The 111,431-nt window shown below is 69.8% G+C and carries 110 protein-coding genes, 2 tRNA genes, 1 other RNA gene and 1 riboswitch (1 of these 114 cut by a window edge); of the genes, 70 read left to right on the forward strand and 43 right to left on the reverse strand.

The window, feature by feature from the left end; all coding sequences use genetic code 11:
* Positions 1-121: the beginning of an NADP-dependent phosphogluconate dehydrogenase gene (gene gndA / locus ACFSZT_RS06405; RefSeq protein ID WP_377389494.1), read on the reverse strand. It extends 1,319 nt beyond the left edge of the window; the window shows 121 of its 1,440 coding nt (coding positions 1-121); its start codon is at positions 119-121; the stop codon falls past the left edge of the window.
* A 66-nt stretch (positions 122-187) separates the two neighbouring features.
* Between gndA and ACFSZT_RS06410 the strand changes: the two genes are divergently transcribed.
* Positions 188-1,063, forward strand: coding sequence for a helix-turn-helix domain-containing protein (locus ACFSZT_RS06410; protein ID WP_377389492.1), 876 nt, complete (start codon positions 188-190; stop codon positions 1,061-1,063).
* On the opposite strand, the gene ACFSZT_RS06415 is transcribed toward ACFSZT_RS06410, so the two are convergent.
* Entirely contained in the window at positions 1,045-1,230 is a 186-nt protein-coding gene (locus ACFSZT_RS06415) for a hypothetical protein (RefSeq protein WP_377389490.1), read from the reverse strand. The genes ACFSZT_RS06410 and ACFSZT_RS06415 overlap by 19 nt on opposite strands.
* A gap of 232 nt (positions 1,231-1,462) precedes the next feature.
* On the opposite strand from ACFSZT_RS06415, the gene ACFSZT_RS06420 reads away from it, so the two are divergent.
* From ACFSZT_RS06420 to ACFSZT_RS06430, 3 genes are all read left to right on the forward strand, one after another.
* A complete protein-coding gene (locus tag ACFSZT_RS06420; protein WP_377389488.1) occupies positions 1,463-1,717 on the forward strand; it encodes a DUF397 domain-containing protein in 255 nt (84 codons plus the stop codon).
* Positions 1,718-1,809: 92 nt separating this feature from the next.
* An RNA gene (gene ffs, locus ACFSZT_RS06425) (signal recognition particle sRNA small type) lies at positions 1,810-1,906 on the forward strand.
* 51 nt (positions 1,907-1,957) lie between these two features.
* Complete coding sequence (locus tag ACFSZT_RS06430; RefSeq protein WP_377389486.1) at positions 1,958-4,045, forward strand: DNA polymerase III subunit gamma and tau; 2,088 nt, start codon at positions 1,958-1,960, stop codon at positions 4,043-4,045.
* 21 nt (positions 4,046-4,066) lie between these two features.
* Here ACFSZT_RS06430 and ACFSZT_RS06435 read toward each other — a convergent pair whose 3' ends face one another.
* The gene (locus ACFSZT_RS06435; protein ID WP_377389484.1) at positions 4,067-4,822 is read right to left on the reverse strand and encodes an N-acetylmuramoyl-L-alanine amidase; all 756 of its coding nucleotides are present in this window, start codon (positions 4,820-4,822) and stop codon (positions 4,067-4,069) included.
* Between the two features lie 92 nt (positions 4,823-4,914).
* Between ACFSZT_RS06435 and ACFSZT_RS06440 the strand changes: the two genes are divergently transcribed.
* The 8 genes from ACFSZT_RS06440 to ACFSZT_RS06475 all read left to right on the forward strand — a co-directional run bounded on the left by ACFSZT_RS06440 (position 4,915) and on the right by ACFSZT_RS06475 (position 12,391).
* Positions 4,915-5,274, forward strand: a complete 360-nt coding sequence (locus ACFSZT_RS06440; protein ID WP_377389482.1) for a YbaB/EbfC family nucleoid-associated protein — start codon at positions 4,915-4,917, stop codon at positions 5,272-5,274.
* A 1-nt stretch (position 5,275) separates the two neighbouring features.
* Entirely contained in the window at positions 5,276-5,872 is a 597-nt protein-coding gene (gene recR, locus ACFSZT_RS06445; protein ID WP_377389480.1) for a recombination mediator RecR, read from the forward strand.
* A 9-nt stretch (positions 5,873-5,881) separates the two neighbouring features.
* Positions 5,882-6,487, forward strand: a complete 606-nt coding sequence (locus ACFSZT_RS06450; RefSeq protein ID WP_377389478.1) for a uridine kinase family protein — start codon at positions 5,882-5,884, stop codon at positions 6,485-6,487.
* A gap of 167 nt (positions 6,488-6,654) precedes the next feature.
* Positions 6,655-8,340 carry an ABC transporter substrate-binding protein gene (locus ACFSZT_RS06455; protein WP_377389476.1) on the forward strand — a complete coding sequence of 562 codons (1,686 nt, stop codon included), beginning with the start codon at positions 6,655-6,657 and terminating at the stop codon, positions 8,338-8,340.
* An 80-nt stretch (positions 8,341-8,420) separates the two neighbouring features.
* Positions 8,421-9,425 carry an ABC transporter permease gene (locus ACFSZT_RS06460; RefSeq protein ID WP_377389474.1) on the forward strand — a complete coding sequence of 335 codons (1,005 nt, stop codon included), beginning with the start codon at positions 8,421-8,423 and terminating at the stop codon, positions 9,423-9,425.
* Positions 9,422-10,342, forward strand: a complete 921-nt coding sequence (locus ACFSZT_RS06465; RefSeq protein ID WP_377389472.1) for an ABC transporter permease — start codon at positions 9,422-9,424, stop codon at positions 10,340-10,342. The genes ACFSZT_RS06460 and ACFSZT_RS06465 overlap by 4 nt, the downstream gene beginning before the upstream one ends.
* Positions 10,343-10,346: 4 nt before the next feature.
* Positions 10,347-11,336 (forward strand): ABC transporter ATP-binding protein, encoded by a 990-nt coding sequence (locus ACFSZT_RS06470; RefSeq protein WP_377389470.1) that lies wholly within the window; start codon positions 10,347-10,349, stop codon positions 11,334-11,336.
* Entirely contained in the window at positions 11,333-12,391 is a 1,059-nt protein-coding gene (locus ACFSZT_RS06475; protein ID WP_377389468.1) for an ABC transporter ATP-binding protein, read from the forward strand. Before ACFSZT_RS06470 ends, ACFSZT_RS06475 begins: the two co-directional genes overlap by 4 nt.
* 104 nt (positions 12,392-12,495) lie before the next feature.
* On the opposite strand, the gene ACFSZT_RS06480 is transcribed toward ACFSZT_RS06475, so the two are convergent.
* The gene (locus ACFSZT_RS06480; RefSeq protein ID WP_377389466.1) at positions 12,496-13,413 is read right to left on the reverse strand and encodes an EamA family transporter; all 918 of its coding nucleotides are present in this window, start codon (positions 13,411-13,413) and stop codon (positions 12,496-12,498) included.
* 81 nt (positions 13,414-13,494) lie between these two features.
* Between ACFSZT_RS06480 and ACFSZT_RS06485 the strand changes: the two genes are divergently transcribed.
* The 3 genes from ACFSZT_RS06485 (at position 13,495) to ACFSZT_RS06495 (ending at position 16,274) form a co-directional block, all read left to right on the forward strand.
* Positions 13,495-14,403, forward strand: coding sequence for a LysR family transcriptional regulator (locus ACFSZT_RS06485; RefSeq protein WP_377389464.1), 909 nt, complete (start codon positions 13,495-13,497; stop codon positions 14,401-14,403).
* 30 nt (positions 14,404-14,433) lie between these two features.
* Positions 14,434-15,363 carry an SDR family oxidoreductase gene (locus ACFSZT_RS06490; protein ID WP_377389462.1) on the forward strand — a complete coding sequence of 310 codons (930 nt, stop codon included), beginning with the start codon at positions 14,434-14,436 and terminating at the stop codon, positions 15,361-15,363.
* Between the two features lie 137 nt (positions 15,364-15,500).
* A complete protein-coding gene (locus tag ACFSZT_RS06495) occupies positions 15,501-16,274 on the forward strand; it encodes a DUF899 family protein (protein ID WP_377389460.1) in 774 nt (257 codons plus the stop codon).
* 232 nt (positions 16,275-16,506) lie between these two features.
* Here ACFSZT_RS06495 and ACFSZT_RS06500 read toward each other — a convergent pair whose 3' ends face one another.
* The 3 genes from ACFSZT_RS06500 to leuA form a co-directional block, all read right to left on the reverse strand.
* Positions 16,507-17,481 carry a helix-turn-helix transcriptional regulator gene (locus ACFSZT_RS06500; protein WP_377389458.1) on the reverse strand — a complete coding sequence of 325 codons (975 nt, stop codon included), beginning with the start codon at positions 17,479-17,481 and terminating at the stop codon, positions 16,507-16,509.
* Positions 17,429-18,034, reverse strand: a complete 606-nt coding sequence (locus tag ACFSZT_RS06505; protein ID WP_377389456.1) for a DedA family protein — start codon at positions 18,032-18,034, stop codon at positions 17,429-17,431. Before ACFSZT_RS06505 ends, ACFSZT_RS06500 begins: the two co-directional genes overlap by 53 nt.
* A gap of 232 nt (positions 18,035-18,266) precedes the next feature.
* Positions 18,267-20,051, reverse strand: coding sequence for a 2-isopropylmalate synthase (gene leuA / locus ACFSZT_RS06510; RefSeq protein ID WP_377389454.1), 1,785 nt, complete (start codon positions 20,049-20,051; stop codon positions 18,267-18,269).
* A gap of 257 nt (positions 20,052-20,308) precedes the next feature.
* Here leuA and ACFSZT_RS06515 point away from each other — a divergent pair, with 257 nt between their 5' ends.
* Positions 20,309-20,761, forward strand: coding sequence for a hypothetical protein (locus ACFSZT_RS06515; protein ID WP_377389452.1), 453 nt, complete (start codon positions 20,309-20,311; stop codon positions 20,759-20,761).
* A gap of 138 nt (positions 20,762-20,899) precedes the next feature.
* On the forward strand, positions 20,900-21,595 hold the full coding sequence (locus ACFSZT_RS06520) for a hypothetical protein (RefSeq protein WP_377389450.1): 696 nt from the start codon (positions 20,900-20,902) through the stop codon (positions 21,593-21,595).
* On the opposite strand, the gene ACFSZT_RS06525 is transcribed toward ACFSZT_RS06520, so the two are convergent.
* A complete protein-coding gene (locus tag ACFSZT_RS06525) occupies positions 21,592-22,182 on the reverse strand; it encodes a nitroreductase family protein (protein ID WP_377389448.1) in 591 nt (196 codons plus the stop codon). The genes ACFSZT_RS06520 and ACFSZT_RS06525 overlap by 4 nt on opposite strands.
* Before the next feature lie 170 nt (positions 22,183-22,352).
* Between ACFSZT_RS06525 and ACFSZT_RS06530 the strand changes: the two genes are divergently transcribed.
* The 4 genes from ACFSZT_RS06530 to ACFSZT_RS06545 all read left to right on the forward strand — a co-directional run bounded on the left by ACFSZT_RS06530 (position 22,353) and on the right by ACFSZT_RS06545 (position 25,598).
* Positions 22,353-23,615 carry an aspartate kinase gene (locus ACFSZT_RS06530; RefSeq protein ID WP_377389446.1) on the forward strand — a complete coding sequence of 421 codons (1,263 nt, stop codon included), beginning with the start codon at positions 22,353-22,355 and terminating at the stop codon, positions 23,613-23,615.
* A 1-nt stretch (position 23,616) separates the two neighbouring features.
* Complete coding sequence (locus ACFSZT_RS06535; RefSeq protein ID WP_377389444.1) at positions 23,617-24,684, forward strand: aspartate-semialdehyde dehydrogenase; 1,068 nt, start codon at positions 23,617-23,619, stop codon at positions 24,682-24,684.
* Between the two features lie 33 nt (positions 24,685-24,717).
* Positions 24,718-25,023 carry a hypothetical protein gene (locus ACFSZT_RS06540; protein ID WP_377389442.1) on the forward strand — a complete coding sequence of 102 codons (306 nt, stop codon included), beginning with the start codon at positions 24,718-24,720 and terminating at the stop codon, positions 25,021-25,023.
* 203 nt (positions 25,024-25,226) lie between these two features.
* On the forward strand, positions 25,227-25,598 hold the full coding sequence (locus tag ACFSZT_RS06545) for a hypothetical protein (protein ID WP_377389440.1): 372 nt from the start codon (positions 25,227-25,229) through the stop codon (positions 25,596-25,598).
* On the opposite strand, the gene ACFSZT_RS06550 is transcribed toward ACFSZT_RS06545, so the two are convergent.
* The gene (locus tag ACFSZT_RS06550) at positions 25,595-26,791 is read right to left on the reverse strand and encodes an MFS transporter (RefSeq protein ID WP_377389438.1); all 1,197 of its coding nucleotides are present in this window, start codon (positions 26,789-26,791) and stop codon (positions 25,595-25,597) included. The two genes, ACFSZT_RS06545 and ACFSZT_RS06550, sit on opposite strands and share 4 nt — an antisense overlap.
* Before the next feature lie 413 nt (positions 26,792-27,204).
* On the opposite strand from ACFSZT_RS06550, the gene ACFSZT_RS06555 reads away from it, so the two are divergent.
* On the forward strand, positions 27,205-27,714 hold the full coding sequence (locus ACFSZT_RS06555) for a hypothetical protein (protein WP_377389436.1): 510 nt from the start codon (positions 27,205-27,207) through the stop codon (positions 27,712-27,714).
* Between the two features lie 56 nt (positions 27,715-27,770).
* Here ACFSZT_RS06555 and ACFSZT_RS06560 read toward each other — a convergent pair whose 3' ends face one another.
* Positions 27,771-28,829 (reverse strand): alpha/beta hydrolase, encoded by a 1,059-nt coding sequence (locus ACFSZT_RS06560; protein ID WP_377389434.1) that lies wholly within the window; start codon positions 28,827-28,829, stop codon positions 27,771-27,773.
* A 128-nt stretch (positions 28,830-28,957) separates the two neighbouring features.
* Between ACFSZT_RS06560 and ACFSZT_RS06565 the strand changes: the two genes are divergently transcribed.
* Positions 28,958-29,533 (forward strand): NADPH-dependent FMN reductase, encoded by a 576-nt coding sequence (locus tag ACFSZT_RS06565; RefSeq protein WP_377389431.1) that lies wholly within the window; start codon positions 28,958-28,960, stop codon positions 29,531-29,533.
* Positions 29,534-29,605: 72 nt separating this feature from the next.
* Positions 29,606-30,082, forward strand: a complete 477-nt coding sequence (locus tag ACFSZT_RS06570; RefSeq protein ID WP_377389428.1) for a Dps family protein — start codon at positions 29,606-29,608, stop codon at positions 30,080-30,082.
* Between the two features lie 54 nt (positions 30,083-30,136).
* Here the strand turns inward: ACFSZT_RS06570 and ACFSZT_RS06575 are convergent, their stop codons facing one another.
* Positions 30,137-31,966, reverse strand: a complete 1,830-nt coding sequence (locus ACFSZT_RS06575) for a prolyl oligopeptidase family serine peptidase (RefSeq protein ID WP_377389425.1) — start codon at positions 31,964-31,966, stop codon at positions 30,137-30,139.
* Between the two features lie 35 nt (positions 31,967-32,001).
* Between ACFSZT_RS06575 and ACFSZT_RS06580 the strand changes: the two genes are divergently transcribed.
* Entirely contained in the window at positions 32,002-32,721 is a 720-nt protein-coding gene (locus ACFSZT_RS06580; RefSeq protein WP_377389422.1) for a class I SAM-dependent methyltransferase, read from the forward strand.
* 8 nt (positions 32,722-32,729) lie between these two features.
* Here the strand turns inward: ACFSZT_RS06580 and ACFSZT_RS06585 are convergent, their stop codons facing one another.
* Entirely contained in the window at positions 32,730-33,338 is a 609-nt protein-coding gene (locus tag ACFSZT_RS06585) for a TetR/AcrR family transcriptional regulator (protein ID WP_377389420.1), read from the reverse strand.
* A gap of 120 nt (positions 33,339-33,458) precedes the next feature.
* Between ACFSZT_RS06585 and ACFSZT_RS06590 the strand changes: the two genes are divergently transcribed.
* Entirely contained in the window at positions 33,459-33,671 is a 213-nt protein-coding gene (locus ACFSZT_RS06590; protein ID WP_377389417.1) for a hypothetical protein, read from the forward strand.
* 208 nt (positions 33,672-33,879) lie between these two features.
* Here ACFSZT_RS06590 and ACFSZT_RS06595 read toward each other — a convergent pair.
* The 3 genes from ACFSZT_RS06595 to ACFSZT_RS06605 all read right to left on the reverse strand — a co-directional run bounded on the left by ACFSZT_RS06595 (position 33,880) and on the right by ACFSZT_RS06605 (position 37,303).
* A tRNA-Pro gene (locus ACFSZT_RS06595) sits at positions 33,880-33,953 on the reverse strand.
* A 29-nt stretch (positions 33,954-33,982) separates the two neighbouring features.
* Positions 33,983-34,924, reverse strand: coding sequence for a metallophosphoesterase (locus tag ACFSZT_RS06600; RefSeq protein ID WP_377389415.1), 942 nt, complete (start codon positions 34,922-34,924; stop codon positions 33,983-33,985).
* A 246-nt stretch (positions 34,925-35,170) separates the two neighbouring features.
* Positions 35,171-37,303: a transglycosylase domain-containing protein gene (locus ACFSZT_RS06605; RefSeq protein WP_377389412.1), complete on the reverse strand. Its 2,133-nt coding sequence runs from the start codon at positions 37,301-37,303 to the stop codon at positions 35,171-35,173.
* A 264-nt stretch (positions 37,304-37,567) separates the two neighbouring features.
* On the opposite strand from ACFSZT_RS06605, the gene ACFSZT_RS06610 reads away from it, so the two are divergent.
* Positions 37,568-37,864, forward strand: a complete 297-nt coding sequence (locus ACFSZT_RS06610; protein WP_377389409.1) for a WhiB family transcriptional regulator — start codon at positions 37,568-37,570, stop codon at positions 37,862-37,864.
* 4 nt (positions 37,865-37,868) lie between these two features.
* Here ACFSZT_RS06610 and ACFSZT_RS06615 read toward each other — a convergent pair whose 3' ends face one another.
* From ACFSZT_RS06615 to ACFSZT_RS06625, 3 genes are read right to left on the reverse strand one after another with little or no spacing between them, the layout of a single operon-like run.
* A complete protein-coding gene (locus ACFSZT_RS06615; RefSeq protein WP_377389406.1) occupies positions 37,869-38,999 on the reverse strand; it encodes an ArsA family ATPase in 1,131 nt (376 codons plus the stop codon).
* Positions 39,000-39,016: 17 nt separating this feature from the next.
* A complete protein-coding gene (locus tag ACFSZT_RS06620) occupies positions 39,017-40,018 on the reverse strand; it encodes an ArsA-related P-loop ATPase (protein WP_377389404.1) in 1,002 nt (333 codons plus the stop codon).
* Between the two features lie 20 nt (positions 40,019-40,038).
* A complete protein-coding gene (locus tag ACFSZT_RS06625; protein WP_377389401.1) occupies positions 40,039-40,287 on the reverse strand; it encodes a hypothetical protein in 249 nt (82 codons plus the stop codon).
* Between the two features lie 32 nt (positions 40,288-40,319).
* Between ACFSZT_RS06625 and ACFSZT_RS06630 the strand changes: the two genes are divergently transcribed.
* The 6 genes from ACFSZT_RS06630 to ACFSZT_RS06655 are packed head-to-tail and all read left to right on the forward strand — an operon-like array spanning position 40,320 to position 44,405.
* Positions 40,320-40,481 carry a hypothetical protein gene (locus tag ACFSZT_RS06630; protein ID WP_377389399.1) on the forward strand — a complete coding sequence of 54 codons (162 nt, stop codon included), beginning with the start codon at positions 40,320-40,322 and terminating at the stop codon, positions 40,479-40,481.
* Between the two features lies 1 nt (position 40,482).
* Complete coding sequence (locus tag ACFSZT_RS06635; protein WP_377389396.1) at positions 40,483-40,938, forward strand: RidA family protein; 456 nt, start codon at positions 40,483-40,485, stop codon at positions 40,936-40,938.
* Positions 40,938-41,570, forward strand: coding sequence for a hypothetical protein (locus ACFSZT_RS06640; RefSeq protein WP_377389394.1), 633 nt, complete (start codon positions 40,938-40,940; stop codon positions 41,568-41,570). Before ACFSZT_RS06635 ends, ACFSZT_RS06640 begins: the two co-directional genes overlap by 1 nt.
* 36 nt (positions 41,571-41,606) lie before the next feature.
* Positions 41,607-42,809 carry a hypothetical protein gene (locus ACFSZT_RS06645; protein WP_377389391.1) on the forward strand — a complete coding sequence of 401 codons (1,203 nt, stop codon included), beginning with the start codon at positions 41,607-41,609 and terminating at the stop codon, positions 42,807-42,809.
* A gap of 4 nt (positions 42,810-42,813) precedes the next feature.
* Entirely contained in the window at positions 42,814-43,626 is an 813-nt protein-coding gene (locus tag ACFSZT_RS06650; protein ID WP_377389388.1) for an NUDIX hydrolase, read from the forward strand.
* The gene (locus ACFSZT_RS06655) at positions 43,623-44,405 is read left to right on the forward strand and encodes an MBL fold metallo-hydrolase (RefSeq protein WP_377389385.1); all 783 of its coding nucleotides are present in this window, start codon (positions 43,623-43,625) and stop codon (positions 44,403-44,405) included. Before ACFSZT_RS06650 ends, ACFSZT_RS06655 begins: the two co-directional genes overlap by 4 nt.
* Positions 44,406-44,472: 67 nt before the next feature.
* On the opposite strand, the gene ACFSZT_RS06660 is transcribed toward ACFSZT_RS06655, so the two are convergent.
* From ACFSZT_RS06660 to ACFSZT_RS06675, 4 genes are all read right to left on the reverse strand, one after another.
* Entirely contained in the window at positions 44,473-45,354 is an 882-nt protein-coding gene (locus ACFSZT_RS06660) for a PRC and DUF2382 domain-containing protein (RefSeq protein WP_377389382.1), read from the reverse strand.
* Between the two features lie 130 nt (positions 45,355-45,484).
* Entirely contained in the window at positions 45,485-46,738 is a 1,254-nt protein-coding gene (locus ACFSZT_RS06665; protein ID WP_377389380.1) for an MFS transporter, read from the reverse strand.
* A 392-nt stretch (positions 46,739-47,130) separates the two neighbouring features.
* The gene (locus ACFSZT_RS06670; RefSeq protein WP_005441764.1) at positions 47,131-47,805 is read right to left on the reverse strand and encodes a Crp/Fnr family transcriptional regulator; all 675 of its coding nucleotides are present in this window, start codon (positions 47,803-47,805) and stop codon (positions 47,131-47,133) included.
* A gap of 221 nt (positions 47,806-48,026) precedes the next feature.
* The gene (locus ACFSZT_RS06675) at positions 48,027-48,278 is read right to left on the reverse strand and encodes a hypothetical protein (RefSeq protein WP_377389377.1); all 252 of its coding nucleotides are present in this window, start codon (positions 48,276-48,278) and stop codon (positions 48,027-48,029) included.
* An 88-nt stretch (positions 48,279-48,366) separates the two neighbouring features.
* Between ACFSZT_RS06675 and nth the strand changes: the two genes are divergently transcribed.
* From nth to ACFSZT_RS06695, 4 genes are read left to right on the forward strand one after another with little or no spacing between them, the layout of a single operon-like run.
* Positions 48,367-49,137 (forward strand): endonuclease III, encoded by a 771-nt coding sequence (gene nth, locus ACFSZT_RS06680; protein WP_377389374.1) that lies wholly within the window; start codon positions 48,367-48,369, stop codon positions 49,135-49,137.
* Positions 49,134-49,727 carry a TlpA family protein disulfide reductase gene (locus tag ACFSZT_RS06685; protein ID WP_377389372.1) on the forward strand — a complete coding sequence of 198 codons (594 nt, stop codon included), beginning with the start codon at positions 49,134-49,136 and terminating at the stop codon, positions 49,725-49,727. Before nth ends, ACFSZT_RS06685 begins: the two co-directional genes overlap by 4 nt.
* Positions 49,724-50,416 (forward strand): NUDIX hydrolase, encoded by a 693-nt coding sequence (locus ACFSZT_RS06690; protein ID WP_377389370.1) that lies wholly within the window; start codon positions 49,724-49,726, stop codon positions 50,414-50,416. The genes ACFSZT_RS06685 and ACFSZT_RS06690 overlap by 4 nt, the downstream gene beginning before the upstream one ends.
* Before the next feature lie 23 nt (positions 50,417-50,439).
* Positions 50,440-51,624, forward strand: coding sequence for a MarP family serine protease (locus ACFSZT_RS06695; protein WP_377389367.1), 1,185 nt, complete (start codon positions 50,440-50,442; stop codon positions 51,622-51,624).
* On the opposite strand, the gene ACFSZT_RS06700 is transcribed toward ACFSZT_RS06695, so the two are convergent.
* Positions 51,619-52,560, reverse strand: coding sequence for an alpha/beta fold hydrolase (locus tag ACFSZT_RS06700; RefSeq protein ID WP_377389365.1), 942 nt, complete (start codon positions 52,558-52,560; stop codon positions 51,619-51,621). The two genes, ACFSZT_RS06695 and ACFSZT_RS06700, sit on opposite strands and share 6 nt — an antisense overlap.
* A 20-nt stretch (positions 52,561-52,580) precedes the next feature.
* A complete protein-coding gene (locus ACFSZT_RS06705; RefSeq protein ID WP_377389362.1) occupies positions 52,581-53,108 on the reverse strand; it encodes a phage holin family protein in 528 nt (175 codons plus the stop codon).
* Positions 53,109-53,302: 194 nt separating this feature from the next.
* Between ACFSZT_RS06705 and ACFSZT_RS06710 the strand changes: the two genes are divergently transcribed.
* The gene (locus ACFSZT_RS06710) at positions 53,303-54,766 is read left to right on the forward strand and encodes a peptide MFS transporter (protein ID WP_377389360.1); all 1,464 of its coding nucleotides are present in this window, start codon (positions 53,303-53,305) and stop codon (positions 54,764-54,766) included.
* On the opposite strand, the gene ACFSZT_RS06715 is transcribed toward ACFSZT_RS06710, so the two are convergent.
* On the reverse strand, positions 54,763-55,494 hold the full coding sequence (locus ACFSZT_RS06715; protein ID WP_377389357.1) for a VIT1/CCC1 transporter family protein: 732 nt from the start codon (positions 55,492-55,494) through the stop codon (positions 54,763-54,765). The two genes, ACFSZT_RS06710 and ACFSZT_RS06715, sit on opposite strands and share 4 nt — an antisense overlap.
* Before the next feature lie 41 nt (positions 55,495-55,535).
* On the opposite strand from ACFSZT_RS06715, the gene ACFSZT_RS06720 reads away from it, so the two are divergent.
* Positions 55,536-56,009, forward strand: a complete 474-nt coding sequence (locus tag ACFSZT_RS06720; protein WP_377389354.1) for an OsmC family protein — start codon at positions 55,536-55,538, stop codon at positions 56,007-56,009.
* Between the two features lie 12 nt (positions 56,010-56,021).
* Here ACFSZT_RS06720 and ACFSZT_RS06725 read toward each other — a convergent pair whose 3' ends face one another.
* Positions 56,022-56,456 carry a DUF6319 family protein gene (locus ACFSZT_RS06725; protein ID WP_377478191.1) on the reverse strand — a complete coding sequence of 145 codons (435 nt, stop codon included), beginning with the start codon at positions 56,454-56,456 and terminating at the stop codon, positions 56,022-56,024.
* 475 nt (positions 56,457-56,931) lie between these two features.
* On the opposite strand from ACFSZT_RS06725, the gene ACFSZT_RS06730 reads away from it, so the two are divergent.
* Entirely contained in the window at positions 56,932-57,747 is an 816-nt protein-coding gene (locus ACFSZT_RS06730; RefSeq protein WP_377389349.1) for a L,D-transpeptidase, read from the forward strand.
* Between the two features lie 59 nt (positions 57,748-57,806).
* Entirely contained in the window at positions 57,807-58,577 is a 771-nt protein-coding gene (locus tag ACFSZT_RS06735; RefSeq protein ID WP_377389347.1) for a choice-of-anchor P family protein, read from the forward strand.
* A 99-nt stretch (positions 58,578-58,676) separates the two neighbouring features.
* Here the strand turns inward: ACFSZT_RS06735 and acs are convergent, their stop codons facing one another.
* Complete coding sequence (gene acs, locus ACFSZT_RS06740) at positions 58,677-60,668, reverse strand: acetate--CoA ligase (RefSeq protein WP_377389345.1); 1,992 nt, start codon at positions 60,666-60,668, stop codon at positions 58,677-58,679.
* Between the two features lie 179 nt (positions 60,669-60,847).
* On the opposite strand from acs, the gene ACFSZT_RS06745 reads away from it, so the two are divergent.
* Both ACFSZT_RS06745 and ACFSZT_RS06750 read left to right on the forward strand, forming a co-directional pair.
* Complete coding sequence (locus tag ACFSZT_RS06745) at positions 60,848-61,345, forward strand: phosphoribosyltransferase (protein ID WP_377389342.1); 498 nt, start codon at positions 60,848-60,850, stop codon at positions 61,343-61,345.
* Complete coding sequence (locus ACFSZT_RS06750) at positions 61,342-62,079, forward strand: oxidoreductase (protein ID WP_377389338.1); 738 nt, start codon at positions 61,342-61,344, stop codon at positions 62,077-62,079. The genes ACFSZT_RS06745 and ACFSZT_RS06750 overlap by 4 nt, the downstream gene beginning before the upstream one ends.
* Positions 62,080-62,121: 42 nt before the next feature.
* Here the strand turns inward: ACFSZT_RS06750 and murQ are convergent, their stop codons facing one another.
* The 6 genes from murQ to ACFSZT_RS06780 form a co-directional block, all read right to left on the reverse strand.
* On the reverse strand, positions 62,122-63,051 hold the full coding sequence (murQ, locus tag ACFSZT_RS06755; RefSeq protein WP_377389691.1) for an N-acetylmuramic acid 6-phosphate etherase: 930 nt from the start codon (positions 63,049-63,051) through the stop codon (positions 62,122-62,124).
* A 68-nt stretch (positions 63,052-63,119) separates the two neighbouring features.
* Complete coding sequence (locus ACFSZT_RS06760; protein WP_377389689.1) at positions 63,120-64,115, reverse strand: MurR/RpiR family transcriptional regulator; 996 nt, start codon at positions 64,113-64,115, stop codon at positions 63,120-63,122.
* Positions 64,116-64,264: 149 nt separating this feature from the next.
* Positions 64,265-65,950, reverse strand: a complete 1,686-nt coding sequence (locus tag ACFSZT_RS06765) for a serine hydrolase (protein ID WP_377389335.1) — start codon at positions 65,948-65,950, stop codon at positions 64,265-64,267.
* A 51-nt stretch (positions 65,951-66,001) separates the two neighbouring features.
* The gene (locus ACFSZT_RS06770; RefSeq protein ID WP_377389332.1) at positions 66,002-67,279 is read right to left on the reverse strand and encodes an exo-beta-N-acetylmuramidase NamZ family protein; all 1,278 of its coding nucleotides are present in this window, start codon (positions 67,277-67,279) and stop codon (positions 66,002-66,004) included.
* A gap of 5 nt (positions 67,280-67,284) precedes the next feature.
* On the reverse strand, positions 67,285-69,126 hold the full coding sequence (locus ACFSZT_RS06775) for a glycoside hydrolase family 3 protein (RefSeq protein WP_377389330.1): 1,842 nt from the start codon (positions 69,124-69,126) through the stop codon (positions 67,285-67,287).
* Positions 69,127-69,653: 527 nt separating this feature from the next.
* A complete protein-coding gene (locus ACFSZT_RS06780; RefSeq protein WP_377389327.1) occupies positions 69,654-70,481 on the reverse strand; it encodes an HAD family hydrolase in 828 nt (275 codons plus the stop codon).
* Positions 70,482-70,842: 361 nt separating this feature from the next.
* Between ACFSZT_RS06780 and ssd the strand changes: the two genes are divergently transcribed.
* The 8 genes from ssd (at position 70,843) to ACFSZT_RS06820 (ending at position 76,739) form a co-directional block, all read left to right on the forward strand.
* A complete protein-coding gene (gene ssd / locus ACFSZT_RS06785) occupies positions 70,843-71,904 on the forward strand; it encodes a septum site-determining protein Ssd (protein ID WP_377389324.1) in 1,062 nt (353 codons plus the stop codon).
* A gap of 71 nt (positions 71,905-71,975) precedes the next feature.
* A complete protein-coding gene (locus ACFSZT_RS06790) occupies positions 71,976-73,172 on the forward strand; it encodes a TadA family conjugal transfer-associated ATPase (RefSeq protein ID WP_377389322.1) in 1,197 nt (398 codons plus the stop codon).
* Positions 73,166-73,990 (forward strand): type II secretion system F family protein, encoded by an 825-nt coding sequence (locus ACFSZT_RS06795; protein ID WP_377389319.1) that lies wholly within the window; start codon positions 73,166-73,168, stop codon positions 73,988-73,990. Before ACFSZT_RS06790 ends, ACFSZT_RS06795 begins: the two co-directional genes overlap by 7 nt.
* Positions 73,987-74,694 (forward strand): type II secretion system F family protein, encoded by a 708-nt coding sequence (locus tag ACFSZT_RS06800; RefSeq protein ID WP_377389317.1) that lies wholly within the window; start codon positions 73,987-73,989, stop codon positions 74,692-74,694. The genes ACFSZT_RS06795 and ACFSZT_RS06800 overlap by 4 nt, the downstream gene beginning before the upstream one ends.
* 61 nt (positions 74,695-74,755) lie before the next feature.
* A complete protein-coding gene (locus ACFSZT_RS06805; RefSeq protein ID WP_377389687.1) occupies positions 74,756-74,926 on the forward strand; it encodes a DUF4244 domain-containing protein in 171 nt (56 codons plus the stop codon).
* Complete coding sequence (locus ACFSZT_RS06810) at positions 74,926-75,315, forward strand: TadE family type IV pilus minor pilin (protein ID WP_377389313.1); 390 nt, start codon at positions 74,926-74,928, stop codon at positions 75,313-75,315. Before ACFSZT_RS06805 ends, ACFSZT_RS06810 begins: the two co-directional genes overlap by 1 nt.
* A complete protein-coding gene (locus tag ACFSZT_RS06815; RefSeq protein ID WP_377389310.1) occupies positions 75,287-75,772 on the forward strand; it encodes an Rv3654c family TadE-like protein in 486 nt (161 codons plus the stop codon). Before ACFSZT_RS06810 ends, ACFSZT_RS06815 begins: the two co-directional genes overlap by 29 nt.
* 337 nt (positions 75,773-76,109) lie before the next feature.
* Positions 76,110-76,739 carry a bifunctional DNA primase/polymerase gene (locus tag ACFSZT_RS06820; RefSeq protein WP_377389308.1) on the forward strand — a complete coding sequence of 210 codons (630 nt, stop codon included), beginning with the start codon at positions 76,110-76,112 and terminating at the stop codon, positions 76,737-76,739.
* Here ACFSZT_RS06820 and ACFSZT_RS06825 read toward each other — a convergent pair.
* Positions 76,703-79,120, reverse strand: coding sequence for a DEAD/DEAH box helicase (locus ACFSZT_RS06825; protein WP_377389305.1), 2,418 nt, complete (start codon positions 79,118-79,120; stop codon positions 76,703-76,705). The genes ACFSZT_RS06820 and ACFSZT_RS06825 overlap by 37 nt on opposite strands.
* A 305-nt stretch (positions 79,121-79,425) precedes the next feature.
* Between ACFSZT_RS06825 and ACFSZT_RS06830 the strand changes: the two genes are divergently transcribed.
* Both ACFSZT_RS06830 and ACFSZT_RS06835 read left to right on the forward strand, forming a co-directional pair.
* The gene (locus ACFSZT_RS06830; RefSeq protein ID WP_377389302.1) at positions 79,426-81,708 is read left to right on the forward strand and encodes a sodium-translocating pyrophosphatase; all 2,283 of its coding nucleotides are present in this window, start codon (positions 79,426-79,428) and stop codon (positions 81,706-81,708) included.
* Between the two features lie 288 nt (positions 81,709-81,996).
* Positions 81,997-82,497: a hypothetical protein gene (locus tag ACFSZT_RS06835; protein ID WP_377389299.1), complete on the forward strand. Its 501-nt coding sequence runs from the start codon at positions 81,997-81,999 to the stop codon at positions 82,495-82,497.
* Between the two features lie 52 nt (positions 82,498-82,549).
* Here the strand turns inward: ACFSZT_RS06835 and ACFSZT_RS06840 are convergent, their stop codons facing one another.
* Positions 82,550-83,176 carry a MerR family transcriptional regulator gene (locus tag ACFSZT_RS06840; RefSeq protein WP_377389297.1) on the reverse strand — a complete coding sequence of 209 codons (627 nt, stop codon included), beginning with the start codon at positions 83,174-83,176 and terminating at the stop codon, positions 82,550-82,552.
* Positions 83,177-83,483: 307 nt separating this feature from the next.
* Here ACFSZT_RS06840 and topA point away from each other — a divergent pair, with 307 nt between their 5' ends.
* From topA to ACFSZT_RS06860, 4 genes are all read left to right on the forward strand, one after another.
* Positions 83,484-86,234, forward strand: coding sequence for a type I DNA topoisomerase (gene topA / locus ACFSZT_RS06845; RefSeq protein WP_377389294.1), 2,751 nt, complete (start codon positions 83,484-83,486; stop codon positions 86,232-86,234).
* 118 nt (positions 86,235-86,352) lie between these two features.
* Positions 86,353-86,826, forward strand: a complete 474-nt coding sequence (locus ACFSZT_RS06850) for a hypothetical protein (RefSeq protein ID WP_377389292.1) — start codon at positions 86,353-86,355, stop codon at positions 86,824-86,826.
* Positions 86,827-86,948: 122 nt separating this feature from the next.
* The gene (locus tag ACFSZT_RS06855; RefSeq protein WP_377389685.1) at positions 86,949-89,030 is read left to right on the forward strand and encodes a bifunctional MFS transporter/dTMP kinase; all 2,082 of its coding nucleotides are present in this window, start codon (positions 86,949-86,951) and stop codon (positions 89,028-89,030) included.
* Positions 89,030-90,223 (forward strand): DNA polymerase III subunit delta', encoded by a 1,194-nt coding sequence (locus tag ACFSZT_RS06860; RefSeq protein WP_377389289.1) that lies wholly within the window; start codon positions 89,030-89,032, stop codon positions 90,221-90,223. Before ACFSZT_RS06855 ends, ACFSZT_RS06860 begins: the two co-directional genes overlap by 1 nt.
* Before the next feature lie 70 nt (positions 90,224-90,293).
* On the opposite strand, the gene ACFSZT_RS06865 is transcribed toward ACFSZT_RS06860, so the two are convergent.
* On the reverse strand, positions 90,294-91,955 hold the full coding sequence (locus tag ACFSZT_RS06865; protein WP_377389287.1) for a hypothetical protein: 1,662 nt from the start codon (positions 91,953-91,955) through the stop codon (positions 90,294-90,296).
* Between the two features lie 130 nt (positions 91,956-92,085).
* On the opposite strand from ACFSZT_RS06865, the gene ACFSZT_RS06870 reads away from it, so the two are divergent.
* The 4 genes from ACFSZT_RS06870 to ACFSZT_RS06885 all read left to right on the forward strand — a co-directional run bounded on the left by ACFSZT_RS06870 (position 92,086) and on the right by ACFSZT_RS06885 (position 96,083).
* Positions 92,086-92,159: transfer RNA gene (locus ACFSZT_RS06870), tRNA-Thr, on the forward strand.
* Positions 92,160-92,242: 83 nt separating this feature from the next.
* Positions 92,243-93,811: a tyrosine-type recombinase/integrase gene (locus ACFSZT_RS06875; protein ID WP_377389284.1), complete on the forward strand. Its 1,569-nt coding sequence runs from the start codon at positions 92,243-92,245 to the stop codon at positions 93,809-93,811.
* A gap of 296 nt (positions 93,812-94,107) precedes the next feature.
* Positions 94,108-94,425, forward strand: coding sequence for a type VII secretion target (locus ACFSZT_RS06880; RefSeq protein ID WP_377389281.1), 318 nt, complete (start codon positions 94,108-94,110; stop codon positions 94,423-94,425).
* A gap of 53 nt (positions 94,426-94,478) precedes the next feature.
* Positions 94,479-96,083 carry an alpha/beta hydrolase gene (locus ACFSZT_RS06885; protein ID WP_377389279.1) on the forward strand — a complete coding sequence of 535 codons (1,605 nt, stop codon included), beginning with the start codon at positions 94,479-94,481 and terminating at the stop codon, positions 96,081-96,083.
* A 520-nt stretch (positions 96,084-96,603) separates the two neighbouring features.
* Here ACFSZT_RS06885 and ACFSZT_RS06890 read toward each other — a convergent pair.
* Positions 96,604-97,412, reverse strand: a protein-coding gene (locus tag ACFSZT_RS06890) for an IS5 family transposase (RefSeq protein WP_377478151.1) whose coding sequence is annotated in 2 segments (ribosomal slippage) — positions 96,604-97,070 and positions 97,070-97,412 — 810 coding nt in all. Because the reading frame shifts where the segments join, the coding sequence is not laid out codon by codon here.
* 479 nt (positions 97,413-97,891) lie between these two features.
* Between ACFSZT_RS06890 and ACFSZT_RS06895 the strand changes: the two genes are divergently transcribed.
* Positions 97,892-98,443: an NUDIX hydrolase gene (locus ACFSZT_RS06895; RefSeq protein ID WP_377392538.1), complete on the forward strand. Its 552-nt coding sequence runs from the start codon at positions 97,892-97,894 to the stop codon at positions 98,441-98,443.
* Here the strand turns inward: ACFSZT_RS06895 and ACFSZT_RS06900 are convergent.
* A complete protein-coding gene (locus tag ACFSZT_RS06900; RefSeq protein ID WP_377392536.1) occupies positions 98,429-99,562 on the reverse strand; it encodes a tetratricopeptide repeat protein in 1,134 nt (377 codons plus the stop codon). The genes ACFSZT_RS06895 and ACFSZT_RS06900 overlap by 15 nt on opposite strands.
* A 161-nt stretch (positions 99,563-99,723) precedes the next feature.
* Positions 99,724-100,086, reverse strand: a complete 363-nt coding sequence (locus tag ACFSZT_RS06905) for an XRE family transcriptional regulator (protein ID WP_377392534.1) — start codon at positions 100,084-100,086, stop codon at positions 99,724-99,726.
* Positions 100,087-100,253: 167 nt separating this feature from the next.
* On the opposite strand from ACFSZT_RS06905, the gene ACFSZT_RS06910 reads away from it, so the two are divergent.
* Genes ACFSZT_RS06910 through ACFSZT_RS06930 form a run of 5 tightly spaced genes read left to right on the forward strand, consistent with a single transcriptional unit; the run spans position 100,254 to position 104,308 of the window.
* Positions 100,254-100,514 carry a helix-turn-helix domain-containing protein gene (locus tag ACFSZT_RS06910; protein WP_377392532.1) on the forward strand — a complete coding sequence of 87 codons (261 nt, stop codon included), beginning with the start codon at positions 100,254-100,256 and terminating at the stop codon, positions 100,512-100,514.
* Positions 100,511-100,891 carry a WhiB family transcriptional regulator gene (locus ACFSZT_RS06915; RefSeq protein ID WP_377392530.1) on the forward strand — a complete coding sequence of 127 codons (381 nt, stop codon included), beginning with the start codon at positions 100,511-100,513 and terminating at the stop codon, positions 100,889-100,891. The genes ACFSZT_RS06910 and ACFSZT_RS06915 overlap by 4 nt, the downstream gene beginning before the upstream one ends.
* Positions 100,888-101,217, forward strand: coding sequence for a hypothetical protein (locus ACFSZT_RS06920; protein WP_377392528.1), 330 nt, complete (start codon positions 100,888-100,890; stop codon positions 101,215-101,217). The genes ACFSZT_RS06915 and ACFSZT_RS06920 overlap by 4 nt, the downstream gene beginning before the upstream one ends.
* A complete protein-coding gene (locus tag ACFSZT_RS06925) occupies positions 101,214-102,104 on the forward strand; it encodes a hypothetical protein (protein ID WP_377392526.1) in 891 nt (296 codons plus the stop codon). Before ACFSZT_RS06920 ends, ACFSZT_RS06925 begins: the two co-directional genes overlap by 4 nt.
* The gene (locus tag ACFSZT_RS06930; RefSeq protein ID WP_377392524.1) at positions 102,101-104,308 is read left to right on the forward strand and encodes a cell division protein FtsK; all 2,208 of its coding nucleotides are present in this window, start codon (positions 102,101-102,103) and stop codon (positions 104,306-104,308) included. The genes ACFSZT_RS06925 and ACFSZT_RS06930 overlap by 4 nt, the downstream gene beginning before the upstream one ends.
* A 152-nt stretch (positions 104,309-104,460) precedes the next feature.
* Here the strand turns inward: ACFSZT_RS06930 and ACFSZT_RS06935 are convergent, their stop codons facing one another.
* Positions 104,461-104,721 (reverse strand): hypothetical protein, encoded by a 261-nt coding sequence (locus tag ACFSZT_RS06935; RefSeq protein WP_377478193.1) that lies wholly within the window; start codon positions 104,719-104,721, stop codon positions 104,461-104,463.
* Positions 104,718-105,332 (reverse strand): hypothetical protein, encoded by a 615-nt coding sequence (locus ACFSZT_RS06940; RefSeq protein ID WP_377392522.1) that lies wholly within the window; start codon positions 105,330-105,332, stop codon positions 104,718-104,720. The genes ACFSZT_RS06935 and ACFSZT_RS06940 overlap by 4 nt, the downstream gene beginning before the upstream one ends.
* A 585-nt stretch (positions 105,333-105,917) precedes the next feature.
* Here ACFSZT_RS06940 and ACFSZT_RS06945 point away from each other — a divergent pair.
* The gene (locus ACFSZT_RS06945; protein WP_377392519.1) at positions 105,918-107,099 is read left to right on the forward strand and encodes a hypothetical protein; all 1,182 of its coding nucleotides are present in this window, start codon (positions 105,918-105,920) and stop codon (positions 107,097-107,099) included.
* Positions 107,100-107,220: 121 nt separating this feature from the next.
* Here the strand turns inward: ACFSZT_RS06945 and ACFSZT_RS06950 are convergent, their stop codons facing one another.
* Positions 107,221-108,255, reverse strand: coding sequence for a hypothetical protein (locus tag ACFSZT_RS06950; RefSeq protein WP_377392516.1), 1,035 nt, complete (start codon positions 108,253-108,255; stop codon positions 107,221-107,223).
* A gap of 344 nt (positions 108,256-108,599) precedes the next feature.
* Here ACFSZT_RS06950 and ACFSZT_RS06955 point away from each other — a divergent pair, with 344 nt between their 5' ends.
* Both ACFSZT_RS06955 and ACFSZT_RS06960 read left to right on the forward strand, forming a co-directional pair.
* Positions 108,600-109,118, forward strand: coding sequence for a gamma carbonic anhydrase family protein (locus tag ACFSZT_RS06955; protein WP_377392513.1), 519 nt, complete (start codon positions 108,600-108,602; stop codon positions 109,116-109,118).
* 34 nt (positions 109,119-109,152) lie between these two features.
* Positions 109,153-109,236: riboswitch (ZMP/ZTP riboswitch) on the forward strand.
* Between the two features lie 26 nt (positions 109,237-109,262).
* Positions 109,263-110,531, forward strand: coding sequence for a serine hydroxymethyltransferase (locus tag ACFSZT_RS06960; RefSeq protein ID WP_377392510.1), 1,269 nt, complete (start codon positions 109,263-109,265; stop codon positions 110,529-110,531).
* Positions 110,532-110,603: 72 nt separating this feature from the next.
* Here ACFSZT_RS06960 and ACFSZT_RS06965 read toward each other — a convergent pair whose 3' ends face one another.
* On the reverse strand, positions 110,604-111,119 hold the full coding sequence (locus tag ACFSZT_RS06965) for an inorganic diphosphatase (RefSeq protein WP_377392507.1): 516 nt from the start codon (positions 111,117-111,119) through the stop codon (positions 110,604-110,606).
* Positions 111,120-111,431 lie beyond the last annotated feature (312 nt).

The raw sequence follows: 111,431 nt of genomic DNA on the forward strand, positions 1-111,431 counted from the left end.
GGGTCCGTGTCTCCGAGCGGTTGTGCAGGGCGACCGTGTGCCCGTGGCGGGCCAGGTTGCGGGCGAGGTTGCGGCCCATCACGGCCAGGCCGGTGACTCCGATGTTCGCCTTCTCCGTCATGACCCCACACCCTACGCCGGACGGCGCTTTGGAGGCGGGGTCGGAAAACGGTAACGTCAGGGCGCCATGGCCAGCACCGTGACCTCCCGCCGCAAGCAGCTCGGCAACGAGTTGCGGCACGCGCGTATCTCGGCGGGGCTCACCCAGCAGCAGGTGGCGCAGATCCTCGGCTGCACGCAGGGCAAGGTCAACAAGATCGAGTCGGGCGCGGTCGGGGTCAAGCTCGGCGACGTGCGCGCGATGCTCGACGCGTACGGCGTCGCGCGCGAAGAGGCCGACACTCTGCTGAACCTGGCGCGCGCGGCGGCGAGCCAGCGCGGGCACTGGTCCGGCTACCGATCCCTTGTGCCGCACTGGTTCCGTACGTTCACCGATCTCGAGCCCGCGGCGGCGGAGATCATGACATGGCACGGCGAGCGCATCCCCGGGCCGCTGCAGTCCGAGCACTACATGCTCAAGCAGTTCACCGAGTTCGGCGCCACCGACATCACCTCACTCGTGCGCAACCGGCTCGACCGCAAGGCCGTGTTCGACCAGGACCAGCCACCGTACTACCGGTTCATCCTCAGCGAGTCGGCCCTGCGGAGAGCACCGGGTGGGCGTTCCCCCGCGGTGATGCTCGACCAGCTCGAGCACCTGCTGGAGCTCGACCGCAGCAAGGCGCGCGTGTACATCCACGTGCTGCCGTTCGCGGCGAAGCTGGCGGCGGTGCCCAACGACTTCACGATCATGCGTTTCCCCGACAGCACCAGGGATTTCGTCTACATCGAGCACGCCGCCGGCGGGATCTACCTCGACGACGTCAAGGACTTCCAGATCTTCGTCGACTCCTGGGACCGCCTGCGCGGGGCCGCGCTGGAACGCCCCGAGACGCGGGAGTTCATCAAGAACCTGGCCGAGCAGTACCGGGCCGAGCTGAACGATCAGACGCGGCAGAGGTAACGCTGGGCGAGCTGCCGCTCGTCGATCACGGCGAGCTGCCGCGGCCACAGCCGGACGAGGCCGACCACGAGCCGGCGTGTCCTGCGCTGGGGCACGGGCGGATTCTCCGGTGCGTCGCGGTCCGCGTTCTCGGCGCCCATCGGTGCTACGCCCAGTCGTACGGCCATGACGTCGCTTCACCCCCACCGTGCTGTTGCCGATCTCTCAGTGGAGTCGGCCCTCGATCGCCCCTGTCCTGTGGTCGGGAATAATCCTAGATTGGGATTAATCGTGGTGTCGACTCGCGGGACGGAAGTTCGCACGGATGGCGGCATCCTCCGGCCGAGTCGGCGCGAGGGCGTGGTGATGTCGGGTGATCGCCCGGCAGGGCCGCGTCCCGACCGGGCACGGAGGTATGCCATGGCCGAGCGTTCTGCTGGTGATGATTATTACGACCCCGCGACTGCCGCGAGCCTGTTCGACCCGGCCGGGTGGCAGAAGTCCTTCGCCAGTGAGCCCAACGGCGGCAACTGTGTCGAGGTCAATCTGGGTGAGGGCCGGGTCGGCGTGCGCGACACGAAGCTCGCGGACAGTCCGGTGTTCGTCTTCGACGCCGGCGAGTGGGAGGCGTTCCTGACCGCCGTCAAGGCGGGCCAGTTCGACCTACCGCGCTGAGGGCCGGAACTTCGGGGACTTCCGGGAATTTCCGGGACTTCCGAGACTTTCGAGGCCGGGCGCCGGGACGTCGCGGAGGTGGCCTAAACTGGGTGGCGGACCCCCGCGGCGTCCACCCTGCGAACCTCCCCAGGGCCGGAAGGCAGCAAGGATAAGCAGGCTCTGACGGGTGCGGGGGTCCCCTTTTCCGCCCGGTGGGCGACCGGTCGAAGTGTCGGAGCGAGCCGGTACGCTCGCGTCGTGGCTCTCGCGCTGTACCGCAAGTACCGGCCGGCGACCTTCGCCGAGGTCGTGGGGCAGGAGCACGTCACGGAGCCGCTCCGCACCGCGCTGGCCGCCGGTCGCATCAACCACGCCTACCTGTTCTCCGGTCCACGCGGCTGCGGCAAGACGTCGAGCGCGCGGATCATGGCTCGTTCGCTGAACTGTGTCCAGGGGCCGACCCCGGATCCGTGTGGCGAGTGCGGGCCGTGCCGGGCGCTCGCGCCCGAGGGGCCGGGCAGCGTCGACGTCACCGAGCTCGACGCTGCCAGCCACGGTGGTGTGGACGACGCCCGGGAGCTGCGCGACCGCGCCTTCTACGCGCCCGCTGAGTCCCGCTACCGGGTGTTCATCATCGACGAGGCGCACATGGTCACCACGCAGGGCTTCAACGCCCTGCTGAAGATCGTCGAGGAGCCGCCCGAGCACCTCATCTTCATCTTCGCGACCACCGAGCCGGACAAGGTCTTGACCACCATCCGGTCGCGGACGCACCACTACCCGTTCCGGCTCATCCCGCCGAGCGCCATGCGGGAGCTGCTGGAACGCAACGTCGCGGCCGAGGGCGTCACGGTGGAACCCGCCGTGTACCCGCTGGTCATCCGGGCGGGCGGCGGTTCGGCCCGCGACACCCAGTCGGTGCTCGACCAGCTCCTCGCGGGCGCGGGCCCGGAGGGCGTCACCTACGAGCGTGCGGTCGCGCTGCTCGGCGTCACCGACTCCGCGCTGATCGACGCGATGGTCGACGCGCTCGCGGCCGAGGATCACAAGGCCGTGTTCGGCACCATCGACCGGCTCGCCGAGGCAGGCCACGATCCGCGCCGGTTCGCCACCGACCTGCTCGACCGGCTGCGCGACCTGATCCTGCTGCGCTCGGTGCCCGACGCCGCGGCCACCGGCATGGTGTCGGCACCGGAGGAGCAACTGAGCCGGATGGTCGCGCAGGCCGAGCGGATCAAGCCGGGCACGCTCACCCGCTACGCCGAGATCATCCACAACGGACTGCTCGAGATGCGGGGTGCGACCGCGCCCCGGCTGCTGCTCGAACTGCTGGCCGCGCGGATGCTGTTGCCCGAGGTCGCCGACGACGAGGGCGCCATGCTGCAGCGGCTGGAACGGCTGGAGCGCCGGATCGCCGCGGGTGGCGCGGCGCCCGCAAGTTCGGCGCCCGCTGCTCCGGGTGGCGCGGCGCCCGCACCGGAACGCACCTTCGAGCGGCCCTCCCAACGGGCCGCCCGGTCCGACACCGGATCGGACGGGGCCGCCGCAGGGCGGCCCACCGCCGCGGCCCAGCCCGCCCCGGCCCGGGCGGACGACCGGACCGCGGCGGCTCAACCGGCCGAGCGGCAGGCTCCGGCTCAGCCCGCCCAGGCTGCCCCGGCTGCGGCGTCCGGCCCCGTGCGTCCGGCACAGCCTGCCGGGCCCGCGGCCCAGGCCGCTCCGGCGGAGGCGCCCGCAGCGTCCGCGTCGTCGGCCCCCGGCCAGATCGACGCGGCCGCCCTGCGGCAGTACTGGCCGCAGCTCCTGGCGGCCGTCCGCAAGCTCAGCCGCAGCACCGAGGCCATGCTCACCAACGCCACGGTGTACAGCGTCGAGGGTTCGGCCGTGACCCTCACGCACACCTCCGAGCCGCTGGCCCGGCGGCTGTCCGAGCCCCGCAACGCCGACTGCATCGCGACCGCGTTGTCGCAGGTCGTCGCGGGCCAGTGGAACGTCCGGTGCCTGCACGCCGCCGCCGTACAGGGCCAGGCCCCGGCTCGGCAGGCGGCCGCGCCGCAGCGGCCTCGGCCCGAGCAGCAGCAACGAGCTAACCCGGCGTCCGAGCGGCCGACCCCGGCGAGCACCGAACGGCCGAAGCCGGAGAACACCCCGCGGCCGGCGGAGTCCGACCGGCCGCGCAGGCCCGCCGCCGTCACGACGGAGCCGGACATCCCGCTGCCGCCCGAACCCGATGACGACGAGTACGCCGACGCCGAGTCACCCGGTCCCGAGCCGGAACCGGTCGACCCCGAGGCCGTCGCGCACAAGCTGCTGTCCGATCACCTGGGTGCCCGGCCGATCGACTGAGGCCCGGGCTGCCATGCCGGGTCAGCGGTCCAGGTAGGCGAGGACGCCGCGCGCGATGGCGTCGCCGTAGAGCCGGTGCCCGCGCGGGCTCGACATGAGTTCCGCCTCCTGCTCGTTGCGCATGTTCCCGCATTCGACGAGCACGGCCGGCCGCTCGGACAGGTTGAGGCCGGCGAGGTCGTCGCGCCCGTCGAGGCCGTCGCCGCCCACGTAGTCGGCCTTCGGCAGACCCGCGCGCGACAGGCTGGTGACCAGCGCGTTCGCCAGCCGGTGAGTGGGCTCGCCCTGCGCCGCGTTCAGCGGAGGGTGCGAGTAGATGACATGAAAGCCCCGTGCGTCGGCCGGTGCCCCGTCGGCGTGGATCGACACCACCGCCGCCGCACGTGTCCGGTTGCCGATGGCCGCCCGCTCGTCGACGCACGGGCCGACGCCGTCGTCCCCGTCGCGCGTCAGCACCACCCGCACACCCCGCGCCTCCAGCGTCTGCCGGGCTCGCTCGGCGACGGCGTAGTTGAAGGTGTGCTCCGGGTAGTCGTCGTCGCTGGCCGTGCCGGTGGTGTTGCACGGCTTGGTCTCCCCGCGGCCCGCCGGCACGCGCCTGTCGATCGCGTCGAGATGCTCGTCGTTGCCGCCGTTGTGGCCCGGATCCAGCACCACCACGGGTGCCCGTCCGTCCGGACCCGCCGTCGGCGCCACGGCGGAGGCCGTCGCCTCCTCCGTGGCGGACGGGTCGTCCCCCGAGCACCCGGTCGTCAGCAGGCCCAGAATCATCAGCATGACACCGGCACGACGCACGGCTCCACGTTGCCACACAGTCAGCGACTAGGCTGGCGGAGGAGTCAACAGCGACGAGGATCGGAAAAGCCAACATGGTGCAGCCCGGCGGCGGAATGCCCGACATGCAGCAGATCCTGCAGCAGGCCCAGAAGATGCAGGAGCAGCTGGTCACGGCCCAGGAGGAGCTCGCGGCGGCGGAGGTCACCGGGACCGCGGGCGGCGGCATGGTGACCGCGACGGTCTCCGGAGGCATGGAGCTCAAGAGCCTCGACATCGACCCGAAGATCGTCGACCCGGACGACACCGAGACCCTGGCCGACCTCATCGTGGCCGCCGTCCGGGACGCCACGCACAACGCACAGAAACTCACCGAGGAGAAGCTGGGCCCGCTCGCCGGCGGCCTCGGCGGTGGGATGCCCGACCTCGGCAACCTCGGTCTGCCCGGACACTGACTTGTACGAAGGCGTCGTTCAGGACCTGATCGATGAACTCGGGCGGCTGCCCGGCATCGGTCCCAAGAGCGCGCAGCGCATCGCGTTCCACCTGCTTGCCGCGGACCCGGCCGACATCGGGCGGCTGCAGGACGTGCTCGGCAAGGTCAAGGAGGGCGTGCGTTTCTGCGAGATCTGCGGGAACGTCTCCGAGCAGGAGCAGTGCCGGATTTGCCGGGACGTGCGCCGGGACTCGTCGCTGATCTGCGTGGTGGAGGAACCCAAGGACGTGCTCGCGGTGGAGCGCACGCGGGAGTTCCGCGGGCGCTACCACGTCCTGGGCGGTGCGCTCGACCCGCTGTCGGGCATCGGTCCCGACCAGCTGCGGATCAAGGACCTCCTCTCGCGCATCGGCGCCGAGGAGGTCACCGAGGTCATCATCGCGACCGACCCGAACACCGAGGGCGAGGCCACCGCCACCTACCTGGTGCGGATGCTGCGGGACTTTCCGGGCCTGCGGGTCACGCGGCTGGCGTCCGGCCTGCCGATGGGCGGCGACCTCGAGTTCGCCGACGAGCTCACCCTCGGGCGGGCCCTCTCCGGTCGCCGCGCGCTCTGAGGCGACGCCGTGGACGCCGAGTTCGGCCGTCACGCCTCGCTGCTCGCCGACCGCGTACTCGCTGCCCAGCCGAAGCTCGGCGCGGTGCGGGTGCTCGCCATCGACGGCCCGTCCGGCTCCGGGAAGACCCGGCTCGCGGCGGCCGTCGTCGCCGAGCTGTCCGGCCGGGGCGTGGCCACCGCGCTCGTCGGCACCGACGACTTCGCCACCTGGGATGACCCGGTGGCGTGGTGGCCTCGGCTGCGTGCGGGCGTGCTCGACCGTCTCGCGCTGGGTGAGCCCGGTCGATACCGGCGCATGGACTGGTCCACCGGCACGCCCCGCCTCGGCGAGTGGGTCGACGTCGCCGTGCCGGAGGTACTGGTGATCGAGGGTGTCTCGGCCGGCCGCGCCTCGATGCGCCCGCGGCTGTCGGTGCTGTGCTGGATCGCCGACGATGATCCCGGCGCCCGGCTCGACCGGGCTGTGGCGCGGGACGGCGAGTGGTCCAGACCTCACCTACGCCGATGGCAACAGTTCGAGCACGGTTGGTTCACGGTGGATGACACTGCCGCACATGCCGATACCCCCGATTGGCCTAGTCCAGGCTGGCACAGGTCTAAGCCAACCGGTTGAATGTCACGGCAAGTAGCCGTTCTCGGGACATTTGGGAGTTTTTCACCCGTTAAGTAGCCCGATCGTAACCTCAGGACCTTAAGCAAACGCCCGCTAACCGCTAAGGTCTGCCACCATCTGCGCCCGGTCGGGCGTGACCGAACTGAATGTCCTCAAGGGGTGTGAACATGCTCCAAACGCGGGTGGCCCGGACGCGCCGCCTCGCCCTGATCGGGCTGGCTGGTGCGCTCGCGGTGTCCATGACTGCCTGTGCCTCCGAGCGCGGCAGCGGCGGCGAAGGCGGTGCGGGCAACGAGAACACGCTGGTGTTCGGCGCCGCAGGCGCACCGAAGAACTTCGACCCGATCTTCAACGACGACGGGGAGAGCTTCCGCCCGATCCGGCAGATGTACGAAACGCTCATCACGTACAAGCCGGGCACGGCCGACCTGCAGCCCGGGCTCGCCACCGAGTGGCGGCCGAGCGATGAGGGCAAGACCTGGACGTTCAAGCTGCGCGAGGGCGTCAAGTTCCACGACGGCACCGACTTCAACGCCGAGGCCGTCTGCTTCAACTTCGACCGCTGGTTCAACATGCCCAGCGCCGCGGCGCAGAGCCAGATGATCTACTACGGCGACGTCTTCGAGGGCTTCGCCAACAACCAGGGCGACGCCACCGGGCAGCCGGTCTACAAGTCGTGCGAGGCGCCCGACCCGACCACCGCGGTGCTGCACCTGAACAAGGCCAAGGGCGCGTTCCCGGACGCGTTCGGCCTCACGTCGCTGTCGATGTCGAGCCCGACGGCGCTGCAGAAGTACAAGGCCGACGACGTCAAGCAGAGCGGTGACTCGTTCAGCTACCCCGCCTACGCCAACGAGCACCCGACCGGCACGGGCCCGTACAAGTTCCAGTCCTACGACAAGGCGGCCGGCACCATCACCCTGGTCCGCAACGAGGACTACTGGGGCGAGAAGGCCAAGCTCGAGCGGATCATCTTCCGGATCATCCCGGACGAGAACGCCCGCAAGCAGGAGCTCACCTCCGGCCAGATCGACGGCTACGACCTGCCGAACCCGGCCGACTACCAGGCCCTGCGGGACGCGGGCGCGCAGGTGATGATCCGGCCGGTGTTCAACATCCTCTACCTGGGCATCAACCAGGCGAACAACCCGGCGCTCAAGGACGTGCGGGTGCGCAAGGCCATCGAGCACGCCATCAACAAGGAGCAGCTGGCCAAGAACGAGCTGCCCGAGGGCGCCAGTGCGCGTGACCAGTTCGTGCCGCAGGAGACCGACGGCTACACCGACCAGGTCGAGAAGCACAACTTCGACCCGAACCAGGCCAAGCAGCTGCTGCGGCAGGCGGGCGTGCAGAACCTCACGCTGAAGTTCTACGTGCCCACGGAGGTCAGCCGTCCGTACATGCCGAACCCGGTGGAGATCGCCGGCGCCATCGCCGACGACCTCAAGGCGGTCGGCATCAACGTCGAGATGGTGCAGCGGCCGTGGAATGGCGGCTTCAAGGATGACGTGCAGAAGGCGGGCAAGCACGACCTGCACCTGCTCGGCTGGACCGGTGACTACGGCGACGCCGGCAACTTCATCGGCACGTTCTTCGGCCGGGAGAAGGCGGAGTTCGGGTTCAACAACCCGGAGATCTTCAACGCGCTGTCCACCGCGGACGCCCAGGTCGACGAGGCGGCGCAGAAGAGGGCGTACGAGCAGGCGGCGGTCGCCATCTCGAAGTACGTGCCCGCGGTGCCGCTGACGTCGTCGCCGCCGGCGATCGTGGTGGGTGGCAACATCCAGGGTCTCGTACCGAGCCCGCTCACCGACGAGCGCTTCGCGACGGTCACCAAGGGCCAGCAGAGCTGATCGCCCATCTCACCCGAAGCCGGGCGGCAGCACGCAACGCCGTGCTGCCGCCCGGATCCATGGGCAAAGGCACGTAATTCATGCTCAGGTTCATCGTACGTCGGTTGCTGCAGGCGATACCGACGCTGTTCGTACTGTCCATTCTGGTCTTCGCGTGGTTGCGGCTGTTGCCGGGCGGCCCGGCGACGGCGCTACTGGGTGACAAGGCGACGCCCGAGAAGGTCGCCCAGATGAACGCGGTACTGGGACTGGACGAGCCGATCTTCGTCCAGTACTTCAAGTTCCTCGGGCGAGTGCTCACCGGCGACTTCGGCAACTCGCTCATCAGCGGCGACCCGGTGCTCGAGGAGGTCACCAGGGCGTTTCCCGCGACACTGGAGCTGTCGCTGGCGGCGCTGTTCCTCGCCGTCCTGTTCGGCATCCCGCTCGGTTACCTCGCTGCACGGTTCCACGGCCGGTTCCTCGACAACATGACCGTGGTGAGCACGCTCGTCGGCGTCGCCGTTCCGGTGTTCTTCCTCGGCTTCCTGCTCAAGTACATCTTCGCGCAGGAGCTGGCGTGGTTGCCGCCGTCGGGACGGCAGGACGTGCTCATCGACGCCACCCGCGTCACCGGAATCGCCACTTTGGACGGTCTGCTCACCGGCGAGTTCGACGCGACGTGGGACGCGGTCATCCACCTGATCCTGCCCGCGATCGCGCTCGCGAGCATCCCGTTCGCCGTGATCGTGCGGATCACGCGGGCGTCGGTGCTGGACGTGCAGGGCGAGGACTTCGTGCGCACGGCAGAGTCGAAGGGCCTCACCACGCCGGTGATCCGGCGCAGGCACGTGCTGCGCAACGCGCTGCTGCCCGTGTCCACCACGATCGGCCTGCAGACCGGGTTGTTGCTGGCGGGCGCGGTGCTGACGGAGAAGGTGTTCGTCTGGGGAGGTCTCGGCACGCTGCTCGAACAGGGCATCCAGCAACGTGACTATCCGCGGCTGCAGGCGCTGATCCTGCTGGCCGCCGGCGTGTACGTGCTGGTGAACCTGCTCGTCGACATCTCCTACGCAATCATCGATCCAAGGGTGCGGGTGCGATGACCATTCTTTCGACTCGCAAGGCCGAGAAGGTCGACGCGCTGGCCGAGGGTGGCACGAGCCTCGCCATGGACGCGTTCCGCCGGATGCTGCGCAGCCCGGTGGCGATCCTGGGTGCGTCCATTGTGGCGTTGTTCGTGCTGCTGGCGATCTTCGCGCCGTGGATCGCGCCGAAGGATCCCTTCATTCCGTATCCGGAGCTGCAGGCGGAGCTGACGCCGTCGCACATTCCGGGGCCGATGCCCGGGTTCGTGCTCGGCAGCGATCAGAACGGCTACGACTTCTTCTCGCGGCTGCTCGTCGGCGCGCAGCAGACGCTGATCGTCGGTGTGTTCGCGACGTTGATCGGCGTCGCGATCGGCATGGTGATCGGCGGGCTGGCCGGTGCGTTCGGCGGATGGGTCGACACCGTCCTCATGCGATTCACCGACATCATGCTGTCGATTCCGTCGCTGTTGCTGGCGATCTCGATCGCGGCGCTGCTACCGGGCAGCCAGTGGACGGTGATCATCGCGGTGGCGATGGTGGGCGTTCCGGTGTTCGCGCGGCTGTTGCGCGGCGCGATGATGGCGCAACGATCCAGTGACCACGTGCTGGCCGCGACCGCACTGGGCGTCAAACGCAGGACGATCGTGTTCAGGCACATGCTGCCGAACTCGGTCGGCCCGGTGATCGTGCAGGCGACACTCACGCTGGCGACGTCCATCATCGACGCGGCGGCGCTGTCGTTCCTGGGCCTGGGCGATTCGGACTGGCGGCGTGCCGAGTGGGGGCTGATGCTCGGCAACGCGCAGGATCTGTTGAGCGTCAAACCGGAACTGGCGTTTTACCCGGCGATCGCGATCATCATCGTGGCCCTGGGTTTCACACTGCTCGGCGAGTCGATGCGGGAAGCACTCGACCCGAAGAACAGGCGGTAGTGGGATGGCATTACTCGACGTCCGCGACCTCAGCGTCGTGTTCACGCGCAAGGGAACCCGCCCGTTCACCGCGGTCGACAAGGTCAGCTTCTCGGTGGAGCCGGGACAGACGGTCGGGCTCGTCGGCGAGTCGGGCAGCGGCAAGTCCGTGACATCGCTGGCGATCATGGGTCTGTTGCCCAAGCGGGGCGCGCGGGTGAGCGGTTCGGTGACCTTCGAGGACACCGACCTGCTCACGTTGTCCGACAAGCAGTTGCGCGACCGGCGGGGCCGCGATCTCGGCATGGTGTTCCAGGATCCGTTGTCGTCGCTGAATCCCGTCGTGTCGATCGGCTTGCAGCTCACCGAGGTGCTCGAACGGCATCGGGGCATGTCGCGCAAGGCGGCGCGGTCGGAGGCCGTGGAACTGCTGAGCCGGGTCGGTCTGCCCGACCCGCAGCGCAGGATCGGCGAGTACCCGCACCAGCTGTCCGGTGGCATGCGTCAGCGGGTGCTGATCGCGATCGCGCTCGCCTGCAAGCCGCGGTTGTTGATCGCCGACGAGCCGACCACCGCGCTCGACGTGACCATCCAGGCGCAGATTCTGGCGTTGCTGTCCGAACTCGTCTCCGAGACAGGCACCGCGTTGATCATGATCACGCACGATCTGGGCGTGGTGGCGGGCCTGTGCGACACGGTGAACGTGATGTATGGCGGGAAGATCGTGGAGCGGGCGGAGCGGCACGCGTTGTTCGCGCAGTCGCGGCACCCGTACACACACGGGCTGCTGGCCTCCATCCCGCGGCTGGACGTGCCGCGGGGTGAGAAACTGACGCCGATCACCGGATCGGTGGGGGACAACATCCCGTGGGAGCAGGGTTGCGCGTTCGCGCCACGGTGTCCCAACGCGACAGACGTGTGCTGGAGTGATCCTCCGGAACTCGCCGAGGACCGCGGCGGCATGCTGCGGTGCCACAACCCCGTGGAGATCGCCGTGCCGGAGGGAGCACGATGACCGACGACGCACTGGTGACCGTCGAGAACCTCGAGGTGCACTTCCCGATCAAGCGCGGGATCGTGCTGGAACGCACCGTCGGCCACGTGTACGCCGTGGACGGTGTGGACCTGAACATCCGGCGCGGGGAGACCTACGGCCTGGTCGGTGAGTCCGGCTGCGGCAAGACCACGCTCGGCCGGGGTCTGTTGCGGCTCGTGGAGCCGACGGGTGGGCGTGTGGTGTTCGACGACATCGACATGTCCACCCTCGAGGGCGAGCAACTGCGCAGGCTCCGCCGCCGCATGCAGATGATCTTCCAGGACCCGCTGTCCAGTCTGGACCCGCGGCAGTCGGTGGAGTCGATCCTCGTCGAGGGCATGCGTGCCCACGGCCTCGACAAGGGCCGGGAGTCGACCCGAGCACGATTGGTCGAGCTGCTGGAGGCCGTTGGGCTGTCGGAGAGCGCGCTGCGCAAGTATCCGCACGAGTTCTCGGGCGGGCAGCGGCAGCGCATCGGCATCGCGCGGGCGCTGGCGGTGGAGCCGGATCTGATCGTCGCGGACGAGCCGGTGTCCGCTCTGGACGTCTCGGTGCAGGCGCAGGTGCTGAACGTGCTCGAGGAACTGCAGGACCGGCTGGGGCTGACCTACCTCGTCATCGCCCACGATCTCGCCGTGGTGCGCCACATCTCGGACCGTATCGGCGTGATGTACCTGGGCTCGCTGGTGGAGGAGGCCGGCTCGGACGCCCTCTACGAGGAACCGCTGCACCCGTACACGAAGGCGCTGTTGTCGGCGATCCCGGTGCCGGATCCGGTGGTGGAGGACCGTCGCGAGCAGATCCTGCTGGCGGGCGACCTGCCGTCCCCGGCCGCGCCGCCTGCCGGGTGCCGGTTCCACACGCGTTGCCCGTGGCGGCAGGAGACCCGGTGTGATACCGAGCGGCCCGCGCTGCGGGAGGTCGGCTCCGGACACCGCGTGGCCTGCCACTACGCGGAGGACATCCTGGCCGGCCGGATCCAGCCGCACTCGGTGGAGCCGGAACTCGTGCACCCGGAGGCGGCAACCCCCTGACCCGGGCGCGTGTCCACCGTCTGGGTAGCCGTGTCTCCCGTTCGCGTAGCCGTGTCTGCTGTTCGCGTAGCCGTGTCTGCTGTTTCCGTCGCTGTGTCTGCCTCCTAGGGCACGGCAGCCGGGTCCGCCGCCCGCGCTTCGCGGCGAGCGGCCCGGGCTCGGCCGCCGACCGATCCGAGGAACACGCCACCCACCACGACGACGCTCGCGGCGATCTCGATCGGCGTGGGGCGTTCGTCCAGCACGACGAAGGCGAGGGTCAGGCCGACGATCGGTACGAGCAGGGAGAAGGGAGCCACCGTGCTGGCCGGGTTGCGGCGCATGAGCGTCGACCAGATACCGGCGCCGATCACGGTGCCGCAGGTCACCGTGTAGGCCAGGCCCGCGAGTGCGAGCACGCCTGTGTCGCTGCCCAACGTCGTGAGGCTCCGCCACTGCGCTCCCGGCCCTTCGAAGACCAACGACACGGCGAGCATCGGCAGCGGCGGCACGACCGACATCCACAGGGTCAGGTGCAGCGGGTTCGCCGGTTCGGCCTTGCGCAGGCACAGGTTGCCGACCGCCCAGCTCAGCGCGGCCAGCACGGTGAGGATCACGGGCAGCAGCGCCGCGTACTCGGCACGCTGCCACCCGATGGCGCACATGCCCGCGACGGCGCATGTGATGCCGACGACCTGCCAGCCCGTGAGTCGCTCACGCAGGAACACCGCACCCAGCACCACGGTGAACGGAGCCGACGCCTGCAGGACGAGGGACGCCAGACCGGTCGGCATGCCCTCCACCATGCCGATGAACAGGAAGCCGAACTGCAGCGTCCCGAAGCCCAGCCCGTACCCGATCAGCCAGCGCAGCTTCACCTTCGGCCACGGAACGAAGAGCATCGCCGGAATCGCGATGACGATGAACCGGAGCGCGCACGCGAACAGCGGAGGGAAGTGCTCGAGTGTGGCGTGGATCGCGAGGAAGTTGCAGCCCCACAGCAGGGCGGTGAACGCGGCCAGCAGTCGGTCCCGGATCGCCATGGAACCAGCTTGCGGCCCGGTGACCGTAAAGCACCAGCGAGATTGTTTTCAACGGCGTTGTAGCAATGCTTCACTATCACCATGGACATCGGCAGGTTGCGCACGTTGCGGGAGTTCGCCGACCGCGGCAGCGTGGTGGCCGCGGCCCGGGCGCTGCACTGCACGCCGTCGGCGGTCTCGCAGCAGCTGCGCGCGTTGCAGGCCGAGACCGGTGTCGCCCTGACCGAACCCGCCGGCCGTGGACTGCGGCTCACCGACGCGGGCCGGGCGCTCGTGGCCAGAGCCGACGAGGTCCTCGCGGCGCTCGAACGAGCCGAGGCTGAGCTCGATGCCTACCGCCATTCACCGCGCGGGCGCGTCCGGCTCGCGCTCTTCCCGTCGGCCGCCCTCATGCTGCTGCCAGGCCTGCTGGCCCGGTTCGCCGAGTGCGAAGGACTCGACGTCGACGTCCGGGATGTCGACATGGTGCCGTCCGAGGTACCCGGCCTGCTGGCCGACTTCGACATCGTGGTGGCTCACCGCGACGAGCACGCAGTGTCCTTCACGTCCGAGCGGCTGCGGGTGGTGCCGCTGCTGCGGGAGCCGTTGGATGTCGCACTCCCGCCAGGCCACCCGCTCGGCACCCGGGAGCACGTCGAGCTCGCCGAACTCGCCGCGGAGCCGTGGATCAGCGTGGACGTCGGCTTCCCGGTCGACGACGTGCTGCGGTCGCTGGCCGCCCGCACCGATGTGCGTCCACGGGTGGTGCTCCGGTTCAACGACTTCCGGATCACCGAGTCCCTGGTCGCGGCCGGGCATGGCATCGCATTGCTGCCGCGCTACACGATGGACACGACGAAGGTGCTGCGCCGCCCCCTGGCTGGGATCCGCGCAGCGCGTCACGTCGAGGCGGTGCTGCGTGCGGGTGGTCCGGTGCGTCCGGCGGTGTCGGCGGTGCTCGACGCCGTGCGTGCCGAGGCGGCGGAAATCGGTGCGGAAACCATGTCATGACCTGACAGGGTTCGCCGCCACCGTGGCGGTATGACAACCGATGTGACAGGCAGTTTGGCCGGCAAGGTGGCGTTGGTGGCGGGCGGAACTCGGGGTGCGAGCCGCGCGATCGCCGTCGAGCTGGGCCGGCGTGGGGCGTTCGTCTACGTCACGGGCCGGACGTCCGGGCAGCGACGTTCCGAAGTGGACCGTCCGGAGACGATCGAGGGGACCGTCGCGCGGATCACGGCCGCGGGTGGTCGCGGGGAGGCGGTCCGGGTCGATCACCTGGATCCCGAGCAGGTGCGTGGACTCGCCGAACGTATCGACGCCGAACAGGGCCGGCTCGACATCCTCGTCGACGGCGTGTGGGGCGGCGACATGCACCTCGAGTGGGGCAAGCCCGTGTGGGAGCACTCGCTGGAGGCGTCCCTGCGCATAATCCGTCTCGGGATCGACGCGCACATCGTCACCAGCCACCACCTGCTGCCGCTGGTGATCCGTCAGCCGGGCGGGCTCGTGGTCGACATGACCGACGGCACCGCCGAGTACAACGCCGAGTTCCGCAAGGGCACGTCGTTGGCGTTCTACGTCGCCAAGGCGGCCGCGCACCACCTGGCGCTGGCGCAGGCGTACGAGCTCGGCCCGCACGGCTGCACCGCCGTCGCCATGACGCCGGGGTGGCTTCGGTCGGAAGCGATGCTCGACATCTTCGGCGTCACCGAGGAGAACTGGCGCGACGCGATCAAGGAGGAGCCGTACTTCGCGATCTCGGAATCGCCGGTGTACGTGGGCAGGGCGGTCGCGGCACTCGCGGCGGACCCGGACCACAAGCGGTTCTCCGGGCAGACGCTGAACAGCGGGCAGCTGGCGCAGATCTACGGGTTCACCGACGTCGACGGCAGCCGTCCCGATGGTTGGCGCTACGTCGTGGAGGTGCAGGACCGCGGGGGTCCGCCGGACACGAGCGGGTACCGCTGAGGTTGTCGGCCCGGCGTGGGCGGGTGCACGCTCGACTGAGTGAGGGCCTGCGCCGACGGGTCGCGCGTCTGTTCCGGTGAGGCGTCGTCAGGACGTCGGTCGACTGTGCCCGACAACCAGACAGCACGGAGGACACCATGACGACCACGCCGAAAAACGCGCGGCCCGGCCGCCCGCCCGTCGTCGACCTGGCCACCTGGCAGGCAGCTCGGGACGAGCTGCTGGTCCGCGAGAAGGCCCACACCCGCGAGGGCGATGCGCTCGCCGCGGCCCGTCGCCGGCTGCCGATGGTGGAGTTCGACGGGACCGTCGAGGTCGTGGGACCCGGCGGTCCCGTCCCGTTCCTCGACCTGTTCCAAGGCCGCGACGAGCTCGTGGTCTACAAGCACATGTGGTACGACGGCGCGCCGCCCCAGGGCCAATGCGAGGGCTGCACCTACTTGACCTGGCACCTGAAGGACGCCGTCTACCTCAACGCCCGCGGCGTCTCGTTCGCCATCGTCACCACCGGCCGGTGGGACGAGGTGGCCTCCTACGTCGAATTCATGGGCTACACCCAGCCCTGGTACTCGGTGCGCGATGTGGCCGAGCCGGTCGGCGGCGCCATGGGATACCTGACTTCCTTCCTGCGCGACGGCGACCGAACGTTTCTCACCTACTCGACGACGGGCCGTGGCAACGAGCCGTTCGCGGGAACCTTCGGCCTGCTCGACAGGACGCCTTACGGCCGCGGCGAGGCGTGGGAGGACAAGTCGGAGGGCTGGCCGGAGGGCCACCACGCGTGCTGGTACTGGCGCACGGATGCGGACGGGAACAGCACCTGGGGCCCGACCAGCAGGCCGGTGCCGCAGTGGACCCGCCCCGGCGCGACCCCCGTGGAGACCCTCGGCCGGCATGGGCCCTACCACTGACGCTCCTGTCGCCGACGGCGTCGGCACCAGGTGTGCCGGGGTCGTCCGGGACCGCCGGCTCAGGCCGCCGGAATTGTCGGCGTGCGGCGGTAATGTGAAATCAGGGGCGCCCCTGGGTGGCGCGAACGGGCATCTCGCGCCACTGCAGGCAGAGCCTGCCCACCGCCATCCGCCGACGGGCGCCACAACCATGGCGCCCGACGCGGGATGCCGTGACGACCGCCGTGCCGGTCTACGTGGCGTCGGCGTGCCGTTCGGCCATCCGCCGAGTGAGCCCGGCGAACGCCGCGCGCACGGACGGCGGGCCCAGCACCTCCACGTCGAGGCCGAGTCCCAGCAGCTGGTGAGCGGCGATGTCCGGTTCCTCGAGCGCGAGGTGCACCTCCACCCAGCCGTCCGCATCGGGGGGACCCGCTTCGGCGAGCGCCGCGAGCGCGAGGTCCGCGTCGAGCAGCTGCGGAAGCAGCCTGGCCCCGGACGGGCTCAGCCGCACCCGCACCTGCTCCCGGTACAGCGAGCGCTCGAACCGCGCCGACGACCGTTGCCACCAGCTCGCCAGATCGAAATCCGTCGGCCGCTGGAACGTCTCGTCCAGCTCCGCCGACGACTCGACGCGGCTGACCCTATACGTCCGCGTCGATGTGCCCGCTCGCGCCACGAGGTACCACACGCCCGCCTTGAGAACGAGCCCCAACGGGTCGAGCACCCGCTGCACACTGCCGTCACCACGCCGGTACCTGATCCGGAGCCGCCGTTGCTCCCAGACCGCCCGCGCCAGTGTCGCCAGGTGCTCGGCGTCCTCCTCTCGCCGGAACCATCCCGGTGCGTCCAGATGGAACCGTTGCGCGAGGTGCTGCGCCTGATCCCGCAACGGCGCCGGCAGGGTGGCCGACACCTTCGCGTGCGCGGCGGACACGGCGGTGCCGAGCCCGAGCTCGGCCAGCGCCCGCGGCACACCCATCGCGAAGATGGCCACCGCCTCGCGCGAGGTCAGTCCGTCGAGCCGCGTGCGCCAGCCCTCGACGAGCCGGACGCCGCCATGCCGGCCCGGCTCCGTCCACAGTGGTACGCCCGCCGCCTGCAGCGCGGCGAGGTCGCGGTGCATGGTCCGCTCGGAAACCTCGAGCGCCTTCGCCAGCTCCGGCACCGTCGCGCTACGCCGGCTTTGCAGGGTGAACAACAGGGCCACCAGACGTTCCGCGCGCATACCGCAGATCATGCCCGGTACGGCGGCGGAACACCGTCGTGGTGGCCAAGCTCAGCACGGCCGCCACCACCAGCGACACGAGCAGGCTCACCAACGGCTCCCGCACCAGCGATCCGCCGACGTAGCCCAGCAGCGCGGCGTAGCTGCACCAGACAGTCACGCCGATCAGCGACGCGGTCACGAACACCGGCCGCCGCCAGCCCAGTGCACCCGCCAGCAGCGATCCGCCCATGCCGCCGGCGGGCAACCACCGGGCGATGACGAGCGCCGCCACCGGCCTGCGTTCCAGCCGCACGGCGAGCCAGTCGACCGTGCGGGTCGCCGACGGCCGGGCGCGCAGCCGGTCGAGCGTTCCCGATCCGCGGCGTCCGGCCACATAGAGCGCGTAGTCACAAATCAGGCAGCCCGCTATGGCGACGGCAACGGGCGCCACCAACGGAGCGTCCTGTGCCGCCGCCACCACGCCGACCCCGACGAGCGCCAGCTCGGTCGGCGCGAACGGGATCACCGCGATCGCGAACAGGCCGAGTAGCTGGAGTGTCGTGACGTCCACGCTTCCAACAACGAATGCCGACCTGAGAGCTTTTCAGCCGGCCGCGCCAGCTGGTTCCGTCCGCTGACGGCCGACACGGCGACGGGAGCGGCGGACACGGCGACGGGAGCGGCGGACACGGCGACCGGAGCGGCCGACACGGCGACGCGGGCGGCCGCTCACCGCGACCGCCCGCGTCAACACCGCGCCAACCCCGCCAACCCCGGCAACACCGGGCCGGCGTCGGACCTGCCTACCGGTGCGCGCGGTTCACGGCCGAGACGACGGCCCGCAGCGAGGCGGTGACGATCGACGGGTCGATGCCGACACCCCAGTAGACCTTGTCGTCGATGCCGCACTCGATGTACGACGCCGCCTTCGAGTCGTCGCCGGGCGTGAGCGTGTGCTCGCTGTAGTCCAGCAGCCGCAGGTCGAAACCGACGGTGCTCAGCGCGTCGAAGAACGCCGCGATCGGACCGTTGCCGCGGCCGGTGATCTCGTGCTCCTCGCCGTCGAGCCGGATCGTGGCCTGCAGGTCGTACTGGCCGTTGGCCGTCACCTTCTGCTGGATCAGCTCCAGCGGCGTACGCGGCTCCAGGTACTCGCGGGCGAAGGCGTTCCACATCGTCTCCGGGTCCACCTCGCCGCCCTCGGAGTCGGTGTAGTGCTGGATGGTCTGCGAGAACTCGATCTGCAGCCGCCGCGGCAGGTCCAGCTGGTGCTCGGTCTTCATGATGTAGGCGATGCCGCCCTTGCCCGACTGCGAGTTGACGCGGATCACGGCCTCGTAGGTGCGGCCGACGTCCTTCGGGTCGATGGGCAGGTACGGAACCTCCCACGGGAACTCGTCCACCGGCACGCCCGCCTTCTCGGCCGCCGCGTGCAGGGCGTCGAAACCCTTGTTGATCGCGTCCTGGTGGCTGCCCGAGAACGCCGTGAACACCAGGTCGCCGCCCCACGGGCTGCGTTCCGGTACCGGCAGCTGGTTGCAGTACTCGACCGTCCGCTTGATCTCGTCCATGTCCGAGAAGTCGATCTGCGGGTCGATGCCCTGGCTGAACAGGTTCATGCCGAGCGCGACGAGGTCGACGTTGCCGGTGCGCTCACCGTTGCCGAACAGGCAGCCCTCGATCCGGTCGGCACCCGCCTGGTACCCCAGCTCGGCGGCGGCGATGCCGGTGCCGCGGTCGTTGTGCGGGTGCAGCGACAAGATCACCGAGTCGCGACGGTCGAGGTTGCGCCCCATCCACTCGATGGAGTCGGCGTAGACGTTCGGCGTCGCCATCTCGACGGTCGCAGGCAGGTTCAGGATCACCGGCCGCTCCGGAGTCGGCTGCCAGATGTCGGTGACGGCGTTGCACACCTCGGCGGCGTAGGACAGCTCCGTGCCGGTGTAGGACTCCGGCGAGTACTGGAACCGGAAGTCGGTCTCCGAGTACTTCGACGCGTACTCGGTCACCAGCTCCGCGGCCTGCAGGGCGATCTTCTTGATGCCCTCGCGCTCCTCGCGGAACACGACCCGCCGCTGCAGGATCGACGTCGAGTTGTAGATGTGCACGATCGCCCGGGGTGCGCCCTCGAGCGCCTGGAACGTGCGCTCGATCAGCTCGGGCCTGCACTGCGTCAGCACCTGGATGTGGACGTCGTCGGGGATGGCGCCGTCCTCGATGATCTCGCGGACGAAGTCGTAGTCGGTCTGGCTGGCCGCGGGGAAGCCGACCTCGATCTCCTTGTAGCCCATGCGCACCAGCAGGTCGAAGAACTTGCGCTTGCGGGCGGGGGACATCGGGTCGATCAGCGCCTGGTTGCCGTCGCGGAGGTCGACGGCGCACCACAGCGGGGCGCGCTCGATGCGCTTGTCCGGCCACGTGCGGTCCGGCAGCTGGATGTCCTCGACCAGGCGGTACCAGGGCTGGTAGCGGTGATACGGCATCGACGAGCCGCGCTGCGGGTTCCACGACGGCTGGTCGGCGGGCGCGGGACGGGAAGGCGTGCGGATGCGGCTCGTGGACGGAACCTGAGGATCGGACGTGCTCATGTCAGAGAATGCTCCTGCTCGCTGTAGGTAGGGCTCGGTCTACGACCGGCGGCACCACGAAGCCCCGCGACGGGGAGCCGGTCTGATCAGGCCCCGTCGCGGCAGCGAAGCAGAAGAGCACGTGCCACGCCGGTCACCTTAACCCAGGACCTGATCAGGGAGGGAGGCCGGGCCCGACATCGAAATGTTACCGGCGACCGTTTTCGCTGGTTACTGGTCCGTAGCAATCAGCCGCACGACGTGCGAAACTTCGAGCCATGGGTGAGCACGCCGACAAGAATGCGCCGGGCAGCGAGGCCACGGACGCCACGCAGGCGATCGTGCCCGGAGGTTCCGTGTCGACCTACCAGAACTCGGACAACACCGACGAACCGAAGCCCAAGCCGCGGCGATCGGTGGACTGGAAGGCCGTCAAGGATCAGGTCGTCGGCCTGCTGGCGGGCATCGTCCGCTGGCTCGGGCTGATCTTCGCGCTGATCCTCGTGCTGCACATCGTCTTCGTGATCGGTGAGGCGAACGCGGAGAACAGCATCGTGTCGTGGGCCGCGGACTGGTCCGACGGGCTCGCACTCGGCTTCCACGATCTGTTCCAGCCCAGCGATCCGAAGCTGTCGGTGCTGGTCAACTACGGCATTGCCGCGATCTTCTGGCTCGTGGCGTCCTCCATCGCCGCCCGGATCATCCGCCGGGTCGGGGGTGTCACGGTCTGACACCGGCGATCTGACACCGGCGAGAGGCGAGCCCGGCGCGGGAGGAGACGAGCGGGTGGTCCGACCCGAGCGCGACGTGCCGGGACCTCCACCCGGTTCGCCGCACGACCTCGCCGGCCTGGCGCCCACCGACGCCAGGTGGCGGGCGGCGCGGAAGATCGTCGCTCACGAGGACGCCTCGAGGCCAAGCGCGACGACATCCTTGTCCGCTCCGGATTCCGGGAACGCGTCGAGGACCTGATGCGCACCCGGTGGGGCGAGCCGGTCATCGTGCTCCGCCTCGCCGACCCCGGCCGCTTGGGTTTCGACGTTCCGGGCAGGCGCAACGACGGGACGGTCCGCGGGAGGAAACTCGTCCGGCACTTCTTCGTGTACATCGGCCGCGGTATCCGGGTGGCGGTCCTGGCCGTGCTGTGGGTCATGAGCGGCGGTGCGGGCGGAGGTGGCGGGTCGAGTCGTGGCGGAAGGCGGCGCCGGCTGTTCGACAAGGAGATCCGAGTTCGGGGACTCGAGAACGCGATGGTGCTCGACCTGGTCGACCGGCTCAGGTCCGCCAAGGGGCCGTGGCTGGTGTGCTCGCCGAGGCGGCTCGCGGTCGTGGACACCGGCTCGACGATCACCGACCCGGCCGGGGCGCCCCGGCCAAAGGTCATCTGGGAGGCCGGCCCGGCGCGGGTCCCGGCGATCAGCTTCGCCACCCGCACCATCACCTGGCCCGACGGCTCGACGTTCACCTTCCCGCTGCACGGCCGCACCGAGGAGCAGCACCTTCGCCGGTACCACGAGTTCCCCGACACCGTCGACTGGAACGGCGGGCGTGACGTCGCGGGCTAGAACGCGGCGCTTCCCCAGTCCCGCATCGCGAACTCGCTCAGCGGCAGGCGCTTGCGCGGGGCGGTCTCCCGGTCGATGTCGCGAGGCTCGCCCAGCACCTCCGGCTCCGCGAGCACCCCGACCGCGATGGCCACCACCGGGCGCACCTCGTCCGGCACGGCGAACTCGCGGCGCACGGCATCGGCGTCGAAACCCGCCATCTGGTGCGCCACCAGCCCCTCGGCGACGGCCTGCAGCACCAGGTTCTCCGCCGCGAGGCCCACGCCGTACTCGGCGTAGGGAATGTCGCCCTTCTCGTTGCGCGTGAGGGCCAGGCCGACCAGGAGGGCGCCGGCGCGATGCGCCCACGACTGGTTGCGCGTCGTCAGCGTGCCGAGGATGCGCCGGTAGGTCTCGTCGCCGCGCAGGCCGGCCAGGAACCGGGCGGGCTGGGTGTTGCCGAACGAGGGCGCCCAGCGGGCCGCTTCGAGTAACGCACGTAACTGTCGCGGTGTGACCTCGGCCATGGAATCGAGGGCGCGCGGGCTCCATCGGCGAGCGATCAATTCGTGCACGGGAACACTTGTTTCCGCCTGCTTGTCACTCATTCGATCACTGTATGACGACTGTATACAGCAGGTCGGGGCGGTGCGAGGCATCACAATGAAAGATGTCGGAGCGACCTGACCCCGGTACCCTGATTCGGACGGTATGGAGCGGGACCCTTTGCGACAAGGCCGCGGAGATGCCCCTGCTCCGGCGAGGAGGTTCGGCCAAAGTGGCGCTCGTAGTCCAGAAGTACGGCGGTTCGTCGCTGGAGAGCGCAGACCGGATCAAGCGCGTTGCCGAGCGCATCGTTGCCACGAAGAAGGCGGGCAACGAGGTCGTCGTGGTGTGCTCCGCGATGGGAGACACTACGGACGAGCTGCTCGATCTCGCGGAACAGGTGAACCCGGTTCCGCCCGAACGCGAGATGGACATGCTGCTCACCGCGGGAGAGCGGATCTCCAACGCGCTTGTCGCGATGGCGATCTCGGCGCAGGGTGCCGAGGCGTGGTCGTTCACCGGTTCGCAGGCGGGTGTCGTCACGACGTCCGTGCACGGAAACGCCCGGATCATCGATGTCACCCCGAGCCGGGTGACCGAGGCGCTCGAGCAGGGCTACATCGCCCTGGTCGCGGGATTCCAGGGCGTTTCACAGGACACCAAGGACATCACCACGCTCGGCCGGGGTGGCTCGGACACCACCGCCGTGGCGCTCGCCGCGGCGCTGAAGGCGGACGTGTGCGAGATCTACTCCGATGTGGACGGTGTGTACACCGCGGACCCGCGGATCGTGTCCAACGCGCGCAAGCTCGACACCGTGCCGTACGAGGAGATGCTCGAGCTCGCGGCGAGCGGCTCGAAGATCCTGCACCTGCGCTCGGTCGAGTACGCCCGTCGGTACGGCGTGCCGATCAGCGTCCGCTCGTCCTACAGCGACAAGCCGGGCACGACCGTGGCCGGCTCGATTGAGGAGATCCCCGTGGAACAAGCGTTGATCACCGGTGTGGCCCACGACCGGTCGGAGGCCAAGATCACGGTCACCGGGGTGCCCGACCACGCGGGCGCGGCAGGCCGCATCTTCCGCGCGGTCGCCGACGCCGAGATCGACATCGACATGGTGTTGCAGAACGTCTCCAACACCGAGGGCCGCACGGACATCACGTTCACGCTCTCGAAGGCCAACGGCCCGAAGGCGGTGAGCGAGCTGGAGCGGCTCAAGCCCGAGCTGGGCCTCACCGCCGTGCTCTACGACGACCACGTCGGCAAGGTGTCCCTTGTCGGCGCGGGAATGCGCTCCCACCCCGGCGTCACGGCGACCTTCTGCGAGGCGCTGGCCAAGGCGGGCGTGAACATCGAGATCATCAACACCTCCGAGATCCGGATCTCGGTGTTGATCAGGGACGCGCAGCTCGACGACGCCGTGCGCGCGATCCACGAGGCATTCGAACTCGGCGGCGACGAAGAAGCCGTCGTCTACGCGGGGAGTGGTCGCTGACATGGCACCCACACTGGCTCTGGTCGGTGCGACCGGTGCGGTCGGCACCGTGATGATCGACATCATCAACGGCCGCGACAGCGTGCCGTGGGGCGAGATCCGGCTGATCGCCTCGGCGCGGTCGGCGGGTAAGAAGATCACGGTCCGCGGCGAGGAGCTGACGGTCGTCGAGCTCACCCCGGAGGCCTTCGACGGCGTGGACGTCGCGATGTTCGACGTGCCCGACGAGGTCTCCGCCGAGTGGGCGCCGGTCGCGGCCGCCCGCGGCGCCGTCGCCGTCGACAACTCCGGTGCCTTCCGGCTGGACGACGACGTGCCGCTCGTGGTGCCCGAGGTCAACGCCGACAAGGTGACCGAGCGGCCCAAGGGCATCATCGCCAACCCGAACTGCACGACGCTGTCCATGATGGCCGCGCTCGGCGCGCTGCACCGCGAGTTCCAGCTGACCGAACTCGTGGTCGCCTCGTACCAGGCCGCATCCGGTGCGGGCCAGGGCGGCATCGACCGGCTCCACGCCGAGCTCGAAGCCGTGGCAGGCAAGGGACTCGGCGCGAAGGCCGGCGACGTGCGCGCGGCACTCGAAGCCGCGGGCCTGCCGCTGGCGGACACCCCGTTCGCCGGGACGCCGCTGGCACTCAACGTGGTGCCGTCCGCGGGCTCCTACAAGGGCGACGGCTGGTTCTCCGAGGAACTGAAGGTGCGCAACGAGTCGCGCAAGATCCTCGGCATCCCGGAGCTGAAGGTGTCGGCCACCTGCGTGCGCGTTCCGGTGGTCACCACGCACTCGCTGGCGGTGCACGCCACGTTCGCGCGTGAGGTGACGGTCGAGGCCGCGCACAAGGTCTTCGAGGCCCAGCCGTCGATCGTGCTCATGGACGACCCGGAGAAGGGCGAGTTCCCGTCGCCGGCCGAGGTCGTGGGCGCGGACCCGACGTACGTGGGCCGGGTGCGTCAGGCGCTGGACTTCCCGAACACGCTGGACTTCTTCGTGTGCGGCGACAACCTGCGCAAGGGCGCGGCCCTCAACACCTACGAGATCGCCGAGCAGGTCGCCTCGACCCTCGGCTGAGGACCGCTGACGAGAAGGCCGCCCAATCCCGCGGTGGGCGGCCTTCTCATTGTCTCGGGCCTGCGCGCCCAACTCGTCGGCCGTGCGCTGGGCGGCGTTCTTCTCGGCGTTGAGCTGCCGCACCAGCTCCTCGGCCAAGGTCAGCTGTGCCTGCGCGTCGGCCAGCGCGGTGTGCGCCTGCTCGAGGGCGGTCCGGGTCCCGTCGACGACGTCCTGCTGGGCGGCGAGGTTGTTCTGGTGCTCGACCTGCTCCTTGGGATACCAGTCCGTGGCCTTCTTGGCCTCTTCCTCTCAGGACGGGCTTGCCCCGGCGAGGGGCCTTGGCGGCGGAGTGGTTGATCACTCTGAACTCCTCATCGTGGATCTTCGCGGTACCGGTACAGCGAGATCGACAACGTTGCGTAGTCGTCACCAAGGTCAACTTCACCGGTAAGCAGGAAAAACGCAGTCAGCGAGCCGGGTCGATATAACGGAAAGTAGCGAACATGGTGTACCGATAGGACGGCAGACGCTGACCACGTGACCCGGTAGGTTTCGCGATCATGTGGAAGAGGTGCGCGCCTGCCGCGCTGGGACTGTTGCTGCTGACCGGATGCTCCGAGGTGAACGAAGCCGTGGACGGGGTGAACGCGGCCGCCGGAAAGGCGAGTGTGTGCAGCGAGGCGCTGGGGCTCGCGCAGCTGAACCCGAACGCCGACCCGGAGCAGGTGAAGGCGTCGGCGGAGGAGAAGGCGAACCGGCTCCGCGAGCTGGCCGGGCAGGTCGCCGAACAGGACGTGCGCCAGACACTGCAGACGATGGCCGACGGCTACGTCGAGCTCGAACAGCAGCGGGTGGACAACCTGCGCAACTTCAACACTTGGCTGCAGCGCAATCTCCAGAACCTGGAGCGCCTGCGCCAGGCCTGCCTCTAACCGGCTTCGGCGACGGCGACCCGGTGCCGCACCGGTCGCCGTCGCAACGCCCAGCCCGCCGCGGCGAAGACGAGCCCGCCCAGCCCCGCGGCGACGAAGCCCCAGCCGGGCGAGGCGTGATCCATCACGAACCCCACCACCGGGCTGCCCAGCGCCAGGCCGAGCCGGGTCGCCGAATCCTGCAAGCCCATCGCCTCGCCCCGCACCACGGGCGGCGCGAGGTGGCTGACGGCCTCGGTCGTCGCCGCGAGCGTCGGCGCGCACACGAGGTTCGCCGGCACCAGCACGAGTGCCAGCAGCCACCACGGACCGGCGACGACTGCAGCCGGGATGGTGAGCACCGCGAGCGCCACCATCAACGTCAGCTGTGAGGCCGAGCGCGATGCCGTGCCGTGCACCACGCCGCCGAGTAGCGACGCCAGGCACATGACGGCGATCACGACGCCCGTCCAGCTCACCTCACCGGACGTCCGCAAGACCGCCAGCGCCGCCAGCTCCATGCCCACCAGGACGAACAGCGCACCCATTGCCACGAGCAAGGTCGCCAGCATCCGCGAGTCCAGCCACGACCGGATCGGCGGCCGCACCGGGTCGCGCATGCCGAGTTCATCCGCCGTGCGGATCGGCGGGTTCACCGCGTACAGCGCCGCCGAGCACAGCCCGAACGCCACGCCGATGCCCGTGAGCGCCGCCGTCGACGACACCTGCGTACTGACGAAGATGCCCAGCGCCGGACCCGTCATGAACGCCGCCTCGACCATGATCGAGTCGAGGGAGAAGGCCGTGCGCCGCTGCGCCGGCGGGACGAGGGCTGTCACCACCTGCCGCGCGATCGGGCTCACCGGCAGCATCAGCGCACCGGCGGGCAGCGCCGCCGCGAGCAGCAGCGGGTAGGGCAGGTGCGGGGCGGCGACCCAGAACAACGCCGACACGAGACCGCAGGCGGCCACCACGGGACGCAGGCCGTGCCGGTCGATCGTGCGGCCGAGCAGCGGTGCGGCGAGCGCTGTTCCCGCCGTGGTGGCGGTGCCGACGAGCCCGGCGGCGCCGTAGCCGCGGCCCAGCCCGCTGACCACGTGCAGGGTGAGCGTGATGCCCGTCGCCGTCATCGGAAGGCGGGCGAGCGCGGCCAGCAGAACCGAGGCCGGCATGCCCGGGATGCGCAGAACGTCCAGGTAGGGGCGAAGCGGCACACTTCGACGTAACCCCAAGCTGGTACGCCCGTGCAACTTGTTTTTCAACACGGTGTCACCGCTGTGCGTCTGCGAGGTGCCACGGCCACCGGTCGCGCTCGTCCGTAAGCCGGGTGGGTCACCCGCGACCGGGTGAAAGCGGGCCGCCCACCCCGAGAAGGCCGGTTCGAGGGACACCGAACGGGTCATCGGGCGACCCCGACCGCCCTCGGTGACCGACTTCTCCCTCGCGGCGGGGGCTTGCGGAGCCAGCGCAAGGGGTTCCGGGTGACCTGATGTCGCGGACTTCCGCGTGGGACGGGCACAGCAGGTGAACCGGCCACACCGCAGCCGCTCCGCTTCGCGCTGTGCCGGGGCGGGGCGGTTGGTACGGCTTGGATGTTCGTTGCTTCCCCAGGCCAGGAGGTTGGCACATGAAGTCCGGATTCGTTCGCGCGGTCGTCGCGCTGGTGGCGGGGGCGCTGTTGGCGGTCGCCGCGCCGGGGCTGGCGGCCGCGACCCCCGCCGACGGCGGCGGCAAGGGTTCCTCCAGCACCGAGGCTGTCGGTCAGCGCCTGCTGGAGTTGCGCGACCAGCTCACGACGGTCGCCTACAACGGCGACGTGCAGGGCACCAGGCACACGCTCGCCGAGCTCGACCCGGTGCTCGCCGACCTGGCGGGCGGCGCCGTCAAGGTGCGGTCGGAGGCCCGCAACCAGGCCGCGGTGGCGAAGGGCCAGCAGGAGGAGGTCAGCGCCGTGCTCGCCGACCCGTCGGCCAAGCCGAGGACGTACTCGGACGAAGGCAGGCAGCTGCCGCCCCTGCCCGACCCGCTGACGATGGTGAACGGACTGCTGCAGTCGCTCCTGCAGACTCTGCAGGGCCTGCTGTCCTCGCTGCTCGGCCAGGTCCCGGCGCCGCCGGTGCCTGTTCCGGCGCCATAACCCGAGACCCGGGCCGAAACCCGGCGCGGCCTGGTGCCGCGCCGGGTTTCGCCTGTTCAGGCCTTCAAGCTCAGCCCCACCCGCAAAGCGCCCGCCGCCTCGGCCGTCGCCTCACGGAACCGCGTGCCGATGCCGAGGAAGTTGACGTAGCCGTGGATGAGGTCCTCGTGCCTGCTCAGCGCCACCGGAACGCCGGCGGCCTCGAGCTTCGCGGCGTACGCCTCGCCCTCGTCGCGCAGCGGGTCGAACCCCGCGGTGGCGATGTAGGCGGGCGGCAGTCCGGAGAGGTCGTCGGCGAGCAGCGGCGAGAGCCTCGGGTCGGCCCGATCGACGCCGGCCGGCGCGTACTGGTCGAGGAACCACGTCATGTGCTCGTCGACGAGGAAGAAGCCGTTGCCGAACAGCTCGCGGGAGCGGCGCCGCGTGGTGGCGTCCGTGCCGGGGTAGATCAGCAGCTGGAAGGTCGGCGCCGGCCCGCCGCGCCTGGTCGCCTGCTGCGCGGTGACCGCCGCGAGGTTGCCGCCCGCGCTGTCCCCGCCGACGGCGATGCGGGCGGGGTCGGCGCCGAGATCGGCGGCTTTGGCGTGGGCGTAGTCGAACGCGGCGAGCGCGTCCTCCGGCGCCGCGGGGAACGGGTTTTCGGGTGCTAGCCGGTACTCCACCGACAGCACGCGGACCCCGGCGTGTTTGGCCAGGTACCGGGCGGTGTTGTCGTGGCTGGCGCGCGTGCCGACGACCCAGCCGCCGCCGTGGTAGTAGACGAGCAGACCGGATCCCGTCGGCAGCCCGCGCGGGGTGTACAGCGTCGCAGGCACCTCGCCGTGCTCGGCGGGAATCGACACCTCCCGCGTGTCGACCGGCTGAATGGGCTTGCCGCTCACCAGGTGCCGGCTGCCGTCCAGAGCCTTGCGCGACCGTTCCACGGAGTACTCCCGGTCGACCAGTGATGCTCCGGTGAGCTGCTGCAACCGCAGCAACAGCTGCGCGTCGAGCGCGAGCTCCTGGCCGTCGACGCGGATGGGCCTGCCCGCGATGAGCCGCCGCACCGGCTTGGGCAGCCAGTACAGCATCTGCGCGGCCGCGGCTTGGGCACGGACCTGGAGCGGAATCGCCATTGTTCCTCCTGTCTGCTCTGACCGTGCCGAGGTTACTAACGGGTAGCAAGCGGCGCCAGGTGTGACATGGCCGATGTCGTGTCGATCAGCCTGGTCCTCCACTTAACTGGAAGGCTTAGCCTCGGGGGGTGACTTCCACGCGTGCGATCAAGGTGCTCGGAATCGGTGGCTCACTACGCGACGGCTCGCAGTCCGAACGCGCGTTGCACGTGGCGCTGCGTGCCGCCGAGGACGCCGGCGCGGAGGTCAGCGCCATCACCGGCAGCGCGCTGACGTTGCCGTTCTACGACGCGGGCATCCCCGACCGCACGCCGCAGGCTCGCGAACTCGTGGAGGCCGTGCGCCAGGCCGACGGCATCATCGTCGTCTCACCCGGCTACCACGGTGCGCTGTCCGGCCTCGTGAAGAACGCCCTCGATTACGTCGAGGATCTGCGCTCGGACGCCCGCCCGTACCTCGACGGCCGCGGCGTCGGCCTCATCGCCGTCGCTCACGGCTGGCAGGCGGCCGTCACCACGCTCGACCAGTTACGCACCATCGCCCACGCGCTGCGCGGCTGGCCGACCCCGATGGGCGGGGCCGTCAACAGCTCCGAGGTCAAGTTCGACGAGGCGGGCGGTGCCTCGGAAGAGAAGGTGGTACGCAACCTGCGTCTCATCGGCCGGCAGGTGACGGAGTTCGCCCAGGCCAGATGGTCGTCGTAAACGTTTGAAGTCTGCTGGAGCGGGTAAACCCTGCAAGCGCCGCCCCGACGTTTCAGCAGAGAGGAAACAGCGATGGCCAAGTCGCCAGTCAAGAGCCCGCTCAAGGAGAGCGACAAGGAAGTCACGGCGAACGTGCTGCAGAGCACACTCGTCGACCTCATCGATCTGTCGCTGGTAGCCAAGCAGGCGCACTGGAACGTCGTCGGCAAGAATTTCCGCAGCGTGCACCTGCAGCTCGACGAGCTCGTGAGTGCGGCGCGCGGGTTCACGGACGACGTCGCGGAGCGCGCGAACGCCATCGGGGTATCGCCGAACGGCAAGGCCAAGACCGTCGTGGAGAGCTCGGGCCTGCCCGAGTACCCCGACAACTGGCAGACCACCGAAACCACGATCGACACGATCGTCGAGATCCTCGGCGACCTCATCGAGCGGCTCCGCAAGCGGATCGACGAGACCGACAAGAGCGATCTGGTGACGCAGGACCTGCTCATCGAGATCGCCGCCGAACTGGAGAAGCAGCACTGGATGTGGCAGGCGCAGCAGGCCTGACCACCCCGTGAGCGAGGCCCCCGAGAGCGTGCGCCCTCGGGGGCCGTCGTGTGTTCAGCGCAGGCCGACTGCGCGCAGGGCGAAGTGGACCTCGATGGCCGTCTGTTTGATGGTCTCGGCGATCACGAGGGAGCCGTGACCGGCGTCGTAGCGGTAGAACTCGTAGGGCACCCCGCGTGCGGCGAGCCGGTCCAGGTAGTTCTCGATCTGCCGGATCGGGCACCGTGGGTCGTTGTCGCCCGCCAGCACGAGCACCGGGACGTCCACGTTCTCGACATAGGTGATCGGTGAGCACTCCCGGTAGACGGCCGGAACGTCGTCGGGGGCGCCGCCGAACAATGCGCGGTCGAATGCGCGCAGCTGCTCCATCTCGTCCTCGTAGGCGGCCACGTAGTCGGCCACCGGGACGCCCGCGACACCTGCCGCCCACCGGCCGGCCTGCGTTCCGAGCGCGAGGAGCGTGAGGTAGCCGCCCCACGACGCGCCGCTCACCACACAGCGCTGCGGATCGGCGAGTCCACTCCGGACCGCCCAGTCGTGCACCGCCGCCACGTCCTCGAGCTCGGTGAGACCCGGCCTGCCCTCGATGGCGTCCCGCCACGCCGAGCCGTACCCGGTGGAGCCGCGGTAGTTCACCTCCACCACGGCGAAGCCCGCGTCGAGCCAGACGGCCCGGTAGGCGGAGAAGCGGTCCTCGTCGGCCGCGTGCGGCCCGCCGTGCAGGAGGAACACCGTCGGCTGCGGGCCGTCCGTGTCCGCCGGGCGGGAGACGAGCGCGTGGATCCGGCCGCCGACGCCCTCCACGAAGGCGTCGGTGAGCGGCTCCGACCCCGGGGCGCGTTCACCTGGAGCCTCCACCAGCACGCGGTCGGTGCCGTCGGGCAGGCGCACGCGCACGACGGGCGGCTCGGCCGCGTTGGACCACGAGTACTCCACCGAGCCGTCCGGGCGCACGCTCGCGCCGCCGATGCGCCCCGGCGGCGTCTCCAGTGTCGTCAGGGTGCCGGTGGCGAGGTCGTAGCGGTGCAGCGAGCTGCGGCCCTCGTGGAAGTGCACGATCAGCAGTGCGCCGGCGTCCGGGTACCAGTCGCCGACGACCTCGCCGGGCAGGTCGAGGTGGATCTCCTGCTCGGTGTCGGCCTCGACGTCCCAGATCATCAGCTCCTCGCGGCCGCGCCGCTCGTGCAGCATCAGCAGCCGGGCGTCGCCGTGCCTCGGGGAGAACGCGAGCGCGGCGAGCCCCTTGCCCTCGCCGTCCCACTTGTCGGCGACCGTGCCGAAGCCGTCGCACGACAGCACGCGGATGGCCGGGTGTCGCGAATCACCGTGCTCGGAGTGCGAGATCGCCAGGAGCCGTTCATCGCGGGACAGGGCCGACACTCCGGCGTCGTCCTCGCTGGCGTAGAAGCGCGTGGTCACGCCGTCGCGGTGTGCGTAGAGAGCGCTGCCCTCGTCGGTCGACACGCCCACGGCCACGAGCTCGTGGCCGATCTCCAGACCGGCCGGGTAGCCATCCGGGACGTCGGCGACGGCCTTGCCCGCCTGCTCGCCACCGGCGAACGGTTCGCGCACCCAGGAGCCGAACTCGTCGCCGTCGGTGTCGTCGAACCACCAGATCCAGCGCCCGTCGGGCGAGGTCGTCGCGTGCAGGGTGCCGTTGGGCCGGTCGGTGACCTGGCGGTGCTCCCCGGTCGAGCGGTCCCAGGCGTAGACCTCCCACACGCCGCTGGCGTTGGAGACGTAGATGTTGGCGTCCGGGGCATCCAGCGACCAGTCGGGGACCGAAACCCGGGGCGCCAGGAAACGCGCACGCCAGCGCGCCTCGGTGGCCTCGTCGGCGAAGAGCTGGTCGGGAACCCGCGCTGCCGGATGCTGTGTGCTCACCCCCGTGATCCTGCCAGGTCCGTAGTGTTGGGGCCGTGCTGGAGGGTTACGCGGACTTCGTCCTGCCCACGCTGACCGCGGGAATGCGGGTGCTCGACGTCGGCTGCGGTGACGGCGCCGTCACGCTGTGTCTCGGTACGGCTGCGCATCCGATCCAGGTGCTCGGCGTCGACCCCGACGAGGGAGCGATCGCGCTGGCCCGCAAGGCCGCCGCCCGGGCTTCGGTGACCACAGTGGACTTTCTGGCCGGCGACCCGCGGCACCTTCCGCTTCCGGAGTCCGTTGTGGACGTCGTGTTCGCGCACGCGTTGCTGGAGCACGTGCGCGACCCGCAGGTGATACTGCGCGAGCTGGCGCGGGTGCTGGTGCCCGGTGGCACGCTCGCGCTGTCCACAGCGGACTGGGGGCGGGCGAAGCTGCGGCCGAGGACGGCCAATGTCGAGGCGGCGTTGCGGGGCAGGCACGTCCTGCACCGGCGACGCGGCGGTGATCCGTTCGCGGGCAGGCGGGTGGGCGACTGGGTGCTGCGCGCCGGTTTCCGGAACGTCCGGGAACGGGTGCGCCACTACCCGGACATCGCCTACCACGACCTGGCCCAGCAGGTGGAGGACGAGCTCGCGGCGGCACTGCGGTCCCCGGACGTCGGCCCCGATCCGCAGCTGGCCAGCGCGGCGCGCTCCGCGTGGATGTGGGTGCGCAGCGGCCAGGGCGAGTTCGCGCAGTGCTGGGTGGAGGTGCTGGCGACGGCGCCGTGACGCCGTGCTCAGCGGGTTCCCAGGAGGCGGGCCAACTGCGCGCCGAGCAGGTCGTGGGCCATCGGTGCCGGCGTGTGGCCGATCGCGACCAGGCCGGCGAGACCCTCGGCGCAGGCCAGCAGCGTGACGGCGGCCGGTGCCGGGTCGACGGCCGGGTCGATCTCCCCGTGGTCGCGCGCCGTGCTCAGCTGGCCGGCGAGGAAGTCGGCGAGATCGGCATGGCCCGCGCGCAACTCACGCAGCATGCCGGCGTCGTTCATGGCGAGGGCCTCGAACATCTGCGCCACCCGATGCTCGGCCAGCTGGGTCGGTGTGGCGGGGATCAGGGCTCGCAGGATCGCCTCGACGACACTGCGCCCCGAGTCGGCGGTGCCGGCGTCGGCCAGGCCGGCGTCGACCCGGTCCTTGGTGAGGCGCTGCACACGGTCGAAGGTGGCGCGAATCAGGTCGGTACGACTGGCGAAATAGTGCTGCACGCGGCCCAGCGACACCCCGGCCTCGGCGGCGACCTGCCGGAACGTCAGCGCTTCGACGCCCTGGCGCTCCACGACCCGCAATGCCGCGTCGGCGAGTTCGTCCCGCCGGGACTCGTGCTGCGCGGCGGCTCCTCGTGTCACGCCCGGAAGCTCCTCTCGTCAAGCCAATACCAATGTACTGGATTGCCAGACCAGTCCTGTGGTCAGTACGGTGTCCGGAGTCAATACACGTGTATTGTTTTGCGGAGGGGGCGAGGGCGCGTGGCGGAGATCATCGGCATTCTGCTGATCGCACAGGGGCTCGGCGGAACGATCAACAACATCGCCGGCGACGGTCCGAGCTGGTTCCTGCTCAACCACATCGACGCGCTCGAGGGTGCACGGCTGCCGCTGCATGTGGTGATGGCTCTGCTGGGCCTCGGGATCGTGGTGCTGCCGCACCTGCGGAAGTGGGGTCGCCTCCGCGGGCGCTGAACCCGGCGACGACAGCTGCCGCACCGAGGTGACGTACCTCACCGAGGTGAAGTGCTTGCCCGGTGCGTCCGCCCACCAAGCCCGACCCGGCAACCTGCGGGGGTTCTGGGGGCGTACCCCCGGGTGGGGCGTGGGGGCTCCGCCCCCGCAAAACAAAGGAAGAGCCGTGTTCGCGTAATCCGCGAACACGGCTCTTCCAGTTCTTCCGTCGGGGTGGCGGGATTTGAACCCACGACCTCCTCGACCCGAACGAGGCACGCTACCAAGCTGCGCCACACCCCGATGTACTGCTCATTGGGTCGGCACACAGTTTAGCGGACGTCGCTGTGGGCCTTTCGGCGGGTGGTCTTTCTCGGGGCCGCGCCGCCGGAATCCCGCGGTACGAGCGTCAGCAGGCTCGCCTCGGGCGGGCAGGCGAAGCGCGCGGGCGCGTACGGCGACGTGCCGAGACCCGCGGAGACGTGTACCCACATGTCGGCGCCCCAACGGGAAACGCCGCGAGCGCGGGAACGGTCGAGTTCGCAGTTGGTGACGAGCGCGCCCACGCCGGGGATCCGCAGCTGGCCGCCGTGGGTGTGCCCGGCCAGGACGAGGTCGTAGCCGTCGGAGGCGAACGGGTCGAGCACGCGCGGCTCGGGCGAATGCGTGATGCCCAGTCGCAGTACGGCGTCCGGATCGGCGTAGCCGGAAATGTCGACATAGCGATCCCGGTGCAGGTGCGGGTCGTCGACGCCGGCCGCGAAGATCCGCTGACCGCCGACGGTCAGGGTGCGCCGCACGTGCGTGAGGTCGTGCCAGCCGCGTTCGATGAACGCCGCCCGCAGGTCCCGCCACGGCAGGTGCCTGCCGTGGATGCGCTTCTTACGAGCCTTCGGCAGGAGATACCGGGCCGGGTTCTTCGGCTTGGGTGCGTAGTAGTCGTTGCTGCCGAAGATGAACACGCCCGGCCTGCTGAGCAGCGGACCCAGCGACCGCAGCACGGCGGGCACCGCCCGCCGGTGGGCGAGGTTGTCGCCGGTGTTGACCACCAGGTCCGGCTCCAGCCGGTCGAGCGCGGCGACCCACCGCTGCTTCGACTCCTGGCCCGGCAGCATGTGCAGGTCGGAGATGTGCAGGATCTTGATCGGCCGCGCGCCCTCGCTGAGCACGGGCAGCTGCGCGGTACGCAATGTCCAGTGCCGCCGCTCGATGCCGACGGCGTAACCAAGGGTCGCGGCGCCGAGGGCCGCTGTCCCCGTCACGAGGCGTTTCATCATCATCCCTGCGCGGTCGTGTAACCCAGCGTACCGGCGGCACGTGGGCCTCGTAGCCGTCCGGCCGGCCTGCGAGCCGGATCGCCGGACTCGACGAGGCTAGTGCGGCGACTCGCCGTGAGGGCTGCGGGACCGGCTTTCTGCGCGGGGCGTCACTGCCCACCGGCCCGGACGCGGAGCGGCCGCCGTCACTCCGGGACCCGGAACGACGGCGGCCGCTGGAGCTCTGCCTCGAAACCGCCCTGTCTACTCGAACCGCGGGTCCGGCTGCGGCAACGGAATCACCGGCTGGCCCTCGAGGATCTTCGACACCGCGCCGAACCACGTCCTGGCGGGCGTCTTGCCGCCGAACATGTTGCCGTAGGTGCCGCTGGACGCGTAGACGTTGCCGGGGCCGCCGTCGACGAGCCCGCCGTTGGGCTGATCGGGCCGGAACACCATGGCCGCGCCCGCGAGCTGCGGGGTGGCCCCGATGAACGCCGCGGAGCCGTTGTTCTGCGTGGTCCCGGTCTTGCCGATCATCGGGCGCGTCCAGTTGTGCGCCGCCGCGGCCTCCGCCGCCGTACCGCCTGGCTGGTCGTCCTTGCTCAGGCCCACCGCGAGGCTGTTCGCCAGGCCTTCGTCCACGGCCTGCTCACACGGCTCCTCCTTGATCGGCACCGGCTTGCCGTCGCGGTCGGTGATCTGCGCGATCGGCGTCGGCGGGCACCACACGCCACCGCTCATGATCGTGGCCGCCACGTTCGCCATCTCCAGCCCGCTCACCGGGCTCACGCCAAGGGTGAACGCGCCGACACCCGGATAGTCGCCGTTCGGGCCGTAGAACTGCCGCTGGGTGAGCCGCACGGCCGCGCTCTCCGCGTCAGGGTCCGGAGGGCCGCCGGTCGCGGCGTTGGAGTTCATCGTCTTGCGCAGGCCCAGCTTGTACGCCATGTCGAGCGTGTTCTTCATGCCCGCCTGCTCGAGCAGGATGACGAACGCGGTGTTGGGCGAGGTGGCCAGCGCCTGCTGGAGCGTCATGCTGGTCGGCGGATTGCCCACGTTCGACACGCAGTACGAGTTGCCGGGACAGTGCGCGGGGCCGTTGATGAACACGTTCGACACGTGCGTACCCGGCACCGCCACCGTTTCGAAAATGCCCGTGACGCCCCGTTCGAGCGCCGCCGCGGCGGTGAAGATCTTGAAGCTCGACCCCGCGCCGGTGACGTTCGCGACGTCCGAGGGCAGCGCGTACTCGGTCTGCCCGGCCTCGGCGTCGGGGCCGTAGTCACGGTTCGCGGCGAGCGCGACCACCTCGTGCCGGTTCTTGCCCGGCTTGACCAGTGACAACGTGTTGGCCACGTTGTCCTCGTCCTTGTCCACCTGCTGCTCGGCGGACTCCTTGGCCAGGTGGTTGGCCCTGCGGTCCATCGTCGTGCGGATCGTGTAGCCGCCGGTGTAGAGGTCGTCCTCGGTCATGCCGTGTTCGAGCAGGTAGTCCTGCACGTACTGGCAGAAGAAGCCGTTCTCCGGACCCGCGCCCACGCAGTTCGACGCCGGCTTGTTCGGACCATCCGGCACCACGCCGAGCGGTTCCTTCTTGATGCGCTCGGCGTCCTCGGCGGAGAGCTTGCGGTTCTGCACCATCGTGTCGAGCACGACGTTGCGCCGCTGCGTCGCCCGCTCCGGGTTGTTCCACGGGTCGAGCACCGCGGGGTTGTTGACCATGCCGGCGAGCAGCGCGGCCTGGGGGACGGTCAGCTTGTCCGGAGTCGTGTTGAAGTACGCGTGCGCCGCGGCGCCGACACCGTAGATCTGCCGCGAGAACTCGATGACGTTGAGGTAGCCGGCGAGGATCTGCTCCTTGCTCATCCGCGTCTCGAGCTGGATGGCGATCCGGGCTTCCTTCAGCTTGCGCGCGATGGTCTGTTCCTGTGCGCGCTGCTGGCCGATCTTGTCGTCGCGGTAGGTGACGTTGATGAGGTAGTTCTTCACGTACTGCTGGGTCAGCGTCGACGCGCCCTGGGTGTCGCCGCCGGAGCTGTTGCTGATCGCCGCCCGCAGCGTGCCCTTCCAGTCCACACCCGCGTGCTCGTAGAACCGGCGGTCCTCGATCGAGATCAGCGCCCACTTCATGGCGTCGGAGATCTGGTCGGGCTTGGCCGGCACTCGATACTGCTTGTACAGCGTCGCGATCGGCTGACCGTCCCGGTCGGTCACGGTGGTGAGCAGCGGCGGCGGCTCGTCGGCCAGATCCGCCGACATCGAGTCCACAGTGTCACTCGCCTGGTTCGAGATCACGCCTGCGGCGCCGAACACGGGGAACAGGATCCCCGCCACCAGCACTCCCGCGAGCAGGCAGAGGCCGAACATCTTCAGCAGACCGTCCCTCATGCGCACGCAGCCAGGGTACGCAAGGTCACGTGTGCTCGCGGTGCGGCGGCCAGTTGACAGGGAAGTGACATCTCGTAACAAAAGCCCACTCGGGGGTTGGCGGAGGGAACCGATGGCCCCTACAGTCCGTCAACATCTCACGAAGCAGCGCCTGAGGGGAGGCGCTGAGGGAGGGGACGTGAGAGCACAGGAGACCCGTTCGTGGGGGGCGAGGTCCGAGAAGGTCATCGCCGCCTGCTGCTGGTCACAAACAGGGTAGGAGCTGGGGGTATGAAGACCGACCAGTCGAGTTGGCGCGTTCAGGCGTATTGCCGGGACACCGACCCCGACGGCCTGTTCGTCCGCGGTGCGGAGCAGAACCGGGCCAAGATCATCTGCATGGGCTGCCCCGTGCGCACGGAGTGCCTCGCCGAGGCGCTGGACAACCGCATCGACTTCGGTGTCTGGGGAGGCATGACCGAGCGGGAGCGAAGGGCTCTGCTGCGCAGACGGCCCGAGGTGCACAGCTGGCGTGACCTGCTCGAATCCGCCAAGCGCGAGTACGAGCCCGCGGGTCGCGGCAACTAGCGCGTCACGTCCGGGCCGCCAGCCGCTCGCCGATGTCGCGCAGGCCGGTGAGGTCGTGGACGTCGCCGGGCAGCGCGGGCACCCGGGTCACGGCGACCCCGGGGTGTGCGCGGGTGAAGCGGGCGAGCAGTCGTTTCTCCCGTTCGGCGAGGGTCACCCGGTCGGCGTGCAGGCGCAGGACCGCGGCGGCGAGCGGAGCGTTCTTGTCGCCGCGTTCCAGCGCCTCGGCCGCCGCCAGCGCGTCGATGGCCGAGAGGTCGGCCAGCACCGGATGCGTCCGGTTGGCCACCAGGCCGGCCAGCGGCATCGACTCCTCCGACAACCGCTCCACGAAGTAGCTGGCCTCGCGCAGGGCGTCCGGCTCGGGCGCGGCGACGACGAGGAAGGCGGTACCCGGCGAGCGCAGCAGCTCCTGGGTCTTGGTCGCCCGCTCGCGGAAGCCGCCGAACGTGGAGTCGAAGGCCTGCATGAACGCCGACGCGTCGGCGAGCAGCTGGCCGCCGAGAATGGTCGAGACCGCTTTCGCGAACATCGAGAAGCCCGCGCTCATCACCTTGCGGATGCCCCAGCTGCCCGCCCTGGCGGGGCCGGTAAGCAGCCGGATCATCCGGCCGTCGAGCGCGGCCGACAGGCGACTGGGCGCGTCGAGGAAGTCCAGCGCGGAGCGGCTCGGCGGCGTGTCCACGATGATGAGGTCCCACTCGCCCGCGGCGGCGAGCTGACCGAGCTTCTCCATGGCCATGTACTCCTGCGTTCCGGAGAACGACGTGGAGATGGTCTGGTAGAAGCGGTTGGACAGGAGCTGCTCGGCGCGTTCCGGGCCCGCGTGCCGCCGCACCATGTCGTCGAACGTGCGGCGCATGTCGAGCATCATCGCCCACAGCTCGCCCTTGGGCTCGAATCCGGCCACCGATACCTGACGCGGGTGGTTGCCGAGTTCACGCAGGCCCAGGGCTTGGGCGAGCCTGCGCGCCGGGTCGATGGTGAGCACCACGGTCTGCCTGCCGCGCTCGGCCGCGCGCAGGGCGAGCGCCGCCGCCGTGGTGGTCTTGCCCACGCCGCCCGAGCCGCAGCAGACGACGACGCGCGTCGCGGGGTCGTCGATGAGCTTGTCGATGTCCAGGTCGGTGGTCATCGGAGTGGCCTGCGTGGTCACCGCACCCCCTGCTCGACGAGTGCCTCGGCCAGTTCGTAGAGCGCCGCGACGTCGACGCCGCCGGTGACCTCGGGCAGCTCCAGTGTCGGCAGGTCGCTCTCGGCCAGGTGCTCCCGGGAACTCTGCTCGGAGGCCACCCGCACAGCGTGCTCGACGGTCTCCTCCACGAGCCCGTCCAGTGTGGATTCCGCGAGGTCCAGGCCTGCCGCGGTGAGGCCGGCGCGGATCCGTCCGGCGTCGACCCGGCCGTCGGCCGCGGCGGGCACCGACCGGGCGGGCAGCCGCGGCGGGCGGCCCCGGTTGATGAGCACCGCGCCCGGGCGCAGGTCGGCCCCGTCGAGCTCGGCGACGGCCTCGAGCGTCTCCCGCACCGGCATCTCCTCCAGCAGGGTCACGATGTGCACCGCGGTCTCCCCGGAGTGCAGCAGCCGCACCACGCCCTCGGCCTGCGCGCTGATCGGCCCGGTCTTGGCGAGGTCGGTGAGGGCCTTGGTGACGTCGAGGAACTTCACGACCCGGCCCGTCGGCGGCGCGTCCACCACGACGGCGTCGTAGACGTGCCTGCCGTCGGAGTCGGTGCGCCCGACGCATTCCTTGATCTTGCCGGTCAGCAGCACGTCCCGGAGGCCGGGCGCGAGGGTGGTGGCGAACTCGATGGCGCCCATCCTGCGCAGGGTCCGCCCGGCGAAGCCGAGGTTGTAGAACATCTCGAAGTACTCGAGCAGCGCGGCCTCGACGTCGATGTGGAGCGCGCGCACCTCGCCGCCGTTAGGGGCCGAGGCGATGCGCTGCTCGGCGTACGGCAGTGGCTCGGTGTCGAAGAGCTGGGCGAAGCCCTGCCGTCCTTCGACCTCCACGAGCAGCACCCGCCTGCCGTGGCTGGCGAGCGCCAGGCCGAGGGACGCGGCGAGGGTGGTCTTGCCCGTCCCGCCTTTGCCCGTGACGAAATGCAGTCGCGTGCGGGTCAGCTCGTCGGTCCAGCCAGCCAGCGTGGTCACCCTGGCAGCGTAAGCCAAACTCAGCTCGCCAGGGTGAGGACGCCGACCGCGACGGCGACCGCGGCCACGAGTCCCCAGGCCACGCCGCCGGGCAGGACGGTCAGCACGAGGACACAGAGCACGGCCAGCGCGGTGAACGACACCAGCCCCGCGATGCCGGCGGCGGACGCGCGGTCGGTGCGTTCGCGCGCCTTCGCCATGATGATCAGCCCGCTGGGCACCCCGGCGAGGCCCAGCAGCGCCGCCGCGATCACACGCCATGTCTCCACGTGCGCACACGCTACTGGCTAGGGTGTCGCTCATGAGTGTCACGAAGTGGGAGTACGCCACGGTTCCGCTGCTGATTCACGCCACCAAGCAGATCCTCGACCAGTGGGGCGAGGACGGCTGGGAACTGGTGACCGTGTTGCCGAACCCGAGCGGGGAGCAGCATGTCGCGTATCTGAAGCGGCCGAAGGGCTGACATGGGCTGGAGCGCGAGGCTCGCCGAGCTCGGCATCGAGTTGCCCGGCGTGGCCGCACCGGTCGCCGCCTACGTCCCGGCCGTGCGGACCGGTTCGTACGTCTACACGTCGGGTCAGCTGCCCTTCGTGGAGGGCTCGCTCGCCGCGACCGGCAAGGTCGGCGGCGAGGTGAGCCCGGAGGAGGCCAAGCAGTACGCCCGTACCGCGACGCTCAACGCGCTCGCCGCCGTGCATGACCTCGCCGGGATCGACTCGGTCGTCCGCGTCGTGAAGGTGACCGGGTTCGTCGCGTCGGCCGAGGGGTTCACTGGTCAGCCCGCGGTGATCAACGGTGCGTCCGAACTGCTCGGTGAGGTCTTCGGGGACGCGGGTGCGCACGCCCGCTCCGCCGTCGGGGTCGCGGAACTGCCGCTGGGGGCCCCGGTCGAGGTCGAGTTGATCGTGGAGGTGGCGTGATGGATCCCGACATCGAGCACGCGTGTCACGAATTGTTGCTGCGGCTGGCGGGGCGGATGCCCGACCGGCTGCTCTGGCGGTTCCGGGACTGGCTGGGTGAGGGTGCGATGGGCACGCTCGCGCGGACCCTGCCGAAGTCTTTGCTAAAGCACAGAATTGATCTCGACCAGGCGGAGTATCGCCTTCTGGTCGCCGCGCTGATCCCGCACGGTGCCGACTGGCACCAGGTCAGTTCCACGCTCGGGGTAGACGCGCAGTCCGATAACCGGTACACATTCACCTCGGGTGCACCCGATTGGGTGAACACTGTCGATTCGGTGTCCGTGGTCGTCGACGCAACGTTGCGGGGGCGCCCGGATGTGGGTGAGGTTCGGGAGAGCTGGCGGCACACCCGCGGGGCTGGGGATGACGAGGCCAAGCGGGTACTGCTGGTCACCGCTGTCTCCGGGCTGCCACGCCTGACTGGGGAGTTGCAGCGTGTCCTCCGTGTGCTGGGCGAGGAGACGCCGTGCGTGGAGGTGCTGCCCGGGCGGTTCGACCTGCCCGCCTACCACCGGGAGGCGATCGCGAACTCGCGGTTCGTGTGCGTCGGCTCCGTGGACGCCGGTCACCACAGACTCGTACCCGCGTAACGCTCGCTCGGCCGGCGGGCTGGAGGGAGATCGGCGATGGTGGATGTCCACGACGACCCGCCGAAGGACGGCTTCGCGGTTCCGCTGCGGTTGCACAACGTGCTGCTCGGGCTGGCCGGACGGCTGGACGACAGCGCGTTGTCGGAGGCGCGGGAGCTGGTCGCTCGCTCCCATCTCGACGACGCGGCCGAACTCGCCGTCGGCGCGCTGATCGCCGGGCGCATCATGGTCCGCCCCGCCGAACAGCGGGAGCTCGCCCTGGTGCTGGAGCTCAGCCGGTCGGACGCGACGCTCGCCGACCAGCTCACGGTCGGCGAGGACGTGCCCGGCTACGCGCACCGGTTCAGCCGCGACGACGAGCCGGAACGCGGCGTCGCCGAGGCGCTCGAACGCACCCTGCTGGTGCTGCCGGACCTGCGCTCGGTACACGCCGTGTGGCGCAACACGCCCGCGGGCAGCGTGCCCGGGCCGCTGCCGCAGCGTGTGGTGCTGGTGGACATCGGACCCGAGGCGCACCCGCCCGCCGTCGCGTTCCGCGTCGAGGACGCACTGCGCAAGGCAGGCGTCCGCGCCGTCGTCGAGGTGACCGGACCCGGCGCCGAGCGCACCGACTATCACGAGGCCGCCCTCGCCGCGGCCACCCTGGTCTGGCTGGGCGGCCCCGAGTCCGTCCGGACCTCGTCCTCCTGGTCGTCGGTGCCCGCCCGGGGACAGCATGCCGCGACGGGCGCGCACGCCGCGGTCGAGGAAGCCCGCACGCCGTCGCAGGCCGGACCGGACTTCGACGACCCCGCCGTCAAGGTGTCGCGGCGTTCGTCCGACGAGGCCGACGAGGCCGGCGAGGCCGGCGACGTCGTCGAGGCCGGGGAGTCCGACGACCCGGACGCAGCGGCCGCCGAGCCGGTGGAAACCGCCGCCGAGCCGGAGACCGCCGAGGCCGAGCTCGAGAACCGCTCCGCCGAGACCACCGAGATGTCCCGCGAGGAAGTCGCGCAGCTGCGGGCGGCCATCGCGGAGGACCCGGACAAGGGCAGGGCGATCGCGTCGGTCAACCTCCGCTCGGAGGAGAGTGTCGACCTGCCCGAGCTGGACCTCGACGACCCGAACCTGTCCGAGCGCGACCGGCAGCTGCTCCGCGAGCTGCACGCCGAGCTGGCCGAACGCGAGCGTGCCGAGGCCGCGCGGACCAGGGCCAACGGCGTCGAGCATCGTTGGTCGGAGGGTTACTCCGGTACCTGACGGTATGTTCCGGTACGTGTCCACAAGTTTCCACGTGCCGAAGAGTTCCCTGCTGTCCCTGCCGACGGAGCCACCCGCCGAGCCTCCGGTACCGAGAGATGCCGCGACCGTCCTGCTGCTGCGTGACGTCCCCGGCGGCATCGAGGTGTTCCTGCAGCGCCGGGTGACGGCGATGCAGTTCGCCGCGGGCATGACCGTCTTCCCCGGTGGCGGCGTCGACAAGCGGGACGCAGACGCGTCCGTCAGCTGGGCGGGCCCGCCGCCCGCGCGGTGGGCGGAGTGGTTCGGCTGCTCCGAGTCGCTGGCCAGGGCTCTGGTGTGCGCGGCCGTCCGCGAGACGTTCGAGGAGTCCGGGGTGCTGCTGGCCGGATCCGACTCGGAGACCGTCACCGACACCTCCGGCTATGCCGACGCCCGGGACGCGCTGGTCTCCCGGGAACTGTCGCTCGCGGACTTCCTCGCCGGCGCCGGGCTGACGCTGCGGTCCGACCTGCTGCGCCCGTGGGCGAACTGGGTCACCCCCGAACAGGAACCGCGCCGCTACGACGCCCGGTTCTTCATCGCCGCGCTGCCCGAGGGTCAGCAGGCCGACGGCAAGACCACGGAGGCCGAGTCGTCGGGCTGGCAGCGGCCCGCCGACGCCATCGCCGATGCCAAGGCCGGGCGGAGCACGCTCATGCCGCCGACCTGGTACATGCTCGACGAACTGACCGCGTACACGTCGGTGGCCGAGGTGCTCGCCGTCGAGAAGCAGGTCCCGAAGGTGACGCCGAAGCTGCACGTCGACGGCGAGTCGGTACGAGTGGAGCTGCCATGACCCATCCCGCGTACGGCACGCTGCGGGAGGTGACGCCCGCGGCCTCGGTGCTGCTGGAGAACAACCCCTCGAAGATGACGCTCGAAGGCACCAACACGTGGGTGCTGCGGGAGCCCGGTGCCGACGGTTGCGTCGTCGTCGACCCGGGTTACGAGGACGTCGAGCACCTCGAGCGGGTCGCCGGCACGGCTCCGGTCGAGCTGATCCTGCTGACCCATCACCACCCGGACCACGCCGACGGCGCGCCGTGGCTGGCCCGCCAGGTGGGTGCGCCGGTGCGGGCGTTCGACCCCGGCCTGTGCCAGGGGGCGGACCCGATCGCCCACGACGACGTCGTGTCGGCCGCCGGGCTGGAGATCCAGGTGCTGCACACACCGGGCCACACCGCCGACTCGGTGAGCCTGCGCTTCGACCACGGTGGCCGCGCGCACGTGCTCACCGGCGACACCGTGCTGGGCCGCGGGACCACCGTGGTGTCCGAACTCGGCGACTACCTGCGCTCGCTGCGGCTGCTGGCCGAGCTGCCCGCCGGTGTCCTCGGCCTGCCCGGGCACGGGCCGGAGCGCGATGACCTCGCCGCGACGGTGCGGGAGTACCTCAAGCACCGGGAACAACGCCTGGACGAGATCCGGCACGCGCTGCGCACGCTCGGCGCGGACGCCAGCCCACGGCAGATCGTGGAGCTCGTCTACGCCGACGTCGAGCGCTCGCTGTGGGGAGCAGCCGAGTCCAGCGTGGCCGCGCAGCTGGAGTACCTGCGTTCGGAGAACGCGGTCTGAGCGGCCTCCGCAACGAACACGGCCCGCCCCTCCGCAGGGCGGGCCGTTGTCGTCCGGACGGAGTCGGTCAGTCGCGGTACCTGCCCTCGACCTCGCCCGTGTCGACCCGTTCCTTGCGGACGTCACCGGAGACCGTCTCGGTGTCGGTGACCTCTTCCTTCGCCAGGCGCACGCGTTCCACCGGCACGGCCTCGGTCTCCACGACCGGGCGCTCCTCGTGGAGGGTGACCTCGTGTTCCTCCTCGGAGATGGCCGGTCCGCTCATCGCGGCGTCGCGGTTGGCGTCCGTGATCGGTTCGCGTTCGACGCGGACCTCCTCGCGGGTCACCGGCACGTCCACGGACTGCGTCTCGGTGTAGACGTACTTGCGCAGCCGGGCGCGTCCGGCTTCCTGCCGCTGCTTGCCGACCCGCAGCCGTTCCTCGGAGACCGTCATCGCGTCGTCGGTGGTGGGCCCGGACACGTCGTGCCCGGTGGCCTCGCGCCCTGCCGTGGTGCCTCTGCCCGACTGTCCGGACATCGGGCCCGGGGTCGTCTCCCCGGCCGCGGCGCCGGCGGTGGAGCTGTCTCCGACGGTGGTGCCGGCGACGCCGCTCTGTTCCTCCGGCTTGGTCTGCCGCTGATCGTGCTCGCCTGCCGGCTGGCCGGGGATGTCGGCGAGGCCGTAGTGGCTGTACAGGCGGGACTGCTCGGATTCGTCGATGTGCCCGCGTGACGGGTCGAGGTTCGGTGCGTCCTTGACCGTCTCCTTGTCGTAGCTGGTTTGCAGGTCGTCACCGGTCGAGCGCATGCCCTGGACGGGTATGAAGCTCTCGCTGGTGCCGAACAGGCCGGTCTGGACGGTGACCCAGGTGGGGGAGCCGTCATCGTCGTCGGCCCAGAGCTGGCCGACCTTGCCGATCTTCTGGCCTGCGGCGTCGTACACGGTCTTGCCGTGCCACGAAGCCATTTCCTGGGGGCTGGGAATAGTCATAGTGCAACTTCCGCGTCGAAACTGGGTCGAGCCCGCCGACTACCCCCGATCGGGCGCTTGACACAGCGCTTGAAAACCTTCGCCGCAGAAGCCGGGGAGTTGACCGTTATGTCGGAATTCGGGTCGGTTCGGCGGTACCGACTCCGGCAGGCGGGCGGATCGTCCCGCGTAGCAGCCACACCACGCCCGCCAGCACGAGCGCACCGGCGGCGGCCGAGAGGAACGCCGCGGGCGGGCCGCTGTGCTCGACGAGGTAGCCGCTCACCGACTGGCCGAACGCCAGACCGAGCGTGATCGCCGTCAGCACCCAGCCGAACGCCTCGGCCGCCGAGTCCTTGGGCGCCACCACCTCGATGGCCGTCGAGTGCGTCGTCGACTGCGGCGTGATGAGAGCGCCCGCGGCCAGCATCGCCAGCGCGAGCCCCCAGATCGACGACGGCACCGCCAGCAGTGCGACCAGCGCGCCGAACAGGGCCAGCAGCACCGGCACCCGGACCGGCATCGTGCGTGGCCACGGCCGCAGGCTGTAGGCGACGCCGAAGCCGACCGAGCTCACCGACCACAGCGACAGCAGTACGCCACCGAGCGTGATGTTTCCCGCGCGCTCGGCGGCGGCCGGCACCGCCACCTCCACGAAACCGATCACCATGCCGAAGCCCAGCGCGGCGATGGCCAGCGTGCGCATACCGGGGCTGGCCAGTGCGCCGAGCAGCCGGCCGTCGGCTCGCGGGTTCGGTCCCCAGGCGCGCACGGCCGGACTCAGTGCGAACAGCACGGCGCCCGTCACCATGCAGGCGGCCCCCAAGACCAGGCCGGTGCCGGGCCACGGTGCGGCGATCAGCACGCCCGCGAGTCCCGGGCCGAGGATGAAGAAGACCTCCATGCTGATGGCCTCGTACGAGAACGCCGCGTCGAGCGCGGGCCCCGGCGGCACCAGGCGGCCCCAGAGGGCTCGCGACGCCGAGCCCGTCATCGGCTCGAACACGCCGATCGCGGCCGCGAACGCCACCAGCATGCCGACGGGAGCATGGGCCTCGATGGCGAGCACGAGGGCGACCATCGCCACCACGAACAACCCGCTGACCACGAGGAGTGGCCGGGTCGGTCCCAACCGGTCGATGATGCGGCCCTGGACGACCGAGCCCACCGCCACGCCGACCAGCGCGCTAGCCGACACCAGACCGGCGTCGGCGAAGGAACCGGTCTCGTGTTGCACGTAGAGCAACGCCGAGATGCCGATCATCGCGATCGGCAGCCTGGCGAGCAGGGACGCCACCAGTGGCCTGCGGGCCTGCGGGGTACTCAGTGCGACGCGATAGTCGGCCAGCGTGGTGCGGCCGTGGGACTCGGAGTGAGACACGCGTACCAGTATGACGAAGTTGGTACGCTAGTACCAGTTGATTTTTTCGGGTGAATAGTTGCTCGAAGGTGGTGCAGATCCGGCCTCGACTGGGTACTCGGATCTCAGTTGGGTAACAGAACGCCGAGATCGGGCATCTATCGCGAGACTGAGGCGTCTTTGAGGGTGAACGGCCTTGAGTTTTCGGGTAGGGGTCGTGGGATCGTTGAAGTGAGCAACCAAGTCTCCCTCCGGGATTCGGGTCGGGGCCTTAACCGGAGGGCGGGGAGCGCGGACTGTCGGGGGATGGTCCGCGCAACGGCAAGGGGCCGGTGCGCCACGTCGGGGGTGGCGCCCGGCCCCTTGTCTTGTCTGTGTCTCTTTGTATTCGGTTGTGTGCGTTGCGAACCGGCTCAGCGAGCGCGCCGGGCGAGCCGCTCCGGGTCGAGGATGAGCACGCTCTTGCCCTCGAGTCGCAGCCAGCCCCGGTGGGCGAAGTCCGCGAGCGCCTTGTTGACGGTCTCGCGAGACGCGCCGACGTACTGAGCGATCTCTTCCTGCGTCAGGTCGTGGGTCACCCGCAGCAGGCCGGCCTCCTGGCTCCCGAACCGCTGCGCGAGCTGCAGCAGCGCACGCGCCACGCGGCCCGGAACGTCGGTGAAGATCAGCTCGGCCACCATGTTGTTCGTGCGGCGCAGCCTGCGCGCGACCACGCGGAGCAGCTGCTCGGCGATCTCCGGTCGCGTCGAGATCCACTGCCGCAGGGCCGGCCGGTCCATCGTCACGGCGCTGACCTCGGTCACGGTCGTCGCGGTCGAGGTGCGGGGGCCGGGGTCGAAGATCGACAGCTCACCGAACATGTCGGACGGGCCCATGATCTGGAAGAGGTTCTCCCGGCCGTCGGCCGACTTGCGGCCGATCTTGACCTTGCCCGACTTGATGATGTACAGCTTGTCGCCCGGCTCGCCCTCGTTGAAGATCACGTGGCCGCGGGGGAACTCCACGGTCTCCAAGGTCTGCGCGAGCGCCTCGGCCGCAGCCGGTTCCACACCCTGGAAAATGCCCGCGCGGGCCAGGGTCTCGTCCACCTCGTGCCTCCTTTGAGAAGCGACCGCGATCCTCTGGTCGGAGGAGCGTGTCGCCGATCACTACGTGCAGTGTAGGGCGTGCCCCTGAGATCGCTTCCCGGCTCGCCGTAATGCCGCTCCGGGCGCCCCCGAGTGAGGCACCTGGACGGCGTTACCCCACGTGGGTGACACCACACTGTCTGTCAAAACGGTACGGGAGGGATCTCGTCCGACCGAACAGCCTAACCCCGGGTTCGCCGGGCCTTTACCTTGGCTGCCTTTCCACCGAACCGGCGGAGGCGGAAAAGCTCCAGCGCACGGCCGATCCCGTGGCCGTACAGAGCCCTGACCTCGTCGGGGTGGGCCTGCTCCAGGAACTCCTCGACGTCCTCACCGCGGACGGAGACGTGACGCAGGCGGTTCTCGACGCGCTCCATGCCGAGGGCGAAGAGCATGACCACCAGCGGTACGGCGATGACGAACCAGACGGTCATGACTCTCCCGATCCTCGCTCGTGGCTGCCGGCCCGACCTTAGCGAAGCGCCCGGCCGCCTGATCCGACGGCGCACGTAGGCTAGCGATGTGTCGTCAGCCGTCGGTCGTGCCCCCCGTAAGCGGCGCTCGTTCGCCGAGGAAAGCCGGCTGTCCTTGGTAAGACGCGCTCGACGTATGAAGCGTTACCTGGACGAGGCGTACCCAAACGCGCACTGTGAGCTGGATTTCACCAACCCGCTGGAGCTGCTGGTCGCCGTCATCCTGTCGGCCCAGTGCACCGACGAGCGGGTCAACCAGACAACGCCCGCGCTGTTCGCCAAGTACCGCACCGCCGCCGACTACGCGGGCGCCGACCGCACCGAGCTCGAGGAGATGATCCGGCCGACCGGTTTCTACCGGAACAAGGCGACCTCGCTCGTGGGACTCGGTGCCGCGCTCGTCGAACGGCACGACGGCGAGGTGCCCGCCAAGCTGGACGAGCTCGTGCGGCTGCCCGGCGTCGGCCGCAAGACCGCCAACGTCGTGCTCGGCGAGGCGTTCGGCCTGCCCGGCATCACGGTGGACACGCACTTCGGCAGGCTGGTCCGGCGCTGGGGATGGACGAGAGAGGAGGACCCGGTCAAGGTCGAGCACGAGGTCGGCGCGCTGTTCCCGCGCAAGGACTGGACGATGCTCTCCCAGCGTGTGATCTGGCACGGCAGGCGGATCTGCCACGCCCGCAAGCCCGCGTGCGGTGCGTGCCCGTTGGCGGCCGAGTGCCCCTCGTACGGCGCGGGCCCCACCGAATTCGACGTGGCGGCCAAGCTGGTGAAGGGCAAGGAGCGGGAACACCTTCTCTCTCTGGTGTCGGGCAGTTGACGACGGCGACGAAGTGGGCGCTCGCGGTGGGCGTGCTGGCGCTCGCCGTGCTGGTGGCCGTGCTGCCCCGGACCGACGGCGCCGAGCCGCCCGGTGAGGACCTCGGCCCGGCGAGGGCGGCGGCGGCTCTGCAGCCGTGCCCGTCCGGTGCCGGCAGCCGGGTCGAACAGCTCGCCGGCGTCGAGGCCGGGTGCCTCGCCGACGGGTCCACCGTGGACCTCGGCAGCGCCCTCGCCGGTGACCGGCCGACGCTGGTGAACGTGTGGGCGACGTGGTGCGAACCGTGTCGTGAGGAGCTGCCGCTGCTCGACGCCTACGCCGCCGAACCCGGTGCCGCGCGCGTGCTCACCGTGCAGGTGGAGAGCAAGGAGGCCGATGGGCTGGCGCTGCTCGCCGAACTCGGGGTCGACCTTCCCGGGGTCTTCGACGGCGAGGGCGCGAGCGGTCCCGTCCGCGAGGCGCTGTCGGTGCCGCGCGCGCTGCCCGCGTCCTACCTCGTCTCGCCCGACGGGTCCGTGCGCATGATCCGCGACCCGCGGCTGTTCACCTCGGTCGAGCAGATTCGCGACGCCGTGGAGGCCGGGCGATGAACGGACCGCTGGTCGACCCCGGTGAGGTCCCCGAGTGGCTTCGGGGCCTCGTCGAGGCCAGCGGTGAGGTCTCCGCGCGGACGTTTACGCGCCTCACCGTGCCGAAGGGCCGCCCCGTGCGGCCCGCCTCCGTGCTGGTGCTGTTCGGGGAAGACCGGCACGGGCCCGACGTGCTACTGCTCCGCCGCGCCGACACGCTCGGCTCGCACGCGGGCCAGGTGGCCTTTCCCGGCGGCGGCGCCGAACCCGGGGACGACGGCCCCGTCGGCACCGCGCTGCGGGAGGCCGAGGAGGAGACCGGTGTGGACCCCTCCGGGGTGCGTCCGGTGGCCGTCTTCCCCGAGCTGTACCTCGAGGTGTCCCGGTTCGCCGTGACCCCGGTGCTGGCGCACTGGCACGAACCGTCGCCCGTGCACGCCGTCGACCCCGGCGAGACGGCGGCTGTCGCGCGGGTGCCCATCGCCGAGCTCACCGACCCGGCCAACCGGTTCCAGGTCCGCAGGCCCGGCGGCGGCTGGAAGGGCCCCGCGTTCTCTGTCGGCGGCATGTTCGTGTGGGGCTTCACCGCGGGGGTGTTGTCGGCGCTGCTGTCTCTCGGAGGCTGGGAACGGGAGTGGGACCGCAGCGACGTCAGGGACCTTGACGTAGCGTGGGCGCGGCACGAAGAGCGCGCCCGGCGCGCCGACTGAGGCCCCGCGGGTAGGGAGAGACGTTGAACTGGGTCGACGTGTTGGTGGTTCTGCTGGCCCTGGCGGCGGCGGTCTCCGGCGCTCGCCAGGGGGTTTTGATCGCCCTTCCCGCGTTCCTCGGCGTGATCGCCGGCGCGGTCGTCGGCATCCAGGTCGCGCCGCTCGTGGTCGACTTCTTCGAGCACCCCGCCGCCCGGGTGGCCTTCGCGGTCGGCACGGTGGTGTTCCTCGTCGCGCTCGGCGAGACACTCGGCGTGTGGGCGGGCAGCAAGCTCAGAAGCAGGATCCGTTCGCCCAAACTGTCCGGCGTGGACAGCACGTTCGGCGCGATCGTGCAGGGCGCGGTGGTGTTCGTGGTGGCGTGGCTCATCGCGTTGCCGCTCACCAGCGTCGCCGCGCTGCCGGGCCTGGCCAGAGCCATCAACGACTCGACGGTCCTCGGCGGCGTCAACGAGGTCATGCCGGACGCCGCGCAGGGGCTGCCCGGCGACCTGCGCCAGCTGCTCGACGCCTCCGGGTTCCCGTCCATTGTGGACCCGTTCCAGCAGGCGCCGGTGCGCGAGATCGGGCCGCCCGACACGTCACTGCAGAACAGCACCGTCGTGCAGGACCTGCACTCGAGCGTGCTCAAGATCCGCGGCATGGCGCCGTCGTGTTCCCGGTCGCTCGAGGGTAGCGGGTTCGTGGTCGCGCCGGAGCGCGTGATGACCAACGCCCACGTGGTGGCGGGCACCGAGGAGGTCGCCGTGGAGACGCCGGAGGGGCGCGAGGACGCTCGCGTCGTCTACTACGACCCGCGGACCGACCTCGCCATCCTCGCGGTGCCCGGGTTGTCGGCCACGCCGCTGGATCTGCGGGAACGCTCCGCGCAGGAGGGCGATGACGCCATCGCGCTCGGCTACCCGCTGGACGGGCCCTACACGGCCTCGCCGCTGCGGGTCCGGCAGCGGATCAACCTGCGCGGTCCGGACATCTACGACGCCAGCACCGTGCAGCGCGACGTGTTCACCGTGCGCGGCGAGGTGCGCAGCGGCAACTCGGGCGGTCCCATGGTCGACCCGGAGGGCAACGTGGTGGGTGTCGTGTTCGGTGCGTCCGTCGAGGACCCGGAGACCGGCTTCGTGCTGACAGCCGACGAGGTGCGCGACGAGTACGAGGCCGCGCCGGGCTTCGGTGCCGAGGTCAGCACCGGCCAGTGCACGTCATGAGTGTTCGCGCAGGAACGACTCGAGCGCCTTGGTGGTCTTGTCCGGCGCCTCGAGATGCGGGTAGTGGCCGACGCCCGGCAGGATCTCGAAGCGGGAGCGCGGCCCGAGCCACGGCGCCGAGTTGCGGGCGGTGGCGGGCAGGATGCACGGGTCGTCGGCGCCGTGGAGTTGCAGCACCGGCATGCCGACCCGGCCGTTGACCGCCTCGGTGAACCGCCTGCCCTCGCCACGGAACTGCGCGCGGAACGCCCACCGGTAATACTCCAGCGCACTGTGCGCGACCCCGGGCACGAGCATCGCGTGCCGCAACCTCCGTGCCGTGTCGGCGAACGCGCCATCGCCGCGCCACGCCTCGCCGGACCAGCCGTGCAGGAGCCGCTCCACGGCGGCGGCGTCGTCCTTCACCAGCCAGCGTTCCGGCGCCATCGGCACCTGGAACCGCAGGAGGTGGCCCATCGCGCGGGCCTGGCTGCCGCGCCTGCCCAGCAGCGCCGAGCGGCCGATCGCCGAGCGCAGTGCCAGCGGGTGAGCACCGCCGAGCACGCACACCGAGCTCACGACACGCGGGTGCAGCGTCGCGGCTGTCCACGCGAGCAGGCCGCCCCAGGCATGCCCGACCAGATGTGCCCGCCGCTCGCCGAGCGCGCGCACCAGCCCCGCCACGTCACCGGCCAGCGTCCAGGCGTCGTACCCGCGTGGCGGCTTGTCGGAGTCGCCGTAGCCGCGCAGGTCGGCGGCCACCACGCGGAAGCCGGCGTCGGCGAGCCCGCGCAGCTGGTGGTGCCACGCCCACCAGAACTCGGCGAACCCGTGCAGGAACAGCACCGGCGGCCCGGAGCCCGCCTCGGCGACGTGCAGCCGGATGCCGTTGGCGGAGACGTCGCGATGTGTCCAGGGACCGCCGAAACGGACACTTGACGGATCGGGCGTCTGCACGGCGACTGCGTCGGTGACGGTCAGCGCTGGGCAGGCGTGCCCGGCTGCGCCACAACCGGCGGACCGGGCTCGGCCGGCTTGGGACGCGGCTTGAGCGCGGCCGCCGTCTCCCGCAGGCTGTCGATCGAGCGCTGCGGTGCCCGGACCCGCTTCCACTTGCGGTAGCCGAGCAGCCCGAAGACGGCCGCGGCCACCAGCATCAGCAGGAACACGATGCCGAACGCAGCCCAGCGCTGCAGCCACTCCGACAGGAGTTCACCGAGGAAGAAAAAGAAGAAGAACGAGCTGTAGAGCGCGATCACCCCGGCGATGGTGAAGAAGACGCTGCCCTTGGCGGCCTTCTTGGCCTCGCCGACCGCTTCCGACTTGGCCAGCTCGATCTCGGCCCGGAACAGTGTCGACAGGTGCTGCGTCGCATCCTTGACGAGCGTGCCGATCGACTGGTCGTCCGAGTCCGGTCCGCGCTCCTCCGACAGCGGGATGTAGGGCACCCAACCCGCTCGATCACCGTCGTTGAGTTCATGCTTGGGGCTGCTCACGGGCCTCATCGTGCCATGTGGGCCTGCTGAAAGCGCGATGGGAGCGCGTGCTGTGTCGGCTCGTGCGGCGGATGTGCCGCTCCGCGCGCCGAACGGCGCCGTGGCGCACGCCACCGTCGACCCGTCCGTGAGTGTCGATTACTGCGTAGTAACGTGGATTGTCGGCCGGTTACCGCTGGTCAAGCGATCAAGGACGGACAGCAGTGCACACCTCTTCCTCCACCGAGGTCAGCAGGGACACCCGGTTCTTCGGGCACCCACGAGGGCTCGCGAACCTCTTCGGCGTCGAGATGTGGGAGCGCTTCTCCTACTACGGGATGCTGGGGATTCTCCCGCTCTACCTGTACTACGCCGTGGCCGACGGCGGGCTCGGGATGCCGAAGGACACCGCCGTGAGCATCGTCGGCGGGTACAGCGGCCTGGTCTACCTCGCCACGGTCGCCGGCGCGTGGATCGCCGACCGGCTGTTCGGTTCTGAGCGAACGCTGTTCTACAGCGCCGTCACCATCATGCTCGGCCACATCAGCCTCGCCGTGCTGCCCGGCTTCGTCGGCGTCGGCGTCGGGCTCGCGCTGGTGGCGTTCGGCAGTGGCGGGCTCAAGGGCAACGCCACGGCCGTGGTCGGGACCCTCTACGACGAGCAGGACCAGCGGCGCGACGCCGGGTTCACGCTCTTCTACATGGGGATCAACCTGGGCGCGTTCGCCGGGCCGATCCTCACCGGGCTCGCCCAGCGGGAGGCAGGCTTCCACCTCGGCTTCGGGCTCGCGGCCCTCGGCATGGCGCTCGGTCTGGTCCAGTACGTCCGGGGCCGCGCGAACCTCGGCGGGCGGGCGAAGGTCGTCCCGAACCCGCTTCCGGCGGCACAGCGCGGCAAGGTCGTGGCCGTGGTGGCCGCGGCGGCCGTCGTGGTGCTGCTGCTCGTGCTGACCGGCGTGGTCACCGCGGCGAACCTCTCCGACGTCACGGTGTGGATCACCGCGGTCGCGTCGGTGGTCTACTTCGCCGTGATCCTCGCCAGCCGCAAGATCACCGCCGTCGAGCGCAAGCGGGTGCTGTCGTTCATCCCGATGTTCATCGCCAGCGCGGCGTTCTTCGCGCTGTACCAGCAGCAGTTCACGGTGGTCACCATCTACTCCGACGAGCGACTCGACCGCAGCATCTTCGGCTGGGAGACGCCGGTGTCGTGGGTGACCTCGGTGAACCCGGTGTTCATCATCGTGCTGGCACCGCTGTTCGCGGCCGTGTGGACGAAGCTGGGCCCCAAACAGCCGTCCACGCCGATCAAGTTCGCGCTCGGCACGGTCATCATCGGGCTCGCGTTCTGGATGTTCCTGCCGATGGCGGGCGGTACCGGCAACTCGACGCCGCTGCTGGTGCTGATCGGCATCCTGCTCACGTTCACCGTCGGCGAGCTCCTGCTCTCGCCCGTGGGGCTCTCGCTGTCGACGAAGCTCGCGCCCGAGGCCTTCCGCAGCCAGATGGTGGCGCTGAACTTCCTGTCGGTGGCGCTCGGCTCGGCGCTGTCGGGATCACTGGCGAAGTACTACGACGTGCACAACGAGACGCCGTACTTCGCCATCGTCGGTGGTGTGGCCGTGGCGGTCGGTGTGCTGATCGCGGTGGTGTCGCCCTACATCCGCAAGCTGATGAGCGGCGTGCACTAGCCGGTCGTCACCCCGAACAGGGTCCCGACGCCGTAGGTCACGAGCATCGTCAGGGCTCCGACGGAGACGTTGCGCACGACGGCCCTGCCGCGTGGCGCGTTGCCGAGCGTCGCGCTCGCCCAGCCGGTCAGCGCGAGACCGGCGAGCACCCCCGCGGCGCACGTGGCGACCCGGATGGACGGGGGCGGGAGGATGATCGCGAACAGCGGCAGGAGCGCGCCGAGGAAGAACGCGCCCATCGACGCGAACGCGGCTTGCCACGGGTTGGTGAGATTCTCCGGGTCGACGTGCAGCTCGACATCGGCGTGTGCGCCCAGCGCGTCCTTCGCGGTGAGTTCCTTGGCGACCCGCGTGGCGAGCTCGGGGGAGAGCCCCTTTTCCTCGTAGATCCCGGCGAGCTCGCGTTCCTCCTCCTCGGGCATGGTGCGCAGCTCGTACTTCTCCAGCCGGATCATCGCGCGCTCGGTATCGCGCTGCGTGCTGACGGAGACGTACTCGCCACCCGCCATCGACAATCCGCCCGCGACCACCGAGGCGACCCCCGCGATGAGGATCGCCCCGCGGTCGGTGGTGGCGCCCGCGACGCCGACCACGAGACCGGCCACCGACACGATGCCGTCGTTCGCGCCGAGCACCGCCGCCCGCAGCCAGTTGAGTTTTCCGCTGACATTCTCATGGCGGTGGTTCTCCCCGGCGTGGGGAAGCCGATCGCTGTCTGCTCTGCTCACAGATCCACCCTGGCCACACCCTGATGCGGTATCAAGGCGACATGAGGCCACGGGAGCACACATACGGGTTGACGCTGCGCTGGACGGGTGACCGCGGGACCGGCACCTCCGGCTACCGCGATTACGGCCGCGAGCACGAGGTGTCGGCGGACGGGAAGCCGCCGTTGCCGGGCACCGCGGACCCGTTCTTCCGCGGCGAACCGGACCGCTGGAACCCCGAGGAGCTGCTGGTGGCCGCGCTCGCGCAGTGCCACATGCTCTCCTACCTCGCGCAGTGCGCGCTGCAGGGCGTGGTGGTGACCGGTTACGTCGACGAGCCCGTCGGCACGATGACCGAGACCGCGGGAGCCGGCGAGTTCACCTCCGTGGTCCTGCGGCCTACGGTGACCGTCGCCGACGAGGGCATGGTGGCCAAGGCCCGTGAGCTGCACGGGCCGGCCCACGACAGCTGCTTCATCGCGCGGTCGGTGAACTTCCCCGTGTGGCACGAGGCGACCGTGGTGGTGGCCGGCTGAGCCGGCCCGGGCTCAGGCCTCCAGCTCGGCGAGCTGCTTCTTGGCCTGCTCCAGCTGCGCCTCGAGCTCGGCCACCCGTGCCTGCTGCTGTTCGCGCGCGGCGTTGATGACCTCGTCGATGGGCGTGGACAGCTCCTCGTGCAATTCCTTCGCAGCCCGCGACACGGCGGACGCCGGCACGGCGAGCCCGCGGGCGACCCACTTGCTGCCGTGCTTGAGCTCGGCCTGCCACTCCCCGTCCGCGGTTCCGGTGACGGTGAGGGTCAGTTCGACGGTGCGGGTCTTGCGAGCGCTTGTGCCTTTCCCCTTGCCGCGCTTCGGCTTGGTCTCCTCGGCGGCTTCCGGAGTGTTCTCCCGGGCGCTTTCCGGCGGCCGGGCCGCCGGAAAGCCGGGGGTCTCACCGGCGTCGTTCGCGGTGTCCTGGGTGGTCGAAGCGTCGAGGCTCATGCGGGTCGGGTCTCCCTCGGGACGTCCGGCAATGGCTTCCGTAGTGTAGAACACACGTTCGACCCGTGCTCGGCGGGGCGGTCGAATTGGCGTTAACAGTTCCGGGGAATTTGTGGTGCACATCGCATCAATGGAGCCATTCGATCACGATTCGGGTACTTCATTGCCATGATCGACCGCGGCCTGCGACGGCCACGTTTCGTCGAGTGCCTTGTTGCGCGCAGTGTTGGCAAATAACTCGATCGAGTGATCCACGACGTCGACGCTGACCTGGGCAAACGCACCATTTCCCCTGATCGTGGCTGTGCCGCCAAAAACCAACGAATTTGATCAGCCGTTGTCCCCGCGATAACAATGCGGGTCGTCTCATGCGCGAGCGGTAATCACTGTGCCCATCGGTGGCATCACTGGGGAAGTCCGCGAGCGCATCACCCCGTGCACACCCGTGTACCTAGTTGCTTCAGGAACGTGATCGATGGATAGACGTGGCACCTCCCGCCCTCGTGGGAGGACTCGGTCGGCCCGGCTGCTCGCGGCCGTGAGCGTCGCATTGTTCGCTCTGCTCGTCTCCGCCTGTGGCGGCGGGGAAGGTGGCGACCAGGCCGCGGCCGGGCAGGCAGCCGTCGGCAAGGAGCAGCTCGCCAAGCTGCCGGAGGCGACCACCTACGGCGACCTGCCGGACGCGCCGAAGGATCCCGGGACCGAGGGCACCGGCAAGGTCCTCCACCCGAAGAAAGACCTCGTCGTCTACAAATCGGTGAACGGCGAGCCGATCGCCAAACTGCCGCGCAAGCAGGTCAACTCGCCGACCTGGGTGCCCGTGATCGCCGAGGAGGGCGAGTGGGCGCAGATCCTCCTGCCGACCCGGCCCAACGGGGCCAGTGGCTGGATCAAGGCCACCGACGACGCGGTCGAATCGGCGCAGAACGACTTCGCGGTCACGGTGCACCGTGACGACTTCTCGCTGGAGATCACCGAGAACGGCAAGTCGATCGGTGAATGGACCATCGGCATCGGGAAGGACGAGCACCCGACGCCGAAGGGGCGTGCGTACATCATCGCCTCCATCGCGGAGACGGTGAACACCTACAGCCCCATCGTGCTTCCGCTGAGCTATCACTCGGATTCGCACGAAACGTTCGGCGGTGGCCCCGGCACCGTCGGAATCCACACGTGGCCGGACAACAGCTTCGTTGGCAAGGCCAACAGCGACGGCTGCATCAGGGTGACGCAAGAGGCCCTGGACGAGCTCGTCAAGCTGCCGCTCGGAACGATCGTCAACATCGTCTGACGGCAGACCTTCCCCGCCCGAACCCGGTTGCAACACCGTGAATGACGAAAGGTAAGTCCTTGTCCAAGAAGAGAACCGCCGCGCTCGGTGCCGGCGTCCTGTCCGCGCTTCTCGCCGGTGGTATCGCTTTCGCCCCCACCGCCGCCGCCGAGACCGAGGACTCCGCGTTCGCCATCGAGGCGACCGGTCTGATCTCGATCCCCAAGACCCCGCACGTCGTGGGTGAGGGGAAGGAGTCGCTCCTCGCGGTCGACCTGCCGCCCGGCCAGCGCGCGCTGGTCCATGCCGGTGTGCTCAACGCCGAGGCCTCCAACGGCTACGCCAAGGCCAGTGTCGCCGAGGCGGAGGTCGCCCTCGGCAACGGCCTGCCGACCATCGGGCTCGAGCTGATCTCGGCCGAGTGCGACAACCTGCAGGGCTCCACCTCGCTGGCCACCCTCAAGGTCGGTGACCGGACGGTGGCGCTGGACCAGCTTCCGGAGAACACCGCGGTCATCCCCAAGCCGCTGCAGGGCGTCGCCAGCATCACGCTGAACAAGCAGGTGAAGACCGACGACGCGCTGACCGTCACCGCGCTGTCGATCGACGTGCTCAACAGCACGCAGACCATCGACATCGCGTCGGCCACCTGCACGGAGAAGGACGCCGAGCCGACCGAGTCGACGCAGCCGACCGAGCCCAGCGAGCCGAGCGACCCGACCACGCCGCCGGACAACGGCGACGGTGGTGACGACGACGGCGACGACGACATGCCGGGCACCCGTCCCGACGAGGACGGCAAGGCTCCGACCCCGGTCCCGCAGCCGGGTCACCTCGACGTCACCGGCTGATCGGCCGACAAGCCAAGCCTGACAACGTAAAGCGGCCTCCACCTTCGTCCGAGGTGGAGGCCGCTTTGTCGGATGTGGACCGGACCCGTCGCGTGTGGACTATTCGTCGCCCTTGCCGGACTTGAGCCCCTTCGAGATCAAGTCCATGACGGAGCTGTCGGCGAGCGTGGTGACGTCACCGATGTCCCGGTTCTCCGCCACGTCACGCAGCAGCCGGCGCATGATCTTGCCGGAGCGCGTCTTCGGTAGTTCCGGCACCACCATGATCTGCCGCGGCTTGGCGATCGGGCCGATCTCCTTGGCGACGTGGTTGCGCAGCTCCTGAATGGCCTGCTCGCCGCCTGCCTCGTCCTCCGCGATACCGCCGCGCAGGATGACGAACGCGACGATGCCCTGCCCGGTCGTCGGGTCGGTCGCCCCGACCACGGCCGCCTCGGCGACGGTCGGGTGCGAGACGAGAGCCGACTCGACCTCGGTCGTGGAGATCCGGTGTCCGGAGACGTTCATGACGTCGTCCACGCGGCCGAGCAACCAGATGTCGCCGTCGTTGTCGTACTTCGCGCCGTCACCGGCGAAGTAGAAACCCTGCTCGGCGAAGCGCGACCAGTACGTCTCCTTGTACCGCTGGTCGTCGCCCCAGATGCCGCGCAGCATCGACGGCCACGGCTTGTCCAGCACCAGGTAACCGCCGCCGCCCTTGCCGACCTCGGTGCCGGAGTCGTCGACGACCTTGGCCGAGATGCCGGGCAGCGGACGCTGCGCCGAACCCGGCTTGGCGCTCGTGACACCGGGCAGCGGCGAGATCATGATCGCGCCGGTCTCGGTCTGCCACCACGTGTCGACGATCGGGCAACGGTTGGCGCCGATGTGCTCGCGGTACCACATCCACGCCTCGGGGTTGATCGGCTCGCCGACCGAACCGAGCACCCGCAGCGACGACAGGTCGTACTTCGCCGGGATGTCGGCGCCCCACTTCATGAACGTCCGGATGAGCGTCGGAGCCGTGTAGTAGATGGAGACCTTGTACTGCTGCACGATCTCCCAGTGCCTGCCCTCGTGCGGGGTGTTCGGCGTGCCCTCGTACACGACCTGCGTGGCGCGGTTGGCCAGCGGGCCGTACACGATGTAGGAGTGCCCGGTGACCCAGCCGATGTCGGCGGTGCACCAGTAGACGTCCTTGCCTGGCTTGTGGTCGAACACGGCGTGGTGCGTGTACGCCGCCTGCGTCAGGTAGCCGCCCGACGTGTGCAGGATGCCCTTGGGCTTTCCGGTGGTGCCCGACGTGTACAGGATGTACAGCGGGTGTTCCGAGTCGAACGGCTCGGGCGTGTGCTCCTCGGACTGGGAGTCGACGAGTTCGTGCCACCAGATGTCTCGGCCCTCGGTCCACGGCACCTCGCCCTCGAGGTCGTCACCGGTGCGGCGCACCACGATGACCTTCTCGACGCTCTCCGCGCCCGCGAGCGCCTCGTCGACGTTGGCCTTCATCGGTGCGGCCTTGCCGCGGCGGTACTGGCCGTCGGAGGTGATGACCACCTTCGCTTGCGCGTCGTCGACGCGCTGCCGCAGCGCACTCGGCGAGAAGCCACCGAACACGACGCTGTGCATGGCGCCGATGCGCGCGCACGCGAGCATGGCGACGATCGCCTCGGGAATCATCTGCAGCTGGATGGCGACGCGGTCGCGTGCGGTCACGCCGAGGGAGGTCAGTGCGTTCGCGGCCTTGCTGACCTCGCGCTTGAGGTCGGCGTAGGTGATGTCGCGGGTGTCGCCCGGCTCGCCGACCCAGTGGATGGCGACCTGGTCGCCGTATCCGGCTTCGACGTGCCGGTCGACGCAGTTGTAGGCGACGTTGAGCTTTCCGCCGACGAACCACTTCGCGAACGGCGCGTCCGACCAGTCGACGACCTGGGTCCACTTCGTGTCCCAGTGCAGGCGCTCCGCCTGCTTGGCCCAGAACGCCTCCCGGTCCTTGTCGGCCTCCGCATACCACTCGGCGGTCGCGTTGGCCCCCGCGGCGAACTCCTCACTCGGAGGGAAAGTACGGCTCTCGGTCAAGAGGTTGTCGAGTGCCGGCGACTGCTCTGTCATGTGCAAGGCCTCCTGATCGTGATCTTCGGGTGCGCCCGCGGCGACGGTAGTGACGTTAGTACGCCTGGTAAAAGGTTGCAGCCAGTGCGCAGGGGCGACAAGCGTGGGACGACGAGCGGCCGACGAGCGGTCGACCAGGGCCGCCTATGCTCTGCGTACTCGGTGTAGCGGAGGGTTGGTTGATGGCGGAGCGCGAGGAGCTCACCTGGGATTTGTTCGGTACGGCCAGCCGTGAGCTGGCCCGGCAGGTCGCGGACAGCGGATTCCGGCCCGACCTGATCTTGTCGATCGCCCGCGGCGGGCTGTTCGTGGCCGGCGCGCTCGGCTACGCGCTGGACGTGAAGAACCTGCACGTGATGAACGTGGAGTTCTACACGGGCGTCAACGAGCGGCTGGACCTGCCCGTGATGCTCCCGCCGGTGCCCAACGCCGTCGACCTCGCCGGCGCGCGCGTGTTGGTGGCCGACGACGTCGCCGACACCGGCGCCACCCTCAAGCTCGTCCGTGACTTCTGCGCCGACGCGGTGGCCGAGGTGCGCTGCGCGGTCGTCTACGAGAAGCCGGCGTCGATGGTGTCGTGCGAGTACGTGTGGCGGCGCACCGACAGGTGGATCAACTTCCCGTGGTCGACGGAACCGCCGGTGGTGCGCAGGGACGGTCAGGTGCTCGACGCATGAGCACCGGCGACCCACTCGACCCGCTGCTGGAGCTCGACGGCGTTGCCGCGGCGGCGAAGTCGGCGCAGGACGCGGTGTTCGCCGTGCACCGCCACCGGGCCAACCTGCGGAGCGGCTCGGCCACCGCGGCGGAGGCATCGGTGCGAGCGGCGCGGGCGTCGGCCGGAGTCGAGGGCGTGGACCCGGAGATCCCCGACGAGGGCGCCGTCAGTGACCCGGTGCTCGCGGGCGCGCTGCGGGTCGCGAAGGCCACCGAGTCGCTGCTGCCGACGTGGCGGCGCGCGCCGTTGCAGGCGCTGGCCCGGATGCACGTCCTCGCGGCGGCCGACCTGACCGACGACACCGACGCGCTCGGGCGCCCGCGGCAGGAGCCGGGCGTCGGATCCCGGCTGGAGCTGCTGGCGCAGCTCACCACCGGCGCGACGAGCGTGCCCGGCGCGGTGCAGGCGGCCGTCGTCCACGGCGAACTGCTCGCGCTGCGGCCCTTCGGCACCGCGGACGGGGTGGTCGCGCGTGCCGCGTGCCGGCTGACCATGATCGCGACGGGATTCGACCCGAAGGCGCTCACGGTGCCCGAGGTGAGCTACTTCCGCAGGCCCCAGCGGTACCGCGAGGCGGCGGAGGCCTTCGCGAGCGGAGCCGCCGACGGCGTGCGCGACTGGCTGCTGTTCTCCTGCGAGGCCTTCGAGGCCGGCGCGCGGGAGGCGACGAGCATCGCCGACGCCGCCTCCTGAGCGCCCGACCGGCCCGCGCAGGCTCGGCCTCGCAGGTGCCGGTCAGCAGGCCTGCGCCCGCACCGACTCCAGTGCGTCGCGGACGTGGCCGTTCGCCGCGTCGAGGGCCTCGATGGCGACCTCGACGTCCACGCCGGCCAGCAGGTGAACCAGCGCGACCTTGAGGTCACCGGAGGCCTTCGTCAGCGCTTCGTCGCAGTCCTGCGTGCTCATGCCGGTGGCCTCGCGCAGGATGCGCAGCGTGCGGCCACGCAACTTCGCGTTGGTGGCGCGCATGCTGACCATGAGGTTGGAGTAGGTGCGGCCGAGCTTCACCAGCGTCGCGGTGGAGAACGCGGTCAGCACGATCTTCTGTGCCGTGCCCGCCTTCATCCGCGTGGAGCCCGCGATGGCCTCCGGGCCGGTGTCCACCGTGATGAGCACGTCGACCTCGGGTGGCACCACGGCGTCCGGGTTGCCCGAGACCAGACCGGTCCGGGCACCGCGGCGCTTGGCCGCCTGCAGCGCACCCAGCACGTACGGCGTGCGGCCCGACGCGGTGAGCCCGAGCACGAAGTCGCCCGCGTTCACCGTCGAGTTCAGCTCGGCAGCGCCCGCCGACGCGTCGTCCTCGGCGTTCTCGACGGGATGCCGCAGCGCGCGTTCACCGCCCGCGTGATGCGCGACGAACCAGTCGGGGGGCACGTTGAACGTCGGGATGAGCTCGGCCGCGTCCAGCACGGCGAGCCTGCCGGACGTGCCCGCGCCCACGTAGTGGACCCGGTGCCCGCCTCGCAGCGCCTCGGTGGCGTAGTCGACAGCCGTGGCCAGCTGCGGCAGTGCCGCCTGCACGGCACGCGGCACCCGGGTGTCCTCGGCGTTGATCAGGGCGAGGATCCCCGCGGTGGACATCTGGTCGATGTCGGTCGTGCGCGGGTTGCGCTGTTCGGTCGGCGAATCGACATGCACCACCTGTGCCGGTACAGCGCCGATTCCCGTGCGGGTTCCCATGGGCCTCACCGTTTCCGCTCCGGAACGGGCGGCCGTATCGACCGCCTCGCTCATTTGCCGGTTTCCCGGGACCGCCGTCTGCCATCCGGACGGACCCCTAGCCTGTGTGTGCCGACCGCGTCGCGCGTGGCATCGAGTGCCTTGACCGCCTCGTCCATGTGCTGCTGCGCGACCCCGATGAACAGGCAGTCGACGACCATGAGCTGGGCGATCCGGCTGGCCGTCGCGCCCGAGCGGAAGGTCGTCTCGCGAGCCGCGGTGGTGAGCACGTGGTCGGCGACCTCGGAGATGGGGGAGCGGGGGAAGTTGGTCAGTGCCACGGTCGTCGCGCCGTGCTCCTTCGCAGCCCGGAGCGCCTCGACCGTGTCCGTGGTGGCACCGGTGTGCGAGATGCCCACCGCCACGTCGCCGGGCTTGAGCACGGCGGCCGAGGTCAGCATGATGTGCGTGTCCGACCACGCGAAGCTCACCCGGCCGATGCGGTGGAGCTTCTGCTGGAGGTCGGCGGCGACGAACGCGCTCGCGCCGACGCCGTACACGTCGACCCGGTTCGCGCCGGCGAGCAGGCCGATGACGCGTTCCAGCGCGGCGATGTCGAGCTGCTCGGCGGTCTCCTCGACGGCCCGGGCGTCGGCGAAGCTGACCTTGCTGACCACGGCGGCCAGGTCGTCGTCATAGGCGATGTCGCCGCCGAGGTTGCGCGTCGAGCGTGCGGCCGACCGGGCGGTGTCCGCGGCGAGCGCGATACGCAGCTGCGGGTAGCCACCCACGCCGATGGCCTTGCAGAACCGGGTGACGGTCGTCTCGCTGGTGTTCGCGGCGAGTGCGACCTCGGTGATGCTGCGGCGTGCCACGGCGGACGGGTCGTCCAGCACCACCTTCGCGACCCGTTGCTCGGCCCGCGCGAGTCCAGGCAGCAGGGAACGGATGCGGACCAGCGGGCTGCCGTCGTTGTCGCGCTCCTGCGCGGGGTTCTCCGTAGCCGGGTCGTCACCGTTCGCGTTGGGCGGGCCTGCTGGCTCTGCCGTGGGAAAGTTACTAACCATAGGCATCTGCGACAAGGTTACCCACACCTTCCGGAGTGATCGCAACCAAGGCGTGTTCCCACGACCCAGGCCGCTGCTGTCCTGTTGCTCAGGAAGTCGCGGTCCCGGTTGGACTTGTTAACCCGCTTGGGCTACAACTTGGCAACTAATCAGCGCGTGCGCAGCACGAAACCCTGCGCGTTGATCGTTTCGGGTCGCCGTTCGGCGTCCAGAATCACCCGGGAACCATCGGATACCCGGATCCCGTCGATGTGAACACCGCGCCCGGTGTAGTTCCCATCCGTTGTGAATCGCCAACGAAGAGTGACATTCTCGCCCGGAGGAATCTGGGCGCGTACGGTCCACCACGAGCGGTGACCGGATCCGCGGAGCTCGCGCACCGGCTCCGTCGGCGCACCAGGGCCGCGTACCGACATCGGCACGGTTCCCCAGTTGCTGCCGTTGGTGGTCGACTCGAGAACGAGCGTGTCCGTCGTCTCGGTGTCGACAAACGCATTGAACTCCGCCGTGACGTCACGGTTGCGGGCACCCAGTGAGCGCGTGGTGAGTGTCGCGGTGCCGTCGTTTCCGAGGCCGCTGAACCACGAGTCCCGTCCGGCCTTCGGGCGCACGGCAAGCGCGCGCGACAAGCCGGTGGCCCAAATCTCCCGGGCCGGGTTGACCGAGCCCCATTCGCGGGTGGGGTGCACCCGGTTGGTCAGCAGGATCGCCGCCGACCGGGACATCGGGTCGATGACGAACGACGTGCCCGCGTAGCCGGTGTGGCCGGCGGTGACCGGCGAGGAGAGCCCGCCCATGTACCACCGCTCGTTCAGCTCGAAGCCGAGCCCGTGGGCGTCACCGGGGAACTCCTCGTTGTGGTTGCGGATCATGGCCCGGACGCTGTCCTCGGAGAGGATGCGCGCGCCGTCGTAGACACCGCCGTTGAGCAGTGCCTGGGCCAGCACGGCCATGTCCCGGACGGTGGAGAAGATGCCGGCATGCCCGGCCACACCGTCGAGGGCCCACGCGTTCTCGTCGTGGACCACGCCGCGGATCATGCCGCGGTCCGGCTCGGTCTGGAACTCGGTGGCCGCGATCCGCGGCAGCTTCGACGGTGGTGGGTTGAAGCCGGTGTCGCGCATGCCGAGTGGCTGGGTGATGCCCTCCCGGACGACTCGGTCCAGGGGTTTTCCGGTGACCCGGCCGACGAGCTCGCCGAGCGTGATGAGGTTCAGGTCGGAGTAGGTGTACTCCGATCCCGGTTCGGTTTCCGGCTCGATGCTCAGCACCGCTCCGATCCGGGACCTGCGGTCCGGGTAGTCCTCCCACAGGTTGACGGTGGCGGGCAGCCCGGAGGTGTGGGTCAGCAGCTGCTCGACGGTGACCGAGCCCTTGCCGTTGGCACCGAACGCGGGCAGGTACCGGGCGACCGGTGAGGACAGCTGCACGGCACCGCGCTCGACGAGCTGCATCACCGCGATGGAGGTGAACAGCTTCGTCACCGAGGCCATGTCGAAGATCGTGTTGTCGCGCACGGGGACCTGCCGGTTCGCGGGCAGTGCCCTGCCGTCGCGGTCGAAGCGCACCGCGCCGCCCGCAGCGAATCGGCCGACGATCATGCCGTTGTGCACCAGAATTCCGGCGCCGCCCGAGTACAGCGGGTGGCCCTCGACGGCGTCGGACGCCGTCCACGCTCTGAGCTGCCGTTCGGCGTCGCGAATCGGCCGCGGGTCGAGTCCGGCCTCCTCGGGCGAAGACGGTGTCAGCGTGACCGACTCGGGCGCGAACCCGCTCCGCGGCTGGTCGAATCGCCCGGTCCCCGGGCCGGAGGCAGCCATTGCCGTGGCCCCCATCAGTGCCAAGATCGCGGTGAGTGCCGCAATTCTGCCCCGCACCGTGCTCCCCTACCGATAGATGAGGTACTTCTCGCGGTCGCGTCGGAACCCGGCCTGTTCGTTCTGCCAGGACCCCACGATGTCGTCCGTACCCGCTCCGGCGTCCACCAATCGGCGCAGGCGGTCAGAGCCGAAAAGTTTGTCGATGAACAGGTCGTCGCGCCACGCGAACAGGTCGCGGTGCACCTTGCGAGCCGTGACCAGCAGGGCGATGCCGGTACGGATCGGATCGAACGCGTACGGGTCGGTGATGCTCAGCTGCACGCCGCCGCACGTCTGGCCAGGGAACTTGCCGAATGTCGGGACGAAGTACGTCTCCCGGAACGCCACACCGGGAAGACCTTGGCCCTCGAGTGCTTCCCGCCAGCGCCAGTCGACGCCTGGCGCGCCCAGGATCTCGAACGGCCGCGTGGTGCCGCGGCCCTCGGAGAACACGGTGCCCTCGAACAGGCACGTGCCCGGATAGGCGAGCGCGGTGTCGGGGGTGGGCACGTTCGGGCTCGGCGGTGTCCAGATGAGTCCGGTGTCGCCGAACCACTGTCGCCGTCGCCAGCCGCGGACCTCGACGATGTCCAGGCTGTCCAGCCGCCCGCCGTCGGAGGGCAGGAACTCGGCGTCGAACAGCGTGGCGAGCTCCCCGGCCGTCATGCCGTGCTGCAGCACGATCGGTTTCAGCCCGACGCCCGAGCTGAACGCCGGGTCGAGCATCGGTCCGTACGCCTCGCCGCCGACGGGGTTGGGCCGGTCGAGGACGACGAAGGCCGCTCCCGTGCGGGCTGCGGCGGCCATCGCCGTGTACATCGACCAGATATAGGTGTAGAAGCGCGACCCGATGTCGGCGATGTCGAACACGACCGTGTCCACGCCCGCCTTGCGGAACATGCCGGCCAGCTCATCGGCCGTCGCGCCGTACGCGTCGTAGACCGGCACACCGGTGCGGGGGTCGGCGAGGTCGCCCTCCGATCCGCCCGCCTGCGCGCTGCCCCGGAACCCGTGCTCGGGCCCGAACACCGCGACCGGCCGGACGCCGGCTTCGACGAGCGAGTCGACGATGTGGTCGCGCCCGGCCAGCACGCCCGTCGGGTTGGACAGCACACCGATCCTGCGCCCGGACAGCCGTCGCCAGCCCTCGGCCGCGAGCCGGTCGGCTCCCGGGGTCACCGGGCGGCTCTGGGCAGCTTGGGCGGCCGGGTTGGCCGGGGTGGCCGCGGCGAACTGCGAGCCGGAGGTGAGCAGCGGGGTCGCGAGCGCACTCGCGGCCAGGAAGAGGCGGCGGTTGACGGTCATTCAGGTCACCAGGTAAGGCCGTGGCCGAAGGGGTAGCGGATTGTTTCCGGGTCGTCGCCGGCCGGGATGTTCACCGGCAGCTTGCCCTGGGGCGCGTGCTCGCCGAGCAGCACCTTCGCCAGCGACGTCATCGAGACGCTGCGCCAGTCGTAGGTGGCGAGCCACGTCGGTACGTCGGCATGGCCCGGGTCGTACGGTTCCTGCACCGACACTGCCACGACGGGCTTGCCCGTCGCCAGTAACCGGTGCACCAGGTCACGTTGGCCGGCGTCGTTGGCCAGGCCGTTTGTGAGCACGACCACCAGATCGGATTCCGTCGCCGCGGCCACGGCCTGCTCGACAGCGGCGGCGTCCGGCTCGGCGCCCGTGGGCAGCGGTGTCGCGAACGGCCCCAGCGCGTCGGCCAGCGCGTCGACCGGTTCGGCCGGGTAGCCCGGGTAGTCGGGGCTGTTCCAGCCCGTCACCAGCACCTTGCCGGGGTCACGGAGGGGGAGCAGCTTCGCGTCGTCACGTAGCAGCGTCGGGGCACGATCGGTGGCGGCCTGCACCGTGGCGAGGTTCTCGGGTGTGCCGACCTTCCTCGGCACCGCACGCTCGTCGACCAGCGGAGCGGCAACGATCCCGCGCTTCTCCTTCAGCTTCAGGATGCGCAGGACGCTCCGGTCGATGCGCTCCTCGGTGATCCGGCCGCTGCGCACGGCGTCCAGCACGCTGTTCATCGCCAGCTCGAGGTCCGGCGGCATCAGCATCTGGTCGACGCCGGCCTCCAGCGCCAGCACCGGAATCTCGGAATCGGGGTGCAGCTCCCGCACGCCCTGCATCTGCAGCGAGTCGGTGACCACGACGCCGTCGTAGCCGAGCTCCTCGCGCAGCAGGCCCGTGATGATCGGTTTCGAGAGCGTGGCGGGGTTTCCGGACGGGTCGAGGCTCGGCACGGTGATGTGCGCGGTCATGATCGAGTCGGCACCCGCCTCGATGGCGGCCTGGAAAGGTGGCAGATCGATCTCCCGCCACTCCTGTTCGGTGCGATCGATCCTCGGCAGGCCGGTGTGACTGTCGGTCGCGGCGTCACCGTGGCCGGGGAAATGCTTCGCCGAGCTCGAGACGGTCTCGGTCGCCGGGCCGGAGTTCTGGTAGCCCTCGACCTGGGCGGCCACGAACTCGCTCGCCAGCGCGGGATCGGACGAGAACGAGCGCGAGCCGATGACCGGGTTGGCGGGGTTGGAGTTCACATCGGCGTCCGGGGCGAAGTCCTGGTTGATGCCGATGGCCCGGAGCTCCGAGCTGCTGACCGCCGCGGCCGCGCGGGCCACCGGCGCGTCGCGGCCCGCGCCCAGCGCCATCGCGCTGGGGTGCTCCGTCGCCGGGTCGCCCAGGCGTGTGACTCGGCCCCCTTCCTGATCGACGGACACGATCAGCGGCACGTGCGCACCCGACGACAGGGCAGCGCGCTGCAGCCCGTTGGACAGGCGGGCGACCTGGCCGGGCTCGTCGATGTTGTCCGTGCCCCCGTGGTTGAAGTAGATGACGCCGCCGACCTGGTAGCGCCGCACCACCTCCGAGGCGGTGTCGACGCCGTACTTCTCCCGGTTGCTCGCGTGCGGCTCGTGGGCCGACTTCCCCCAGACGTCGGCGACGAAGAGCTGGCCGACCTTCTGTTCCAAGGTCAGCTTGCCGAGCGTGCGTTCCGCCCAGCCCGGGCCGGGCGCCTGAACCGCTCGGGGTTCGCCTGCTCCGGCGGCGGAGCCGCCGGTCGACTGCGTGGCGCAGCCGGTCACGACGAGCAAGCCTGCGAGCGATACGGCGGCATAGCCGATCCTCCTGTGCCGGGCGCGAGAGGTGGTCACGAAAAAGCCCTCCAGTGTGCGTGCGACGTGGGAATTCCACGAAAAGGCACCAGCACCGGAAAGCTACTGACCGTCGATGTCGGCGGTCAACGACCAAAAGTCGCGAACGGACCATTCACCCTCACCGGCGCGTGCGAATGGTCCATACACGCTGGCGGCGCCCGCCGACAGACCTGTCGACGAGCGCCGCCATTCGCGCAGACGTTCCGGGTGACCAAGCTGCAACTCGTGTCGTATGGGTGGGGACTCGGCGTCCGGCGTCCCGTCAACGCAGTCCCTCAACGACAAGCCTCCCGCGGCGTGCCCAGCGTGGGTGCCCGGAGTCCGCGCACGGAGATCGATAGGGGTGGATCAGGCTTCTCTTCTGCCGGATCCCTGGCCGACTCGATGTCCGCACTTCCTTTCTACCCAGTGACGGCCGTCACTTCAAGGTCTCGCCAAGGTGCACCGGTACAGAGCCCCGATTCGGTGAGTTGCACACGTGTGATCGCGCGATTCCGTGTCAGGACAGGCGAAACGGCACGTGGTCACGCGTCCCGGCGACGTCGGCGCGACAACCCGTACAGCGTCGCCCCGGCGGCCATGCCTACGCCGAGCCCGACCGCGACCGCCGACGCCGACGGCATCCGCGAGCGCAACGACACGGGCCTGGTGAACGTGTGAATGGGCCAGTCGCGCTCGACGGCGATCCTGCGCAGGGCGCGGTCCGGGTTGACGGCGTGCGGGTGGCCGACCACCTCCAGCAGCGGCACGTCGGTGCTCGAATCGGTGTAGGCATGGCAGGCGGCCAGGTCGTAGCCGTGGTCCGCGGCGAACCGCTTCGCCGCGACGGCCTTCTCCTCGCCGTAGCAGTAGAAGTCGATATCGCCGGAGTACCGCCCGTCGACGACGCTCATCCGGGTTCCCATGCTGTACGTCGCGCCGAGCATCTCGGCGATCGGCGTCACGACCTCCTCGCCGGCCGCCGACAGCACGATCACGTCGTGCCCGTTCTCGAGGTGCTCGGCGATCAGCTCCTCCGCCTCGGCGTAGACGAGCGGCGCGACGACGTCGTGCAGGGTCTCGGCGACCACCGCACGCACCTGCTCGACCTCCCAGCCCGAGCACAGTGCCGAGATCTCCGCGCGCAGCCGTTCGGTGCGATCCTCGTCGGCGCCCGAGAGCGAGAAGACGAGCTGGGCGTACGCGCTCTTCAGCGCGGCGCGCCGGTTGATAAGCCCCTCCCGCAGGAACGGTCTGCTGAACGCGAGTGCACTCGACGAGGCGATGATGGTCTTGTCGAGGTCGAAGAACGCCGCGGCCCGCACGGGTGCCGCGGTCTCGCTCGACGACGAGCGCAGGGTGGAGTCGGCCACAAGGTCCACGATAAGTGATCTCCGCAAGTGGGGGACGGAGGCGTGCGCGCGGCCGGATCATGCCACGTCGCAACCGTTTCCACCCTTGTCCGTTACCGAATCGGCTCTCCACGGGATCCGGTACGGGGCCTACGCAGAGTTACGCTGGAGCGAGTCCGGCGGCGGCCGGATGCGGCTCGGCCCACCCCCGGCCGAGCCCCCGGCGGTCCCCGTTCCTCCCCCTGGCGGGGACCGCCTTCCAACTCTCCGCACGCCGAGTTGTCCACATCGACCCGGTTATCCACAGGCCGGCGAACTCGACCTTTTCGCACCGGGTATCGGCACGCGACCGTGAATGCGCAGCCGACATCCAGGGGGAATCGTGCAGAACAACGACCGGCCGCTCGTCGTCGCGGCCGAAGGTCCGGTGCTCGACGAGATCCAGCGCCTCGCCGCGGCGGTGGGCTGCGACGCCGACCAGGTCGCCGACCTCGAGGCCGCCCGCGGCCGATGGACCGAGGCCCCGCTCGTCCTCGTCGACGACGCCGTCGCCGGTGCAGCGGCGGGCCTTCCGAAGCGGGACGACGTCCTCCTCGTGTGCGCGGGCAAGCCACCGCCGAGCGCGTGGCGGCGCGCGTTCGTCCTCGGTGCCGAGGACGTCGTCGCCCTGCCAGACACCGACGGGGTGCTGGTCACGGCCCTCGCCGACGTGGCCGAAGGACCGAGCCCGCAGCGCGGGCGCGTCCTCGCGGTGGTCGGTGGGCGCGGCGGTGCGGGCGCCTCGGTTCTGGCGGCCGCTGTCGCCCTCGGGGTGGCGAAGTCGGGCGGCGATGCCCTGCTGGTCGACTGTGATTCCCTCGGCGGCGGCATCGATCTCGTGCTGGGTGCCGAGCTGGAGGGCGGTCTGCGCTGGCCGGAGCTGCGAGTACAGGCCGGGCGGGTGTCGATGGCGGCTTTGGACGACGCGCTGCCCGGAATCGACCACGGCGCCGGTCGGCTGGCCGTGCTGTCGTGTGATCGGGACGGACCCGGCCCCGCGCCCGACGCGGTGGCCGCGGTCGTGGCGGCGGGCACGCGGGCCGGCCGGGTCGTGGTGTGTGATCTGCCGCGGGAGCCCGGCCCGTCTGGTGACCAGGTGTTGCGGCTCGCCGACCTCGTGGTTCTCGTCGTCCCGGCCGAGCTGCGCGCCTGTGTGGCCGCAAGCCGGGTGCTGGCCAACCTCGGTGATTCCCGGGGACGGGTTCGCGTGCTGGCGCGCGGGCCCTCCTTGGACGGGCTGACCGGACGCGACGTCGCCGACGCCGTGGGCGCGCCCCTGCTCGGCTGGCTACGCCCGGACCGGCGGCTCGCCAAGGCGCTGGAACGCGGGTCGTTCAACCCGCGCAGGCGGAGCTCGCTCGGCGCTGCGACGCGGGCCGTTCTCGACGAGCTCCACGCGGCCTGACCGTCCACAGTGGTCCAGACGTGGAGTTGTCCACAGTTTCGCACTTTTCCACAGACACCTGGGGGTAACCGGTGAAGACGACAACGGTCCACACGGGACAGCCTGAGCCGCGGCTCGTCGAACGGGTCCGGCAACGGCTTGCCGGATCCGGGGCCTCGACCGACCCGCGAACCGTGGCTGAGGCCGTGCGGGCCGAAACCGGCGGTGTAGCGGGCCATCTCGACATCCTCGACGCACTGCGGATGCTCCGGCACGAGTTCGTCGGTGCCGGACCGCTGGAGCCACTGCTCGACGACCCCGGAGTCACAGACGTACTAGTGACCGCACCGGACGAGGTGTGGGTCGACGGCACGAGCGGCCTGCGTCGCACCGACGTCCGGTTCCCCGACGAGGAGGCCGTCCGGCGGCTCGCGCAGCGGCTCGCGCTCGCGGCGGGCCGACGGCTCGACGATGCGCAACCGTTCGTCGACGGGTGGCTTCCGGGTGCGGGCCCGCACGGCCGCGTCCGGTTGCACGCCGTCCTGCCGCCCATCGCGGCGGACGGGACGTGCCTGTCGCTGCGCGTGCTGCGGCCGGCCGTGCACGACCTGCGTGCACTGCACCGGCTCGGCACCGTCGACGACCACGGACTCGCGCTGCTCGAGGCGATCGTGGCCGCACGGCTGGCCTTCCTCGTGAGTGGCGCGACCGGGTCCGGCAAGTCGACGCTGCTGGCGGCCATGCTCGGCGCGGTCTCGCCTGCCGAGCGGATCGTGTGTGTCGAGGACGCCGGCGAGCTCCAGCCCGCGCATCCGCAGGTCGTGCGCCTGGTGGCCCGGCCGCCCAACGTCGAGGGTGCGGGCGAGGTGAGCCTGCGTGAACTGGTGCGCGAGGCACTGCGGATGCGGCCCGACCGGCTCGTCGTCGGAGAGGTCAGAGGGCAAGAGGTCTGCGAACTCCTCAATGCCTTGAACACCGGGCACGACGGTGGAGCGGGCACCCTGCACGCGAACTCGCCCAGTGAGGTGCCCGCCCGGCTGGAGGCGCTCGCGGCACTGGGCGGGCTCGCCCGCGACGCCCTGCACAGCCAGCTGGCGGCGGCCGTGCAGGTCGTGCTCCACATGCACCGGGCACCGGGCGGGGCGCGCAGGCTGGCCGAGATCGGTGTCGTCCGACGGCGTCGGGACGCGGTCGAGGTGTGCCCGGTGTGGCGGCCGGACGGCTGGACCGGCGACCGCGTGTTGCTGACCGGTCTGCTCGAGGCACGAGGAGCGGTGCCGAGATGCTGACGTGGTCCGCACTGACCGGTGCCGTCGCGGTGCTCGCCTGGCCGGGTCCTGTCGCACGCCACCGGCTTGCCCGGCTGACCCGGTCGGTTCGGAAGCGCCCCGCCCTCGCCGTGATCCGTGACCGGGCGTCGTGGCCGCGCCTCGCCGTGGCCGCTGCCGCGCTCGCGCTGCCGGTCATAGTCGCGCTCGCGGGCGTGGCCGCGACCGCTGCGATCGCACTCCTCGCGCTGGCGTTGTCGCTGCACGTTCGGGCACGCCGCCGCACACGACGACGAATCGAGGCCACTGCGCGGCTCGCCGAAGCCGTGCGCACGTTGGTCGGCGGATTGCGGGCGGGCGCTCATCCGGCAGCGGCCGCGGAGACGGCCGCGCACGACGCCGACGACCACACCGCGTCGGTGCTCACCGCGATCGCGGCCTCCGCGCGCCTTGGCGGTGAGCCCGACGCCGAGCGACTGGCCGTCGCCGGCGCCGTTCCCGCCGACGTCGTCCACCGGCTCGTCGCCGCGTGGTCTCTCGCCCGCCGACACGGCCTGCCGTTGGCCGGCGTCCTCGAAGCCGTACAGCGCGACGTCGACGCGCAAGTCCGCCTGGCCGGACAGCTCGACGCCCGGCTGGCAGGCCCGCGCGCCAGCTCGGCGATCCTTGCCGTACTGCCGGCGCTCGGTGTGCTGCTCGGGCAGGTCATGGGAGCCGCTCCGCTGGACGTCCTGCTGACCACGTCGCCGGGCCGGGTGCTGCTCGTGCTCGGTTCCGCGCTGGTGCTCGCCGGCGTCGCGTGGAGTACGGCGCTCACGAGTCGGGTGACGCTCCGATGAGCGCGGTCGTCACCGCGTTGCTGGGCGTGGCCGTGCTGGTCGCGCCGCCGTCGCCGACAGCGCGGTTGTGTCGCGTCCTGCCACGCCCGCAACCTCGGACCCGGGCCGTGCGGCTGACGGCTGTCCCGCGGCCCCTGCTCGCAGGCGCTGTCGCCGCACTGGTGACCGTCGCTGTGGGCCTGCCGCTGGTCGCGGTCCCGGTCGGTGTGCTGGTGTGGTGGGCGACGCGGCGGTGGCGGACACGCAACCACGACGGCCGTCCCGATCCGCTCCGGATGGCGGCGACCGGCGACCTGCTCGCGGCGTGCCTCCACGCCGGGCTTCCGGTTCCCACGGCCGTGCGGGCGGTCGCCGGGACGGCTCCGGCCGACGCGGCGACCGCGCTCCGGGAGACAGCCGACCTCCTTGCCCTCGGCGCGGAACCCGACGCCGCCTGGGAGCCCGCTCGGCGTTGTCCGGCCACCACCGAACTGGCCCGCGCCGCCTGCCGCACCGCGCGATCGGGGAGTGCCCTCGCGGGCGTCGCCGGGGAGATGGCACAGCGGGCGCGCGCGGCCGTCGCGGACGAGGCCGAAGCGCGTGCCCAACGAGCGGGCGTGCTCATCACCGGACCACTCGGCCTGTGCTTCCTGCCCGCCTTCCTGTGCCTCGGCGTCATTCCGGTGGTCATCGGACTCGCCGGGCAGCTCACGGTTCTCACCTGACACACCCACGAAAGGAACGACCATGAATGCGCTCAAGCTCTTCGTGCTCCGCCGCGGTCCGATGCCGCGTCTCGATCTCCGCGCGGACGACGGGATGAGCACTGCCGAATACGCGATCGGCACGATTGCCGCCGCCGCGTTCGCCGCGCTGCTGTACGCGGTCGTCACCGGCGACTCGGTGCTCTCCGCGCTCACCTCGCTCATCGAACGTGCGATCTCGGTGGACTTCTGATGCGTCGGCGGATCGGCGACGACCGCGGCGCCGTGACGGTGGAGGGTGCCATCGCGCTCTGCTCGCTGCTTGTGCTGTTCGGCATGGTGATCGCCGGAGTCTCCGCGATGGCCGGTCAACTGCGGTGCACGGACGCCGCGGGCGAGGCGGCCCGGTTGCTCGGCCGCGGGGACCGATCACTCGCGGAGGAGGCCGTGCGGCGTCTGGCGCCTCGGGGCGCCACGCTGGCGACGCGCAAGGACGGACGGGGCATCACGGTCGCCGTGGAGGCGCCCGCGCTCGGAGGCATCCTGCCGGGCATCGCGATCAAGGCGGAGGCGCACGCCGAGCTGGAACCCGGCGTCGATTGGGCAGGCAACGATGCCGGGATCACCGCACGGACCCGCTGACCGGGACACCGGATCGGCGACCATCCACGCCGGCCGGGACGGCGGACCCGCCACCGTCCGGTGTGCCCGCTACCGCGGTTCAGCCGCCGTCCGCGCCGGCCGGGACACGGGATCGGCCACTGTCTGGGCCGCGGTCGCCGTCGCGGGCCTGCTGGTGCTCGGTGCCTTGCTGTGGACGCTCGGCAGCGCCGCTGTGCTCCGCCAGCGGGCCGCCAACGCCGCGGACCTCGCCGCCCTCGCCGCGGCAGGCCACGCCGACCTGGGCACGGCCGAAGCGTGTGCTCGGGCCGAGCGAGTCACCGGACGCATGTCGGTGCGGCTCCGTGAATGCAGGCTCGATCGGTGGGACGCGCTGGTGGTCGTCGAGGCGGTCGGGCCGCCGTTGCTGGCACGGTTCGGCCCGGCCACCGCTCGTGCGCGAGCCGGGCCGGTGGAGAACCAGGCGGCCTCCCGGTGAACGGCTTCGGCCGAACGGTGCGACCGAGCGCCGTTGACGAGCAGCGGTCGAGCGAAAGCGGTGAGCGGTCGACCCGGCCCCGGGGGAGAGTCGTATGCCGGGAACATCGACGCGAGCCACAGCGGATCGTGGTGCGACGAGCGGCCGGGCGACCGGGGTTTGTGACCGTTAACCGGCAGCCGGGGTTCAGTCCAGCCGTTGTGCCGATGCTCACTCATCGTGCGGCAGATGCCAGTGGCCGACCGCCTACTTCCCTTGTTCCTGCAAATTGCCGTTTATTGAGTACGACGCCGCGAAGCCGGTGGTGACGAATTTTCCGAGGAGGCTCGAGAAAGACATGTTGGACACGGAGTGGCCGGAGAGCTGGCGCAGCTCGTTCCGTATCGAGTTGCGTGCCGAGGCGATCGGCCTGGCCTGGAGGGGTTGGCCGGTCCTGCCCGGCAGCTACCCGGGGTCGGCCGCCGGCGCCGCGTGGGAGCGGCCGGTGCCCGCCCACGACGACTGGCAGCAGCGGCTGGGCGCCCACCCGCAGCAGGTGGCCGCGTGGTTCACCGGCAAGCCGTACAGCCTCCTCGTGGCCACCGGCACGATGGTCGACGCCATCGAGGTCGACGACCAGCTCGGTCGTCGTGCGGCGACGCTCCTCCGCGCGACCGGCCACCCCGCCCCGATCGTGGCGATGCCGAACGGCCGCTGGCTGTTCCTGACCACGTCGGCGACGACCGTTCCCTCGGCGCTGGCCGAGCACGACGACATCCAGTGGCACGGAGAGGGCAGCTACGTCCCGCTGCCGCCGACGCCGTTCGAGCAGGGCGTCGTGCACTGGCGCGTCAAGCCGGAGGTCTGGGGCTGGCGGCTGCCGGCCGCGGCGGCCGTGCACGAGGTGCTGGTGCGCGCGCTGCTGGGCGAGGCCGCGGACGCGGCGTCCGGTCAGCCGGTGGTCGCCGCGGGATCGTCGGCGGCCTGATCGACCTCGTGACCGTTGCCGCGTTCGTTGCTCACTGCCCCGAGCACGATGTCGAGGACGGTCACCGCCCCCGCCTTGTCCAGCGGTTCGTTGCCGTTCCCGCACTTGGGCGACTGGACGCAGGACGGGCACCCAGCCGGGCACTCGCAGGAGACGATCGCCTCCCGCGTAGCGGCCAGCCACGGGACGAGCGCGGCGAAGCCGCGGTCGGCGAATCCCGCACCCCCGGGATGACCATCGTGCACGAACACCGTCGCCTCCCCGGTGTCAGCGTGCAAGGCGGTCGAGACCCCGCCGATGTCCCAACGGTCGCACGTAGCGAACAGCGGTAGCAGGCCGATCGCCGCGTGCTCGGCAGCATGCAGGGCGCCGGGAAGGCGCGCCGGTTCGATGCCGGCGCCCCCCGGCGCCCTGTCGTCTCCGGCTCCGTGCGCCTCCAGCAGCTCGGCGCTGATCGTGTACCAGACCGCCCGTGTCCGCAGTTCCTGCTCGGGCAGATCCAGTGCGACGTGGTCGAGCACCTCACCGGACGGCAACCGGCGCAGGTAACCGACCACCTGCGACGTCACGGCCACCTCTCCCAGGCACACGGTGACGCCGCCGTACCGCTCCTCGCGGATGGTCGACAGTACGGCGATGTCCACCACGCCCCGCGCCGAGGTGTTCCACTCGGGATCCTCGGCGTGGACGAGCGCCAGCCCGTTCTCCAGGTCGAGCTCGTCCACCACATACGACGACCCCTGGTGCAGATACACCGCACCCGGATGCACGGTGCTGCACGCCGATCCCGGATCCACCGTGCCGAGCAGTCGTGACGTGTCCGCTTCCACGACGGCGATCTGGTCGCCGCCCGAGCCACGAATGTCCACCTCGTGCTGAGGGCGGTCCCGGGACGTCCAATACCAGCCGCTCGGCCTGCGCCGGAGCATCCCGTCGGCGACCAGCGCGTCCAGGACCTCCCGGGCCGCATCGCCACCGAACGCGTCGAGTTCCCTGGCCGTCAGCGGTAGCTCGGCCGTCGCACACGCCAGCTGTGGCACCAGCACGTACGGGTTGCTCGGATCGAGCACCGCGGTCTCCACCGGCCGGTCCAGCAACGCCGCCGGGTGGTGCACCAGGTAGGTGTCCAGCGGGTCGTCCCGCGCGACGAACACCACCAGCGCGTCGTCGCCCGCCCGGCCCGCGCGCCCGGACTGCTGCCAGAACGACGCGAGCGTGCCCGGATAACCGGCCAGCACCACGGCATCCAGGCCCGCGATGTCCACGCCGAGCTCCAGGGCGTTCGTCGTGGCCACCCCGAGCAGGTGTCCGCTCAGCAGGGCCTTCTCCAGCGCACGCCGTTCCTCGGGAAGAAAACCGGCCCGGTACGCCGCCACCGCTTCCCGCAACTGTGGGTCCACTTCGGACAGAATTCGCTTCGCGCCCAGCGCGGTCAGTTCCGCGCCCCGGCGGGACCGCACGAACGCGAGACTGCGCGCACCCTCGATCACGAGCTCCGCCAGGATGCGCGCCGCCTCCGCGCCGGCCGAACGCCGCACCGGAGCCCCGTTCTCCCCGGCGAGCTCCTCCAGCAACGGAGGCTCCCACAGCGCCACCGTGCGCGGGCCGCGCGGCGAGGCGTCGTCCACCACCGGCGTGCACGGCTTGCCCGTCAGCCGCGAGGCGAACTCCGCGGGCTCGGCCGTGGTCGCGGAGGCCAGGACGAACACCGGATCCGCGCCGTAATGCCGGGCCACCCGGCGCAGCCTCCGCAGCAGCAGCGCCACGTGCGAGCCGAACACCCCGCGATAGCTGTGACACTCGTCGACGACCACATAGCTCAGTCGCCGGAAGAACGTGGCCCAACGGGCATGTGCACTCAGCACACCTCGATGCAGCATGTCCGGGTTGCTGAACACCCAGCGCGCGTGCTTGCGGACCCAGTCCCGCTCGGCGCGCGGGGTGTCGCCGTCGTAGGACGCGGGACGCACACCGTCCAGGCCGAGCGCCGAGACGGCGCGCAGCTGGTCGGCCCCCAGGGCCTTCGTCGGGGCGAGATAGAGGGCCGTCGCCTTCGGGTCGGTCGCCAGCTTCGAGAGCACCGGCAGCTGGTACACGAGGGACTTACCGGATGCCGTGCCCGTGGCCATGACGACGTCCTGGCCACGCCAGGCCAGCTCGGCCGCCTCCGCCTGGTGGGTCCACGGCCGCTCGACGCCGCAGTCCCGGAACGCCGCGCTGACCTGCGGCGGCACCCAGTCCGGCCAGTCGGCGAAGCGGGCGGGGCGCGCGGGCAGGTCGGCGACGTGCGTGACCGGATTGCGGCGCTCGGGAATGCCCGCCGTCGCCCGCTCCAGTAGCCGGCGGGCCCGCGAGACACCTGCCTCGACCTGGCTGCTCAAGATCGGCCTCCACCGAGGGGAGACGTCACCGCCTCGGCAGGCCCCAACCGCTGACCGTTCATGTGTTCGAGCATGGCACACCCGCCGGCCCAGCAGACGGATGGCACGGACCCGCGCACGTCACCTTCCGTGAGCGGAGTCACATGCGTACGCAGCGTATCGGACCCAAGACGCCCTGCCGCACGGTTCGTCGTACCAATAGACTCCGCAAAACCACGCCAGAAGTGGTGCAGATCCCATGTCAGCGTCGACACAGTGGGTAGCCACCGTCGCTGCTGACGCAAGGCGACGTTTCAGGAGGACGAATGTCCCGGCACTTCCTCGCGGAGGGCTCCCCGGAGCTCTCCGGAGGTGACTACGGCATCGTGGCCGTGGTCGCCGTGGTCGCCCTTGCTGCACTGGTCATCGGCTATCTCTTGCTGAAGGAGGTCCTGGCCGCGGGCCAGGGCACCGAGAAGATGCGGGAGATCGCCAAGGCGGTGCAGGAAGGCGCGGCTGCCTATCTCAACCGGCAGCGGAACACGCTCGCGATCTTCGGCGTGATCGTGTTCGTCTTGCTGTTCGCACTCCCCGCGGAAGATTGGAACGAGCGCATAGGCCGTTCGCTCTTCTTCCTCATCGGGGCCGTGTTCTCGTTCTCGATCGGCTACCTCGGCATGTGGCTGGCGACGAGAGCGAACGTCCGAGTGGCGGCCGCGGCACGAGAACCCGGTGGGCGGGAGAAGGCGATGCGGATCGCGTTCCGCACCGGTGGCGTCGTCGGCATGATCACCGTCGGCCTCGGCCTGTTCGGCGCGGCCGTCGTGGTGCTGGTCTACGCGGGCCAGGCCCCGAAGGTGCTCGAGGGCTTCGGCTTCGGCGCGGCCCTCATCGCGATGTTCATGCGTGTCGGCGGCGGCATCTTCACCAAGGCCGCCGACGTCGGGGCGGACCTCGTGGGCAAGGTCGAGCAGAACATTCCCGAGGACGACCCGCGCAACGCGGCCACCATCGCCGACAACGTGGGCGACAACGTCGGTGACTGCGCGGGCATGGCGGCCGACCTGTTCGAGTCGTACGCGGTGACCCTGGTCGCAGCGCTCATCCTCGGCAGCGCGGCGTTCGGCGCGACCGGCTACGGCCTGGTGTTCCCGCTGATCATCCCGGCCATCGGGGTCATCACGGCGGTGATCGGCATCTACATCACGCGTGCGCGGGCCGGCGAGAGCGGTCTGACGACGATCAACCGGTCGTTCTACATCTCCGCCGTCATCTCGGCGGTGCTGTCGGCCGTCGCGGCGTTCGTGTTCCTGCCGAGCTCGTTCGACGGCGCCGAGGGCAACCCGGCCGTCATCGCGACGGTCTCCGTCATCATCGGTATCGCGCTCGCCGGCGTGATCCTGTGGCTGACCGGCTACTACACCGGCACCGAGCACGGTCCCGTGAAGGACGTCGGCAAGACGTCCGAGACGGGTGCGGCCACGGTGATCCTGTCCGGTATCTCGGTGGGCTTCGAGTCGGCGGTGTTCACCGCGCTCGTCATCGGTGCCGCGGTGTTCGGGGCCTACCTGCTCGGCGGCGCGGTGGCGTTGTTCGCGGTGGCGCTGGCCGGTACGGGTCTGCTCACGACGGTCGGCGTCATCGTCGCGATGGACACCTTCGGCCCGGTGTCGGACAACGCCCAGGGCATCGCCGAGATGTCCGGCGACCTCGAGGAGGGCGAGGGCGTGCAGATCCTCACCGAGCTCGACGCCGTCGGCAACACCACCAAGGCCATCACCAAGGGCATCGCGATCTCCACGGCCGTGCTGGCGGCGACGGCGCTGTTCGGGTCGTACTCGGCGGCGATCCGCGACGCGTTGCGCGATGTCGGAACGGGAGTCGGTGACGCTGTGCCCGACTCGTTCGTGGACAGCATCATCTCGCCGAACACGCTCGTCGGCGTGGTCGTCGGTGCGGCCGTGGTGTTCCTCTTCTCCGGACTGGCCGTCAACGCGGTGTCCCGCGCGGCGGGCGCGGTGGTGTACGAGGTGCGCCGCCAGTTCCGCGACATCCCGGGGATCATGGAGGGCACGACCCGTCCCGAGTACGGCCGCGTCGTCGACATCGTCACGCGCGACTCGCTGCGGGAGCTGGCCACACCCGGCCTGCTGGCGGTGTTCGCGCCGATCGCGGTCGGCTTCGGGCTCGGCACCGGTGCGCTCGCGGGCTACCTCGCGGGCGCGATCGCGACGGGCACGCTCATGGCGGTGTTCCTCGCCAACTCCGGTGGCGCGTGGGACAACGCCAAGAAGCTGGTCGAGGACGGCCACCACGGTGGCAAGAACTCGGAGGCGCACGCCGCGACGGTCATCGGCGACACCGTCGGTGACCCGTTCAAGGACACGGCGGGGCCGGCGATCAACCCGCTGCTCAAGGTGATGAACCTCGTGTCGCTGCTGATCGCACCCGCGGTGGTGCAGTTCACCGTGGGTGAGGACGCCTCGATCGGGGTCCGGATCGGCATCGCGGTGGTCGCCGTGCTGGTGATCGTCGGCGCGATCGTGGTGTCGAAGCGGCGCGGTACGGCCATCGCCGAGACACCTGCGCAGCAGGCCACCAACGCTTGACCGGCAGCACGAAGCCGGGCGTGGACACTCAGCGTGTCCACGCCCGGCTTTGTTGCATTCGGAAGCGACACGCAAAGGTGACTTGCAGACTGCGCGTTGCCGGGTACCGTCGCACCGGGATGTGCTCGGATCAGCACGCTGTGTCAGGAGGTGTGGGCGTTGCGGCCGCGAATGCCCGTTCTCGCCGCTCTGGTGACGGCCTTGGGCCTCGGTGTGGTGGGTTGCGGGCAGCCGTCGAGAACGGCGTCGCCCGACGGGGAGTCGGCGGCGCGATCGTCCGGTGCCGCGATGTCGGCCGAGGAGATCCAGCGGCAGGACGCCGTGACGGCGTGGGCCGACGGGTACTGCGGCGCGGTCTCGGAGCTGGTCCGCTCGGTGTCGACGATGCCCGAGATCGACCCGAGCACGCCGGCGCAGGCGTCGCGGACGTCGAGCGAGCTGCTGGGCGTGATGATCGGCGGCCTCGACCGGACCCTGCAGCGACTCGGCAGCCTCGGCCGGGCACCGGTCACCGCTGCCGAGCGGATGAAGGCCGACGCCGTCGCCACGTACACCGGTATCCGGGACCGGGCCGTCGGCGCCAAGAACCAGCTCGACGCGGCCACCACCACCGAGGCCAGCACGGCCGCCATCGGTGCGGTGCGCGGGCCCCTCGAGGAGATCGGTCGGCTCGACTTGCTGGCGGGCTTCGACACCGTTCCCGAACTGCGGCAGGCGAGCGCGCGGGCGGGCAGGTGCCTGCAGCTCACCGAGCAGGGCGGCGCGGCGCGGTTCGACCCGGGGCCGTGACCGCCGCACGCTGGGGATCCGCGGCTCCCCAGCCCATTGGCCGCGTCGGTAGCTAGCTCAGCCGGTCCTGTGCGTAGGCGGCCATCGCGGCACTCACGTAGGCCGCGAGGCCCGGCGCGATCCGGTCGAAGTTCTCGGTGAAGCGGCTGTCGTCGACGTACAGCCTGCCGAGTCCGGTGTAGGCCTCCCGGTTCGGTGTCCAGAAGTGGCACACCCACCGGTAGTGCGCGTCGACGGCCTCGACCGCGCGTGGGTCGTCCGGGGCGATGCCCTGGCGCATCAGCTCGGCGAGCCGGTCGGTCGCCTCCGCGCCCTGGCGCTGGACGGCCTGCCACTTCTCGTCGGACCAGCCCTTGACCTTCGTATAGGTCTCGGACGAGCCCGGCCAGCGCTGCTCGGCCTCCTCCGCGAGGTGGCGTGCCTCCTCGGAGTGCCTGCCGATGCCGGTGTACAGCTCTTCGGCGTTCACGGGTTTCCCTCCCTCCAGTTTCTCGAGACCGAGACCCAGCTCCCGCAGCACGAGGATCTGCTGCAACCGCAGCAGTTGTTCCTCCTCGTAGTAGCGGTAGCCGTTGCCGCCGAGGTAGGCAGGCGGCAACAAGCCGATCTCGTCGTAGTGCCGCAGGGTGCGCGAGGTCACCTTCGCGAGCCGGGCGACGTGGGCGATCGAGTAGGCCATGCCGGAAACGCTAGAGGTTGCCGCCGCGTCAACCTCAAGTTCGATTCGCGGGCGCGTTCGCGGGGAATGTTCCCGGCATGGCCCGAGCCGGCACATCACACGGCGTGGCGGCCTGGTGACCATGGAACTCGCAAGGGTGAGTCGCATATCACGTCGACGGTATGGGATGGAAACATCACCGCAGGAAGTGGCGATGCGCTTGACACACGCTCGGCCGCGTGTTGCGCCACCTGAGCAGACGCCGTGGCCTTCGAGCGTGCACACTGGCGGGTCGAACAGGTGAGTTAGTGAGCGGAAGCGGGACGGCGTGGCTGGAACGACACGGAAGAAGGACGGCGCTACGAACGGCAGCGGCCGCCGGCGGCTGGTGATCGTCGAGTCGCCCACCAAGGCGCGCAAGATCGCGCCGTACCTCGGTGGCGACTACGTCGTCGAGTCTTCCCGTGGCCACGTGCGCGACCTGCCACGCGGCGCCGCGGATGTTCCTGCCAAGTACAAGGGCCAGCCGTGGGCCAGGCTCGGCGTGGACGTCGACAACGGCTTCGAACCGCTCTACATCATCACGCCGGACAAGAAGTCGACCGTCACCGAGCTCAAGAACCTGCTCAAGGACGTTGACGAGCTCTACCTCGCCACCGACCCCGACCGGGAAGGCGAGGCCATCGCCTGGCACCTGCTCGAGGCGCTGAAGCCGAAGGTGCCGGTGCGCCGCATGGTGTTCAACGAGGTCACGCCCGAAGCCATCCGCGCCGCCGCCCAGAGCACCCGCGAGCTCGACCCGGACCTGGTCGACGCCCAGGAGACCCGGCGCATCCTCGACCGGCTCTACGGCTACGAGGTCTCGCCGGTGCTGTGGAAGAAGGTCATGCCGAAGCTCTCCGCGGGCCGTGTGCAGTCGGTGGCCACGCGCATCATCGTGGAGCGCGAACGCGAGCGCATGCGGTTCGTGTCGGCGTCGTACTGGGACATCTCGGCGACGATGGACGCGGGCGCGGACGCGAACCCGCGCAGCTTCCCGGCCCGGCTCACCGCGGTGGACGGCGCACGCCTGGCCACCGGCCGTGACTTCGGTCCGGACGGACAGCTCAAGGCGTCGGCCAAGGACGTGCGCACCCTCGACGAGGCCGAGGCCAACCGGCTCGCCGAGGCATTGCGCGACCGCGAGTTCCACGTCACCAGCGTCGAGGAGAAGCCCTACACCCGGCGTCCGTACGCGCCGTTCATGACCTCGACCCTGCAGCAGGAGGCGGGCCGCAAGCTGCGGTTCTCGTCGGAGCGCACGATGCGCATCGCGCAGCGCCTCTACGAGAACGGCTACATCACCTATATGCGTACCGACTCCACGACGCTGTCGGAGACGGCGCTGACCGCCGCGCGCAACCAGGCGACCGACCTGTACGGCTCGGAGTACGTGGCGAAGAGCCCGCGCCAGTACACGCGCAAGGTGAAGAACGCGCAGGAGGCGCACGAGGCGATCCGGCCTGCCGGTGAGGTGTTCCGCACGCCCGGCCAGGTCGCCGCCGAGCTGGAGACCGACGAGTTCCGCCTCTACGAGCTCATCTGGCAGCGCACCATCGCCTCGCAGATGGCCGATGCCAAGGGCACCACGATGTCGGTGAGGATCACCGGCACGGCCGCCAGCGGCGAAGAGTGTGTGTTCTCCGCATCCGGGCGCACCATCACGTTCGCCGGCTTCCTCAAGGCCTACGTCGAGTCCGTCGACAGCGAGGCCGGCGGCGAGGCCGACGACAAGCAGAGCCGCCTGCCGCAGCTGACGCGCGACCAGGCGCTCACGGCCACCGACCTGTCGCCGGACGGGCACGCCACGTCGCCGCCGCCGCGCTACAGCGAGCCCGCGCTGGTGAGCAAGCTCGAGGAACTGGGCATCGGCAGGCCGTCGACGTACGCGTCGATCATCAAGACCATCCAGGACCGCGGCTACGTGTGGAAGAAGGGTTCCGCGCTGGTGCCGTCGTGGGTCGCGTTCTCGGTGGTCGGGTTGCTGGAGCAGCACTTCGAGCGGCTCGTGGACTACGACTTCACCGCCGCGATGGAGGACGAGCTCGACCGCATCGCCAGTGGCGACGAGCAGCGCACGCGCTGGCTGTCGAGCTTCTACTTCGGTGGCGAGATGGGCGTCGACGGCTCGATCGGCAGGCTCGGCGGGCTGAAGAAGCTCGTCGGCTCGGGAGTCGAGGACATCGACGCCCGCGAGATCAACTCGATTCCGCTGTTCAACGACAGCGAGGGGCACCCCGTGGTGGTACGGGTCGGCCGGTACGGCCCGTATCTCGAGCGCCAGGTCGACGGCGAGTCGCAGCGGGCGAACCTGCCCGAGGACCTGCCGCCGGACGAGCTGACCCTGGAGATCGCGGAAAAGCTCTTCGCCACGCCGCAGGAGGGTCGTGTGCTCGGCACGGACCCCGAGACCGGGCACGAGATCGTGGCCAAGGAGGGCCGATTCGGCCCGTATGTCACCGAGGTGCTGCCGGAGCCGGAGGAATCCGCCGACGGCAAGAAGTCGAAGGCCAAGAAGCCGAAGCCGCGCACGGCGTCGCTGTTCAAGTCGATGTCGGTGGCCGAGGTAACGCTCGAGGACGCGCTGAAGCTGTTGTCGCTGCCGCGGGTCGTCGGCAAGGATCCGGAGAGCGGCGAGGAGATCACCGCGCAGAACGGCCGCTACGGGCCGTATCTGAAGAAGGGCACCGACTCCCGCTCGCTGCAGACCGAGGAGCAGATCTTCGACATCACGCTCGAGGAGGCGCTCAAGATCTACGCCGAGCCGAAGCGCCGGGGCCGGCAGGCCGCCGCGAAGCCGCCGCTCAAGGAGCTCGGCGACGACCCGGTGTCGGGCAAGCCGATGGTCGTCAAGGACGGCCGGTTCGGCCCGTACGTCACCGACGGCGAGTACAACGCGTCACTGCGCCGGTCGGACTCGGTGGAGGAGCTGACGCCGGAGCGGGCGGCGGAGCTGCTCGCCGAGAAGCGGGCGAAGGGGCCGGCGAAGAAGAAGACCACGACGCGGAAGAAGGCCACCGCGGGCAAGTCCAAGTCGTAGGGCGGCGCCGCCGATCCGCTCACGGTCAGTGACGCCGCTGCGCCCCCGTTGGCGGATGCGGTCCGTGATCGGATCGCTACCCTTGAGGGCGACACGGTGTACCAGGCGAGGAGGACGTGTGGCAGGCGGCGACGGTACTCAGGCACCCGAGCCACCGCAGTCGTACGGTGACGCGCTGACCGGGCTGGACGCCGAGGAACGGACGGCTCCGCAGCGCCCCGACGACTACCGGGTCGCCCCGGCCAAGCCGGTCGAGCCGGACCCGGAGATGGTGCGCGGCATGGTGGACGCCGCGCTGGCGAGCGAGCGCACGCAGCCGCAGGCGCCCGCCGAGGACGTTCCGGCCGAGGAGCAGACCACCGAGGAACAGCCGCGCCGCACCCGCGCCCCGCTCCTGCCCGCGATGCTGCGCAGGCGTCAGCGACAGCGGTGGCGGGAGACCGCGCGGGCCGGTGGCAGGTTGCCGTTGCGCAAGCCGTCCAACGGGTCCGCGGGGATGATCCTCGCGCTGGTGTTGCTGGCGGTGTTCTGCATTCTCGCGATCCAGTTCGTCGTGAGTTTCGTGGAAAGCATCACCGGGATTTTCTCCTGACCCACTGAAACTGAAAACGTTGCGTGCCGCATTGGTGACGCAATGTGTTTTCGCTGGTCCTCCCACGCACGGTCGGTAATGAGCGATACCCTGACCTCACAACGGCGCCGGTGTTATTTGGGGTGGGGCACATCAGCGAGGCAGCTCAGGCGAGACCCGAAGCCGATGCCTCCGCGTCGGCACGGCGGGAGGCGTCCACCGTGCACCGTGTGCGGCGGGTCCTGGCGATCCGGCCGTTCCGGAGACTGTGGGGTGTCACCTACCTCTGCAGCGTCGCCGACTGGCTCGCGCTGCTCGGGCTGACCGGTCTGGTCACGAAGTTCACCGACAGCTACATGGCGCAGAACTTCGCGTTCGCGGGCGTCGTGCTCACGAACCTGTTGCCCGGCCTGCTGTTCGCCCCGCTCGGCGGGCTGCTGGCCGACCGTTTCGACCGGCGCAAGGTGATGATCGCCGCCGACCTCGCCAGGTTCGCGTTGCTGTTCTCGATTCCACTGGTCGGCTCGCCGATCTGGCTGTTCGTCGCGAACTTCCTGGTGGGTTCCGCGGCGATGATGTGGATCCCGTCCAAGGACGCCGCGGTGCCCAACCTGCTGCGCAGGCCCGACCAGGTGGAGACGGCGAACCAGCTGGGCATGGTGATGACCTACGGCCTCGCTGTGGTCACGGGCGCGGGCCTGTACTCGGTGCTCACCGGTGTGCAGACGACGCTGGGCCTGCCGCAGGACGCGTTCGGGACCTTCGGCGTCGCCTACGCGGTCGTGTTCATCAACAGCCTGCTCTACCTGGCCAGCGCGCTGATCGTCGCGACGCGGATCCCGGAACTGTCGCTGCGCAACGTGCACCCGGTGCCCACCAACGGTGCCGCGCCGAAGCGGACCGAGGACGAGGGCGAAAAGCCCGGGCTCTCCGCGATGATCCGGGACAGCCTCAGCTTCATCCGGCAGACCCCGCTCGTGCGCGGGCTGCTGATCGGCATGATGGGCGCGTTCGCCGCGGGTGGTGCGGTGATCGGCGCGGCCAAGCCGTACTCGTCGAGCCTCGGCGGTGGTGACGCGTCCTTCGGCCTGTTGTTCGTGGCCGTGTTCATCGGGGCGGCGGTGGGGCTCGCCGGCGTCCCCAAGCTGGCCCGGCGGCTGCCGCACGACCGGCTGTTCGGCATCGGCATCGTGCTGGCCGGACTCGCGCTGATCCTGGTGGCGTTGTCGCCGCATCTCGCGGTGTCGCTGGTGGCCGTCGCGATCGTCGGCGCGTGTGCGGGCGCGGCGTTCCTCACCGGCGTGACGATCATCGGCTCGCAGATCGACGACGCCATCCGCGGCCGGGTCAACGCGATCTACCAGTCGCTGATGAAGATCATCATCTTCGGCTCCACGGCGACGGTGCCGCTGCTGATCGGCCTCGTGCAGCCGCGCCACGTGACGGTGTGGGGCAACCCGCTGACGATCGACGGCACGCGGCCCGTGCTGCTCGGCGGCGGGCTGCTGGCCGCACTCGTCGGCATCATCGCCTACCGGCAGATGGATTCCCGCCGCACCGAGCCGATCCTCGCCGACCTGCGCAACGTCATCCGGCGCAGGCCACGCCGCGTGAACGGGCTCCTCATCGCGCTGGAGGGCACCACGGCCGCCGACACCGAGACGCAGGCGGCGCGCCTCGCCGAGTGGCTCGGCACCGGCAACCGCCGGGTCGTCCTCGCGGCCGACCCGGCACTCGACGACACGCGGCTGCAGGCGATCGTCTCCGGTGCGTCGCTGTCGAGCCCGCGCGCGCAGGCGCTCGCGGCGGCGGCCGTGCGGGCCGACATCGTCGAGCGCGACATCCAGCCCGCCCTCGATTCGGGGGCCATCGTCGTGATGGAACGGTTCGTCGACTCGCCACTGGCCCACCTGGCCGCGGTCGCCGGGCTGGACGCCGCGGAGCTGGAAGGCCTCGCCGACTGGGCAACGGGCCGGCTCCGGCCGGACATCACCGTGCTGCTCGACTCGGAGCCGGGGGCCGGCGCGGAGTCGACGAGCTCGGCCCAGCACCATTGGCGTGTGCAGCAGTTGCTCACCGAGATGGCGTCCTCCGACCCGCACCGCTACGTGGTGGTGGACGCCGAAGGCACGGAGGAGATCGTGGCCGACCGCGTGCGGACCGCCGTGCAGGCGGCCCTCGTCGGCAAGGTCAAGGGGCTCGAGCCCGCCACCGTGGAGGCGTAGTGGCCGGCGCGGTGTGGAACCAGCTGGTGGGTCAGGAACCGGCTGTCGAGACGCTGTCCGCGGCCGCGGCGTCGGCCGCCGCACTCGTGGCGGGTGAGACCGACGACATCGGCGCGATGACGCACGCGTGGCTGTTCACCGGGCCACCGGGTTCGGGCCGGTCGGTCGCCGCGCGGACGTTCGCGGCGGCGCTGGAGTGTTCTGTGGGCGTCGGCTGCGGCGAGTGCACCGGCTGCCGGACGGCACTCGCCGGTACGCACGCCGACGTCCGGCTCGTGGTGCCGGAGGGCCTGTCGATCTCGGTGGCGGAGATGCGCTCGCTCGTGCAGGCGGCGGCGCGCCGCCCGACCACGGGCGAGTGGCAGGTCGTCATCATCGAGGACGCCGACCGGCTCACCGAGGGCGCCGCCAACGCCCTGCTGAAAGCCGTCGAGGAGCCGCCCGAGCGCACGGTGTTCCTGCTGTGCGCGCCGTCGGATCACCCCGAGGACGTGTCGATCACCATCCGGTCGCGGTGCCGTCTGGTCACGCTGCGCACACCACCGGCCGAGGCGATCGCGCGCGTGCTCGTGGAACGGGACGGCGTGAGCGAGTCGATGGCGCGCTGGGCGGCATCGGTGTGCGGTGGGCATGTCGGCCGGGCGCGCAGGCTCGCGACGGACGAGGCCGCACGCGAGCGCCGGGCCGCGGTGCTGCGGATCCCGCTCGGGCTGCGCAGGCCCTCGGACGTGTTCGCGTGTGCCGACGAGCTCATCAAGACTGCGGAGGCGGACGCGGCCGAGGAGAGCAAGTCCCGCGACGAGGCCGAGCAGGACGCCTTGCGTACCGCGATGGGCTCGGGCGGCACCGGCAAGGGTGTCGCGGCGGCGAAACGGGCCGCCGACGCGGCCGTGCGGCAACTGGAGAAGCGGCAGAAGTCGCGCGCCACCCGCACCCAGCGCGACACCCTCGACCTCGCGCTGGTCGATCTCGCCGGTTTCTACCGGGACGTGCTCGTCACCGCGAGCGGAGCCGAGGCCGCGCTGAACCACCCCGACCACGCCGAGCAGAGCGCCGCCGCCGCGGCAGAGTGGACGCCCGCGTCGACACTGCGCAGGCTCGAGGCCGTGCTGGCCTGCCGCGAGGCGATCGAGTGGAACGTCAAGCCGCGGATCGCCGTGGAAGCCATGGTCACCACCCTCCGGGAGGGCTGACACCTCCGGACAACGACGGCCGTGGCGTCCGAATCGGACACCACGGCCGTGGGTTCAGCCGGGTCGATCGTCACTCACGCGGCCGCGGGGACGGCTTGAGCGTCGCCGGCTCCGGCCTGCGGCGAGTCGGAATGCCGGCCACGAGCACGACGCCGATCAGCAGCATCGCGGTGCCGGTCCAGAACATCGGCACCGCCGAGTAGGCACCACTGGTCTGGGCCAGCTTGTCCGGACCGGCGGGCGGCTGCTCCCCACCGGCAGGCGGCGCGGGTGCGGCCGGCTTCTCCGGCGCACTGCAGTCGACGCCGCCCTCGGGCGCATACGCCCGCGCGACCTGCTCCCCGAGCGACACCTGCGCCAGTGACGACGGCAGCTTCTCGGCCGCCTCCGCGGGCAGCGCGTCCTTGAGAGCCTTGGTCGGCAGGATCTGCAGATCGAACAGCCGCGCCGAGGCGCCGATCTGGTAGCCCTGGAACGGCTCCGTCTGCACGCTGCCCTTCTTGTCCAGCTCGGCGATGCCGAGCCGGAGGACACCGAGGTCGAGCACGCGCTGAGCCGCGGCACCGGTCAGCTGCTTGATGCCACCGGTCACCAGCTCGGCGGCCCCGCCGATCACCGGCGCGTCCTTCACCTGCTGGAAGCCCGGCACCTGCTGCAGGTCGGGCAGCGGCACGCCGACCGGGATGTCGGCGGTCGGGTTGGCGGCGTCGAGGCGGAAGAGTTCCTTCCCGTTGCGCTCGACGGCCAGCACCGGCGCGGTGTACTCGACGGTCGAGGTCTTCTCGTCACCGGTCGAGACCACCCGCAGCGTCGGCTGGCTGACGACCTTGACGGTCAGGCCGAGCGGCGTGCCTTTGAGGATGTTGATGTCGGCGACCTGCATGGTCGAGACCGACTCGACCGCCTTGCGCTCGCTGCCCGGGATGTCCACGAGCCGCACGGTCGACCGCGTGGAGAGCGTGTTCGGCGCACTCAGCAGGGCGCCGGTGCCGTCGGCCTTGGGCTTGGCATTGTTCTGCTGCACACCCGAGAGCAGGCCGCCGAGGCTCGGCAGCGAGCCCATGTCGCTCAGGGCGTTCCTGAGCTCCTCGCTGGCCTTGGTCAGCTGGCTCAGGTCCGGCATGGTCGGGACCACGTTGAGCAGGGACAGGCTCGCCGTCGACGTCGTGGCGTCCGCGATGGTGCCGACACACGGCCCGAGCGTCTCGCTCCACCGGGCGTGTGCGGTGCCGTTGAGGGCGCTGATGTTGAGCAGCGGGTTGTCGGGCGCGTTGATGCCGCTGGACACCGGTTCCGGGTTGTCGGGCAGCGCCGTCTGGGTGACCGAGCCCGGCGTCGACGGCGAGTGACCCGCGATCGAGATGCCGGCCGGGGACGCCGAGGCGATCGAGCGCTCGTAGGTGAGGTACGACTCCGAGTCGGCCTGCGCGCTGGACAGCCCGAAGCCGCCCTCGAGCGCCGACTGCTTCGGCTGAACCTCGCCCGCACCCGGCAAGATCGCGCTCGTCGGCACGGACTCGGGCAGCAGGCGCACCATCCCGAGCGCGGTGCCCGCTTCACCGATGGCCTTGCCCTTGGGGACCAGCGGCGCGGAGATCGGTGGCTGCCCGGGATCGGCGGGCTCGGGTGTGGGGGTCGTGGGGATCGTCTGGCCCGCGGCGGGCGTGGCGGCCATGACGAGTACCGCAGCGGTGATCGGCAGCGCCACCGCGCGGGGCAGTCGTCGACGCATGTGGGGGTCCTCCAGTGGCAACGGACCCGTCCCTCGGGGTGGCCGGATCCTCTGCAGCTCCAACGACGGAGGGCCGGGGAAGTGACGCGCGCGGGGGTCGTTATACTTCTTCGCGACGGACATCGTCCGCGCCGCCTTAGCTCAGTCGGCCAGAGCGACGCACTCGTAATGCGTAGGTCGCGGGTTCGATTCCCGCAGGCGGCTCGCAGGTCAGGGGCCCTCTCCGGAGGGCCCCTGACGCGTTCATGGTGCTGGACGTGGTGCGAAACGGGGCTACCGTGGCTGTTATGGCCGCTACGTCGAAGGCTCGGAAGCGTCGCCGAGGACGGATCGAAACCCTCCCCAGCGGATCCCTGCGTGTGGTCGTGTACGCCGGTCTCGACCCGCTCACCGGCAAGCGGAACTACCTCACCGAGGTCGTCCAGGCAGGGCCGCGCGCAGCCACCGAAGCGGAGAAGGTCCGAACAAAGTTGCTCGGCCAGGTGGATGAGCAGCGGAATCCGCGGACCAAAGCCACCGTGAACCAGTTGATGGACCGGTACCTGGAACTGCTGAGCGTCGAGCCGACGACCCGCGATGGTTACGAAACCTTTATCCGGAACCACATCCGGCCCTTGCTCGGTCGGCTGCAACTCGGTCGGATAAACGGCGAGCTTCTTGACTCGTTCTACGCACAGTTGCGAACGTGCCGGGCGCGCTGTGGTGGTCGTTCATTCGTCGAGCACCGCACGTCCCGTCCGCACGAATGCGATGAGCGTTGCCGTCGGCACGTGTGCCGTCCGTTGGCGGACGGGTCACTTCGCAAGATTCAAGCCATTCTGCGCAGCGCCGGTAAGCGGGCCGTCCGCTGGGGATGGGTCGGGACGAACCCGTTCGACAAGTCCGATCCAATTCCGGCGGCGCGGCCGGACCCGCAGCCACCGACGCCCGAGCAGGCCGCCGTCATCGCGAACGAAGCTTGGAAAGACCTGGATTGGGGCATGCTCGTCTGGCTGGCCATGGTGACGGGCATGCGGCGGGGCGAACTGTGTGCGCTGCGCTGGGACCGAGTGGATTTCACCGCAGGGGTGCTGTCGATCCGTACCAGCATTGCCCAGAGCGGTAGGCGCACCTGGGAGAAGGACACCAAGAGCCACCAGCAGCGCCGGATCACGCTCGACCCGCAGACTGTCGCGTTGCTCCGCGCCTACCGCCAGCGGTGCGCTGAACGTGCCGGAATGGGCGCTGAGATGCCCGCAGAGGCTCACATCTTCTCTCCTGCGCCTGATGGGTCCACCTGGATCAAGCCGGGCACTGTGAGCCAGCGCTACGCCCGAATGTGTTCGCGGCTCGGCTGGGACATGAACATTCACCAGCTCCGTCACTACTCGGCGACCGAGCTGATCGCCGCCGGGGTCGACGTGCGTACCGTCGCCGGGCGGCTGGGACACGGCGGGGGCGGCACGACGACGCTGCGCGTCTACAGTGCCTGGGTCTCGGAGGCGGACCAACGCGCGGCCGGGTCGCTGGCGGGACGGCTGCCGGATCTGCCGGTACGGCTCGCCGAGTCCGACGAACTGCCGACCAGCCACCCGGCGGAAGACGACGACAGCAGCCCGTACCGGCGCATCGCGGCCGACATGCGCGGCGCGATCGTGTGCGGCGCGCTCAAGCCAGGGGACAAGTTGCCGACCATGGCGGAACTGGCGGCTCGATACGGCGTCTCGTTCGGCACGGCGCAGCGTGCTGTGGCGGTGCTGAGGACGGCCGGTCTGGTGAGGGGAAGCCGAGGCCATCGCGCCATCGTCGCGGACCCGAACGCGGATGCCGAAGTCGGCAAGGTCGTCAACTTGAATTCAGCGCCAAACAATCGCTGATTTTCCACCAATATCGGCGCCATTGGGAGCCGATTTCATCTCTTAGGACGCCGATTTCATCGCCCTGTTCAGTTTTGGTGAGATGCCGTACGCGCCGTGTTAGCCTCGCGCCGGGTAACGACAGCCGAACGCGCGCGGGGGATGCATTGTCGGAAGACGGCTTCGCGTAGTCATTTCTACTTCGCGTAGTCATTTCTACGCAGAGGATTGGGGTAACTCGACCGATCCGGCCAACGCCTGCTCGCGACAACATCGACTTTGTCGCTGTTCGGCTACTCAAACTGAGGGGATATTCGGTGGGCTTCGAAGCGGTAATCGAGGCGATTGCGGAGACCGGCAGGGCCGCCAGTCGCGTCGCCGATGTCGTGGGGAGCGTGGACCCGGCCGGCGCGGTTCCGGACGGAGATGCGGGCATGCCTGGCTCGAAGAGCGCGGCCAAGCTCGCAGCCGTCAAGCAGGCATGGCAGGGCAAGGGGAAGGCGACTGCGACTGCTCTGGACGAGCACGCCCAGAGCATCGCCACGGCCGCCGAGCGGTACCGGACCAGCGACGAAGCCGCACAGCACGATCTCTCCGTTGCCGCGCAGCCGACCGGCGGAAGGCGGCCGGTCTGATGGTGATGTGGGGAGACGTCAAGCGATGGAGCGGGGAACCGCTCAGCGGAGCCGTGGGATCGCTCAACGCCGAGTACAACGAACTCATCGCGGCCGGTGAGGATCTGCGCAAGGTCAACACGCCGTACGGCTGGTCGGGTCCGGCAGCGGCCGCCGCGTCCACGAAGGGCAACCAGCTCATCGACGGCCTCGAAGAGTGGGCCGCCGAGATCGCCGCCGCGCGACGTGCTGCCGGAGACGTCGCCGACGCGATTACCGGGTTGCTCAACGGCGTGCACGAAGCCGAGGAACTCGCGCGTGTGCATCACTTCGTCATCGGAGATGACGGTGCGATCATCGATCAGGGTCCGCCACCGGATGTGCCGCCCGAGCAACAAGAAGCGGTTGCAAACGAACGCCGCGCCATCTCTGCGGAGTTGGCCGAACGTGTCGGCCAGGTGCTGCGCACCGCCGAGGATATTGACAACGACTTCTGTGTCGTTCTTGACCGCATTCTGTCGGGTCACACCATCGATGCCGGGGCCAACGACAACCAAAGCACCTCATTGGCAGCCGCAGGAAACGCCGGTGCCGCGATGGGCTCGCTGAGCATTCCCGCGCCACCGCCGCCCGACGCCACCGCGGCACAAAACGCCGCGTGGTGGGCAACTCTCAGCGGCGCACAGCGCACCACGCTTGCCAATGACCGGCCCGAACTCGTGGGGCCGCGCGATGGCGTGTCGTCTGTTCACCGCGATATCGCAAACCGTCACCTTCTTGATAAAGAGCAGTCGACGTGGGCGACCAAGCGTGCGAACATATTGCAAGGAATTGAGGCCGCCGAAAAAGGAATAATTGATCCGACCGACGCGTCACGTTTGCGGGAGGAGTTGGCTCTGGTAGATAGCAAGATAGCTGCCCTCGACAGTTTGGAAAATCGGCTCAATCAGGCACCTGATACCCCAGAGGATCAGAAGTACTACCTTCTCGACATTTCTGCGTCGGACGACGGTCGTGTGATCGTTGCGCACGGCAACCCGGACACGGCGGACAACGTCGCAACATTCGTGCCTGGCACCGGCTCGAATCTGAACAATTTCGAGTCGAATCTAGACCGCGCGGACGACATGCACCGGGCGGCCGTCCGAGCGGATGATGGAGTTTCCCACTCCGTTATTGCATGGATGGACTACGATGCGCCAAACACCATTCCGGAGGCGGGTTTAGCCTCATACGCGGAGGACGCTCGCGAGCCTATCGATCGGTTCCAAGATGGCTTACGGGAGAGTCATGAGGGCGAGCCCTCACACAATACGATCATCGGGCACAGCTACGGTTCCACGGCTGTGGGATTCGCTGCGCGAGATGAGCACCTCGCCGTGGACGACTTCATTGCAGTGGGCAGCCCTGGTGTCGGAGTCGACGAGGTGTCACAGCTGCACATGTCTCCGGATCGTGTGTGGGCAATTTCTGCGGAAAACGATCCTGTATCCGGCGTTGTTGCCGACACGGGAAGATACGGAACCTCTCCCTCAGACCCTGCGTTCGGCGCTAACAAGATTCACTCCTCGCCTGGGTCGTCGTGGCCCCTAGGTGCCGCGCACAGTCAGTACTGGGACCGGCAGAATCCTGCCCTGTGGGACATGGGTAAGGTGATTGCGGGACAGCGTCCAGGTTAGGAGACCGAAAATGAGCCGAATTGCCGCCCTGTGTGCAGCCGTATTCGTCGGTCTCGTGCTGAGTAGCTGCGGACAGTCTAATGAGTCCCCGGGAGCACCCTTGCAACCTACAATGAGCATTCAGGAAGCCAAGCAGAAGGTTGACGACTACTTGGAGCAAGGACGCCGAGCGCTCTCGCCGGACGCGAAGTTGATTAACGACTCCGGAAACGAACAAAGGGCATGTGACGACCCGACGGATGGTGGTCCGAAGGGTCGCGTATTCGCCCAGCGAGATGCGAAAGTTGAAGGCGCAGGCGGCAGAGACCCGCAGAGCAACTTTGCGCTGCTCCGGTCCTGGTGGCAGGCGAATGGTTTCCGGATAACCTCGGAAAAGTCAGACGCAATATTTGCGGAGAACCCGGCAGACGGATTTCGCATGAGCCTCACATCGAATGTTCGCGGAAGCCTGTACCTCGGCGCCAGTTCGCCGTGTGTGTGGCCGAACGGTACGCCCGATCCCAAGGGCTAAGAGCATGTCTCATTTCGCGAGTTTCTTGAAGCAGGTGAGGGCTGCGGCGAGAGTGAGGAAGGCGCAGAAGTGGTTGGCGTAGCGCTCGTAGCGTATGGTCAATCGTCGGTATCCGAACAGCCACGCGATACATCGTTCGATGACCCAGCGGTGCTTGCCGAGTTTCTGGCTGGATTCGATGCCTTTGCGGGCGATGCGCACGGTGATTCCTTGCTTGCGTACCCAGTCTCGGAGTTCGGCCTGGTCGTAGGCTTTGTCGGCGTGGAGCTTGTCCGGCTTGCGCCGGCGGGGCCCCCGCCGGGAGTTCACGGCGGGGATGGCCAGAATCAGCGGTTTGAGGGCGTGCGCGTCGTTGGTGTTCGCGGCCGAGATCGCGACCGCCAGCGGCAGTCCCGCCCGGTCGGACAGTGCATGGATCTTCGAGCCGGGTTTCCCGCGGTCCACAGGACTGGGACCGGTCAGAGATCCCCCCTTTTGGCCCTGACGGAGGCTCCGTCCAGGACCGCGCGGGACCAGTCGATCATTCCCTGGCTGCCGAGTTCATCGAGTACCGCGCGATGCAACCTGCGCCATAATCCGGCTTTCGTCCACTCGGTGAAGCGACGATGCGCGGTCGGGACCTTCACTCCGAAGCTGGGTGGCAGGTGTCGCCAAGCGCACCCGCTTGTCAGCACGAACACGATCGCGGTGAACACAGCACGATCATCCACGCGCGACCGTCCGCCTCCCTGCGGACGAACCTGATGCGCAGGGACCAGCGGTTCGACCAGTGCCCACAGCTCATCAGGCACCAACCGCCGCGACAACTCATCAACCACGAACCAAGATCATGCCCGCAACCCAACCAAGATCCAAACGAGACACGCTCTAAGTTGTGGCCGATCCGGGAGAGGGTTGCGGCACGTTCGTCAAGTGGTGCGGAATTGTTGTTTCGTCCATCTTGCTATGCGGCGTGAGCTTTTTCAGCGTTGTGCTTTACATGGCCGGTGGAGCGATGCTGAGAGCCGCTCAATGTAATGGAAGCAGCCGCGAACCTTGGTTCTGCTCCGACGCTGGCGGAATATTTGCTGTTGTGTTGGTTGCGGTCGGCGTAATCGAGATTCTCGTAACTCTTGTTGGCGGTGGCATTGCTATACACCGGGGTCGATCATTGGCGCCGTGGGTCGGGTATCCGTGGGTGCTAGCAATCGTGATGTTGATCGGATCGTTCACAGCGGTGTCATAGGACACTTGGATGTGATCAATCCGACGAACGGCCGAGTGACGATGAAGGCCGCACGTGGGTATTCTCCGGCACGTGGCGGACGAGCAGGGTGCGTGGCAGACGTTTGGTGAGCGACTGGTCTATGACAACAAGTGGGTCAAAGTCGGACTGACAGACGTACAGGCACCCAACGGGCAACGCTGGGAGTACCACGTTGTCCACCTTGCCCGCATAGCGATCGCGCTCGTGTTGAACGACCGGGACGAAGCGCTGATGCTCTGGCGGTATCGGTTTGCCACGGATCAATGGGGTTACGAGCTGCTCGGCGGCATGGTCGACGAAGGCGAAGAGTCGGCCGTCACGGCGGCGCGTGAGGCGGCTGAGGAGAGCGGCTGGGAGCCGATCGGCAAGGGCGAGCATCTCGTGAGCTTCGAGCCGTTGCCAGGGCAGGTCACCGCGCCCGTGGATGTGTACGTGTTCCCGAACGGTGCGAAGCACATCGGCGACCCCACCGACACGGAAGAGGTCGGCCGGGTGGAGTGGGTGCCGTTGTCGCGGGTGAACGAGCTGGCGCAGCGGCAGGAACTTCTTGGGTCGGGCACCCTGGTGGCGTTGCTGTACTACCTCAACTCACGCACGGCCTGATGAGCTGGTCGGCAGGATCAGCCCGCTGAGTCGGCGTAAGTGCCGGTCGGATCGAACTTGGAGCCCGAGTTGCCGGGCCTGCCGGGAGTACTGGCGTGCCATGTCGCGGTCACCGGCCGCCGCGTAGGCGTACGCGAGGTCGACCATCATGCCGACCCTGGCTCGGACGAACGAGGACGGCAGGCGTGGCAGAGCGCCTGTGAGGTGTTCCACGGCGTCGGGGTCGCCGAGCCGGGCGAGTGCGCTGCCGCGCCACCGGTCCAAGTGGCTACCGCCGAGAAACAGGAACGGCAAGGCCGGGTCGTTGGGATCATCCGGTAGGCGTGAGTAGGCCAGGTCGAACGCGCGTAGCGCGTCGTCTCGGCGACCCGTGACGGCGAACCCTTCACCGGCCGCGGCGGCGAGCCACGATTGCAGCAGCGGCGAGACGACGTGCTCCCCGAGCGAGCGGGCATGTTCGAGTTGCTCGGCGGCTTGCTGACTCTCACCGATGTCGATAAGCACGTACGCCTGTTCCGCCATCGCGTGCGCCAGCGCGGTCGTGGAGCCGAATTCCCGCGCGGCGATCTTGGCGCGTTCGTAGTGGTGCCACGCCTGTCCGACGGCGTTGCGATCCAGTGCCACCCAGCCGGCAAGCGTTGACGCTTCGGTGAGGACTTCGGCGAGCGCTTCGCGTTGCCCGCGGGCCGTGCTGTGGCTCAGCAGGTCTTCGAGTTGCTTGATGATGCTGCGGAGTTGGTCGAGCAGCGTGATGCCGCCGAACTGGCGGTCGACGTGCCGGGCGTTGTCGATCTGTCGCCGGAACGCGTCGACGGCGGCGGCGTCCACGCTGCGTGCGACGGCGAGCCGCGCGCGCAGTTCGGTGACCTCTTCGTCTTCGTCCTCCGGCGGGAAGCCGAGTTCCTCGTTCGTTCGGCCGTAGATATCGCGGAACAGCCGTCGATACGGCTCGCTGACCTGCTCGTGGCCGTTCTCCCAGCGCGACAGCTTCGTCTTCAAGCTCGTGGGACTCATCACGGGTACGCCCAGCGCCTCGCCGCGCTGGATCAGCAGCCGGATCACCTCGTCGGCCTTGTAGCCGAGGTGCTTCCGCACAGCTTGCAACCGTGTCGCCGCCATCGTTCCCCCGCTACGAATAACCGCGCTGACCTGCCAAGTTAATTCCGGTTAATAATTTTGCCGTTAACCGCTGCCACCTGCGGAAACGGTGTCCGATGCCGTTTCGTGGAGGCATGAACGAAAACGGCAGCAACCCGTTTACGTGGCTCGCCATAAGGCACCTACCGGACACCGCGGCGCGTGAGATCGGCCTGGATCGCGTCGAGCCGCTCGACGATGTCGTCCAGGCGATCTTCGATCGCCGAGAGCCGGGTGACCAGCTCGCCGGCCTCGTCCTCGTCGCCGGGATTCGGCGGTGTCCGGCCGCGGAGTACTGCCGCCAAGTGGTTCGGGTGCCACTCCAGGGCCAGCGACAGGGCTTCGAGTGTCCGCGCGCTGCGGCGCCGTTCGACGGTGTGGCGCTGAATCTCCCGGATGATCGCCTGCGAGACGTGCGAGCGCTGCGCAAGGTCGCGCTGCCGCAATCCAAGCTCGTTTGCCCGTTGGTTGATGGCTTTAGCGACCGCCGCCCAGTCTTCCGTCACCCATTCCTCCGTGGTCCGCCTCAGCGCCGAGATTAGCGCTGAACTGACATTCCGCACGGGCGGAACACGCATTCAGACTTCTACGCGCCTAATGAGCGCTGAAATCAGCTATTTCTAAGCCGAAATCAGTCTTTGAATGGGATGGGAAATCCTTCATGAGTACCGCTATGCCTAACGCCGGTGCCCCGGCGTTCTACACGGTCCGGGAGGCCGCGCGGATCCTGCGCGTCAACCCGGCCACGATCTACCGGGCGATCCGGGAAGACGCCTTCCCCGCCGTCCGGGTCCGTACCCGCTATGTCGTCCCGGCGGCGGCGCTGGATCGCCTGGTCGCCGAAGCCGCCACGTCCGGCGGCTGCATCGACCCTGCTCGGATGGTCGCCGAACGGCGTGCCGCCCGCGAGATCGTGGGAGGTGCGCCGTGGTGAACCAGCCGGACTATGAAGAGATCGCCGCGCGCCTGGACCGGTACGCCGCCATGCCGGACGACGTGCTGGCCGAACTGGTCACGCGGGACGGGCTTGCGTTCTGGGCATTCGACCGGGACGCGATCCCCGAACCGACCGGCGAGACGGAACCGGATCGGGAACTGGCCGCGTGGCTGTGCGCTGGGTGCCCGGTGCTGGACGCGTGCCTGGAATTGGAGTTGCGCTGGGCCGGAGCCGACACCGCTGGCGTGTGGGGCGGTTTGGCCGAGGATGACCGGCGCGCTGTTCACCGTGTGTGGGCGGCTCGCCGGGCCGCCGTGCGGGTGTGGAAGGTCCGCCACATCAACCGGCGTCCGCGCGGAGGTGATCGGCGATGACGGTCAACCTCACCCCGGAACAGGTCCTGGCCGGACTCGGCGTGCTGGCCGCGCTGGTCTGGGTGTGGCGTGCAGGTACCCGCCGGGCACGTAAGGCGGCCGACGCCGTGCGCGCCGGAAGCCGAGTCGTGTCGCTGGCCGGGCGGGTCCTGCTGATGGCCGGTGCGTTCGTCGGCGTGCAGTGGATCGTGATCCACCACATCGACAACCGGACGTTGCTGCTGGTGGCGCTGGTTCTGCCGGACCTCATCGCGGCACATGTGCTCACCCGCGCGTTGACCGTGACCGAGATCGGCACGACACGACGGCGAGGTGACCGGCGATGATCGCTCACCGGGCCGACGCCGCTGGCCGGGAAGGGGTGGCCGCCTCCGGGCGGCCACCCGCCGGCCGCGGTTCCCACGACGCACGACATGTGCCGCTGAGCCGCGCACAACGACTGGCACAGGACGCCGCCGAGGCGGCGGAACTTCGTCGGTACCAGACGCACCCGGACGTGGTCGCGCTGCGCGTGGAACGGGTACGCACGCAGGTCGACCGGATGTGCTGGGCGGGCATCGTGCTCGGCTTGTGCTTCACGATGACCAACGTCGCGCACTTCGCGGCGGCCGGTAGCCCGGCGTGGTCGCTGCCGTGGCTGGCCGCGTGGCTCCTGGACCCGACGGTGTCACTGGTGCTGCTGGCGATCCTGCGCGCCGAGCAAGTGACCGCGCGGTACCGGGTCCGCACCGGACCGTGGGTGCGGGCGGCGAAGTGGGCGGCACTGGCGGGCACGTACGTCATGAACACGTGGGCCTCCTACGCCGCCGGATCGGCATCGGCGATCGTGCTGCACTCCGTGCCGCCGCTGATCGTGTTCGCCGCCGCCGAGGCGGTCACCGACCTTCGGGACAAGCTCACCGAGGCCGCCACGGCAGCGTTCACGGAAGCCGCACGCCGCGAAGCCGAGCCGAAGGCCGTGAACGCGGCTGCCGTTCACCAACCAACCGCGACGCGGCCGAAGCGCCGTCGTCGCGCTACTCGGCGGAAGTTGTTCGGTGACTATCTCGCCGAGGCGCGCGCGGCGTGGTCACCCGGCGTGGTGGTGAGTCCCGCGTGGGTTCGGCAGGTCACCGGCTGCTCGCGTGGCCTCTCGCCGCGCCTGGCCGCCGCGCTCGCCGCCGAAACCGCGCAGTCCACGAACGAGGCAACGGGCGGGGAGGTGACGCCATGAACGCCGACGACAACCCCGCCATGAGCGGTGGAGCGCTGCCCGTGCAGGCAGGTTCACGGGATGTGGAGCACGTCGGACCGGTGCTGGACGCCGAGCTGGTGGATGACACGCTGCCGCAACCCACGCCGCGCCCGGCGCGGCCGACGTGGAGGCAACGGTTTGCGGCATGGTGGCTGCGATCGCCGCGCGTGCCCGCATCGTTCAAGAGCCGCGCGCAGGCACGGCAAGCGGCCAAGGATGCGGCGGTATCGGCGCTGCGTTCACCGTGGCGGTATCTGCGGGCTGTGGTTCGCGGCGTGGTCGCCGCCGCGCGTTGGTGGCGCCGCTGGGTGCGCGTTGCCGACTACCGGGAAGCAGCCGAGCAGGCGGAGAAGCTCGCCGACAAGTTCGCCGATATCCGGGAGCTGACGTTGTTCCGGTGGCGCGTCACCGCCGCCGTAACCGCTGCGTGCACCGTGGCGGGCACGCTGACGTGGTTGCTGTACGGCCCACGTCCATTGTGGATCGTTATCGGTGTGCTGTCGGTGGCGCTGGCGGTTCTCGGCCGCCGCAGGGACGGCGCACCGGGCCGTAAACCGGCGCTGGCCGGCCCGCGCACGCTCACGTGGACGATGGACCCGCAAGTCCTCGTCGACGCCTTCCGGGATGCGAAGCTGATCGGCAAGGACGAAACACTTCGACTCGTGGAACGGGCGACTCGGGTCGGCGAAGGGTGGGCGGTCACTGTGGACCTTCCGGCCACCCGCAAGGCGGCCGATGTGGTCAAGCACCGCGAGGCGCTTGCTTCAGCGCTGGCCGTTGATGAGGTACAGCTCATCGTGGAGCGGGTGCGTGGCAACGGCGGTCACGCCGGTCGAGTGTCGATGTGGGTTGCGGACAAGGATCCGTACGCCACGCCGCCGCTGCGCACGCCCCTGCTGGGCGTGAGCCGGTGGGACGCGTGGCGGCCGGTGCCGTTCGGCCGTGACGCTCGCGACCGGCGCATTGACCTGCCGCTGGTGTGGACGTCGCTGCTCGTCGGGGCGATTCCACGGCAGGGCAAGACGTTCGCCGCCCGGCTGGCTGCGGCCGGATTGCTGCTGGATCCGCACACCCGCCTGTACGTGGCGGACTTCAAGGCGGGCAAGGATTGGGATGCCGCCGCGCAGGTGGCGCACCGGTTCATGTCCGGCGACGAACCCGAACACGTGCTGGCACTGGTGGGCTGGCTGGTGGAGTTGGTCGGTGAGGTGCAGGGCCGTTACCGGCGGATGCGCGAGCTGGACGACGTGACCTGCCCAGAGTCGAAGATCACGCCGGAGATGTCGCGGGACACCGCGCTGAACATGCCCATTACGGCGATCTTCATCGACGAAGTGCAAGTTCCGTTGGAAGACCGCACACCCGTGACGGTGCAAGGAAAGAAGCTCCCGGCAGGCGAGTATGTCGGCGAGCTGCTCACCTGGCTGGCCAAGAAGGGACCGGCCGCGGGCATCGTGCTGGTGCTGGCAACGCAGCGCCCGGATTCCAAGACCATCCCGTCCGGGCTCCGCGCGGTGCTCGGCTCCCGGTTCGCGTTGCGGGTGATGGACTGGCGAGACAGCAACATCGTCCTGGGCGAGCAGATGAACACGCGAGGCTACGACTCAAGCCGGTTGCTGCCCTCGCACAAGGGCGTGGGCGTCCTGCGGCCGGACGGCGACACCCAAGCCGGGGCCGACGTACTGGCGATGACCGTGCGGACGTACTACATGCCCAACGACGACTGGCAGCGAATCTGCCAGCAAGGTCGAGCGCTGCGGGAAGCGGCCGGGACCCTCACGGGACATGCGGCCGGGCAGGACACGCCGCCTGCGCTGGACCACGCGGCCGCTGCGCGCGCCATCGGCAGCGGCACGGTGCCGAGTGCACCGGACGCGCGACCGGAGCCGGTCGAGCTGCCGGAGCCACTGGCATCAGTCGCCGAATACCTCGGCGACGACCTTGGACCCGGCGGGCGTGACTTCGTGCCGACGGCCGAGCTGGTCGACGCTCTCGACGTGGAGCCGACCGCGTTCGGACGGCAGATGGGTGAGCTGGGTTGCCGGTCGACCCGCCGCCGTGTCACGGGCGACGACGGCAGCACGCGTCAGGTACGCGGCTACGACGTGGCCGATATCCGGGTCGTCGTCGACGCGCACGAACCCGGTGAGCCGCCAGCCGAGGCGGTCGACGGCGATGGCTGAACCCGTCACACCCGTCCCCGCGATCCGTCACGCCGTCACAGGCGGCGTGACGGATCGACGATGCCGTTGACCTGGACGAACGTGGCCAGTGACGGGTGTGACGGGTCGGTTCGCACTCGGCACACGCGCCAATTCGGCGTGCTGAGCCGCGTCTACGTGGATCGCTTCTCGCGAGGCGTCACACCGGTGGCGACAGACTCGCACTCCGTGCACACCGGATACCGGGCACGGAACGCGTCGGTGGCTTCGATACAGCGCACACCGCAAGCGGCGACCCAGCCCATCAGCCAACCGTCCGACGCGTACCACGGAGTGGCCCTGATGAGGACGTAGTGCTGCCCCTGCCGTGGGCTGCCTTGTTCGGCCACCATCCACCGGCCGGGCCGAGGCTTGACCTTGCGCTGTTCGCTCATGGTCGGTGCCACCCGCCGTCCGGCGCTTCACCCAGCACCGCGACGAGCGCTGCTTGCGCCGCATCCGGGTCGCCCGGATGCCAGCCGACCGCCTCCGGCGGCAGCCACCACGTCGCCGAACCACCCACCATCCGCGTCGGCGGCAGCGGCACGACAGCGCCAGGCTCGACGAGACCGACGCCGCGCACGTCGGCCAGCTCCGGCCAGAGGCGCGCGCCTCGCCGCACGAACAGCCGGACGCCGTCCGGCGCGATCGACACCGGGCACGGGCTGGCGGTGAACTGCGACCGGCCGACAGCTTCGACGGCAAGCCACGTCGGCGCGGTCAGGACGTCGAAGTCCTCGCCCGCACGCGCCAAGATCGCATACGGCGCGACGTTCCACTGACCCCACGCCCGCCGCGCTTCACGTGTCGTCCGACCCGACCCCCACACCGGCACCAGCCCGTACGTCGGTGCGGCGGTGTGGCCTTGCGTGTAGCGGAGGCCATCGCAAGCGGAGCCGGGCAGCACGCCCCACCCGTGGGTCACGTACTCCATGGCCGCCGCTTGCAACCGCGAGCTGGCCGCGTCCAGACGCAGCGGTGCAACGGTGATCCGCGCGGCGCTCATCGCGTCACCCGCCGCTGCGGAATGGGACCGGCAGGCGCGAGCGAGATCGGGGTGACTGCTCGCGCCTGCCGGGGCAGGGTCCGGCCGCCCCGCAGAGAGGCGGACACCACGCGGGAATGGGGGCGTGGCGGCGGGACGACCGGAGTTGAGGGGACACCGAACAACCGGCGCAACCAGCCGGACTTGCGGTGCCGAGGCAGCCCGAGACGTTCGGGCATGTCGCGCAGGCTGGCGAGCGCGGCGAGGTAGCGAGCGCAACGCTCGCAGCGGCGGTCTGACGGTTTCGCTGCGCTGCCCGGCGCGACGGGTTGCCCGCAAACCGAATCGAACCGGCCGGAGCGTCGTCCCGCTGCCACTGCCGCACGTGTGACCGCATGGCGACGACCGTCGAACGGGCAGGGCAACCACGACGCGCGAAGGCGGACGGACGGATCCTGACCGTTGCTCACGTTCCCCTCCGCTGTTGCACCAAGGTGACCAACGCCTACGCGCTGTGAAACACTGAAATCAGCTTGATGTCAGCGCATACGTCAGCGATACGACGCGACGCCGACATGAAGGCGACATGTGGAGGGATCGAGAAGCGTGGGCAGCGAGCCAAGCCGCGGCCGGCCGACGAGCCGCCGACCGCGCACAGTGCTGGAACAGCAGATCCGCGAGGTCCGGCGGGAATCCCTGCACGAGTTCGTGAGGTACGCCGAACGGTTCGCCCGCGAACACGGCGAGGTCGGAACGCTGAGCCTGCGCCACCTGGAACGCCTAGTCTCCGGTCGCGGACCCGGCGGTAAGCCGATAAGCCGTCCACTGCCGTCGACCTGCCGCCTGCTCGAACGGATCTTCGGCATCCCCATCGACGAACTGCTGTCGCCTGTCACGGCGCCCGACCAGGCCGAGACCGGTGAAACGGAACTACGACAGATGATCCGCGCTTCCGGGCGAGTGGATGGCGCAGTCGTCCGTGTCCTGCACGAACAACTGAATGCGATCAGGGCTCTAGACCGGCAGTTGGGTGCCGTTATCGCGCACGAAGAGGTTGCCGTCAAAGTGCGGCAAGTTGGCACTTTGCTCCGGCATAGTTTGATGCCGAATGCGCGTGTGCGCCTCGGCGAGCTGCTGTCCGAGCTGTGCACACTCGCCGGATGGCAAGCGTTGGACATGGGACGGACTGCGCAGGCATGGCAGTACTACGAACGGAGCAAGGATGCAGCGCGCGAGTCCTGCGATCCGACGTTTGAAGCCCATGCGGCGGCCGAACAGTCGTTCGTCCTCCTCGAAATCGGCGACACAAGCAGTGCGGTCGAGCTACTTGCTGGAACGCGTGCACGTGCCGACCATCACGCGCCCCGCCTGTTGCGCGCGTGGTTGGCTGCCGCACACGGCGAAGCACTCGCAGCCGACAGTCAGCGGACGGCCAGCCTCCGCGCCTTTGATGACGCGGCCGCCCTATTGCCGAATCAGCCCGGTAAGCCTGATGGTCCGTACGTAGTACTTGATTCTGTCCACCTCGACCGTTGGCGGGGCCATGCTCTTGCCCGTATCGGTGAACCCGAAGCGATCGGGCTGCTCACATCGGCCCTTTCGCGGCTGGACTCGACTTTCGCTCGCGCAGAGGCAGGCCTACGAATCGACCTCGCCGCCGCGCTCATCAACTTGTCAGAACGTGACGAAGCCCAACGGCAGATAGACCGTGCACGGGACATAGCTGCCGCCATCGGGTCAAGACGGCACGAAAGGCGACTTGAAAGGATCTCTGCGGGCGATCGCTAAGGCTATCTGGGGCCGATGTTGGACACCCGTGCATCACGTTGTCGAGAACCCGCAATTGGACAAGAAATCCAATCACCCAGGAGAGAGCCCCACAAGCTCTGTGGCGTTGCGCGTCGAGATGTTAATGCTTGCGGCCGCCGGGAAAGAGAAGCTTTGCAAGGCCGCATACAATGACAGGAAATTCAATGTAGTTCGAAAGCCACTCGCTCAAGTCTGGTGCGCTAATCTTCGCGGCCAAGTACACCTCCATCAGAAGAACGATTATCGCAATCTTCACGAGCTGCTTAACGTCGACCGTCGCGCCGATCTGATTCGGACGCTCAAACTGACGGGATAGCTGCAGCCCGTCGTTATTGGCAGGCGTACTCCGCCCGCTTTCGTGGACGAACTTCACCAACCCGACTGACCCGCTTAGGCGCTCCGCCAGATCGTTTAGCCCGCGTAAGCCCCCTGGAAATCCAGCGGCCACCGTGCTGATCGTAAGGTCGCCCGTCAGTACGTATCGGCTAGCCAGCTCTCCGATTATATCACTGTGAAGCACGGGAGAACGGGCGAAAGCGAATTTTTCCAGCCATGGCGGGTTAAGCACTGATTCAGAAATCTTGATATGCGGAATCGTCCACGGGGCTACCGGAGCGCTCAGCGCGTATTTGGCGACGCCTGACATCAATCCGGCTGGCCCTACGCTTGAGGGGTCCAACTTGGGTGCGATTCGTGCAACGGTGTTAGCAAGAGCGAAGCTGTGCCATTCGGGCAAGGTGGCAATCCGAGCCGCTTTGACCTTCACGTTCGCCCATGGCGTCGCAGGTGCGTCCGGCATGTATTTGATGGTTCCCGACAGTATGTCAGTAATAGCTGGACTCGGAAAGTCCGACGCGGGCGTAATTCGTGCAATGGTCTCAGCAACACCAAGTCTAGCTAACGATTTGGGGATGGCCGAAAACGGAAGAGGTGCAGGCACGAATTTCGCAAGGTTAAATAGTATCGGCACTGTGCTGGCATTTGTGATGTCAAGCTTTGCCGTGGAGCGAGTGGCATTGGCAATCATGTTTGCTGGAAGTGATGCACGCGATCCGCCGTCTTTGGCAGATTTACGCATCGCGACTCCAGGGCCAAGGTCGCCCGGAGTCGCGTCCGCATCGTCGTGCTGCGTCATGTAGCAATGATACCCGAACGCGCGTTCGACGATGGCGACGTCTCGTGGGCTTCTGCTCGGGAGCCAAGCAGGTACGCCGGGCTACTCCGAGCGGGTGAACATCAGAGCGTCTGTCGTGGTGCCGGTTGTGGTGCGAACTGTGGTGTCAAGCGGTTGTCTGGACGGCCGTGGTGCGAACCTAGGTGCAACAAAATGCCTGGTAGACCCGCTGGTCGTGGGCGATAGGAGTACTCGTAATGCGTAGGTCGAGGGTTCGATTCCCTCAGGCGGCTCCCGATCCGGGGCCCTTCCGCACAAGGCGGGAGGGCCCCGATTCGCGTCCGGGCCGGTCTAGGGTGATCGACATGCCGATGTTCGCCTTCGAGGGCCTGCGCCCCACCGTGCATCCCGACGCCTGGATCGCTCCCACGGCCACGCTGATCGGGGACGTTGTTGTCGAGAAGAACGCCTCCGTCTGGTACGGCGCCGTGATCAGGGCCGACTTCGGCCGGATCGTGATCCGCGAGGGTGCCAACATCCAGGACAACTCGGTGCTGCACGTCAACGACGGCGTGTGCGAGGTCGGCCGCAACGCCACCGTCGGCCACTCCTGCATCGTGCACGACTGCACGGTCGGCGAGCAGGCGCTGATCGGCAACGGCGCGACGGTCCTGGACAAGGCCACCATCGGCGCACGCACCCTCGTCGCCGCGGGCGCCACGGTCACCCCGGGCACCGAGGTGCCCTCCGAAGTGGTCGCCATGGGCAGCCCGGCCAAGAAGTTCGTACCGCTCACCGACTCCGCCCGGGGCTGGGTGGAGCACAACGCCGCGATCTACCAGGAGCTCGCGCGCAGGCACGCGGAGGGCATCGAGCCGCTGTAGCCCGAACCCCCGCGGGCGGGTCGACTACTATCGCTGGTGCTACAGCGACTGGCGCTATCGAGGTGGAGCACCACCGGGGAGCAAGACAGGGCCGGCACCGCGCGCCTGGGTGCCCCCTCGCGCACCGCATGCCAGGAGTCCGACATGACGCATCAGCCCGCGATCCCCACCCTGTCCGCCGCCGACCCCGAGGTCGCCGGGCTCGTCGAGGCCGAGGCCGCCCGCCAGCACGACAAGGTCCGGCTCATCGCCTCGGAGAACTACGTCTCCCAGGCCGTGCTCGAGGCCACGGGCTCGGTGCTGACCAACAAGTACTCCGAGGGCTACGCGGGCAGGCGCTACTACGAGGGCCAGCAGGTCATCGACCAGGTCGAGACGCTGGCGATCGAGCGCGCCAAGGCGTTGTTCGGCGTGGACCACGCCAACGTCCAGCCCTACTCGGGGTCGCCCGCGAACCTCGCCGTCTACCTGGCGTTCGCCAAACCCGGTGACACGGTGATGGGCATGGCGCTGCCGGACGGCGGCCACCTCACCCACGGCTGGTCGGTGTCGGCGACGGGCAAGTGGTTCAACGCCGTGCGCTACGGCGTGCGCAAGGAGACCGGCCGCGTCGACCTCGACCAGGTGCGTGACCTGGCCCGGGAGCACCGGCCCAAGCTGATCTTCGCGGGCGGCACGGCCATCCCGCGCACCATTGACTTCCCCGCGTTCGCCGAGATCGCGCGCGAGGTGGACGCCGTGCTCGTGGCCGACATCGCGCACATCGCGGGCCTGGTCGCCGGTGGTGCGCACCCGTCGCCGGTCGGGCACGCGCAGGTCATCACCACCACCACGCACAAGACGCTGCGGGGCCCGCGGGGCGCGATGATCCTCTCCGACGCCGAGCACGCGAAGGCCGTCGACAAGGCGGTGTTCCCGGGCCTGCAGGGTGGTCCGCACAACCACACGACCGCCGCCATCGCGGTCGCGCTGGGGGAGGCCGCCAAGCCGGAGTTCCGCGACTACGCACACGGCGTGGTCGCCAACGCCAAGGCGCTGGCCGAGGCGCTCATCGAGCGCGGGTTCGACCTCGTCTCCGGCGGCACCGACAACCACCTGCTGCTCGTCGACCTCACCAGCAAGCACATCGGCGGCAAGCCCGCCGCGCAGGCGCTGGACGCCGCGGGCATCGAGCTGAACTACAACACCGTGCCGTTCGACCCGCGCAAGCCGTTCGACCCCTCGGGCATCCGGCTGGGCACCGCCGCCATCACCACCCGCGGCCTCACGCCCGAACACCAGCCGCAGATCGCCGAGTGGATCGACCGCACCATCTCGGCCGCGGTCGCCGAGGACACCGCGGCTCTTGGCACCATCGCTGGCGAGGTGCGCGACCTGCTCGCCGCCTACCCGATCCCTGGCTACCGCGCCTGAGCGGCACCAACGCAGCAGGGCCCGTCACCACACTCGCGGTGACGGGCCCTGTCGCGTGAGAACCGGGTGAGCTCAGTGCTCGCCGTTGTCGGCGGCCTCTTTCTCGAGGCGCTCCTTCTCGCGCTCGAACGACCGCTGGATCTCGGCCTCGGCCTCCATCCGGCCGACCCACGAGGAGCCCTCGACGCTCTTGGCGGGCTCGAGGTCCTTGTACACCTGGAAGAAGTGCTCGATCTCGAGCTTGTGGAACTCGTTCAGGTGGTGGATGTCGCGGAGGTGCTCGAGCCGCGGGTCGTCGGACGGCACGGCGAGGACCTTGTCGTCCGGGCCCTTCTCGTCGGTCATGCGGAACATGCCGATCGGGCGGCAGCGGATCAGGCAGCCCGGGAACGTCGGCTCCTGCACCAGCACGAGCACGTCCAGCGGATCACCGTCCTGGCCGAGCGTGTCGTCGATGAAGCCGTAGTCGGCCGGGTACTGGGTGGCCGTGAACAGGGTGCGGTCGAGCTTGATGCGCCCCGTCTTGTGGTCCACCTCGTACTTGTTGCGCTCCCCCTTGGGGATTTCGATCGTGACGTCGAATTCCACGCCGCGTCCTCGCTGCCTCGTCGCGTGCGGCCGCATCCGGGCGGCTCACAATGTCCAAAAACCGTCGTTACTAGTGTGGACCACGGGTTCGCGAGGTGCCGCGCGGATGGTTTCAAGTGTGATGTCTGCCCCGTCGGGCGGCTTGAGGAGGGGTGCGTGCCGGACAGCGACGAAAGACCCGAGTGGCCGTCGGACGACCACGACGCAGGGGGCGGACCGGGCGCCGGTGATCCGCAGGGCCGGGACCAGCCGCAGGGGGACGACCAGCCTACCCGGCACACCGCCCCCGTCGAGCCGCCGACGATGTGGCTG

This window comes from Prauserella oleivorans (genome assembly GCF_042685745.1).
In the GTDB taxonomy this organism is placed as follows: domain Bacteria; phylum Actinomycetota; class Actinomycetes; order Mycobacteriales; family Pseudonocardiaceae; genus Prauserella_A; species Prauserella_A oleivorans.

What these genes read in the sequence shown, in the direction of transcription:
- ACFSZT_RS06795 (WP_377389319.1), top strand. Translation starts at nt 73,166, where the DNA reads ATGCTGACGTGGTCCGCACTGACCGGTGCCGTCGCGGTGCTCGCCTGG.
- ACFSZT_RS06485 (WP_377389464.1), top strand. Translation starts at nt 13,495, where the DNA reads ATGGACATCGGCAGGTTGCGCACGTTGCGGGAGTTCGCCGACCGCGGC.
- ACFSZT_RS06495 (WP_377389460.1), top strand. Translation starts at nt 15,501, where the DNA reads ATGACGACCACGCCGAAAAACGCGCGGCCCGGCCGCCCGCCCGTCGTC.
- ACFSZT_RS06635 (WP_377389396.1), top strand. Translation starts at nt 40,483, where the DNA reads ATGGGCTGGAGCGCGAGGCTCGCCGAGCTCGGCATCGAGTTGCCCGGC.
- ACFSZT_RS06455 (WP_377389476.1), top strand. Translation starts at nt 6,655, where the DNA reads ATGCTCCAAACGCGGGTGGCCCGGACGCGCCGCCTCGCCCTGATCGGG.
- ACFSZT_RS06630 (WP_377389399.1), top strand. Translation starts at nt 40,320, where the DNA reads ATGAGTGTCACGAAGTGGGAGTACGCCACGGTTCCGCTGCTGATTCAC.
- ACFSZT_RS06875 (WP_377389284.1), top strand. Translation starts at nt 92,243, where the DNA reads ATGGCCGCTACGTCGAAGGCTCGGAAGCGTCGCCGAGGACGGATCGAA.
- ACFSZT_RS06560 (WP_377389434.1), bottom strand. Translation starts at nt 28,829, where the DNA reads ATGGCGATTCCGCTCCAGGTCCGTGCCCAAGCCGCGGCCGCGCAGATG.
- ACFSZT_RS06545 (WP_377389440.1), top strand. Translation starts at nt 25,227, where the DNA reads ATGTGGAAGAGGTGCGCGCCTGCCGCGCTGGGACTGTTGCTGCTGACC.
- ACFSZT_RS06950 (WP_377392516.1), bottom strand. Translation starts at nt 108,255, where the DNA reads ATGACGCAGCACGACGATGCGGACGCGACTCCGGGCGACCTTGGCCCT.
- ACFSZT_RS06535 (WP_377389444.1), top strand. Translation starts at nt 23,617, where the DNA reads ATGGCACCCACACTGGCTCTGGTCGGTGCGACCGGTGCGGTCGGCACC.
- ACFSZT_RS06645 (WP_377389391.1), top strand. Translation starts at nt 41,607, where the DNA reads ATGGTGGATGTCCACGACGACCCGCCGAAGGACGGCTTCGCGGTTCCG.
- ACFSZT_RS06650 (WP_377389388.1), top strand. Translation starts at nt 42,814, where the DNA reads ATGTTCCGGTACGTGTCCACAAGTTTCCACGTGCCGAAGAGTTCCCTG.
- ACFSZT_RS06570 (WP_377389428.1), top strand. Translation starts at nt 29,606, where the DNA reads ATGGCCAAGTCGCCAGTCAAGAGCCCGCTCAAGGAGAGCGACAAGGAA.
- acs (WP_377389345.1), bottom strand. Translation starts at nt 60,668, where the DNA reads ATGACAGAGCAGTCGCCGGCACTCGACAACCTCTTGACCGAGAGCCGT.
- ACFSZT_RS06765 (WP_377389335.1), bottom strand. Translation starts at nt 65,950, where the DNA reads ATGGGGGCCACGGCAATGGCTGCCTCCGGCCCGGGGACCGGGCGATTC.
- leuA (WP_377389454.1), bottom strand. Translation starts at nt 20,051, where the DNA reads ATGAGCACGTCCGATCCTCAGGTTCCGTCCACGAGCCGCATCCGCACG.
- ACFSZT_RS06750 (WP_377389338.1), top strand. Translation starts at nt 61,342, where the DNA reads ATGAGCACCGGCGACCCACTCGACCCGCTGCTGGAGCTCGACGGCGTT.
- ACFSZT_RS06435 (WP_377389484.1), bottom strand. Translation starts at nt 4,822, where the DNA reads ATGCTGATGATTCTGGGCCTGCTGACGACCGGGTGCTCGGGGGACGAC.
- ACFSZT_RS06690 (WP_377389370.1), top strand. Translation starts at nt 49,724, where the DNA reads ATGAACGGACCGCTGGTCGACCCCGGTGAGGTCCCCGAGTGGCTTCGG.
- ACFSZT_RS06660 (WP_377389382.1), bottom strand. Translation starts at nt 45,354, where the DNA reads ATGGCTTCGTGGCACGGCAAGACCGTGTACGACGCCGCAGGCCAGAAG.
- ACFSZT_RS06930 (WP_377392524.1), top strand. Translation starts at nt 102,101, where the DNA reads ATGAACGCCGACGACAACCCCGCCATGAGCGGTGGAGCGCTGCCCGTG.
- ACFSZT_RS06490 (WP_377389462.1), top strand. Translation starts at nt 14,434, where the DNA reads ATGACAACCGATGTGACAGGCAGTTTGGCCGGCAAGGTGGCGTTGGTG.
- ACFSZT_RS06615 (WP_377389406.1), bottom strand. Translation starts at nt 38,999, where the DNA reads ATGACCACCGACCTGGACATCGACAAGCTCATCGACGACCCCGCGACG.
- ACFSZT_RS06815 (WP_377389310.1), top strand. Translation starts at nt 75,287, where the DNA reads ATGCCGGGATCACCGCACGGACCCGCTGACCGGGACACCGGATCGGCG.
- ACFSZT_RS06820 (WP_377389308.1), top strand. Translation starts at nt 76,110, where the DNA reads ATGTTGGACACGGAGTGGCCGGAGAGCTGGCGCAGCTCGTTCCGTATC.
- ACFSZT_RS06935 (WP_377478193.1), bottom strand. Translation starts at nt 104,721, where the DNA reads ATGAGCGAACAGCGCAAGGTCAAGCCTCGGCCCGGCCGGTGGATGGTG.
- ACFSZT_RS06800 (WP_377389317.1), top strand. Translation starts at nt 73,987, where the DNA reads ATGAGCGCGGTCGTCACCGCGTTGCTGGGCGTGGCCGTGCTGGTCGCG.
- ACFSZT_RS06920 (WP_377392528.1), top strand. Translation starts at nt 100,888, where the DNA reads ATGACGGTCAACCTCACCCCGGAACAGGTCCTGGCCGGACTCGGCGTG.
- ACFSZT_RS06675 (WP_377389377.1), bottom strand. Translation starts at nt 48,278, where the DNA reads ATGACCGTCTGGTTCGTCATCGCCGTACCGCTGGTGGTCATGCTCTTC.
- ACFSZT_RS06830 (WP_377389302.1), top strand. Translation starts at nt 79,426, where the DNA reads ATGTCCCGGCACTTCCTCGCGGAGGGCTCCCCGGAGCTCTCCGGAGGT.
- ACFSZT_RS06910 (WP_377392532.1), top strand. Translation starts at nt 100,254, where the DNA reads ATGCCTAACGCCGGTGCCCCGGCGTTCTACACGGTCCGGGAGGCCGCG.
- ACFSZT_RS06470 (WP_377389470.1), top strand. Translation starts at nt 10,347, where the DNA reads ATGGCATTACTCGACGTCCGCGACCTCAGCGTCGTGTTCACGCGCAAG.
- ACFSZT_RS06415 (WP_377389490.1), bottom strand. Translation starts at nt 1,230, where the DNA reads ATGGCCGTACGACTGGGCGTAGCACCGATGGGCGCCGAGAACGCGGAC.
- ACFSZT_RS06600 (WP_377389415.1), bottom strand. Translation starts at nt 34,924, where the DNA reads ATGAAACGCCTCGTGACGGGGACAGCGGCCCTCGGCGCCGCGACCCTT.
- ACFSZT_RS06940 (WP_377392522.1), bottom strand. Translation starts at nt 105,332, where the DNA reads ATGAGCGCCGCGCGGATCACCGTTGCACCGCTGCGTCTGGACGCGGCC.
- ACFSZT_RS06555 (WP_377389436.1), top strand. Translation starts at nt 27,205, where the DNA reads ATGAAGTCCGGATTCGTTCGCGCGGTCGTCGCGCTGGTGGCGGGGGCG.
- ACFSZT_RS06480 (WP_377389466.1), bottom strand. Translation starts at nt 13,413, where the DNA reads ATGGCGATCCGGGACCGACTGCTGGCCGCGTTCACCGCCCTGCTGTGG.
- ACFSZT_RS06725 (WP_377478191.1), bottom strand. Translation starts at nt 56,456, where the DNA reads ATGAGCCTCGACGCTTCGACCACCCAGGACACCGCGAACGACGCCGGT.
- ACFSZT_RS06925 (WP_377392526.1), top strand. Translation starts at nt 101,214, where the DNA reads ATGATCGCTCACCGGGCCGACGCCGCTGGCCGGGAAGGGGTGGCCGCC.
- ACFSZT_RS06610 (WP_377389409.1), top strand. Translation starts at nt 37,568, where the DNA reads ATGAAGACCGACCAGTCGAGTTGGCGCGTTCAGGCGTATTGCCGGGAC.
- ACFSZT_RS06730 (WP_377389349.1), top strand. Translation starts at nt 56,932, where the DNA reads ATGGATAGACGTGGCACCTCCCGCCCTCGTGGGAGGACTCGGTCGGCC.
- ACFSZT_RS06705 (WP_377389362.1), bottom strand. Translation starts at nt 53,108, where the DNA reads ATGAGGCCCGTGAGCAGCCCCAAGCATGAACTCAACGACGGTGATCGA.
- ACFSZT_RS06900 (WP_377392536.1), bottom strand. Translation starts at nt 99,562, where the DNA reads ATGGCGGCGACACGGTTGCAAGCTGTGCGGAAGCACCTCGGCTACAAG.
- ACFSZT_RS06810 (WP_377389313.1), top strand. Translation starts at nt 74,926, where the DNA reads ATGCGTCGGCGGATCGGCGACGACCGCGGCGCCGTGACGGTGGAGGGT.
- ACFSZT_RS06525 (WP_377389448.1), bottom strand. Translation starts at nt 22,182, where the DNA reads ATGAGTGACAAGCAGGCGGAAACAAGTGTTCCCGTGCACGAATTGATC.
- ACFSZT_RS06770 (WP_377389332.1), bottom strand. Translation starts at nt 67,279, where the DNA reads ATGACCGTCAACCGCCGCCTCTTCCTGGCCGCGAGTGCGCTCGCGACC.
- ACFSZT_RS06655 (WP_377389385.1), top strand. Translation starts at nt 43,623, where the DNA reads ATGACCCATCCCGCGTACGGCACGCTGCGGGAGGTGACGCCCGCGGCC.
- ACFSZT_RS06640 (WP_377389394.1), top strand. Translation starts at nt 40,938, where the DNA reads ATGGATCCCGACATCGAGCACGCGTGTCACGAATTGTTGCTGCGGCTG.
- ACFSZT_RS06955 (WP_377392513.1), top strand. Translation starts at nt 108,600, where the DNA reads ATGCCGATGTTCGCCTTCGAGGGCCTGCGCCCCACCGTGCATCCCGAC.
- ACFSZT_RS06835 (WP_377389299.1), top strand. Translation starts at nt 81,997, where the DNA reads ATGTCGGCCGAGGAGATCCAGCGGCAGGACGCCGTGACGGCGTGGGCC.
- ACFSZT_RS06840 (WP_377389297.1), bottom strand. Translation starts at nt 83,176, where the DNA reads ATGGCCTACTCGATCGCCCACGTCGCCCGGCTCGCGAAGGTGACCTCG.
- ACFSZT_RS06475 (WP_377389468.1), top strand. Translation starts at nt 11,333, where the DNA reads ATGACCGACGACGCACTGGTGACCGTCGAGAACCTCGAGGTGCACTTC.
- ACFSZT_RS06865 (WP_377389287.1), bottom strand. Translation starts at nt 91,955, where the DNA reads ATGCGTCGACGACTGCCCCGCGCGGTGGCGCTGCCGATCACCGCTGCG.
- ACFSZT_RS06805 (WP_377389687.1), top strand. Translation starts at nt 74,756, where the DNA reads ATGCCGCGTCTCGATCTCCGCGCGGACGACGGGATGAGCACTGCCGAA.
- ACFSZT_RS06500 (WP_377389458.1), bottom strand. Translation starts at nt 17,481, where the DNA reads ATGCGCGCGGAACGTCTGGTGGCCCTGTTGTTCACCCTGCAAAGCCGG.
- ACFSZT_RS06515 (WP_377389452.1), top strand. Translation starts at nt 20,309, where the DNA reads ATGGGTGAGCACGCCGACAAGAATGCGCCGGGCAGCGAGGCCACGGAC.
- ACFSZT_RS06465 (WP_377389472.1), top strand. Translation starts at nt 9,422, where the DNA reads ATGACCATTCTTTCGACTCGCAAGGCCGAGAAGGTCGACGCGCTGGCC.
- ACFSZT_RS06960 (WP_377392510.1), top strand. Translation starts at nt 109,263, where the DNA reads ATGACGCATCAGCCCGCGATCCCCACCCTGTCCGCCGCCGACCCCGAG.
- ACFSZT_RS06420 (WP_377389488.1), top strand. Translation starts at nt 1,463, where the DNA reads ATGGCCGAGCGTTCTGCTGGTGATGATTATTACGACCCCGCGACTGCC.
- ACFSZT_RS06720 (WP_377389354.1), top strand. Translation starts at nt 55,536, where the DNA reads ATGAGGCCACGGGAGCACACATACGGGTTGACGCTGCGCTGGACGGGT.
- ACFSZT_RS06410 (WP_377389492.1), top strand. Translation starts at nt 188, where the DNA reads ATGGCCAGCACCGTGACCTCCCGCCGCAAGCAGCTCGGCAACGAGTTG.
- ACFSZT_RS06760 (WP_377389689.1), bottom strand. Translation starts at nt 64,115, where the DNA reads ATGGTTAGTAACTTTCCCACGGCAGAGCCAGCAGGCCCGCCCAACGCG.
- ACFSZT_RS06440 (WP_377389482.1), top strand. Translation starts at nt 4,915, where the DNA reads ATGGTGCAGCCCGGCGGCGGAATGCCCGACATGCAGCAGATCCTGCAG.
- ACFSZT_RS06460 (WP_377389474.1), top strand. Translation starts at nt 8,421, where the DNA reads ATGCTCAGGTTCATCGTACGTCGGTTGCTGCAGGCGATACCGACGCTG.